Annotated in this window: 99 protein-coding genes (1 of these 99 running past the window's edge); 62 read left to right on the top strand and 37 right to left on the bottom strand. The window is 65.9% G+C overall.

Annotated elements, in window-relative coordinates; all coding sequences use genetic code 11:
• Positions 1-3,016: the 3' portion of a hypothetical protein gene (locus tag VGK20_13365; GenBank protein ID HEY2775030.1), read on the top strand. Its footprint begins 23 nt before the window's first position; the window shows 3,016 of its 3,039 coding nt (coding positions 24-3,039); the start codon falls outside the window, past its left edge; it ends in the stop codon at positions 3,014-3,016.
• An 8-nt stretch (positions 3,017-3,024) separates the two neighbouring features.
• On the opposite strand, the gene VGK20_13360 is transcribed toward VGK20_13365, so the two are convergent.
• A complete protein-coding gene (locus tag VGK20_13360) occupies positions 3,025-3,492 on the bottom strand; it encodes a hypothetical protein (protein ID HEY2775029.1) in 468 nt (155 codons plus the stop codon).
• Between the two features lie 470 nt (positions 3,493-3,962).
• Here VGK20_13360 and VGK20_13355 point away from each other — a divergent pair, with 470 nt between their 5' ends.
• A complete protein-coding gene (locus VGK20_13355) occupies positions 3,963-5,663 on the top strand; it encodes a DUF3300 domain-containing protein (protein HEY2775028.1) in 1,701 nt (566 codons plus the stop codon).
• A gap of 48 nt (positions 5,664-5,711) precedes the next feature.
• The gene (locus VGK20_13350) at positions 5,712-7,640 is read left to right on the top strand and encodes an alpha/beta hydrolase (protein ID HEY2775027.1); all 1,929 of its coding nucleotides are present in this window, start codon (positions 5,712-5,714) and stop codon (positions 7,638-7,640) included.
• A 51-nt stretch (positions 7,641-7,691) separates the two neighbouring features.
• Here VGK20_13350 and VGK20_13345 read toward each other — a convergent pair whose 3' ends face one another.
• A complete protein-coding gene (locus tag VGK20_13345; GenBank protein ID HEY2775026.1) occupies positions 7,692-9,368 on the bottom strand; it encodes a furin-like repeat-containing protein in 1,677 nt (558 codons plus the stop codon).
• A 602-nt stretch (positions 9,369-9,970) separates the two neighbouring features.
• Between VGK20_13345 and VGK20_13340 the strand changes: the two genes are divergently transcribed.
• Genes VGK20_13340 through VGK20_13320 form a run of 5 tightly spaced genes read left to right on the top strand, consistent with a single transcriptional unit; the run spans position 9,971 to position 14,126 of the window.
• Complete coding sequence (locus VGK20_13340) at positions 9,971-11,263, top strand: ATP-binding protein (GenBank protein ID HEY2775025.1); 1,293 nt, start codon at positions 9,971-9,973, stop codon at positions 11,261-11,263.
• Positions 11,264-11,321: 58 nt separating this feature from the next.
• Positions 11,322-12,860, top strand: a complete 1,539-nt coding sequence (locus VGK20_13335; GenBank protein HEY2775024.1) for a sigma-54 dependent transcriptional regulator — start codon at positions 11,322-11,324, stop codon at positions 12,858-12,860.
• Positions 12,860-13,603 carry a PspA/IM30 family protein gene (locus VGK20_13330; protein HEY2775023.1) on the top strand — a complete coding sequence of 248 codons (744 nt, stop codon included), beginning with the start codon at positions 12,860-12,862 and terminating at the stop codon, positions 13,601-13,603. Before VGK20_13335 ends, VGK20_13330 begins: the two co-directional genes overlap by 1 nt.
• A 36-nt stretch (positions 13,604-13,639) precedes the next feature.
• Positions 13,640-13,783 carry a hypothetical protein gene (locus VGK20_13325; protein HEY2775022.1) on the top strand — a complete coding sequence of 48 codons (144 nt, stop codon included), beginning with the start codon at positions 13,640-13,642 and terminating at the stop codon, positions 13,781-13,783.
• Positions 13,784-13,787: 4 nt separating this feature from the next.
• Positions 13,788-14,126, top strand: coding sequence for a 4Fe-4S binding protein (locus VGK20_13320; protein ID HEY2775021.1), 339 nt, complete (start codon positions 13,788-13,790; stop codon positions 14,124-14,126).
• Positions 14,127-14,171: 45 nt separating this feature from the next.
• Here VGK20_13320 and mepA read toward each other — a convergent pair whose 3' ends face one another.
• The 4 genes from mepA to VGK20_13300 all read right to left on the bottom strand — a co-directional run bounded on the left by mepA (position 14,172) and on the right by VGK20_13300 (position 17,297).
• Positions 14,172-15,221 carry a penicillin-insensitive murein endopeptidase gene (gene mepA, locus VGK20_13315; protein HEY2775020.1) on the bottom strand — a complete coding sequence of 350 codons (1,050 nt, stop codon included), beginning with the start codon at positions 15,219-15,221 and terminating at the stop codon, positions 14,172-14,174.
• 62 nt (positions 15,222-15,283) lie between these two features.
• Complete coding sequence (locus VGK20_13310) at positions 15,284-16,264, bottom strand: cyclase family protein (GenBank protein ID HEY2775019.1); 981 nt, start codon at positions 16,262-16,264, stop codon at positions 15,284-15,286.
• Positions 16,264-16,755: a hypothetical protein gene (locus VGK20_13305; protein ID HEY2775018.1), complete on the bottom strand. Its 492-nt coding sequence runs from the start codon at positions 16,753-16,755 to the stop codon at positions 16,264-16,266. Before VGK20_13305 ends, VGK20_13310 begins: the two co-directional genes overlap by 1 nt.
• Positions 16,752-17,297: a hypothetical protein gene (locus VGK20_13300; GenBank protein HEY2775017.1), complete on the bottom strand. Its 546-nt coding sequence runs from the start codon at positions 17,295-17,297 to the stop codon at positions 16,752-16,754. Before VGK20_13300 ends, VGK20_13305 begins: the two co-directional genes overlap by 4 nt.
• 398 nt (positions 17,298-17,695) lie before the next feature.
• Here VGK20_13300 and VGK20_13295 point away from each other — a divergent pair, with 398 nt between their 5' ends.
• On the top strand, positions 17,696-19,987 hold the full coding sequence (locus VGK20_13295; GenBank protein ID HEY2775016.1) for a nitrite/sulfite reductase: 2,292 nt from the start codon (positions 17,696-17,698) through the stop codon (positions 19,985-19,987).
• A 99-nt stretch (positions 19,988-20,086) separates the two neighbouring features.
• Positions 20,087-20,656 (top strand): hypothetical protein, encoded by a 570-nt coding sequence (locus tag VGK20_13290; protein HEY2775015.1) that lies wholly within the window; start codon positions 20,087-20,089, stop codon positions 20,654-20,656.
• Positions 20,657-20,747: 91 nt separating this feature from the next.
• Here the strand turns inward: VGK20_13290 and VGK20_13285 are convergent, their stop codons facing one another.
• The 3 genes from VGK20_13285 to VGK20_13275 form a co-directional block, all read right to left on the bottom strand.
• The gene (locus VGK20_13285) at positions 20,748-21,356 is read right to left on the bottom strand and encodes a hypothetical protein (GenBank protein HEY2775014.1); all 609 of its coding nucleotides are present in this window, start codon (positions 21,354-21,356) and stop codon (positions 20,748-20,750) included.
• Between the two features lie 80 nt (positions 21,357-21,436).
• The gene (locus tag VGK20_13280) at positions 21,437-23,038 is read right to left on the bottom strand and encodes an NAD(P)/FAD-dependent oxidoreductase (protein ID HEY2775013.1); all 1,602 of its coding nucleotides are present in this window, start codon (positions 23,036-23,038) and stop codon (positions 21,437-21,439) included.
• A 4-nt stretch (positions 23,039-23,042) separates the two neighbouring features.
• Positions 23,043-23,492, bottom strand: a complete 450-nt coding sequence (locus VGK20_13275) for a DUF2834 domain-containing protein (protein ID HEY2775012.1) — start codon at positions 23,490-23,492, stop codon at positions 23,043-23,045.
• 781 nt (positions 23,493-24,273) lie between these two features.
• Between VGK20_13275 and VGK20_13270 the strand changes: the two genes are divergently transcribed.
• Positions 24,274-25,116, top strand: a complete 843-nt coding sequence (locus tag VGK20_13270) for a hypothetical protein (GenBank protein ID HEY2775011.1) — start codon at positions 24,274-24,276, stop codon at positions 25,114-25,116.
• Positions 25,117-25,208: 92 nt separating this feature from the next.
• Here VGK20_13270 and VGK20_13265 read toward each other — a convergent pair whose 3' ends face one another.
• The 3 genes from VGK20_13265 to VGK20_13255 form a co-directional block, all read right to left on the bottom strand.
• Positions 25,209-26,336 (bottom strand): inorganic phosphate transporter, encoded by a 1,128-nt coding sequence (locus VGK20_13265; GenBank protein ID HEY2775010.1) that lies wholly within the window; start codon positions 26,334-26,336, stop codon positions 25,209-25,211.
• 12 nt (positions 26,337-26,348) lie between these two features.
• Positions 26,349-26,978: a pit accessory protein gene (locus VGK20_13260; GenBank protein ID HEY2775009.1), complete on the bottom strand. Its 630-nt coding sequence runs from the start codon at positions 26,976-26,978 to the stop codon at positions 26,349-26,351.
• 254 nt (positions 26,979-27,232) lie between these two features.
• Complete coding sequence (locus VGK20_13255; protein ID HEY2775008.1) at positions 27,233-29,200, bottom strand: hypothetical protein; 1,968 nt, start codon at positions 29,198-29,200, stop codon at positions 27,233-27,235.
• A gap of 717 nt (positions 29,201-29,917) precedes the next feature.
• On the opposite strand from VGK20_13255, the gene VGK20_13250 reads away from it, so the two are divergent.
• The 3 genes from VGK20_13250 to VGK20_13240 all read left to right on the top strand — a co-directional run bounded on the left by VGK20_13250 (position 29,918) and on the right by VGK20_13240 (position 31,941).
• Positions 29,918-31,099 (top strand): right-handed parallel beta-helix repeat-containing protein, encoded by a 1,182-nt coding sequence (locus VGK20_13250; protein ID HEY2775007.1) that lies wholly within the window; start codon positions 29,918-29,920, stop codon positions 31,097-31,099.
• Positions 31,100-31,111: 12 nt separating this feature from the next.
• Positions 31,112-31,630 carry a hypothetical protein gene (locus tag VGK20_13245; GenBank protein ID HEY2775006.1) on the top strand — a complete coding sequence of 173 codons (519 nt, stop codon included), beginning with the start codon at positions 31,112-31,114 and terminating at the stop codon, positions 31,628-31,630.
• Between the two features lie 134 nt (positions 31,631-31,764).
• Positions 31,765-31,941: a hypothetical protein gene (locus tag VGK20_13240; GenBank protein HEY2775005.1), complete on the top strand. Its 177-nt coding sequence runs from the start codon at positions 31,765-31,767 to the stop codon at positions 31,939-31,941.
• A gap of 287 nt (positions 31,942-32,228) precedes the next feature.
• On the opposite strand, the gene VGK20_13235 is transcribed toward VGK20_13240, so the two are convergent.
• The gene (locus VGK20_13235; GenBank protein HEY2775004.1) at positions 32,229-36,557 is read right to left on the bottom strand and encodes a thrombospondin type 3 repeat-containing protein; all 4,329 of its coding nucleotides are present in this window, start codon (positions 36,555-36,557) and stop codon (positions 32,229-32,231) included.
• Between the two features lie 1,344 nt (positions 36,558-37,901).
• Between VGK20_13235 and VGK20_13230 the strand changes: the two genes are divergently transcribed.
• Both VGK20_13230 and VGK20_13225 read left to right on the top strand, forming a co-directional pair.
• Positions 37,902-38,318, top strand: coding sequence for a hypothetical protein (locus VGK20_13230; protein HEY2775003.1), 417 nt, complete (start codon positions 37,902-37,904; stop codon positions 38,316-38,318).
• Positions 38,319-38,596: 278 nt separating this feature from the next.
• Complete coding sequence (locus VGK20_13225; GenBank protein ID HEY2775002.1) at positions 38,597-41,350, top strand: hypothetical protein; 2,754 nt, start codon at positions 38,597-38,599, stop codon at positions 41,348-41,350.
• 218 nt (positions 41,351-41,568) lie between these two features.
• Here the strand turns inward: VGK20_13225 and VGK20_13220 are convergent, their stop codons facing one another.
• On the bottom strand, positions 41,569-42,003 hold the full coding sequence (locus VGK20_13220) for a VOC family protein (protein HEY2775001.1): 435 nt from the start codon (positions 42,001-42,003) through the stop codon (positions 41,569-41,571).
• Positions 42,004-42,378: 375 nt separating this feature from the next.
• Between VGK20_13220 and VGK20_13215 the strand changes: the two genes are divergently transcribed.
• From VGK20_13215 to VGK20_13195, 5 genes are all read left to right on the top strand, one after another.
• Entirely contained in the window at positions 42,379-42,867 is a 489-nt protein-coding gene (locus VGK20_13215) for a hypothetical protein (protein ID HEY2775000.1), read from the top strand.
• A gap of 207 nt (positions 42,868-43,074) precedes the next feature.
• Positions 43,075-46,059 (top strand): ABC transporter substrate-binding protein, encoded by a 2,985-nt coding sequence (locus VGK20_13210; protein HEY2774999.1) that lies wholly within the window; start codon positions 43,075-43,077, stop codon positions 46,057-46,059.
• 49 nt (positions 46,060-46,108) lie between these two features.
• The gene (locus VGK20_13205; protein HEY2774998.1) at positions 46,109-47,365 is read left to right on the top strand and encodes an STAS domain-containing protein; all 1,257 of its coding nucleotides are present in this window, start codon (positions 46,109-46,111) and stop codon (positions 47,363-47,365) included.
• Positions 47,362-48,300: an ABC transporter permease gene (locus VGK20_13200; GenBank protein HEY2774997.1), complete on the top strand. Its 939-nt coding sequence runs from the start codon at positions 47,362-47,364 to the stop codon at positions 48,298-48,300. The genes VGK20_13205 and VGK20_13200 overlap by 4 nt, the downstream gene beginning before the upstream one ends.
• Positions 48,293-49,105, top strand: coding sequence for an ATP-binding cassette domain-containing protein (locus tag VGK20_13195; GenBank protein HEY2774996.1), 813 nt, complete (start codon positions 48,293-48,295; stop codon positions 49,103-49,105). Before VGK20_13200 ends, VGK20_13195 begins: the two co-directional genes overlap by 8 nt.
• A gap of 62 nt (positions 49,106-49,167) precedes the next feature.
• Here VGK20_13195 and VGK20_13190 read toward each other — a convergent pair whose 3' ends face one another.
• From VGK20_13190 to VGK20_13180, 3 genes are all read right to left on the bottom strand, one after another.
• On the bottom strand, positions 49,168-49,959 hold the full coding sequence (locus VGK20_13190; GenBank protein ID HEY2774995.1) for an anti-sigma factor antagonist: 792 nt from the start codon (positions 49,957-49,959) through the stop codon (positions 49,168-49,170).
• Between the two features lie 59 nt (positions 49,960-50,018).
• Positions 50,019-51,311, bottom strand: coding sequence for a GAF domain-containing SpoIIE family protein phosphatase (locus tag VGK20_13185; protein ID HEY2774994.1), 1,293 nt, complete (start codon positions 51,309-51,311; stop codon positions 50,019-50,021).
• Positions 51,312-51,502: 191 nt separating this feature from the next.
• On the bottom strand, positions 51,503-51,913 hold the full coding sequence (locus tag VGK20_13180; GenBank protein ID HEY2774993.1) for a hypothetical protein: 411 nt from the start codon (positions 51,911-51,913) through the stop codon (positions 51,503-51,505).
• Positions 51,914-52,068: 155 nt separating this feature from the next.
• Here VGK20_13180 and VGK20_13175 point away from each other — a divergent pair, with 155 nt between their 5' ends.
• Positions 52,069-52,980 (top strand): LysR family transcriptional regulator, encoded by a 912-nt coding sequence (locus tag VGK20_13175; GenBank protein ID HEY2774992.1) that lies wholly within the window; start codon positions 52,069-52,071, stop codon positions 52,978-52,980.
• A 23-nt stretch (positions 52,981-53,003) separates the two neighbouring features.
• Here the strand turns inward: VGK20_13175 and pgi are convergent, their stop codons facing one another.
• The 3 genes from pgi to VGK20_13160 all read right to left on the bottom strand — a co-directional run bounded on the left by pgi (position 53,004) and on the right by VGK20_13160 (position 56,549).
• Positions 53,004-54,638 (bottom strand): glucose-6-phosphate isomerase, encoded by a 1,635-nt coding sequence (gene pgi / locus VGK20_13170; GenBank protein ID HEY2774991.1) that lies wholly within the window; start codon positions 54,636-54,638, stop codon positions 53,004-53,006.
• Between the two features lie 155 nt (positions 54,639-54,793).
• On the bottom strand, positions 54,794-55,249 hold the full coding sequence (locus VGK20_13165) for an STY0301 family protein (protein ID HEY2774990.1): 456 nt from the start codon (positions 55,247-55,249) through the stop codon (positions 54,794-54,796).
• Positions 55,250-55,352: 103 nt separating this feature from the next.
• On the bottom strand, positions 55,353-56,549 hold the full coding sequence (locus VGK20_13160; protein ID HEY2774989.1) for a DEAD/DEAH box helicase: 1,197 nt from the start codon (positions 56,547-56,549) through the stop codon (positions 55,353-55,355).
• 434 nt (positions 56,550-56,983) lie between these two features.
• On the opposite strand from VGK20_13160, the gene VGK20_13155 reads away from it, so the two are divergent.
• Positions 56,984-57,298 carry a hypothetical protein gene (locus VGK20_13155; GenBank protein ID HEY2774988.1) on the top strand — a complete coding sequence of 105 codons (315 nt, stop codon included), beginning with the start codon at positions 56,984-56,986 and terminating at the stop codon, positions 57,296-57,298.
• A gap of 3 nt (positions 57,299-57,301) precedes the next feature.
• Complete coding sequence (locus tag VGK20_13150) at positions 57,302-57,487, top strand: hypothetical protein (GenBank protein ID HEY2774987.1); 186 nt, start codon at positions 57,302-57,304, stop codon at positions 57,485-57,487.
• A gap of 14 nt (positions 57,488-57,501) precedes the next feature.
• On the opposite strand, the gene VGK20_13145 is transcribed toward VGK20_13150, so the two are convergent.
• Positions 57,502-59,322, bottom strand: coding sequence for an ABC-F family ATP-binding cassette domain-containing protein (locus tag VGK20_13145; GenBank protein ID HEY2774986.1), 1,821 nt, complete (start codon positions 59,320-59,322; stop codon positions 57,502-57,504).
• Positions 59,323-59,573: 251 nt separating this feature from the next.
• Here VGK20_13145 and VGK20_13140 point away from each other — a divergent pair, with 251 nt between their 5' ends.
• On the top strand, positions 59,574-60,056 hold the full coding sequence (locus VGK20_13140; protein ID HEY2774985.1) for a hypothetical protein: 483 nt from the start codon (positions 59,574-59,576) through the stop codon (positions 60,054-60,056).
• 340 nt (positions 60,057-60,396) lie between these two features.
• On the opposite strand, the gene VGK20_13135 is transcribed toward VGK20_13140, so the two are convergent.
• Entirely contained in the window at positions 60,397-62,286 is a 1,890-nt protein-coding gene (locus VGK20_13135) for a hypothetical protein (GenBank protein ID HEY2774984.1), read from the bottom strand.
• A gap of 77 nt (positions 62,287-62,363) precedes the next feature.
• Positions 62,364-64,445, bottom strand: coding sequence for an adenylate/guanylate cyclase domain-containing protein (locus VGK20_13130; GenBank protein HEY2774983.1), 2,082 nt, complete (start codon positions 64,443-64,445; stop codon positions 62,364-62,366).
• 210 nt (positions 64,446-64,655) lie between these two features.
• Here VGK20_13130 and VGK20_13125 point away from each other — a divergent pair, with 210 nt between their 5' ends.
• Positions 64,656-65,207 (top strand): VOC family protein, encoded by a 552-nt coding sequence (locus tag VGK20_13125; protein ID HEY2774982.1) that lies wholly within the window; start codon positions 64,656-64,658, stop codon positions 65,205-65,207.
• 140 nt (positions 65,208-65,347) lie between these two features.
• Here the strand turns inward: VGK20_13125 and VGK20_13120 are convergent, their stop codons facing one another.
• Both VGK20_13120 and VGK20_13115 read right to left on the bottom strand, forming a co-directional pair.
• Complete coding sequence (locus tag VGK20_13120) at positions 65,348-65,833, bottom strand: SRPBCC family protein (GenBank protein HEY2774981.1); 486 nt, start codon at positions 65,831-65,833, stop codon at positions 65,348-65,350.
• 11 nt (positions 65,834-65,844) lie between these two features.
• On the bottom strand, positions 65,845-66,201 hold the full coding sequence (locus VGK20_13115; protein ID HEY2774980.1) for a metalloregulator ArsR/SmtB family transcription factor: 357 nt from the start codon (positions 66,199-66,201) through the stop codon (positions 65,845-65,847).
• Positions 66,202-66,473: 272 nt separating this feature from the next.
• On the opposite strand from VGK20_13115, the gene hypF reads away from it, so the two are divergent.
• From hypF to VGK20_13055, 12 genes are read left to right on the top strand one after another with little or no spacing between them, the layout of a single operon-like run.
• Positions 66,474-68,846 (top strand): carbamoyltransferase HypF, encoded by a 2,373-nt coding sequence (hypF, locus tag VGK20_13110; protein ID HEY2774979.1) that lies wholly within the window; start codon positions 66,474-66,476, stop codon positions 68,844-68,846.
• Between the two features lies 1 nt (position 68,847).
• Positions 68,848-69,156 (top strand): HypC/HybG/HupF family hydrogenase formation chaperone, encoded by a 309-nt coding sequence (locus VGK20_13105; GenBank protein ID HEY2774978.1) that lies wholly within the window; start codon positions 68,848-68,850, stop codon positions 69,154-69,156.
• Complete coding sequence (gene hypD, locus VGK20_13100; protein ID HEY2774977.1) at positions 69,156-70,268, top strand: hydrogenase formation protein HypD; 1,113 nt, start codon at positions 69,156-69,158, stop codon at positions 70,266-70,268. Before VGK20_13105 ends, hypD begins: the two co-directional genes overlap by 1 nt.
• Complete coding sequence (gene hypE / locus VGK20_13095; protein HEY2774976.1) at positions 70,265-71,332, top strand: hydrogenase expression/formation protein HypE; 1,068 nt, start codon at positions 70,265-70,267, stop codon at positions 71,330-71,332. Before hypD ends, hypE begins: the two co-directional genes overlap by 4 nt.
• 8 nt (positions 71,333-71,340) lie before the next feature.
• Entirely contained in the window at positions 71,341-71,688 is a 348-nt protein-coding gene (locus tag VGK20_13090; protein ID HEY2774975.1) for a hydrogenase maturation nickel metallochaperone HypA, read from the top strand.
• Entirely contained in the window at positions 71,681-72,400 is a 720-nt protein-coding gene (gene hypB, locus VGK20_13085) for a hydrogenase nickel incorporation protein HypB (protein ID HEY2774974.1), read from the top strand. Before VGK20_13090 ends, hypB begins: the two co-directional genes overlap by 8 nt.
• A 27-nt stretch (positions 72,401-72,427) precedes the next feature.
• Entirely contained in the window at positions 72,428-73,600 is a 1,173-nt protein-coding gene (locus VGK20_13080; GenBank protein ID HEY2774973.1) for a hydrogenase small subunit, read from the top strand.
• Positions 73,601-73,603: 3 nt separating this feature from the next.
• Positions 73,604-74,530: a hydrogenase 2 operon protein HybA gene (hybA, locus tag VGK20_13075; protein ID HEY2774972.1), complete on the top strand. Its 927-nt coding sequence runs from the start codon at positions 73,604-73,606 to the stop codon at positions 74,528-74,530.
• Entirely contained in the window at positions 74,527-75,747 is a 1,221-nt protein-coding gene (gene hybB, locus VGK20_13070; GenBank protein ID HEY2774971.1) for a Ni/Fe-hydrogenase cytochrome b subunit, read from the top strand. The genes hybA and hybB overlap by 4 nt, the downstream gene beginning before the upstream one ends.
• The gene (locus VGK20_13065; GenBank protein HEY2774970.1) at positions 75,744-77,441 is read left to right on the top strand and encodes a nickel-dependent hydrogenase large subunit; all 1,698 of its coding nucleotides are present in this window, start codon (positions 75,744-75,746) and stop codon (positions 77,439-77,441) included. The genes hybB and VGK20_13065 overlap by 4 nt, the downstream gene beginning before the upstream one ends.
• Entirely contained in the window at positions 77,438-78,043 is a 606-nt protein-coding gene (locus VGK20_13060; protein HEY2774969.1) for a hydrogenase maturation protease, read from the top strand. Before VGK20_13065 ends, VGK20_13060 begins: the two co-directional genes overlap by 4 nt.
• 4 nt (positions 78,044-78,047) lie before the next feature.
• Positions 78,048-78,713 carry an urease accessory protein gene (locus VGK20_13055; protein HEY2774968.1) on the top strand — a complete coding sequence of 222 codons (666 nt, stop codon included), beginning with the start codon at positions 78,048-78,050 and terminating at the stop codon, positions 78,711-78,713.
• 304 nt (positions 78,714-79,017) lie between these two features.
• Here the strand turns inward: VGK20_13055 and VGK20_13050 are convergent, their stop codons facing one another.
• The gene (locus tag VGK20_13050; GenBank protein HEY2774967.1) at positions 79,018-80,142 is read right to left on the bottom strand and encodes a glycosyl hydrolase family 17 protein; all 1,125 of its coding nucleotides are present in this window, start codon (positions 80,140-80,142) and stop codon (positions 79,018-79,020) included.
• 329 nt (positions 80,143-80,471) lie between these two features.
• Here VGK20_13050 and VGK20_13045 point away from each other — a divergent pair, with 329 nt between their 5' ends.
• The 11 genes from VGK20_13045 to VGK20_12995 all read left to right on the top strand — a co-directional run bounded on the left by VGK20_13045 (position 80,472) and on the right by VGK20_12995 (position 90,673).
• The gene (locus VGK20_13045; protein ID HEY2774966.1) at positions 80,472-80,771 is read left to right on the top strand and encodes a hypothetical protein; all 300 of its coding nucleotides are present in this window, start codon (positions 80,472-80,474) and stop codon (positions 80,769-80,771) included.
• Positions 80,772-81,005: 234 nt separating this feature from the next.
• The gene (locus VGK20_13040) at positions 81,006-81,509 is read left to right on the top strand and encodes a hypothetical protein (protein ID HEY2774965.1); all 504 of its coding nucleotides are present in this window, start codon (positions 81,006-81,008) and stop codon (positions 81,507-81,509) included.
• Positions 81,488-82,624, top strand: a complete 1,137-nt coding sequence (locus VGK20_13035; protein HEY2774964.1) for a ThiF family adenylyltransferase — start codon at positions 81,488-81,490, stop codon at positions 82,622-82,624. The genes VGK20_13040 and VGK20_13035 overlap by 22 nt, the downstream gene beginning before the upstream one ends.
• A gap of 22 nt (positions 82,625-82,646) precedes the next feature.
• Entirely contained in the window at positions 82,647-83,213 is a 567-nt protein-coding gene (locus VGK20_13030; GenBank protein ID HEY2774963.1) for a hypothetical protein, read from the top strand.
• The gene (locus VGK20_13025) at positions 83,210-83,431 is read left to right on the top strand and encodes a hypothetical protein (protein ID HEY2774962.1); all 222 of its coding nucleotides are present in this window, start codon (positions 83,210-83,212) and stop codon (positions 83,429-83,431) included. The genes VGK20_13030 and VGK20_13025 overlap by 4 nt, the downstream gene beginning before the upstream one ends.
• 1 nt (position 83,432) lies before the next feature.
• On the top strand, positions 83,433-84,005 hold the full coding sequence (locus VGK20_13020) for a hypothetical protein (protein HEY2774961.1): 573 nt from the start codon (positions 83,433-83,435) through the stop codon (positions 84,003-84,005).
• A 71-nt stretch (positions 84,006-84,076) separates the two neighbouring features.
• Positions 84,077-84,427 carry a hypothetical protein gene (locus VGK20_13015; GenBank protein HEY2774960.1) on the top strand — a complete coding sequence of 117 codons (351 nt, stop codon included), beginning with the start codon at positions 84,077-84,079 and terminating at the stop codon, positions 84,425-84,427.
• 21 nt (positions 84,428-84,448) lie between these two features.
• Complete coding sequence (locus VGK20_13010) at positions 84,449-85,567, top strand: hypothetical protein (GenBank protein HEY2774959.1); 1,119 nt, start codon at positions 84,449-84,451, stop codon at positions 85,565-85,567.
• Entirely contained in the window at positions 85,564-87,264 is a 1,701-nt protein-coding gene (locus tag VGK20_13005) for an ATP-binding protein (GenBank protein HEY2774958.1), read from the top strand. The genes VGK20_13010 and VGK20_13005 overlap by 4 nt, the downstream gene beginning before the upstream one ends.
• 31 nt (positions 87,265-87,295) lie before the next feature.
• Positions 87,296-88,942: a proteasome accessory factor PafA2 family protein gene (locus VGK20_13000; GenBank protein ID HEY2774957.1), complete on the top strand. Its 1,647-nt coding sequence runs from the start codon at positions 87,296-87,298 to the stop codon at positions 88,940-88,942.
• A 117-nt stretch (positions 88,943-89,059) separates the two neighbouring features.
• Positions 89,060-90,673: a proteasome accessory factor PafA2 family protein gene (locus VGK20_12995; protein ID HEY2774956.1), complete on the top strand. Its 1,614-nt coding sequence runs from the start codon at positions 89,060-89,062 to the stop codon at positions 90,671-90,673.
• Between the two features lie 158 nt (positions 90,674-90,831).
• Here VGK20_12995 and VGK20_12990 read toward each other — a convergent pair whose 3' ends face one another.
• Positions 90,832-91,218, bottom strand: coding sequence for a hypothetical protein (locus tag VGK20_12990; protein HEY2774955.1), 387 nt, complete (start codon positions 91,216-91,218; stop codon positions 90,832-90,834).
• 423 nt (positions 91,219-91,641) lie between these two features.
• On the opposite strand from VGK20_12990, the gene VGK20_12985 reads away from it, so the two are divergent.
• A complete protein-coding gene (locus VGK20_12985; protein ID HEY2774954.1) occupies positions 91,642-92,772 on the top strand; it encodes a sugar-binding domain-containing protein in 1,131 nt (376 codons plus the stop codon).
• Between the two features lie 233 nt (positions 92,773-93,005).
• Here the strand turns inward: VGK20_12985 and VGK20_12980 are convergent, their stop codons facing one another.
• Both VGK20_12980 and VGK20_12975 read right to left on the bottom strand, forming a co-directional pair.
• The gene (locus tag VGK20_12980) at positions 93,006-93,581 is read right to left on the bottom strand and encodes a DinB family protein (protein ID HEY2774953.1); all 576 of its coding nucleotides are present in this window, start codon (positions 93,579-93,581) and stop codon (positions 93,006-93,008) included.
• Between the two features lie 53 nt (positions 93,582-93,634).
• Positions 93,635-94,006, bottom strand: coding sequence for a cupin domain-containing protein (locus tag VGK20_12975; GenBank protein ID HEY2774952.1), 372 nt, complete (start codon positions 94,004-94,006; stop codon positions 93,635-93,637).
• A 326-nt stretch (positions 94,007-94,332) separates the two neighbouring features.
• On the opposite strand from VGK20_12975, the gene VGK20_12970 reads away from it, so the two are divergent.
• Positions 94,333-95,928 (top strand): PAS domain-containing protein, encoded by a 1,596-nt coding sequence (locus tag VGK20_12970; GenBank protein HEY2774951.1) that lies wholly within the window; start codon positions 94,333-94,335, stop codon positions 95,926-95,928.
• A complete protein-coding gene (locus VGK20_12965) occupies positions 95,928-96,557 on the top strand; it encodes a response regulator (GenBank protein HEY2774950.1) in 630 nt (209 codons plus the stop codon). The genes VGK20_12970 and VGK20_12965 overlap by 1 nt, the downstream gene beginning before the upstream one ends.
• Positions 96,558-96,712: 155 nt before the next feature.
• Here the strand turns inward: VGK20_12965 and VGK20_12960 are convergent, their stop codons facing one another.
• The 5 genes from VGK20_12960 to VGK20_12940 form a co-directional block, all read right to left on the bottom strand.
• Positions 96,713-97,546: a hypothetical protein gene (locus VGK20_12960; protein ID HEY2774949.1), complete on the bottom strand. Its 834-nt coding sequence runs from the start codon at positions 97,544-97,546 to the stop codon at positions 96,713-96,715.
• On the bottom strand, positions 97,543-97,764 hold the full coding sequence (locus VGK20_12955) for a CsbD family protein (GenBank protein ID HEY2774948.1): 222 nt from the start codon (positions 97,762-97,764) through the stop codon (positions 97,543-97,545). Before VGK20_12955 ends, VGK20_12960 begins: the two co-directional genes overlap by 4 nt.
• 334 nt (positions 97,765-98,098) lie before the next feature.
• Positions 98,099-98,248, bottom strand: coding sequence for a DUF3309 family protein (locus VGK20_12950; protein HEY2774947.1), 150 nt, complete (start codon positions 98,246-98,248; stop codon positions 98,099-98,101).
• A 95-nt stretch (positions 98,249-98,343) separates the two neighbouring features.
• Positions 98,344-100,233 (bottom strand): ABC transporter ATP-binding protein/permease, encoded by a 1,890-nt coding sequence (locus VGK20_12945; protein HEY2774946.1) that lies wholly within the window; start codon positions 100,231-100,233, stop codon positions 98,344-98,346.
• Between the two features lie 42 nt (positions 100,234-100,275).
• Positions 100,276-100,575: a hypothetical protein gene (locus VGK20_12940; protein HEY2774945.1), complete on the bottom strand. Its 300-nt coding sequence runs from the start codon at positions 100,573-100,575 to the stop codon at positions 100,276-100,278.
• 332 nt (positions 100,576-100,907) lie between these two features.
• Here VGK20_12940 and VGK20_12935 point away from each other — a divergent pair, with 332 nt between their 5' ends.
• Positions 100,908-101,132 carry a hypothetical protein gene (locus VGK20_12935; protein ID HEY2774944.1) on the top strand — a complete coding sequence of 75 codons (225 nt, stop codon included), beginning with the start codon at positions 100,908-100,910 and terminating at the stop codon, positions 101,130-101,132.
• 109 nt (positions 101,133-101,241) lie between these two features.
• On the opposite strand, the gene VGK20_12930 is transcribed toward VGK20_12935, so the two are convergent.
• Entirely contained in the window at positions 101,242-101,811 is a 570-nt protein-coding gene (locus VGK20_12930) for a lipid-binding SYLF domain-containing protein (GenBank protein HEY2774943.1), read from the bottom strand.
• Between the two features lie 570 nt (positions 101,812-102,381).
• Positions 102,382-102,549, bottom strand: coding sequence for a hypothetical protein (locus tag VGK20_12925; protein HEY2774942.1), 168 nt, complete (start codon positions 102,547-102,549; stop codon positions 102,382-102,384).
• 169 nt (positions 102,550-102,718) lie between these two features.
• Here VGK20_12925 and VGK20_12920 point away from each other — a divergent pair, with 169 nt between their 5' ends.
• Entirely contained in the window at positions 102,719-103,087 is a 369-nt protein-coding gene (locus tag VGK20_12920; protein ID HEY2774941.1) for an aldo/keto reductase, read from the top strand.
• A gap of 30 nt (positions 103,088-103,117) precedes the next feature.
• On the opposite strand, the gene VGK20_12915 is transcribed toward VGK20_12920, so the two are convergent.
• Positions 103,118-105,850 carry a GNAT family N-acetyltransferase gene (locus tag VGK20_12915; protein HEY2774940.1) on the bottom strand — a complete coding sequence of 911 codons (2,733 nt, stop codon included), beginning with the start codon at positions 105,848-105,850 and terminating at the stop codon, positions 103,118-103,120.
• 292 nt (positions 105,851-106,142) lie between these two features.
• On the opposite strand from VGK20_12915, the gene VGK20_12910 reads away from it, so the two are divergent.
• From VGK20_12910 to VGK20_12875, 8 genes are all read left to right on the top strand, one after another.
• The gene (locus VGK20_12910) at positions 106,143-106,616 is read left to right on the top strand and encodes a universal stress protein (GenBank protein HEY2774939.1); all 474 of its coding nucleotides are present in this window, start codon (positions 106,143-106,145) and stop codon (positions 106,614-106,616) included.
• Between the two features lie 170 nt (positions 106,617-106,786).
• Complete coding sequence (gene ftsH, locus VGK20_12905) at positions 106,787-108,793, top strand: ATP-dependent zinc metalloprotease FtsH (GenBank protein HEY2774938.1); 2,007 nt, start codon at positions 106,787-106,789, stop codon at positions 108,791-108,793.
• An 87-nt stretch (positions 108,794-108,880) separates the two neighbouring features.
• Positions 108,881-109,591 carry an SDR family NAD(P)-dependent oxidoreductase gene (locus VGK20_12900; protein ID HEY2774937.1) on the top strand — a complete coding sequence of 237 codons (711 nt, stop codon included), beginning with the start codon at positions 108,881-108,883 and terminating at the stop codon, positions 109,589-109,591.
• A 449-nt stretch (positions 109,592-110,040) separates the two neighbouring features.
• Positions 110,041-110,868 carry a DUF2092 domain-containing protein gene (locus VGK20_12895; protein HEY2774936.1) on the top strand — a complete coding sequence of 276 codons (828 nt, stop codon included), beginning with the start codon at positions 110,041-110,043 and terminating at the stop codon, positions 110,866-110,868.
• Positions 110,865-111,899: a hypothetical protein gene (locus tag VGK20_12890; protein HEY2774935.1), complete on the top strand. Its 1,035-nt coding sequence runs from the start codon at positions 110,865-110,867 to the stop codon at positions 111,897-111,899. The genes VGK20_12895 and VGK20_12890 overlap by 4 nt, the downstream gene beginning before the upstream one ends.
• A 129-nt stretch (positions 111,900-112,028) precedes the next feature.
• Positions 112,029-113,504, top strand: coding sequence for a DcaP family trimeric outer membrane transporter (locus VGK20_12885; GenBank protein ID HEY2774934.1), 1,476 nt, complete (start codon positions 112,029-112,031; stop codon positions 113,502-113,504).
• Positions 113,505-113,540: 36 nt separating this feature from the next.
• Positions 113,541-115,151, top strand: coding sequence for an L-serine ammonia-lyase (locus VGK20_12880; protein HEY2774933.1), 1,611 nt, complete (start codon positions 113,541-113,543; stop codon positions 115,149-115,151).
• Between the two features lie 8 nt (positions 115,152-115,159).
• Positions 115,160-115,343: MFS transporter (locus VGK20_12875; protein HEY2774932.1), on the top strand; the 184-nt coding region annotated here is incomplete at its 3' end.

The following is a 115,343-nucleotide window of genomic DNA, read 5'->3' as shown; positions in this document are numbered from 1 at the left end:
GACCTTCCGGATCGCTTCTCTTCTCTTCCTCCTGGTCGCAGCGAACGCGCCGGCTCTTGCCGCTCCGGTCGCCGGCCATCCGCGCCTGTGGCTCACCGCCGGCGATCTGCCGAAGCTGCGCTCGTGGGCAGTGCCGGGCAACGCCGTCTACCAGCAGGGCCTGCAGTCTCTCGTCGCCACGTCGGTCTCCAACTACAACACCAAGTATTTCCCCGGCGGAGTGGCCAAATCGCCGTATCCCGATTTCGGCGACACCCAGGGCTATACCGGCCTGCTCTCGGAAGAAGACGGACTGATCCTCGCATTCCAGTCGCTGGTCGACCCGAACGCATCCAATCGCCAGACGTACGCGAAGATGGCGCGTGACCTGTTGATGTACGTGATGGACCAGGCATCGCTCGGCCATCAGTCGGGCGTGCCATTTCGCGATCCGTCGTTCGCCGTCTACAACCGCGCGAACAATACCGGCCCGAACTGGGGCCTCATCGTCGACTGGATCTACGATGCCACCGATTCGATGGGCCAGCCGATCCTGTCGTCGGCCGACAAGCTCGAGATCCGCAACGTCTTCATGGCGTGGGCGAACGACTGCGTGAACGCCTCCACGACCGGCGGCGACCATCCTTCGCCGATCGGCGCGCAGAACTCGACGACGCTTCTGCCGGGCAACCGTGCCTACAGGATGGCCGCCAACAACTACTATCTCGGTCATGCGCGCCTGATGATCCTCGCGGCGCTCAGCCTGGATGCCTCCGACGATCCGCCGATCGACAACACGAAGAGCGTCAATCAGCTCGGCAACTCTCTGCGCAGCTATCTCGCCGATGCTACCGGCGCCTGGCTCTACCAGGAGTTCGCGATGTTCGGCGATCCGTCCGCGGTGCAGGCGGCGTTCTCGCTTCCGTCGTCGCAGGGACTCGGACTTGCCAGCGGAGGACTGCCTTCCGAAGGCATGCTCTACGGGCATTCGATCGGCTTCCTGCTTGCCCAGCTCCTGGCGCTGCAGACGGCCGGCTACAACGACGTCGCCGTCACCGGCCCCCAGGCCGGCCTGATCGGAGCGCCGGTGTGGGACCGGTTCGTGCGCGGGTTCTACCATTCCATCGTTCCGGCGGCGCAGGTTCCCCCGTCGGAAGCGTATCTCGGGCCCGTCTACCAGATGACGAATTACGGCGACATTTTGCGCCTGTGGATGACGCCGGACTTCATGCAGCCGATGGCGCTGCTCGCGCTGCTCGAGCAACAGACCGGGGATCTTTCGCGCCAGAACGCCGAGAAATGGTGGGTGATCAACGTCGTCGAAGGCGGCGCGGGCAACCTGATGCACCGGATCCAGAATCCGTGGAACCGCGTCGAGGCCATTCTCTACTTCATGCTGCTCGACCCCACCGCGGCTTCTCCGGTCGATCCGCGACCGCAGTGGCCGACGACGTTCTACGACGCGCCTGCCGGGCGGCTGCTCGCGCGCACCGACTGGAGCGCTTCCGCATCGATGTTCGATTTCCGCTGCAGCTGGATCTCGATCAACCACCAGGACGGCGATGCCGGGCTCTTCGAGATGTATCGCAGCGGCGAGTGGCTCACCAAGGAAGCGAGCAACTACGACAACTCGGGCAACGGGCAGACCAGCCTCTACCACAACACGGTGACGCTGAAGAACACCTGCCAGAACGGTACGCCGGCCAACCTTCAGTGGTACGAAGCGCCGTTCTGGAACAACGGCAGCCAGTGGATCCTCGGCTCGAGCCAGGGCGATCCCGTTGCCGCGACGAGCAGCGGCAGCGGCTACTCGTTCGCATCGTGCAACGACACGGGCCTGTACAACAGGCCGAGCATGTGGACACCGGCCAACGCGGCCCAGGACATCACGCACTCGAGCAGGTCGATCCTGTGGCTCCAGCCCGATCACGTCGTCGTCTATGATCGCGCGACGTCGCAGAGCAGCGGCCTGTTCAAGCGGTTCAACCTTTCGCTGGTCGCGCAGCCGACCGAGGCGGGAAACGTCCTGACGGAGACGACCGGCAGCGGTCAGCACCTCTTCGTCACGTCGCTGCTTCCGGCCGGCGCGACGATTGCAACCTCGCCGATCCCGAACATCGGCCTTGCCGAGCTCGAGCCGAGCCGCTACCAGGTCCGCATCGAGGATCCTTCCGATCCTTCCGACGTGCGCTTTCTCCACGTGCTGCAGGGCGCCGACGCGGGAAGCAGCGCCGATCCGGCATCGCTCGTGCAGTCGACGTCCGGGACGGCGTTCGACGGCGTCGTCGTGCACGGCACGGCGGCGCTTTTCCTGCGTGATTCATCCGCGATGTTCGCCGGTACGACCTACGTCGTGCCTTCGAGCACCGTACAGCACTACATCAGCGGCCTGTCGCCGGGCACCGGCTACGCGGTTGCAACCCAGACGGTCGGCTCGGCGCTGCAGGTGACGGTTTCACCGGACGGCACGGACGCGTACGCCGACAGTGCAGGCGTTCTCGTGTGGCCCCAGTCCCCGATTCCACCACCACCGCCGCCTTCGTGTGCGAGCTCGATTTCGAGGCCGTCGCTGAAGATGAGCAGCACCCCGTTCCTGATGAAGCTGTCGGGACAGGCGCTGATCCCGCTGCCGTGGACCGCCGTCAATCCGCCGGCCAACGGAATCCACGTGACCATCGACGATGCGGTCGGAAGTGGAGGAGGAATCGACGCAGCGCTGCCGGGCGGAGCGTTCGATGGAACCAGCGGATGGAAAACCAACAGTCGCGGTACCAAATGGCTCTACGTCGACCCGGCCGGTAGCGTCGCGGGCATCACGAAGGCCGCGGTTCGCGACATGTCTTCGCAGGTGGCCGGAATGCTGCGCTGGTCGATCGTCGGACGCGGCGCGGGCCCCATCGCATTGCCCGACGTCAACACGGCGCAGGCTGAAGTGACTCTCGGAGCAACCGACGAGTGCGCGACGGTGGCCTTCGGCGCACCGGGCGCCGCACCGCCGCGCTGCGTGAGCGTGGCCGGTCGCATGCTCTGCCGCTGAGTCGTCCTTCACGGAGCCGGGAGGAGGTCGCGGATCTCTTTTCCGGGAACGCCGTTTTCGATCGCGTAGAGCCTTGCCGCCGGAGTGCATTCGGCGGCCTTCGGCTTGCTTCCCGGCGCAGGCTTGCCGGCTTCCATCAGGCCGAGTCCGCCCGCTGCCGTTGCAAGGCTGGAAACGGCAGTAATCGTCTCCGGGATTTTCGTGTCGACCTTCTGGCCCACCGCGGTGACCATGCCACCGGAGAACGTTGCCGATAGATCGGATGACCCGTAGCCCGACCGGAACTTCATCGTCTTTTTCCGGTCGGGAATCGAAATCACCGTCGCAGTCGAGACACACTCCCGTGTCGTCGTGACGAACAGGTACGGCCTCGGCTCATAGTACGTGAGCCCGGGTCCCGTCGAGTCGAAATCGATCCCCGCGCAGCCGCAGAGCGCGGTCGCGACGAGCATGGCGAGCAATTGTACTTGACGCATGACGATCTCCTTGTGGCGGGTTTCGCCGCGGGCAGCGCAAGCTGCATCCGCGTCAGGAAGTTTATGGAGTGAGATTCTTCACGCAAGGCAGCGTTGCGGATCCGGTTTCCCGGCGGGCCGTCGGGAGCTGCCGCCGGTCCTCGGGAGGCTGCTGCGCCTGGATCCGGCCGCTGGCCGTGTCCAACCAGGCTGCCGATCCGGTTGGCCGTCCACGCCCAGCGCAGTTGCCGCGGCGATAACCGGCAGGAATGCGTGTTTCTCGGTCGATTTCGAGCGCCTGCCTGCCGAAACGGTCGCTATGGTGGCGAATGGCGGCGATTCGCTCGCGGCACCGCGGGAAAAAGGCCCCGAACCGCAACGGCCGCACCGAGAGGGCTTGCTCTCCAACGGCCCGATGCCATGAATGGCGTCGTCCAGTCGCGGCGCCTCCCGAAGCCGGACGCGACCGGCCAGCGAGGAGCAAGCCCACGATGAAAACCTGCCAGACCCTGACCGCCGCTGCGGCGGCGCTCGTACTCCTGTCCTTTCCCGCTCATGCCCAGGACTACGGCGCGCCCGAAGGCGAGCCGGCCGTGCTTCAGGCCGGCAACGGGCCTGCGCCGGACCAGGCTCCCGCGTTCACCAGCGCGCAGCTCGAGCAGCTCGTCGCGCCGATCGCGCTGTATCCCGACGCGCTGCTGGCCCAGGTGCTGATGGCGTCGACGTATCCGCTCGAGATCGTCGAGGCCAGCCGCTGGCTCAAGCAGTATCCCGGTCTTCAAGGCGAGCAGCTCGATGAGGCGCTCAAGCAGCAGGACTGGGATCCTAGCGTCAAGGGACTCTGCGCCGTTCCCGATGTCGTGCAGAGGATGAACGACAATCTTCAATGGACGAAGGATCTCGGCGACGCTTTCCTTGCGCAGCAGGACGACGTGATGGTGACCGTCCAGGTCATGCGCCAGAAGGCCTACGATGCCGGCAACCTGAAGTCGAGTCCGCAGCAGAACGTCGTCGTCAAGGAAGAGCAGGGTGCGCGCGTCATCGTCGTGCAGCAGCCGGCGCCGCAAGTGATCTACGTGCCGACGTATTCACCGGCAGTCGTCTACGGGCCGGCCTGGTCGTATCCGGCTCCGGTTTATCCTGCGCTGTACGCGCCGCCCGCATACGGGCTGCTCGCTTTCGGTGCGGGCCTTGCCGTCGGAGCAGCGATCTGGGGGGACTGCCACTGGGGATACGGCGGTGGCCACTACGGTGGCCACTACGGTGGCCACTACGGCGGCGGTAGCGTCAATGTCAACGTCAACAATTACAACAACTTCAACAGGGTCACGAACGTCAACGGCGGCAACTGGAACGGCAACGGCGGCGGCTGGCAGCACAATCCCGAGCATCGAAAAGGCGTAGGGTACAAGGATCAGAAAGTCGCGCGCGAGTTCGGCGCCCAGGGCGGCAGCAACCGCGTGACTCGCGACCAGGCGCGCTCGTTCGACCAGAAGAACAAAGTGGGAACCTACGATCGTGCGGGCGACCGTACAGGCAACGCCGGCAATCCTGCGGGCAAAAACGATCGCGCAGGCAATGCCGGTGATCGTGCGGGCAAAAACGATCGCGCAGGCAACGGCGGCAATCGTGCGGGCCAGAACGATCGCGCAGGCAACGGCGGTGATCGTGCGGGCAAGAACGATCGCGCAGGCAATGGCGGTGATCGTGCGGGCAAGAACGATCGCGCAGGCAATGCCGGCAATCGCGGCGGCGCCGGTGATGGCGCGGCAAACCGTGGCGGGCAGAACGGCAACGCCGGTCGCGAAGGATCCGCGAAGAACAAGGGTGGCGCCGGTGCTGGCAATCGCGCTGCAACGGGCGCCGGACAGAATCGCGCCGGCAGCGGCGGCGCCGATCGTGCCGGTGCAGCTGGCGGCGGAGGCAACGGCGCGGGACGTCGCGGTAACGCCGGTGGCGGCAACCGCTCCGGCTCAGGCGACCGCGGCCAGGCCGGAGCCGCCACGCGCGGACCTTCCGCAGGCGGTGGGGCGAAGTCGCAGGGCCAGGGCGGCTCGCGCGGTGGAGCGAACGGTGGCGGTGGTGGGAATCGAAAGGCCGCATCCAAAGGCGGCGGCGGCGGCGGTGGCGGCGGCGGCGGCGGCGGCGGTGGCGGTGGCGGTGGCGGAGGCGGAGGCCGTGGCGGCCGCTGAGCAAAGGCATCCCCGAACCAGGGCCATGGGTCGGCATTGCGAGCATCGATGATTTCGTCCCGTCGCGCGGTCGCTCGGTTCGCTGCGCCGCTGCTCGTTGCGGCGCTTCTTTGCGGTTGCGCGACCAGCCCGATCGGCGTCAAGCGCATGGACGCCGACGCGGTGCAGCGCTCGCTGACGGCCAATGCGCTGACCGAGAACGAGCCGAGCATCGAGACCACCAACGTCCTGCATCGTCGCGGCCTCTACGACCAGTTCCAGACGGACCCGGTCCGGACTCTGGCCGAGCTGCACCGCATCGCTGTCGCCGAGAACGACGACGATACTTACTTCGCGCTGGCCGAGCTTTCGTTCCTGTACGCGGATCGCAGTCACAACCGCGACTACTCGATCATGGCCGCGCTGTACGCGTGGTCGTTCCTGTTCGGAGGCCACCCGCTCGATCCGGTCGATCCGCGCCTTCGCGTCGCGATTGATCTCTACAACCGCGGCCTGACGCAGGGATACGAGCAGGGCAAGAACGGACAGGTCGTCCTCAGCGCGCAGACCTACACCCTTCCGATCGGCAAGCTCGAGGTCTACTTCGATCCGTCCGTTCTCGAGTGGCACGGACGGCACCTGGGCGGTTTCATTCCCGTCGCCGAGCTTCAGGTCAGCGGACTGGACAACCGCTTCCGCACTCCGGGAATCGGCGCGCCGCTGGCGGCGAATGCGGCGGCGCCGGCCGGCCAGGAAGAGACGCTTCTCCTGCGCAGCCTGAAGATCCCGGTCACGGCCCTGGTTCGCATCGACGACGTCCGCAAGCAGATCGCGAGCGGAACGATTCGCGCGAACCTCGAGCTGCACACCGATCCGAACGAGGAGAACGTCCGCATCGCGGACCGTTCCGTCCCGCTGGAAAAGGAACCCTCGGCCGTTCTCGCGTCGATGGTGGCCGAAGCGCCGGTCATCAAGCAGGAACTGCTCGCGTTCATCGGCACGGTGACCCAGCAGCGCGACAAGGGAAGGCTCGGCGCGCTCACGCCGCACGTGCGAGGCCGCATCCCGATCGTCTTCGTCCACGGTACCGCGTCCAGCCCCGCGCGGTGGGCCGAGATGGTCAACGTGCTGATGAACGACCCGCGCATCAACGAGCGCTACGAGGCGTGGGTCTTTGCGTACAACTCGAGCAGCCCGATCCTTTACTCCGGCTACCTCCTGCGAAAGGCCCTCAGCGACGCGGTCGCGTCGCTGGACCCCGACGGGACGGACACGGGGCTGCAGCAGATGGTCGTGATCGGGCACAGCCAGGGCGGCCTGCTCACCAAGCTGACGGCCGTGGACAGCGGAGACGCGTTCTGGCGCAACATTACGTCGAAGCGTTTCGAGGACGTGCACCTGGATCCCAAGGACCGCGAACTGCTGGGGGCGGCGGTGTTCGTCAAGCCGCTTCCGTTCGTCAAGCGCGTGGTCTTCATCTGCACTCCGCACCGCGGCAGCTTTCTCGCGGTCAGTGACTGGGTGCGGGGCATCGTCACTCGCGTCGTCAGCCTGCCCGCGACAGTCACGAGGATGGGCGTGAGCGTGCTGACGCTGAACCCCGACATGGTGCGGCTCGTGAACCTCGAACGCGTCAATGCGGTCGAGAACATGACGCCGGGCAATCCTTTCCTGAAAGTGCTCGTGGCACTGCCGATCGCACCCGGTATCGCTGCGAACTCGATCATCGCGGTCAAGGGCAACGGTCCGCTCGAGCAGGAAGACGACGGGGTTGTGAAGTACACGAGCGCCCATCTCGGCGGCGTCGAATCCGAGAAGATCGTGCACTCGACGCACTCGACGCAGGCGGTTCCGGAGACCATCGAGGAAGTGCGACGCATCCTTTTGCTTCACGCGGCCAAGAGCGGCGAGCCCGAAGCTCCGGTGGTCGCGGCGGCGATGTCCCACGCACCGAAGCACCGCCTCCTGCGAGTCGCCCGGACGGCCGCCGCCCGGTAATCCGCATTTGTGCAGCGCCCCGTCGCAGGCGGCGAGGCGCCGCGGGCCCGCCTACGGACCGTTCGCGCAGACCCGAGTCGCGTCGTTGCGCGTCGCGGTCGTGAACGTCGCCTGCCAGCATTCGGTGCCGAGTCCGTCCGAGATGACGAGTTGCACCGTCAGCGGAAGGCTCATCCCGAGACCCGGCATCGGTACGCGCGCGCCGCGCGCCTTGATCCGGACGCTGGGGGTTCCCTGGCTTCCGGCGAGCAGCTTGGCCCCGGTCACCGAGTCGACCGAGCCCGCGCCGTTCTTGTACGCAAATCCCTTGTCGCTGATCGTCTTCCAGCACGGTTTGCCCTTGTCGCACATCTCGCTTCCGGTCGCGTCCATCTGCATCAGCGGCTGCGGCCTCCCCGAGGTGTCGTAGACGCAGGTGCGGTAGGTGGCCGTCGACGCCGGCGGATTCATGAACGCGTCGAGCAGCGTCGTGTCCCCGTGGCTCCATTTCCAGATCAGCGTGTCCTTGCTGTCGTTCGGATCGTTCTTGACCTTGATCGACGAGCTTCCCGTCGCGGGAAGGCGGCAACCGGTGCGCGGCACCGCGTCGCACAGCGACGGTGACAACGTCGTCGTTGTCGTCGGTGGAGGCAGCGTCGTCGTGGTCGTTGCCGGCACGCAGGCGCCGCCCGATACGACGAGCCCCGCAGGACAGCTCGAGCAATCGGTGGCCATTGGCCCCGTGCACGATGCGCACGCGGCGTTGCAGGTGCCGATGTAGTAGCTGATCGTCACGTCGCCGTCGCCGAGCTGAACTCCGGTCAGCGCGGACGTCGCCCACGCGGTGGCGAGCACGAAACCCGCGCCGCCGCCACCGCCACCGCCCTCGAACTGGGCCTCGATGTTCCCTCCACCTCCGCCCCCGTAGTAACCGCCGCCGCCGCCGCCGGCCCAGCCCGTGTAGTAGCAGCAACCGTTGTGGGTGCTGCCGCCGTTGCCGAAGCTGAATTCGTTGGCCGCCGGTCCCGAGCCGTAGTCGCCGTCCACCTGGCCGAAAATGTACGAAGGTGGCAGCGACGGGTGGCCGCCGGCGCCGCCGGCGATCGGCGTGGCTCCGCCCCCGCCTCCGGCTGTGTACGGCGCCGTATTGTCGCAGCAGAAGGGCACCGCGGTTCCGTCGGCGGCAGCGCTGGCCCCGCTGCCGTCGCCGCCCGGATTGTGCTGGTCCCCGCGGCCCATCACGACGGGACTGTAGTCGTAGCCACCGCCCCCGCCGCCGCCTGCCGCGATGATCGGCCCGTTTGCGTCGAACACATAGCTTCCGCCTCCGCCGTTGCCGCCGTAACGCGAGGTCGCGTGCCCGCCGCCGCCATACCCTCCGAAGCCCGGCGGAGCGAGAACTCCGCCCGTGCCCATCTCGCCGACCACGACCGTCAGCATCGCACCACCGGCGACGGGAATCGTCGCGCTCTGGCGACCTCCCTTGCCGCCTGACGACGCAGCGCCGCCGAAAGGATCCACCTGTTCCTCGAGGCTGGTGCCGCCTTCGGCTCCGGAGACGGTCGCGATGATCCCGTGAACCGATCCTGGAAGCGTGACCGTTTGCGGTGCGCCGGTGAGACCGAACGTCGCGGTACAGATCGATCCGCCTGCGTCCTGGAATCCGGCAGCGCAGCCGGCGGCATGCACCGCGTGTGCCGATGCTGCGATGATCGCCGCCGCGGCGAGCGCGGCGGTTATCCAACTCATCGCTTCGCGCGGATGTTCCAAAGCGACCGCGCCGCTCCGGTTCTCGAAGATCATTCGCGTTCTGCCGGTATCGGACGGAAATCGGATGGATCGCATCGGACTCTCCTCGCCGAGTCTACGACGGTCCGATGCTGTCGGGTGCACGGCGCACTCGCAGCGCGGCCGGCGCGATCGCTTCGGCTGCAGGTGTGTCAATGCAATAGGAATGCCAGAGCGAAGTCCGCATTCATGCACGGTTTTTGGGGCGTTCGTTCGCCGACTTGAGAATGCGCGGCGTCGCGATTGTCACCGGTAAGGAACAGCGAAGGAGCGCTCGCAGCTGGCGCGGCGCCTCGGCGGCGAGTCGACCGGATCCGTGTTTCGCACTGCCCAGCGAGCTTGCGCAGCACCGAGCCTGACCGCGCTGCAGTTCCGGGACTGCACCCGAAGCGCCGGCAGCGCAGTCCTGCGACTGCAAGCGAAGGCGGAGCGGGTTCGTAAACGATTGAAATGTCGACGTTTTGCGATGTCCTGCCGCCGGCGAAGGACTGGCCCGACGCTTGCTTTTCCCCCGGCGTGCTCATCCGCCGACCCCGAACTAGACTGAGCCAGCGACGACGGCCATGCCGATTCTCGGAGTAATTCTCGCCATCATGATCTGCGCCAGGGTGCGACATCACTGGAGGGACCTCTACGCCGACGAAGCCGGGGAGGGTCGCCTCGACGACGGCTCCGGCTCCGACGCGACAGCGGGAGCGGACGACGGTCGCAGCGAAGCGGTCCGCCGCGACACCTGTGCGAGTCGCGCAGACCGAGGCGACCGCGACTGGCAGCGCGGCGACCGTGAGCGCTCTCAGCGTCACGCAGACCGTCACGACTGGCGGCGTCGTCACGCGTCTTCGAATTGGCGTCGCAGTCCCTGGGATTGGCACCGTTGGACCGGCATCGCCGCCTCCGGCGATCGCGCCGAAGCGGAGGCTGCGCGGCGCGAGCGCCGCCGCCGCCGCGCGATCGCCGGATTCTACGGTCACCTGTGGGTTTACTGCAGCGTCATCGGCTTCCTCGCGTTCCTCAACATGTTCACCGGGTTTTATCCGTGGTTCCTTTGGCCGGCCTTTGGCTGGGGCATCGGCATCTTCTCGCACTACATGGGCGTATTCGGCGGCCGTTACATTCGCGAGAACTACTTCGATCCGGCTGTCGAGCGCGAAGTGCGCCGCGAGAAGCACGCGATCGTCACCGAGAAGCAGGCCGACATCGGTGAGCTCAGCTCGACGATCGCCCACGAGATCCGCAATCCCATCGCGGCCGCAAAAAGCCTCGTCCAGCAGATGGGCGAAGACCCGCACTCGGTCGAAAACGTCGAGTATGCACGCGTCGCGATCGAGGAGCTGGATCGCGTCGAGAGGAGGGTGTCCCACCTTCTCAAGTACGCGAAGGAAGAAGACTACGAGTACGCGCTGGTCGGCCTGGCCCAGGTGGTCGATTCGGCGCTTGCGCAGCTGAAGAGCAAGCTCGAGAGCGGAAAGGTGCGCGTCGCGCGCAATTACATCGGAGGTCCCACCGTGCGGGCCGACGCCGACAAGCTCCAGCGCGTGTTCGGCAACATCTTCGACAACGCGATCGACGCGCTGGCCGCGGTGCCCGAGGACCGCCGTATCGACGTTTTCATCGAAAACGGCACCCCCCGTGCCGCCTGTGTGCGAATCGTCGACAACGGTTCGGGAATCGCGCCGGAAAAAGTCGCGAAGATCTTCAATCCGTTCTTCACGACGAAGGATCACGGCACCGGCCTCGGCATGGCGATCGCGAAAAAGATCGTCGATGCCCACCAGGGCGGCATCGAAGTGCGCAGCCAGGCCGGCCGCGGAACCGAGTTCCGCGTGACGCTGCCGGTGCCGGGAGACCCGCGATGAGCGGGTCGGTCGAAAGGAGACCCGCGACGAGCGGGCCGGTTCAGAAGGAAAGCCCCCGATGAGTGCTGCACGCGGACGCATCCTCGTCGTCGACGACGAAAGGGCGATGCAGATCGCGCTGCGCGGGCTGCTCACGAAGGAGGGCTACAGCGTCGAGACGGCCGGCAGCGGCGAGGAGGCCGTGCGCCGAATCGAAGGCGGCGACTTCCATCTCGTGATCACCGACCTCGCGCTCGGCGGCATCAGCGGGCTTCAGGTGCTCGAGGCGGCGCGGTTCGTCGACCCGGACGTCGCGGTGCTGATGATCACCGCCTACGGTTCCGAGAAAATCGCCGTGCAGGCGATGAAAACCGGCGCCGCCGACTATATCCCCAAGCCGTTCGACAACGACGAGATGCGCGCGGTGGTCGCAAGGCTGATGGACACCGCGCGGCTTCGCCGTGAGCACCGCCGGCTCCTGAGCGAGGTGCAGTCTCGTTACGGCCCCGACCAGATCGTCGGCCGCAGCCCGGCGATGCTGCGCCTGTTCGAGTCGATCGAGAAAGTGGCCGACACCGACGTCACCGTGCTCGTGCGCGGGGCCAGCGGCACCGGAAAAGAGCTCGTCGCCAATGCGTTGCATTACCGCAGCCCGCGACGCTCGCGGCCGTTCATCAAGGTCAACTGCGCGGCGTTCAGCCGCGAGCTGGTCGAGAGCGAGCTGTTCGGTCACGAACGCGGGGCGTTCACCGGCGCGATCGGTCGGCGCGAAGGAAAATTCGAAGCCGCCGACCGCGGTACGCTGTTCCTCGACGAGGTCGGCGACATGCCGCCGGAGACCCAGGCCAAGATCCTGCGCGTCATCCAGGAAAAGGAGCTCGAGCGCGTCGGCGGAAACGAGGCGATCGCAGTGGACGTGCGCCTGATCGCCGCCACGCATCGCAACCTCGAAGAGCTGGTGGCCGACGGCCGCTTCCGCTCCGACCTCTATTACCGGTTGCGCGTCGTCGAGCTCGTCGTGCCGTCCCTCGCCGAGCGTCGCGAGGACATTCCGCTGCTGATCCAGAAGTTCCTCACCGACGCAGCCGAACGCTTCCATCGTCCGGTAAAGCCGCTTTCGGGCGAAGCGCTGCGGGCGTGCATGAACGCCGCGTGGCCGGGCAACATCCGCGAGCTGCGCAGCGCCGTCGAGAAGGCGCTGCTTCTGGCGGCGGGAGAAGAGATCACGAGCGAAGACCTGTTCGGGAAAACGGTGGCCGACGGAACTGCCGTCGACGTCGCCTCCCTCCCGACGACTTTTCGCGATGCCAAGCAGAGGATCGTGGACGATTTCGAGCGAAGTTTCCTCGTTGCCGCCCTGGCGCGCAACGGGGGCAACATCTCGCGCACGGCGGAGGAGATCGGCATGTACCGTCAGAACCTGCAGCAGAAGATCCGCGAGCTCGGACTGGAGGCGCTTTCGATGCTCGAGGCGGCCGAAACGGCCGCAGGCAGCGACGGCGGGCCGGCGGAGCAGGACCATGACGCTACAAAAAATGTAGCAGAGAAGCGCCCTCGCGCCGGCGCTTCGGGCGCGGCGGCCGGCGACGACGATACCGGCGGCCAGGGAGGTCTGTGATGTTCGTTTCCAGGCTGATCAATCTCGTTCGTGGAAAGCTTTCGCAATGGATGAAGACGCGCGAAAAGCGCGATCCGGCCGCGGTCTACGAGGCCGCGATCGCCGAGCGCCAGCGCCAGTACACGCGCCTGCGCGAAGCCGCCGCGAGCATCCTCTACATGCGCAACAAGCTCGCGCGCCAGGTGGAAGACTCGAGGCGCGAGCTCGATAGTACCGGTGAGCAGCTCGACCTGGCCGTCGACCGCGACGACGACGGAGCGGCGCTGTTCCTGATCGGCAGGCGAGACCGCATCGCCGAGGATCTCGAACGCGTTCGCGGCGAGATGGGCGAGCTCGAGCGAGAGGCCGACTCGGCAAAGTCCAACCTCACGGCGTTCCAGGGCGAGATTCATCGGCTCAGAGACGAGAAGGCCCGTAACCTGGCCAGGCTGGCCAATGCCGAAGCGCGCCTGAAGCTGCAGAACGCGATGGCCGGGCTCTCTCCCGATGCCGACATCGCAGCGCTCGACGGCGTGCGTGAGTCCATCGAGCGCACGATCGCCTCGCTCGCCGACGAGATCGACAGCGGCGACGCGAACCTGGATGCGCGGCTCGGGCGGCTTCGTGCCGAGCAGGCGAGCCAGGCCGCGCGCGCGCGTCTCGACGAGATGAAGCGGAGCCGGCGCGTGCCGCTGCATCTTCTTCTTCCCGCGAGTGCCAACGGCGCGGCCGAGCCCGTCGCGTCACGCGCGTCCTCGATGTGAGCAACGCAACGCCGGTCGATACCAGGAGGTAGCGATATGTTCGGACTTGGATTTCTCTGCGGCGCCGCTGCAGCAACGGCTTTCGTCCTTTACGGAAACGGCGAGCTGCTGATCGAGCTGGCCGAACGGGCGCGCAAGGCGTCGGCCCGGTGGCATTCGCACGACTGGGGTAATCCGTAACGCAATGGCCGGCTCGCTCGACACGGAAAAGGCCCGGCGCGCGGCCGAGCATCCTCGCCGGCCCGGCGACAACTGCCGCGCCGCGCCCGGCACGTTCGTCCCCGTCGTCGACCACGCCCGCTGCGAGGGCAAAAACGACTGCGTCGAGGTCTGCCCGTACCAGGTGTTCGAGGTATGCGACATCGACGACGCGGATTATCGTGCGCTTTCGCTGTTCGGCCGGCTTCGCAGCGTGGCGCACGGATGGCAGACCGCGTACACGCCGCGGGCGACCGACTGCCAGGCGTGCGGTCTTTGCGTGGTGGCCTGCCCGGAAGGCGCGATCACGCTCGCGCGGGCCTGACGAACTCGAGGGCCTGGCGCATCGCCAGGACACTACGGCTCGCGTTCAGCTTTTCGCTTTCTTCGACTTCGCGGGTGCGCTGCGGCTCGTCGCCTTCGTATGCCGGTGTGCCGATGCGCCGGCAGCAGTTGCGACAGAGGCATCGTGGGACACCGAGGCGATGGACGCAGGAGTCGACTCGCGGGCGAGCTGCTGGCACGGCGCCGGCATCGATCGCAGCGAGATCGACGTTCCCGTACGCGACGGCTTCGCGGCGAGAATCCCCGGGGAAAACCAGTAGTCCAGCTCCTTGCCGCAACCGTCGCCGGAGGCCGGCGGCTCCTGCTCCTTGCAGCCGGCCTGGCCCGGCGGACAGTAGAGGCGGATGTGGAAGTGGTAGTCGTGCCCGATCACCGGGCGGATCTTGGCCAGCCATTCGCGATCGCTTTCCGCGTCGCGACAGAGCGCGCGCTTGATTCCTGCGTTGACGAAGACGCGCTCGACCTCGGGTTGGCGCGCCGCCTCGCGAAGCAACGCCAGATGCGCAGGCGCATAGACCTTCGGATCGACGTCTCGGCGGTCGGCGCGCAGCAGCGACGGTGACTTCAGGTTTTCGATTTCCTCGTTCGTCATCGCACGATTCGGCATCGGCAGCAGGTAGATGTCGGCATCGAGACCGATCTGGTGGGACGCGTGCCCGGTCAGCATCGGTCCGCCGCGCGGTTGCGAGACGTCGCCAATGAGGATCCCGCGCCAGCCCGTCGCTTTTGCCGCCTGGTCGGCGAATTTCTCGAGGAACCGGATCATCGCCGGGTGACCCCACGCGCGGTTGCGTGAAGGCCGCATCACCTGCCAGTGCTCACCGCTGGCGGGAAGCTCGACGGCCCCACGCAGGCAGCCGTCCCAGTACTGGCCGGAAATTTCCGCCTCTCCGGAGGTAGGCGCCGTGACCTCTCCGAACGCGCGCCGCGCCGAGTCTACCGGCAGCACGCGCAACACTTCCGCGCGAAGCTCGACCTCCTCGGCCGCCGTTTCCTGCGCGCGGGCCGGCTCCGCGTGCAGCGCGCACACGATGGCGACGATCCGCCAGGAATTCTTCAGTGGAAAGAGCCGCATCGCGCGATTCCCCGGTCTAGACCGGCGCGCTGCAGAGCGCCAGTCTGCCGCTGTGCCTGCGGTTACTTGATCGCGACCGCGTTCGGCGGCGTCGCAATGCCGCCTTCAAGATGCAGCGGCACCGACACCAGCATGAACTCGTAGCAGCCGTCGGCCGCGCAATCGGCTGCCAGCTCGTCGAGCACGAATTGCTCGCCGAGCGGCAGTCCCATCAGCGACAGCGTACGGTAATGCAGGGCCTTCTCGTCCTGGAAGGACCAAGGCCAGGGCTCCACGGCCGGACAATCGGTGCCGATCGCCGCGACGCGGTGATCCCAGAGCCACGCGACCAGCCCGCTCGAGGACTCGATGCCGCAGGCCTTGAGGTCGCTCATCGGAGCCATCGCAATTTTCTGCTCGTCGGAAGCTGCAATGTAGGCGCCGACCCAACCGGTGCGCACCAGCAGGATCGAGCCCGGCTCGAGCCTGGTCTTCTGCGCAGCCAGCGCCTCTTCGAGATCGGCGAGCGTGTAGTGCGCGCTGCTCAACGGATCGATTGCGCGCCCCCCGTCGTGCGTATGCTTGCGAACGTCGATCAGAACTGCACGGCCGACGAAACGATTCGACCACAGGTGAATGCCGAGCTTTCCGCCGGTGCCGTCCTGGATCTGGTCGTCGGTGACGCCGTTATAGTACGCGCGGTGACGCAGGTGTCCGATGTGCCCGAGGCCGTCCCACTGGCTGCCTTCCTGCGTGTTGTAGTTGTCGAGTGAATCGTCGTGGCCGAGCAGCCCGAACGGCTCGAAGCTGATGATCTTGTGCTGGGCCGGACTGCGGCTGAAAAGGGGAGGCCTTGCGTAGTTGATCGGCGTGTCGAGGCGGAACACGCGGCCGCGGCGTACCAGGCGCGCGGCATCGACGACCCCTTCGGGCGTGAGGAAGTTCAGGCACCCGAGCTCGTCATCGTCGCCGAAAACGCCCCAGTTCGATTCGGGCGGCGCGTCCTTGCGGACGGGAAGGTCGCGGAACAGCGGAAGGTCGCGGAAATCCGGCTTGGCGGCCATCAGACGAGCGTGGTCCTCAGATGATTGGCGACTTCGGTAATGAAGCGGTGAACCGACGCCTCGGCGATGCGGTGTCCGACGGCGGCGTCGAGCGCGCGGCCGAGAGCGCCGAGCGGCGGCTGGTAGTTACCGGAGAGATCGAGCTGCGTTTCCGTGGATGTAAGCGGATAGGCGGCAAGCTCGGCGCGCATGAACGGAAACAGGTGCGGCGAGTTGGCAGCTTCCCACGTAAGATGCAGGCGGATCTCCGGGACCGGGCCCGCGGACTCTTCGCGCTCTTCGATTTTTTCCACCGCAATCGTGATGTCGGTGGCCACTTCGATGCCCGCTACATCGACGCGAAGCTGGCTGGCCACTGTGCGCGCGCGGGCAGCGGCCGACGTCGTCGCGCTGCGGAAAAGCCGGCGGGCGTCGCCGGCAAGGGCCGCTCTCACCTGCTCGTAAGGATGGTTGACGTAGTCGAAGGCGCGGATCGATGTGCCCTTGCTCATTGCCGCAGATTTACTCCAACGGCGAAGGCACGACAAGGACTCGGCGGCGGCGGGGCGGACGAGCCGGCCGCGCATTCGCGGTTCCGGGAATCCTGCAAAAAGCGCGCGGGAAAACTGCCGTAGCCGTGCAGCACGTTGCTCAGCCGGAGCTGCGTCTTGCCGAGCTCGATGTTCTCGCGGCGCGCGAGCATGGCCCGCGTCCTCGGTCGCATCACGACGGGGCGAAGCTGGCGATGGATGTCGCCGTCTGTCGTCAGCGTGACGCGCCCGGCCTGGGCATTGATCTCGGCATTGGACGAGACTCCGTGCCCCGACAGCAGAACCGAATCGGCAAGCAGCGCGGCGCGAATATCGGCGAAGCGGTCGATTGCCCGGATGCCGTGCGCCGGTAGCCAGACCGCCGCACCGAAATCGGGGATGCGACGATAGAGCGGATACGGATCGGCGAGGGCCTGGTCGCAGTGCAGGTCGGCGTCGAGCTCGAGTCGGGACGCGGCAGAGGCTTGTTCCAGACTCTCGGTGGTGGGGAAGCACGGGCGCAAAGCGGTCGACGCAGGCGGTATGACGCGAGCCGCCGCCAGCGTGACGGTCGCTACAACCCCGGCGGCAAGTACCGATACTGTCGTCGTCGAAATCGGACCGAGTTCGCACCCGCGGGCTGTCGTGGCCGGGCTCTGTCGGAGGATCCGGACGCCGCCCTTCCCCCGGAAGATCGCGCTTTGCGCTTTCGAGCGCCGCCCCCGCGGGACTTCTCAAGCGAGCGCAGGCACAATGGCCGGCCCCGGCGGTCCCGATTGAGCCGCGGGCGACCATAGCGCCCGTACAGCGGGCACGTCGGACAGGGCGCCCGTGAAAACGGGCGCGCCGAGCATAGCGCCCGTGTAACGGGCGCGCCGAGCATAGCGCCCGTACAGCGGGCGCGCCGAGTAGGAGACAGACCATGAGCGAGACGAGCTGGCGCGAAAAGCTTGCGGACCGCATTCCGGCCCAGTGGCGCGACGAGATCGACGCCTTCGAAAACCAGATGGAGCTGCGCAAGCAGCGCAAGATCGAGGAGCGCGTCTTTGCCGAAGTCCGCCTTCGCCGCGGCGCCTACGGCCAGCGCTACGACAACGGTCGCCGTCACGACGGGCTGGCGACCCAGGACCTGGCTTTCCCCCAGAAGGGACTGACCAAAGGTCCCGACACGGAATGGGACGCGCCCGGGATGCAGAGGATCAAGATCCCGTTCGGCCGCATGAGCGCCGAACAGCTCGAGGCGATTGCCGAGTGCGCCGAGGAATACAGCGACGCGATCCTCCACGTGACCACGCGCCAGGACGTGCAGCTCCACTACGTGCACATCGAAGACAGCGCCGATCTTCAGCGCCGTCTCGCAGCTGTCGGTGTCACGACGCGCGAAGCGTGCGGCAACAGCGTTCGCAACGTCACCGGCTGCCCGCTCGCCGGCATCTGCCGCGACGAGGCGTTCGACATTTCGCCGTACGCGAAGGCCGAGACGTTCTTCCTGCTCGGTCACCGCGACGTCCAGGACTTCGGGCGCAAGTTCAAGATCGCCTACAGCGGCTGCGAGCAGTACTCGTGCGGCCTCGTGACGATTCACGATCTCGGCTTCGTCGCGCGCACCCGCGTGGTGGACGGGCGCGAGGAGCGTGGATTCCGCGTCGTCGTCGGCGGCGGGCTCGGCCCGGTGCCGCACATCGCGAAGGACCTCTACGAGTTCCTGCCCGAGGCGGAAATGCTGCCTCTCAGCCAGGCCGTCTCTCGCGTCTACGCCCGCCTCGGCGAGAAGAAGAACCGCAACAAGGCGCGCATCAAGTTCCTCGTCGCCAAGCTCGGCATCGACGAGTTCCGCCGCCTCGTCGAAGAGGAGCGAAAGGTACTCGAGGCCGACCCGCGCTGGAGCGAATGGCTGGCGACCGCACACGAGTCGACGATCGAGCACCTGCCGGAGCCGGCCAGCGACGGCAGCGCGAAGCCCGCGCCGGGTTTCGAAGACTGGCGCCGCACCAACGCGTATCCCCAGCGCCAGGCTGGATTCGTCGCGGTATCGATCACGCTGCCGCTCGGCGATCTCACGTCCGAGCAGGGACGCGCCGTCGCCGGGTTGATCCGTCGCTTCACGCGCGATGCGCTTCGCACGACGGTCGAGCAGAACCTGATCCTGCGCTGGGTGCACGAACAGGATCTCGTCGCAGTGTACAACGAGCTGGCCAGGATCGGGCTGAACATTCCCGGCGCCGCATCGATCGTGGATGTGACGACGTGCCCCGGCACCGACACCTGCAAGCTCGGCGTCGCAAGCTCGCGAGGACTTGCGGCCGAAGTTCGCACGCGCCTTTACGCGCGACAGCTCGAGCTCGACGCCGACCTTCGTGACCTTCGCATCAAGATCTCGGGTTGCCCGAACAGTTGCGGCCAGCACCACGTGGCCGACATCGGCTTCTACGGAAGCTCGCGCAACGTCGGTCCCTACCGCGTGCCGCATTTCCAGGTGATCCTCGGCGGCGAGTGGCAGAACAACGGCGGAAGTTACGGCCTCGCGCTCGGCGCCGTGCCGAGCAAGCGGATTCCCGAAACCGTGGACCTGCTGCTGAAGAGCTACATGGAGGGACGCACGAACGGCGAGAAATTCCGCGACTGGGTGGGACGCACCGGGAAGAAAGCCGTCAAGGATCTGCTCAACCCGCTGACCCCCGTTCCGTCTCACGACGCCAGGCCCGACTTCTACGTGGACTGGCACGACGTGCGCGAGTACACGATCGGCGACATCGGCGTCGGCGAATGCGCCGGCGAGGTCGTCAGCCTCACCGAGTTCAGCCTCGTCGAGGCCGAGAGCCTCGCGTTCGATGCCTCGGTGCTGCTCGACGACGAGCAGGTCGTGCACCGCGCCGACCAGGCTTCGGAGCTCGCGTTTCAGGCGATGGTCCGCGCTGCGCAGGGACTGCTCAAGCTCGAGGATGTCGACGTCAAGGTCGATGCAAAGGTCGTGCTGCCGCTGTTCCGCGAGCGTTTCCTCGACAACGAGCGCTTCTTCGACCGCTTCGTCGGGCGCCAGGAGTCGGGCTACCTGCTGGCCGCCGCCGAAAACGGCACGAAGGTGCGCGATCTCGACGAGGCGCACCGCCGCGTGGAAGAGGCGCAGCTTTTCATCGAAGCGTGCCACGCGTGCTACGCGCGCATGATGGAATCGAAGACCGCGGGCGGTGCGCTCGGCAGGCTCGGCGCATGAACGCGCCATGCATGAGAGCGGCAGGCATGAACGCGGCAGGCATGAACGCGGCAGGCTGGAAGGACCGGCAGTTTAGGGCACAGTGGATGGGGGCAGGTGATGGGAACTGACCGCTGGGTCGTCAAGTTCGCCGCGCGCGAGCCGGAGCGCTTTGATCCCGAGGCGCACATTCCCGTGTTTCATCGCTGGATCCAGCAGAAGACTCTTCCGCTGGTGCTGATCGACGTCGCCGACTACGCGCACGTGAAGGACGGGCCCGGCGTGCTGCTCGTCAGCCACGAGTACAACATTTTCGCCGACCGTTTCGACGGCAAGGCGGGTCTTACCGTGCAGCGAAAGCTGCGCGGCGGTGCCGGCGCGGTCTCGCTTGCGGACACGCTGCGCGTCGGGTTGCTTGCGGTACAGGCGCTGACGGCGGAATCGTCGCTGCCCGGATCGCGATTCCACGTCGATCGCGTCGAGGTCGTCGCGAACGACCGGCTTCGTGCGCCGAACGACGCCGAAGGCTGGGCGGCCACACAGCCCGCGCTGCAGGATGTCGCGCGCAAGCTCTACGACGGCAGTGCCAGGGTAGAGCGGGAAGCAACGAATTCCGGCCAGAGACTGACTGCGCACATCGGCGGCAACGTCGATGACGCGGGCGCGCTGCTGAAGAAAATCCAGGGCTGAAGCATCGGCCGCGCATCGGTGGCCGTACGCGCGACGAGTCGTGCCGGGAATGGGCGATTGACGCTTGGCGTTCGCGACGCCGGCGCGCGGCTTATGAAATCCGCGTGCGAAGGCGCCGCACCACCGTGTCCAGGTCGATTCCCTGACTTCGCATCCACGTCGCAAGCTGTTCGAGCTCGCGCTCGCGGACCGCAGGCCTGGTGCCGACGCTGCGATGATGGTGGTCGAGAGCATCGGCGGCATACGCGAGCCCGGCGATCGGCCTCGAGCGCCGGATCGCGTCGAGAGCGGCCAGCGGTGCATCGCCCTTCGCCAGCATCAGGCGAAACCCCATCGACGGACCGCGGTTGATTCCCATGTGGCAGTGCACGAGCACTCGCGCGTGAGGATTCGTCATGGCGTCGCGCCACGCACCGAGGCCTGCGTCGAACCACGCATCGTCGCGCGGGTTGCCGTCATCGTCGGCGCCGACGTGCCAGTACGACAACTCCGGCGCGATCTCGCGAACGAGGTCTTCGTCGGTCCATTCGATGCGCAGGTCGAGGATCGAAGTGATGCCGGCCCGGCGCCATTGCCGGATCTGCGCTTCGGCCCGCGAACGCACGGGATCGAGGTCCCCGGAGAGGACGAGCCAGTCCGAGGTGCTGCTGAGGCGGCGGTGCCAGTAGTCGTAAGGGTCGACCGAAGAGGAGTCGGGCATCGAAGGGACGAACGTAGCCGCGGCACGATGCAAGTTCGAAGAATGCGGGCCTCGAACAGGCCGGCGCAAGTGGACTCCTGCTACGCCGCCCTGCGCGCCGCAACCGTCGTCTGGCGTTCGAGCGCCGCGGCCACCTCGTATGCCGCTCCATACCCCGGCAGGAAGGTCACGCCGGGACCCGGATGGCACGAGGCTCCGCACAGGTACAGGTCCGCGATTGGTGTCGCGTGCGCCGAGCCGGGCACCAGCAGGCGCCCCCCGATCATCTGCTCCGGATGAATGAGACCGTGCGTGAAATCGCCGTTGGTCGCACCCTGCATCGCCGCGAAGTGGTCGGAGGAAAACACCGCGCGCTCGACGATGCAGTCGCGCAGGTCGGGCAGGAATTCGCTCAGGCGATCCAGGATTCGCTCCGCCATCTGGTCGCGCAGCGGGCCGCGATGCTCGCGCGCAGCCTCGCACGGGAAAAAGAACCCGTACGTCGTCGCGATGTGGAACCCTTCGGGCGCAAGGGCCGGATCCATTACCGTCGGGATCTGCATGCCCACCGGCGGGTGCGACGGCACTTCCCCGCGGCGGCACGCTTCGTAGCTCGCCTGCTGCAGGTCGGGGTCCGGCACCAGCGTCGTGTTGAAGCGCGTGCGCGGATCGGCGTTGAGGTGCTCGAACGGAGGCCCGTACTTCGGCAGGCGCTTCAGCTTGAAGAGCATGTGCATGTACGCGCCGCGGTGCTCGATGTTCTCGATGCGCCGGATCGTCTCCTCGTCGAGGTTTCCGCGCCCGACGAGGCCGAAAAGCGTCGCGGGCTTGTCGAGGTTCGACACGACGGCCCTGGCGGTCAGTCGGGCTCCGTCGCGAAGCTCGACGCCCACCGCGCGCCCTTCCTCGACGAGGATGCGGCGAACCGGCGTCTTCAGCCGGACTTCTCCGCCCTTGTCGGCAATCGAGCGGCACAGCGCCTCCGACAGCGATCCCATCCCGCCGCGCACGCGGCGCATCAGCCCGCCGCCGTCTTTCTGGGCGAACGTGTAGACGAGGCAGAGTGCGCTGCCGGGAGTGAACGGCCCCTTGTACGTGGACTGCACTGCGGCGAACGCGACGAGCGCACGCAGCGTGCGGTGCCGCCGCTCGTCGGGCAGGAACCGGTTGACGAGGTCCATCGCGCTGCCGGTGAACACGAGCTCCAGCTGGCGTCGTTTCTTCTCGTTCGGTGCGCTCGCAAGCAGCTCGTCGAGCGTCTGCGGCAGGCTGCGCGGCGTGAATCGATGCATCACGCTGGCCGGGTACTTGCAGAATGCCATCAACCGGACGAAGCCGAGCATCGCACCGGCGCCGAAATGGCGCAGCACGTAGGCGGCCATGCGCAGCGGGCTCGAATAAAAGACCGCCGCAGGGGCATCGCGCGAATTGACGTTGCACGCCATGATCGGCAGGTCGATCATTTCGACGCCGTATCGTTCCAGCTCCAGCTCACGCTCGATCTCGTCGGCAAGCGGGAAAAGGAGACTGGCGCCGACGTCGTTGCGGCAACCGGTCAGGATCTCGCGCGTACCCGCCATGCCGCCGGGATAGGTGTTCTTCTCGAGGCAAAGAACGCGAAGTCCGCGCCCGGCGAGAAGGGCGGTGGCCGCCAGACCGTTGTGGCCGGCACCGACGACGATGACGTCGTAGTCGAAGCTCATCGCATCAGCCTTCGTGCGCGGCGTTCCAGCGAAGCTGCCGCTCCTGCGCGGCCAGGTAGAATCCTACGGCGAACGTGAAGCTCGTGAACAGGCTCATCACGAAATAGACCCAGGTGCCGCGCAGGCCGCGGCGAGGTCCGTCGATCATCGTCCACAGCGGAAACAGTACCACGTTCGTCAGGATCATGTCCTGCCCGGCAGAGCCGCTGGCCGGGTTGTCGAACAGCATTTTGGTAAAATGCACCCAGCTCGCCTCGGCGGGATAGGTGAATACGTACCGGGTGTTGAAGTACCAGCCGATGCAGACCGAGACGACCGCCGTCAGCCAGTACGCCCTCTCGACCCAGGTTGCGCTCGATCCGGTCCAATCGCCGCGAAACAGGTGCGCGTTAAAGTAGAAGAACGCGACGATGGTCAGCAGGCCAAGGCCCGCGTGGATGAGCAGAGAGGTCACGTGGACTCCTTGGGCCCGCTGGCCACTCTTTTCGGACCAACACTACGGCGTGCAGGTGCCGCTCGTACTCCCGTTTGCCCGTATCGGTCGTCAGGTCGGCCGTGTATGCCTGCTTGGCCAGGTTGTCCTTGATCTTGAAGCACTGAAGGTGGTCGCGGGTCTGCGCCGTTGCCAGCACCGGGACCATCAACAGGACGGGGATGATCGAGCGCGCCACCACGAGTGCTGCGCGTGGCGAGAAAACCGGCGATGAAGCTTGACGACGAGCGAAAGTTCTCAAGGACACCCCCTGCGCGATAGACACCAGATCGTTCGAATCGCCGACGATCGAAGCGGCCGTAATCATGACCCGCCGATGGGGTTGAGACAATTGGGGCGCGGTCGATAGAAGACGGAACGGTCAAACTCCAGCCAGAATCCGCGACACCCCGAAAGTCCCGCGAAGCACCGGCGCGTGGTCGGCCGCTTTGCCCGGCGATCCATCTGGCGCCCGACCGCCGCCTGCGCATCAGGGAGGCGACCCTTCCGATGCGCGCCGATGCGCGCCGACCGATGCGCGCCGATGCGCGCCGATGCGCGCCGCTGCCTGTCGCGCAACGGAGTGCGTCCGGTTCAAAAACCGCCGTCGGCACGCATCGCATAGGTGCGTCGGTTCCCGCATCCGAGGTGGAGGCGCCGAGGAATCGTCGTGACACGTATTGCCGGAAGGCGACTGCCGTGTAGCTTCTTTCCCATCTGTAGATTGCTCCGCAAACGACCACCCTCGACAGGAGAATCGACGATGACAACGTCTCTTACGATGCGCCGACTGCGCCGTGCGATTTTGCTCACGATTGCGGTCCTCCTCGCGCTTTCGACGCAGGCTTCGGCGCAACACTGCTGGAGGACTTGCCACCGCAGCGTGAAGCAGTGCGCGGCAGCCGTTCGCCCCGCAACTCGGGACTGCAAGGTCCAATGCCTGACGGACGCTGTCAGCGGAGACATGGGAAGCTGCGTGATCGGGTGCATGGACATCGTCGCAACGACGAAGGACACGTGTCGAAGTGGAGTCTTCAGCTGCATCCAGACCTGCAAGGACGGTGTGATCAGCGTCGAACCGCCGACGGACGGAGGAAATTCCGGAGGCGGAACCTCGGATGGCGGAATATCGGATGACGGGTCGCCGGGGGAGCACACGCCGGACGGGGAAACCGTCGATGACGGAGATTCCCACGGCCAGGACGGCGAGCCCGGCGGCAATTCGGCAGACTGTTTCGGACAGTGCGGCCAGGCTCTTGGCCAGTGCGCACATGACGTCGCTGCCGGCGGAAACACCTGTATCCAGGGCTGCGCAGCGGGGACTGGCCACCACGGCTGCATCGACGGATGTACGTCCACCGCGCGAGGCTCTTCGGATATCTGCAAGACCACCGCGCGAGACTGTCGCGCGAGTTGTGGCGGCTCGCCCGGCGCCACGACGACGACGCTCGCCATCTCGACGACGACGGAATTCGAGATGACAACGACGACGCTGGCAGCGACGACGACGACCCTGGCTTCTCCGACGACCACACTGACGTCGCCGACGACGACTGTACCTTCACCCACCACGACGCTGTCGACGCCGACGACGACGTTGATTTAGGGAACCGGCCGACAGACAGACCTGAAGCATGCGGCGGCGGGGCTGCTGGACAGCTCCCGTCGCCCGTCGCGAGCCGGGCGCCGCATCCGGCCTTACTGCCACCCGCCAATCTGCAATGCCTTGACCAGGCACCACGCCACGCATCCGGTGGCCGGAATCGTCAGCACCCACGCCCAGATCATTCGTTCGACGACCGTCCATTTGACCGCGTTGAAGCGCTTGGCGGCGCCGACGCCCATGATCGCGGCCGAAATGTTGTGTGTCGTCGATACGGGGATGCCGAGCGACGAAGCCACCAGGATCACGCTCGCGCCGCTGGTCTCGGCGGCGAAGCCGTTGATCGGGTCGAGCTTGACCATCTTGTGACCGAGCGTCTTGATGATGCGCCAGCCGCCGGCCGCGGTTCCGGCCGCCATCGTCGTTGCGCAGGTGAGCTTGATCCACAGCGGGATGTACATTTCGTGGCCGCTGTCTGCCTGGAGGCGAAGGAAAGAAAGCCACGGTGGAACGTGATCGAGCGCTCCCGCGCTGGTGGCCGCGACGAGCGCGAGCGCAATGATTCCCATCGTCTTCTGCGCGTCGTTGCTGCCGTGGGCGAATCCCATGTAGCCGGCCGACAGGAGCTGCGCCTTGGCGAAGAAGGCGGTGACGCGGCGTGTACGCACGATGCGCGCGAAGGTGCCTCCGAGGTTGCTCATGCCTGCGATCAGCGCGAACAGCAGTCCCATCACGAGGAATCCGATGACGAAGCCGGCCACCGGAGACGTGACCATCGGCACCAGGACTTTCCAGAGCAGGCCCTTTCCGGTCCACCACGGAGTGGCAGGCTGGGACCAGATCAGCGCCGACCAGCGGTTGTGCGAGGCGGCAAGCGCCGCTCCGCAAAGCCCGCCGATCAGCGAATGGCTCGACGAAGAGGGCAGGCCCACGTACCACGTGATCAGGTTCCAGACGATGGCGCCGAGCAGCGCACAGATGAGGATCGGCGAAGTGACTTCGACGACGTTCGTGTCGATGAGACCGGACGCGATCGTCTTGGCGACGGCCGTGCCCCACATCGCGCCGAGAAGATTGGTGCTGGCCGCGAGCAGGATGGCCTGGGACGGCGTCAGCACCTTGGTCGCGACGACGGTAGCGATCGAGTTGGCGGTATCGTGAAAGCCGTTGATGTACTCGAACACCAGGGCCACTGCGATCACCAGCAACAGAAGCGAGAGCACCGGCAGTAACCGTCAGGAGTGCTTGAGGACGATCTGGTGGATGACGTTGCCGGCGTCGCGGCAGCGGTCGATCCCGCGCTCGAGGATCTCGAAGAGGTCCTTCAGGATCAGGTAGCGCATCGTGTCGGTCTCGCTCGTGTAGCTGTCGCGGTACAGCTCGAGGATCATCCGGTCCGCTTCGTTCTCGATGGCCTGCATCCTGTCGTTCAGGTTCTTGGTGGTCTCCAGGTTGAAGCCCTTGCGGAACTGGCCGACCATCTCCTCGATCACTTCACTGGATCTCTCCAGCATCGCGGCGCGTGGAATGAAATCGACTTCGCCGATTCGCCCGGCCGCGATCATGTAGCGCTCGGCGAACTTCTCGACGATCTTCGGAATGCGGTACAGCGCCCCGTTGAGCGTCTCGATGTCCTCGCGCTCGAGCGCCGTCACGAAGGTGTTGACCAGCTCTTCGCTGATCTTCGCGTTGAGGTCCTTGGAGTGCTGGCGGGCCAGCTTGAACTTCTCGAGGGACCGCTGCGCGCGCGGCGTGCCGAGCAGGTCGAGCAGCGCCCGGGCGCTTTCGGTGGACGCGGCGGCACTGGATTCGAGCAGGCCGTAGAACTTGTCGCCTTTGCCGAAGATGGTCTGGAGGGAAAACATGGGAGGCCTCGTCGGGAAGGGAGGAGGCGCCGCGCGGGGGCGGCGGACGGCGGGGTATCTATCATGAGAACCGGATTCGCCAAATGCAGGCTGTTGCGCGCATCGCCACGGGGAGGGAGGGATACCGCGGAAGTCGTCACGCGGACGCAACCCGCTAGCGAGCGGGACCCGCAAACGGCGACGGGCGGAGCCGCATCGCAGCTCCGCCCGTCGGTTGCGGTGCGAGGGCACCGCCAGGGGTCAGTACGTCCGTGTCACTGGCAGCTGTCGATCGTGCAGCCGTCGAGGCGAGCGTCATGGCAGGTCTGCGGGCTCGAGGCGGCCCGGACCTTCGGACAGATCTGCGCCGGAGCGTCCAGATCCTGGCTGCAGAGCTGGGCGCTCGCGCAGTTGCCGTCGAAACTCACGCACGCCTGGGGCTGCCCGTCGATGTCCGGACAGTCGCCGGAATCATTGCCGCAGAACGTTTCGGTATCCGTTGCGCAGGTGCCCGTGGCGCACACGCCGTTCTCGATGCGGCCGCCGCCGTTGAAGCATTCGAGCTGATTGACGCATTCCTGCAGCGTCGGGCCACCGTCAACCGGATCGCCGGCGCACAGCGCGTTGCAGTCGCTGAACTTGACGGTGAGGAAGCGGCCGGTGATCTGGTCGCAGGTGCCGCCTTCGCTGATCTGGCAGTTGAGCGCCGTCGTGATGAGCTGGCGGTAGAGCTGGCGCTGCTTGACGCCCTGCACGCGGATGCAGAGACCTTCGAGCAGGTCGTCGAGGTTGCCGAGGTCGGCGGTCGTGTCGATGGTCTGGCCGCAGACTTCGATCGAGCCGCCGGCATCGAGCACGTCCTGCCCGACGTTCGCGCCGTCCTTCTCCTCGCCGCTGTGGTTCTGCCAAAAGCCGGCGCCGCGACAGATCTCGACGCAATTGTCGATGATCGAGCAGCCGCCGTCGGCCAGGCAGGTCGGTGAGGTGCACGCGATGTTGTCGTTGTCCGAGCAGTTGACGAGCTGGTCGGGTGGGCAGTCGACGCTGGTTCCGTCGCACGACTCGGCCACGTCGCAATTCGGATTGACCGCCGGACGGCATACGGCGTTGCTCTTCGCGTCCGCCGGGCAGTTGTTGTTGGTACCGTCGCAGGATTCGGCAACGTCGCAGACGCCTGCCGACGGGCGGCACAGCGCCGTGCTCTTCGCATCCGCGGGGCATTGCGACGAGGTGCCGTCGCACGACTCCGCCGTATCGCAGACGCCAACCGACGCGCGGCAGGGCGTGCCCGCCGGTGCGGCGTGATCGGCGGGACAATTGTTGCTCGTGCCGTCGCAGGTCTCGGCGCCGAGATCGCAGACGCCGGAGTTCGGGCGGCATACGGCCGAGCTTTTCGTATCGGCCGGACAGGCGTTGTTGGTCCCGTCGCAGGACTCTGCCGGGTCGCAGACTCCGAGCGATGCGCGGCACACGGCGCTGCTCTTGGCGTCGCCCGGACAGGCGGCGGCGGAACCGTCGCAGGTCTCTGCGGGGTCGCAGACGCCGGCCGACGGGCGGCAAAGCGCTGTGCTCCTGGCATCGGCGGGACACTGCGACGAGGTACCGTTGCACGTCTCCGCCGGGTCGCAGACGCCAAGCGACGCGCGGCACAGCGTGCCCGCCGGTGCAGCCTGGTCGGCCGGACAATTGTTGCTCGTGCCGTCGCAGGTCTCGGCGCCGAGATCGCAGACACCGGAGGACGGACGGCAAATGGCATTGCTCTTCGCGTCTGCCGGACAGTTATTGTTGGTTCCGTCGCAGGATTCCGCCGTGTCGCAGACTCCGACTGATGCGCGGCAGACGGCGTTGCTCTTGGCGTCGTCAGGACAGGCGGAGGTGGAACCGGTGCAGGACTCGGCGGGGTCGCAGACGCCGGCCGAGCCGCGGCAGGTCGTGGCCGCGCTGGTGAAGGTGCAGTCGCTGTTGCAGCAGCCGCCGCCGTCGCACTGCTCGGTGCCTTGGACCTTGCCGTCGCCGCAAACGATCAGGTTACAGACCGATGGGTTGGTGCCTACGCAGGCCCAGCCGCTCTCGATGGTGCAGGTGTCACTGCAGCCGTCGCCGTTGGTGGCGTTACCGTCGTCGCATTCTTCGGTGTTGTTGACGACGCCGTTGCCGCAAGAGGCCGCGCGCGCAGCGGGCGCGGTGCCCAGGATCAACGTCATTGCGGAGACGCTCGCGAGCGTCCACAGGAATCTGGCCATGATCGAGTTCTCCTTCCCCGCCCGCCGGGAACCAGCTCCCGGGAGTCCGGTGGAAGGCTAGGCCTAAGTCTCCGTTCCGTCAAACATTTTGGCGCGGATCACCGCGCTGCCGACAGGTATTGTCAGGGGCATTGCCGTCACGAGGCTGCCGACAGGCCGATGGAGGCTGGTTTTGTGAAGGAAACTACACTCATCGACGCCTGCAGCCCGTGGTCTGGGGAGGAATCAGGGGGAAACCGCGGCAGTGATCCTTATATATATCCCTTTGACGGGGTCGCTCCTCGCGCCGGAACCTGTTGCCGAGCTCGCGAGGCCGGGTCGGCGACGACGATGTCCTGCGCTCGAGGTCGGGTTCTTCAACCGGTTCGGCGGAGGAAGGATCTGGCGGCGTTGCTGCGCGGACTGCCGGAGGAGGCTCGTGCGCAACGTCTCGTATCGTCGCGTCGACTGTCATCAACGCCACTGAACAGTCGTTCAACGACTACGAGTCGCGTATCCGGAACAAATCTCACCCCTCGAATGGTGGGTGATCGTCGCTCATCGTCCGCATTGTCGACTCACGCACGATTGATTCGCCGCGCGTGACAAATCGTCGTGTGAGTCGTTGACGCTGCGATTGCCGGGGACGTACGATCCCAGCCGCACGCGAGTGCGGAGGGAGCCTTCGCGCTCCGAACAACGCCGGGCATTCCCGTGTCCGAGCGACCTGGAGGGACCATGGGATACGATCGCGAACGACGAATGCTGCTTGCCGGCATCGGCGCGGCCGGCGCGCTGGCGATGGCGCGCACTGCGCGCGCTGCATCGTGCGGAGACCCGGGGCCGCTCGGTCCGACGGGACCGACGATGAACAACATCTACAACAAGATCGCGTTCACCGACGAGGGCCTCGCGGAAGCGAGAAAGCCGATCACGAGCTGCCCGAGCACGCCGACGGCGCAGTTCTCGATCACCGATCCCGGCGTCTACTACATGGTCGCCAACATTACCGGCGTGCCGGGCAAGGCGTGCGTCGAAGTTCTCTGCGACCACGTCGAGATCGAAGGCGACGGATGGATCATGGTCGGGGCGCCGGGCACCGGAGAGTGCATTCGCACGCCGAGCCCACAACAGTGCATCGGCATCTACGACCTCGGCTTCTCGGGCTGGCAGCAGACCTGCATCAACCTGTCGAACTCCCTCTACTGCTACTGCGAGGAAGTCTGGTTCCATCTTTGCGATGCGAGCACGAGCTCGGCCGGGCTCGGCGCCTGCGCGCTCGGAGCCGGCGGCACGATGGACGATTGCAGCGTGCTCGCCTGCACGCACGGGCAGTTGTCGGTCGATCGCGACGGCATCATCGAGGAATGCGTCGTCATCGACAGCACGGGAGGCGGCCTGTCCTCGCCCGGTCCTTGCACGATGGAAGACAATTTCGTCCTGAACAACGACGGGACCGGCATCAGCGTCGGAAGCGGCGGAGGAATCCTCACCGGCAACCGCGTTTGCAGCTGCCCGACGGGATACTTCGTGAGCCCGTCGAGCGGATCCCACAGCAGCGTCGTTGCCGAAAACGACGCCAGCGACTGCACCACCGGCATCCAGGTGGCGGGAGTCGACGTCACCGTCGAGGAAAACCACGCCGGCCGGTGCACGAACGCGATTCTCATCTCGGGAGGGGCGTCGCGTGTGCTCGTCGACGGCAATCACTGCCCTGGCTCGTCGAGCACGGCCATCACGCTGGAGAACACGACGACGCGCTGCCTCGTAGTCCGCAACGCCGTCGCCTGTCCTCCGGGTGTTTCCGGTTATGCGCTTGGTGGTGCGAACTCGTGGGGGCACGTGGTCAGCGCACTGGGCGTCGGCGACCTTACGGCGGGCGGCACGGTGCCCGACGCGTGGTCGAACTTCGAGCACTGAGGAGGAACGGCGATGAACGGCACAGGCAGATTCCATCGATCTTCGCTGATTCCCGCTCTGGCGTTGCTTGTCGTGGCCGGCGTTTCGTACGCGGGGGTGATCGACAGCCCGCTTCCGACACTCGGCGGCAAGGGATCGGTGATGAACTACGCCGTTTCCGGCGTGGTCAACGCGGGCGGTCTCGCGACGATCTTTTCGTGCACGAACACGTCGAGCAGCGACGTCACGATCAGCGTCGAATTGTTCGTCGATGCCGGCGGCAACCCCTGCAACGACGCGAACGCGGCGGCGGTGACGGCACCGGCGGGCGGCACGGTGATGTTCTCCACGCAGGACAACATCCAGTCGTCGTTCTTCTCGACGCACCCGTTGTCGACGCCCCCGATGTTCCTCAGTGTCGGCTCGGCCAGGGTCGTCTCGACCGGAAAGGCGCTGATCTGTTCGGCGTTCATCGCCGACGTCTACAACTCTCCGCCGCAGTCGATGACTCCGCTCGTGCTGACGGCGAAGGGAAAACAGCGCGGTGGGTGAGGAGCAGCGGGCACTGCCGTACCTGCCAGCAACATTCCGAGGCGAGCTCGAGGTGGCGCGGGACGTCGTCGTCGCCGCGATCAAGCTTCCGCGGCGTAGAATCCGGTGGGACGTCCTGCGCACAGTGAACAACCATGAAAGCTTCGCCACTGGCGATCACCGTCTTGATCGTCGTGGGATCGGCGTTCATCTACAGCCCCGGCATCGGCTATGGCGGATGGCTTCTCGGGACGTTACCCGCTTCGCCAATCATCTACCTGGTCGTCTGGCTGGTCTTGCGAATCGGGCGCAGCGTTCGTCCGACTCCGTAACAGCGCTCTCAGGTGCGCAGGCGCCGGAAGCAACGGGCACTTCTCCGGTAACGAAGTCGGATTCGGGAATGCAGAAAAGGTAGACGGCGCGCAGGTTCGCCGAACAACCCGGAGACGGAAGAGACGTTGACGACCTTGCGCACGACGCCCTCGTTTGTGGAAGCAGACGCTTCGCGGGAGTGACGCCCCGCCGCGCGCCGCAGCCGGCGGACGCCTCTTTCCAGGAAATCTTCCACACTGCGCGCGACCGGACACCTTGCGGTGTCCGGTCGCGCATCGCAGCAGGCTCAGTGCTCGCGGCACCTCAGGCCCGACGGCGTCGGGTTGCATGCCGAGATGTCGTCGCTTCGCGTGATCGACGGCGTCGGCTGAACCAGGCTGACCGTCGCCGGCCCGACCGGTGTTGCCGTCGACGTCAGTTGATTCTGCATGACGTTGAGCTTCCACGTGCTCGGGACGCTGTTGATGCCCTGGACCACCGGCGAGAACAGCGCGCGCACGTGTGCCACGTCGTTGCGGCATTTGATCCGTCCACCGGCCACCGTGCACGTGCCGAGAGGGATTGTCCCGGTGAACGTGCCGGCGGTGACCGTCAGGTACACATCACCGAGCGCGAGGTCGTCCTCGAGCGCGACGCCCGCCGGATCGACGACGAGACCGCTGAAGCGGATCTTCGCGAGCTTGCCGGTTGTCGAGTCGCCGGCCTTGATCGCGACCTGGCTCAGTTGCAGGGATCCTGCCGTATCGGAAGTGTCGCAGACGTTGCCGATGCCATCGCCGTCGATGTCGGCCTGGTCGGGATTGGCAACGGTCGGGCAGTTGTCGATGTTGCCGCAGACTCCGTCGCCGTCCACATCGTTCAGCGGATCGAGAGGACAGGCGTCGACGCAGTTCGCGATTCCATCGTGATCGGTGTCCGTGTCGGCCGTGCCGCATCCGCACTGACCGGGGGCCGTTTTCGCCGGATCCGCCGGGCAGAGGTCGTTGCAGTTGGCCGTTCCGTCGGCGTCGGTATCGGTGTCGGCCACGCCGCATCCGCACTGGCCCGGCGTCACCTTTGTGGGATCGGCCGGACAGAGGTCGTTGCAGTTGGCCGTTCCGTCGGCGTCGCTATCGGTATCGGCGGTGCCGCATCCGCACTGGCCCGGCGTCACCTTTGCGGGATCGGCCGGACAGAGGTCGTTGCAGTTGGCCGTTCCGTCGCCATCGGTGTCCGTGTCGGGCACGCCGCATCCGCACTGCCCCGGCGCGGTCTTGGTCGGATCCGTCGGGCAGGTCTCATGGCAGTCGAGCGTGAGATCGCCGTCGGTATCGACGTCGGCCACGCCGCATCCGCAGGAGCCTGGCGCGGTCTTGGCCGGATCCGCATCGCAGCTCTCGCACGCGGCGCCCACGCCGTCGCCGTCGGCGTCCGTCTGGCTCGGATTCGCAACGGTCGGGCAGTTGTCGACGTCGCCGCAGACACCATCGTGGTCGACGTCGTCGAGCGGGTCATGCGGACACGGATCGCAGGCATCGCCGGCCAGATCGCCGTCCGAGTCGAGCTGATCGGGGTTCGGCACCGTCGGACAGTTGTCCATCGCGTTGGGCACGCCGTCCGCATCGCTGTCCGGATCGCAGACGCCGTCGAGGTACCCGTCGCCGTCCGTGTCGTTCAGGCTGGTAGCGAGGAAGCCGCTGGTGTTGAACGATCCGGACGTCGCATCGCACACGCCGGTGTTGGCGCCTGTCGGACAGCCCCACCAGTCGCCCGAGGCACTGATAGTGAATGGTGTCACGTTGCGCGCACCGAAGGTGCTGTTACCGGCGATTCGATTGGTCGGGCCGAATACCGAAGTTCCGCTGCCGGAGTTCGCCACTACGTCGATCCCGACGCCGTTGTCCGAGATGTTGTTCTGGTCGGCCGAGACGCCGGCACTCGGCGCCACGATCGCCGTCGCGTTCGTCAGCAGCGCATTGCATTCCAGGTTGACGACCGATCCGTTCACCACGCTGATGCCGGTTGCCGCGTTCGTGATGTGGTTGTAGGTCATGTCCGCCTTGCCGTTGGACTGCACGAGCACGCCGGTGGCGACGTTGTCGATCACGTTGCCGGTGAAATCGATCGGCTGCTGCGCGGAGAAGTCCGAGCCGGCGATCCACTGGAAGCCGAGATTGGCGCCAGAGACGGTATTGCCCGAATAGGTGACCGTGCTGGTTGGTCCCGAGTGCGACGTCACGCGGAACGCGCGCTCGAGGTTGAGCGCCGGGTTGTTGCCGCTGCCGAGGTTCACGAAGTGGTTGTTCGCGACCGTGACGTTTCCGGTGTGCCCGTGCGAGTTCTCCCAGATGCCCAGGATCGTTTCCGGATTGGCGGCGTACTGGTTGCCGAGGACCTCGACCGTGTTCCCCTGGATCATCAGGCCGTCGTAGACCGAGCCGCCGCTCGTGTTCGACTGCATGCCGACCGACGACGCGTAGTTGCCCGTCGCCGAATCGCTCACACCGCTGCCCGGGATGTCGATGAGGTTGTTCGAGATCATCTGGTCCACGCCGTACGAGAAGTGGATGCCGATGTTCTGGTCGACGTCGGCAGGCGCGAACGAGGCGTTCAGGTCGGTGGCAACCCGGATATGGTTGTGGGTGAGGGTGACGCCGTTGTAGGCGTTGGAGGGTCCGCATCCGAACAACCCGATCCCGAGATCCATGTCGTTGATCTCCAGGTTCGAGATCGTCCAGTTCTGGTGGGTTCCGCCGTCGCACGCGCCGATGAAGCCTTCGAGATCGACCAGTGGCAGGTCGCCGGGACCGTTGATCGTGCCCGCGCCGAGACTCGCCGCCGTCAGTGTCACGCCGTCGACGTTGGCCGGCATCTGGATCCAGTAGTCGTCATCGGTGCCGGGCGTGTCGTCGATGCCCTTTGCCCAGCGGGCCGATGCATTCGGCTCGGTCCAGCTGAAGATGCCCGAAACGTTGACGGTCTGGTTGTCGACCGCGCATTCGACCGCGTTGGCGAGGCGCGTGAAGTTGTTGTCGGCTGCGTTCGGCGCGCCGGTCGGCGTGACGGTGATCGACGCCGGAAGCTGGAAGCCTTCGGTGGCGGGGTCCGCATCGGTGCCGTTGACGAGCCACGGCGCGAAGGCGCCATTGCCGGTCTTGGCCGCGCCGTTGCCGCCGGGATTGGATGCCGCCGTCGGGCCCGAGATGTTGTTCCACCAGTTGCAGGTCTGGATGGCGCTGGAGGCGGCGACGTTCACGTTTCGGATACCGACGGTGTTTCCCGCCACGCTGTTGAAGGCGATGGTGCCCGAGGTGGTCGGCGAGTTGCCGCGGCCGAAGTCGGCATCGGCCAGGTTCGACTGGTCGCCGTCGACCGCCGCATTGGCCGTGTAGGGAAGGTGTCCCTGCTGGATCTGGATCCCGACGTCGCTGTTGGTCACCGTGTTGTTGAGCACCTTCATGTTGGTGCCTTCGACGACGATGCCGAAACCATCGCTTGTGCTCGGCTGCTGGAAGCCGCGAATGGTGTTCTCCTTGACGACCACGCCGTTCGGGATATCGGCATAGCCCTGCCCCACGGTCCATGCGCGGCGGTAGACCGCGATACCGGCGACGTCGCGCGCATCGACGGGCGTCGCGACGGTGCGCTCGACGAGGTTGTCGCGGTAGACGATGCTGCCGTCGCCGCTCTCGAGACCGGTTCCGTTGGGCATCTTCACTTCGATCCCGAAGCGCCCGTTGTCGCGCACGGTGTTGCCGGAGATGATGTTGGGACCCGCGCCGCTGGTCAGGCCGAGCGTGGACATGCCGCTGTCTGTCTGGTCATGGACGAGGTTGTTCTGGATGGTCACGCCGGACGCCGTGCCGTCCTGCAGCTCGATGCCGCAGCAGTTGTTGTTCGTCACCGTGCAGTTGGTGATCGTGATGTTCTTCTTGAACCCGTTCCAGAGGACGATGCCGCGGCTCTTGTTCCCGTCCGAGAGCACGTTGTTGATCAGCACGTTCTGGACGGGTCCGTTCAGGTAGATGCCACCCCCGTTGACGGCATTGGTGGTGTTGTTGGCCACCGTGTCCACGCCGTCGATCGTCAGGTTGTCGTTGCCGACTTCGCCGAAAATGCCGGAGTTGCTCGCGTAGTTCTGCACGCGAAGGTCGAGGATGGAGACGCCGGTCTTGCTGCCCCGGACCCAGATGCCCGGGGAGGCACCGATTCCGGTCCCCTCCAGGATGGTATGCAGCGCCGGGTTCGTGCCGGCTCCTGCGCCTTGCAGCGTAATGTTGTTCAGGGCGATCGAAACATTCTCGGCATAGGTTCCGGCGGCGACGTGGATGGTATCCCCGGCCACGGCCTGGCTGAGTGCGTAGTTGATGGTAAGGCAGGGGCTTGCGACGCTCGTGCAGCCCGGAGCGTTGACGCCTCCCGTGTGGTTCACGTAGCGATCTGCCGCCGCCGACGATGAAGCGGCGGTGAGCGCGAGGAATGCTGCCGTGGTAACGACGGTTGCGCACAACTGAAAGAACAGACGGTTTCTCTTCGCGACGAGCGCCTCGCGACGCTGCAGTCGTGAAGCGAACCCTCTACGGACGCACGGTTGTGCGTCGTCGGTGGCTGTTTTCTGCTTCCGGCAATTGGGCATGGTCCTACTCCTTTTTCGGCACTGGACGGGCAGCTGCGCTCACGCGATGTGGAACACGTGAGCGCGCCGGCGCTGGCGCGGGCCGAGAATCGGTCCCCGCTGCCGGCGTACGCGCTGCAGCGAGCTTCCACTGTGAAAAATGGCACGCACCTTCCCCTTCGATGCGCGCGCCCGCCGTAAAGCAGGCAAGCGCCGGGCAACGAGTGCGTGTCACGAAACAGCGATCCAGCGACCGCCGTGCTCGTGACGAGCCGAGAAACTAAGCGTGTGCGGAACCGGCAAACGGTTGCGGTGGCATCGGCAAGAACCTCCTTCCGGTCTCGGGCGACGGCGATTCCACTCAGGAGTGGTTCCCCCTGCGCTGTTCAGCACGATGCGTGCCGCATGCGACCGGCCGGGTTGGCGTAGCCGGGGAGCTGAATTTGCTGGACTTATGCGAGTGCCGCTGCCAGCCGATTGTCAGATCCGGCAAAAGATGTCGTCAGAATTGCGACGCGCGGACAGCCGCCGTGCGTGAGAGGGCGGAAAGAAGGAACCCCTGGCAGCTTTGCCACGTGGGGTTCGAACCGAGATGTGACTATGTTCACTAAGGTACCGGACCGATCCCGGCATCTCTCGATTCCGTGGGGACGATAGGGTCCGGATGAAGCCAGCCACGTCCCCGGCGACCGGCCGCGGGATCGGCCTCAATGGCCGGCCCCGCGGATGACTCGCCGAGCACGAAGTCTCCTGCAGTCGCCGCCGGATGTTCCGGCTGACTGCCCGGGCACGAACTCGGCGGCCGACATCGCCGCGAGCGCCGGAGTCGGGGCGTGTCTCAGCGGCGACCCGAAAGCGGTCGCAGGAGTCGAGTCCGGTTTGCAGGATCGATCCGGGCGATTCCGGCTCATTCCCACGAGCGCGGGGATGGGGCTCGGCTTCACTGCCACTATCACCGCGACGCTGGTAAAGGAGTAACGGTCTTGCTCGCATCGGCGTTCCGCGTCGGCGCGCCGATACGAGTGCAGTTCGAGGTACTCGAGAAGGCGTCCTCGAAGCCTCGCAAGCGGTAGGGCGCCTCACTACGCAGGAACACTCACAAACGGACTGCCACGCTCGACGCTTTCGCAGGGCTCGAGCGCACCAATGAGCACCCCGCGCCCACGCCGGCCGCTTCCGCGGCGAGACCCGCCATCGCGCGGTGGGCAGGACCGTTGCGTGTCCCTCCCGGCCTGACGGCTCGCCCCCCCTCGTGTTGCGGTCGGCGGCCCGATACGAGCGCGAGGTCGCGCCGGCGCGGGCGACGTGGGGCTCGTCACAAACGACGAGAGTTTTTTGCAAACACCAACAGGGAGGAACCCGAAAATGAAGGCATTCGCGATCTCGATACTGTTCGCGTGCGCTGTCATCGCGGGCGCGCTGCCGGCCGCAGCGAGCACCGTCGCATCGGTCGCGAAGAAAGGAACACCCGTGGGCTATGCCAAGGTCAACGCCGACGGCACCATCGTGACGTTCGGTGGCAGAGGCACGGCCAGCGTGACGGCATCGGTCAACGCTCCCGGTTACCACACGGTCAAGTTCATGGGCAAATACCCATCCGACATCGACGTATCGAAGGTGGTCGTGCAGACGACCGCCGAGGCAGCGAGTTACGGTGTCACCAACGATACGGTCACGGCGGCGTCGCCGACCGAGATCGACATCGACGTGTCCGACTGGGAAAGCGACAACACCATCGTGACGGGCAGCAACGTGTTCATCACGATTTACCTGGGCCGGTGACCATGGATCGTGCGGCGGCCGGCCCGCGCTTCCAGGAGGGAATTCTCCAGCCATGTGGTGTCCCGCTTTTGGGAGGAGGTCCCCGCCGCGTCCCGTCTTCCGCCAAGGATTCCACAGCGACCGAGTCCTGTTTCAGCCGGGGCCATGGTTCGGTCGTTCACGAACGGCGGTTCCGGGCCGTTCCGATTCCATCGTAAACGGCGCTTGCACTGGGGGAGACTTGAGAGCCACGGTCGCGACTTCCGACCGCAGCGTGAACTGCTTCTCCCGGAGGAGCGATGAACCGAGACCGCAGGATTGTCCGAAGTGCAGTGCTGCCGATGGCGGCGCTGTTCCTGGTCATCGTTTCGCCGTTCTACGCCGTCGCGGCAGAAGGTGCTTGTGGCCAGCCCCAGTCTGCGGGAACCAAACCCGCCGCCAGTGACGCGCTCGCGGTCCTGAAAAAGGCAGTGGGGTCGGTCTCCTCCTGCGATGCGAAGCCCTGCGTCTGCGACGTCAACGGAAACGGCACCGTGACCGCGTCCGACGCCCTTCTGACCCTGAAAGCCGCCGTCGGGCAGGCCGTCGCGCTGACATGCCTCGGATGCTCGACCACGACGACGATTCCCGCACCGGAGGGCTGCGGCAACGGGGTGCGCGACGGTGCAGAGGAGTGCGAAGGACTCGACGGCTGTGCGGCCGACCAGCGCTGCACGGCCGCCTGCACCTGCGAGGCCGTCGCGACCCATCCGCCCACGAGTCAGGAGCTGATCGCCCGGGCGCTCGAGCACGGGGAGATCGACTACCCGACTTCGCTGCTCTATCGCGTGTGGGCCCTGAATCAGGCTCCTGAGCTGCCCGAGGCCTACGACGGTTCCGGCTCGGTCGGAGAGGACCTCTCGCTTCTGGCCGAACTGTCGCTCGTACGCGCGACACTGCCGGCGGACGTCGAGACAGCGATCGCGCCCTACCTCGTGCGACCCACTGACCCGACTAGCATCTACTCGACGGAGCCTCCGGCCGCGGCCGGGCTCCTGGCGGACGGAACGCCGACCGAAACGCCGCCGCCGGTCAATTGCCCCATGGTCAACGGCGTTGCCGACTGGGGCTACTTCGAGACCGAGCACTTTGTCGTCTGGTCCTGCAACACTGGCTACTGCGACCACGGCCTGCCCAATACGACACCATGCCGGGATGATTCCGACTGCGAGACAGCCCCGAACCAGTTCGACGGCCACTGTACTGCGCCGGTCGATGGCGCGCGCAGGCTGGTGGTCGGCACGGTCGCCGAGGAAGTATACGCGGCGTTCACGCCGGAACTGGGGCCTCCACGACCAGACGACGATCCGACAGGTCCCGAACCCCGCAATCGCATCGACATCTACATGCTTCGACCCAACGAATGCAGGCTTCGAGGCGGCGTCTGCAATCCCATCTCCTCCACGGCGATCGCGTCGTCGGCTTTCGCCGGTCCCTGTGATTGGCAACGTGGCGGCGCGCTCACCTCGAGCGGCTACGTAAAGATCAACGCGACTGCAGTCCCCACGACAGCTCCGGAGCCGGACGAGCCTTCGAAATTTCGCGCGGATCTCGATCACGAACTGTTCCACGTCTACCAGTTCGGACTCAACGTGGAGGTCTTCGCCGTGGTGTGCGGGCCGACGCCACCGGGAACTCCAAGCAAACACCGCACGTGGCTCGCTGAAGCGACAGCCGAATGGGCGAGCTTCGGATTCTTCCCGATCGACGACGCCGAGCGCAGGAGCGGAACTTTCAGTGACTTCCAGAACGACCGCCGGTATGAACCGGATGCTGGGCTACAGGTCACCGACAGCTGGCTCGAGTATGAGGCAGCACTCTATCTGCAGTTCGTGCAGCAGGAGGCCGACAGTATAGAGCCGGTCCTGGACATCTGGACGAAGAGCCAGGCAGCCCGCACGGAGGAGGACCTCGATACCCACCTCGATTCGATCCTGTCGTTCCAGGATCACTTCCGGGACTTCGGCGTGCGCGACCTCAACGTGGAACTCACCGGCAAGCCTGTCTCCCCGATGTTCTCCGACCTCGATCCGGCCCGCACCAAGAACCTCCTGCCCGAAGTGCTTCTGCCCACCGTCAAGCTTCTGCCGGACAGGAACTTCCAGCGCTGGGCCGAGGTCGACCCGCTGTTCGTCCAGCATGAGCGCTATCTGGTCGACGACCTCACACGCTACGTGCGCATTGACGTAAGCGACGTTCCCAACGCCGAACACCTCCCGATCGATGCGATCGTCAGGGTCGGATCGAACTGGGAACGGCGCAAGGTCCCCGGCCCGATCTTCGAGTTCTGCAGGGACGATGCGGGTGATGATATCAGCGAATTCTACCTGGTCCTGTCGAACGACGACCGCAGGCACGACGGAAAGGTGAACGCCCAGTACAAAGTCGAGACCAAGTCCTTCTGTCCCGGAGGCTGGACCGGCCAGATCCGATTCGTCCAGACCCTCGACGAGCACTCGGAGCCGTCTACCCCGACTTCCTCGAGCATCATCGACCGGCACGAGCACGAAGAGCAGACCTGGACCGTCATCAGCACCGCTCCCGTCGAACAGCCCTACCCCGGCGAGGAGCTCACCGCCACCTGGCAAGCCGACCATTCGGTAGAAAACGTCACGACGACCGTGGAGCAGGGCTGCGGGACTTCGACCTTTACCGAATTCGGCAACGGAAGCGGCAGCGCCAAGACGACGTTCGACGCGTTCCCCGCAGCTGCCGGGTCGTTTTCCTTCACACCTGCGGAACAGTCGCACTCCTTCGGTGCCCCGATCACGTATGCAGCGCAGAAGTGTGACGGGGGCTCGGATTCCGTTGAAGACACGCAACAGGTTGTCGAAGGCATCGGGTATCTGATCGCCGTATCGGGGCTGTCGCTCCTGACACCGCTGCCGGACGATCCGGGCCACTTCGCCGGCAAGTCGACGCTCGTGCACGATGAGCAGCCGACGGCGGGCGGGGGTCTTCAGGTCCTCGACCTTACCGTGAACTGGGATTTGCGGCGCACGCTGGAACGATAGCGCGGCCTGAGCGGACAGTTCGCCGTCGCAAAGAGTCATGGGGGCGATCGTTCGGGGCCGGCGCTTGTTCTTCCCATCCTCTGCCGGCGGATCGCTCTTCTTCTATCGCACGAGCGGCGATCCAGGCTCCAACCGTTGCAGACCGTCGTCTGCGGATCCACCCTCTCCCTGGGCTGCGCCCGTGACGATGGCACTGCGGCCCGCCAGGCGACCGGCGCTCACAGGCCCTCGTCCTTCCACTCTTCGATGCCCTCGACCATCACGCCGCCGGCTTCGCGCGGGCGGATCAGCCAGCGGCCCTGCTTCGCGTTGCCCGTCGGCGGACGATCGATGAGATCGAACGAGCGATCGCGAAGCAGCCGTCCGCTGGCATCCACGTCGTCCACGACCACCGCGAGGTGGTAGAAACCTTCGCCCTTGGTCGCCAGGCGCCGTGCGACGGCGTTCGTCATGTCGTTCTTGTCGAGCGGCTCCATCAGCTCGATGCACATTTCGCCGACTTCGCCGGAGACGGACACGAAGACGCTGCGGATGCCTTCGACCTCGAACACGGCCTCTGCGCACTTGCGCATCCCGAGGCGATCGCACCAGAGCGCGAGGGCGTCATCCATGCTCGAGACGACGAATCCGATGTGACTGATGCGTTGGATCATACGATCTCCTGGCGGGATGGGAACGGTTGCCGCGCCGGCGAGAACAAATGCAGAAAGCGCAGCGGTACCGATTCGGCCAGGCAGCTTAACCAAGTGGTCAGCGTGAGCCCAGCCAGGCGCCGGTCTCCACGGATTTTTCAGACGAAGACGTCAGGCCGTCGGCGCAGCCCGCTCGATTGGCCCGAAGTTCTTGCAAATAGTGAGACTGACTCAGGACACGGGTTTCGTTCCGCCGTGACCACCGGTCTGCGGCATGACCAGCCGACCGTCTTGCCCTGCTTGTGGTGGGGGTATAGACGATTGCCCATTCTTCAAAGGAGGTCCGTCGATTTCCGGCGGACTGTCTGCCCGCAACCAGTCCGAGGATGATACCCCATGAAACCAGCCGCATTGATGGTCGCTGCACTCGTTCTGGCCCTGCCGGTTCATGCGAGCGCGGTTACGACGTCGCCCGGGAAAACGAGCGTCGCAGCCACGGAGACCGGTGCGCTCGATGCGATCGGCGACATGGTGCCGGTCACGGTCACGCTCGCCAAGGGCAAGCCGAAGCAGCTCCTGATGATCAACGTGGCGGTTTCGATTGGCGGTGACCCGAGCCTCCCTGCGCTCTACACCATCGTCACCGTGAATGGGACAGCTGTGAGCCATCCCGGGGTCCAGATCAACCAGTGTAACACGGCGAGCTTTCAGTATTGCACGATCACCACGACGAACTGGGTCGATATCGACGCCGCCGAGCTGGCGGGGCCGGGCCTTTTCGTTGGCCAGCCACTAACGATCGTGGTCACCGGCGGAAACAACATAAGCGCGGGGACGGGGCTCGGCTTCACTGCCACTGTCACCGCGACGCTGGTGAAGAAGTAACGGTTTTGCTCGTATCGGCGTTCCGCGTCGGGGCGCCGATACGAGCGCAGTTCGAGGTACTCGAGAAGGCGTCCTCGAAGCCTCGCAAGGGGCACATTTCGCCGACTTCGCCGGAGACGGACACGAAGACGCTGTGGCAGTCGGCGCACGCGTGCAATTGCACCGCCTCCGCCACTCTGACAGGTACGCCACGGACCGCGGATCTGCATGTGGCCGGCCATCAAGCGACTTGCCCTCGGCGCGATCCTGATCGCGCTGGCTTCCGCCGTTCTTCTCCTGTCCGACTCGTCTCGCCGTAGAGTCGACCCCCAGCAAAAAACGGTCCGCGTCGCGATTCTCCAGCACGCCTCGCAACCGCTGCTGGACGACGGCGTCGCCGGCATGATCGACGGTCTTGCCGAAGGCGGTTACGACGAAGGCAGGAACCTCGTCCTGCAGCGCTACAACGCCGAGGGCGACCTTCCGACCGCGAACACGATCGCGAAGGAGATGACCGGCGGTCGCTTCGACCTGCTGATGACCGCATCGACGTTGAGCCTCCAGGTGGTCGCCGGCGCGAACGCCGCCGGCAAGGTGCGACACGTCTTCGCTCTCGTGTCGGATCCGGTGGCGGCCGGTGTCGGCATCAGCCGCGACAATCCGCTGCAACACCCACCCTACATGGCGGGCTTCGGGACCATGCAGCCGGTCGATGCCACGCTGCGTCTCGCGCGAAGAATCTACCCGGACCTGAAAACCGTCGGCGAAGTCTGGAATCCCGCCGAAGCCAACTCGGAGGCGCAGACGAAGGTCGCGCGCGCGACGTGCAAGGACCTCGGGATCGAGCTTCTCGAAGCGAACGCGGAGAATTCCTCCGCTGTCGTCGAAGCGGCCGCGTCGCTCATCGCGCGCGGAGCCCAGGCATTGTGGGTCGGCGGCGACGTCACGGTGATGGCGGCGCTGGATTCGATCATTCCGCTCGCGAAAAAATCCGGCATTCCGGTGTTCAGCAGCATGCCGGGCGCGCAGGGACGCGGAACCCTTTTCGATCTCGGCGCTGATTACCGGGAAGTCGGTCACCTTGCCGGCAAGCTTGCAGCCCAGGTTCTCAGTGGCCGTGATCCGGCAACGGTTCCGGTCGAGAACGTCCTGCCGGAGCGGCTGGTCATCGACCAGTCGCTCGTCGCGACGCTCAAGGATCCGTGGCGCTTTCCCGGCGACGTCGTCGCGCAGGCGGCGGCGGAGCAGGCGAAGGCCGCATCGACGGCGCGAATAGCGACTGCAAGCAAGGGGCCGATCCCCGGGCGCAAGTACAAAGTGGGCGTTGTCTACTTCGCGCCGGAACCCGGCGTCGAGGCTTGCATGCGCGGCGTCTACGACGGGCTTCGCGACCACGGCTTCGTCAAGGGCCAGAACCTCGAGGTGCAGGAAGCGCACGCGCAAGGCGAGATCGCGAACATTCCGGCTCTTTTCCAGAACTTCGACTCGCAAGGCATGGACCTGGTCATCCCGATGTCCACTCCTTGCGTGACGGCGGCTTGCGGCACGGTCAAGAAGAGTCCCGTCGTTTTCACGTACTGCTACGACCCGATTGCTGCGGGAGCAGGCAGATCGTTCGAAGATCACAATCCGAACGTGACCGGCGTCGGCTCGTTCCCGCCGGTCAAGGACACGCCCGAGTTCATCCAGAAGCTGCTTCCCGGCGCGAAGAAAGTCGGCACGGTCTACAACAGCTCCGAGGCCAACTCGCGCAAGGTGATCGAGGTAGCGCGCGACGTGTTCGCCAGCCACGGCATGGCGCTCGTGGAAGCCACGGCGATCAACTCGACCGAGATCTTCCAGGCGACCCAGTCGCTGGTCGCGCGCGGCGTGGACGTACTCTGGATCGCCGGCGACAACACGGCGATCCAGGGTTTCGACGCGATCGTCAAGGTGGCCGCCGACGCGAAGATCCCGCTGGTGACGAGCGACGTCGAGCCGCATGCGGAGAAATCACTCGCGACTCTCGGCATGACGTTCTACGAGCCGGGCTACGCCGCCGGCGAGCTGGCCGCACGCGTGCTGACGGGCGAACACACCAAAGACATCCCGTTCCAGAACATCTCGATCGTCAGCGTCACGCTGAATACGGCCATTGCAAAGCGGCTCGGCGTTCGCATTCCGGACGACGTGCTCAAGTCGGCGGCAGCGATCGTCGACGAACAGGGCGTGCACGAGCAGGCAGCGGCGGCGAAGGCTCCGGCACCAACGACGCCGACCTCTTCGAAGCCCGGCGTAACCGTGCCGGGGGCGCGGCTGGCGAAAACCTGGAAGCTCGACCTGCTCGAGCTCGTCACGGTGCTGGATGTCGAGGAGGGCGAGCACGGCATCAAGGACGGGCTTCGCGAAGCAGGCCTCGTCGAGGGCCGCGACTACGTGCTCAGGATCCGCAACGCGCAGGGCGACATCCCGACGCTGTCGGCTCTCGTGGACGCCTCGCTCACCGACGGAAGCGACCTGATGCTGACGATGTCGACGCCGACGCTTCAGGCCGCGATGCAGCGGGCGAAGAAGATCCCGATCGTTTTCACGTTCGTCGCCAACGCCGTCGCCGCCGGCGCGGCAAAATCGAACGAAGACCATGCGCCAAACGTCACCGGCGTCCCGACGATGGGGGCTTACGACGAGCTGCTCAAGGTCGTGCGCGATTGCGTCCCGAACGTAAAGCGCATCGGCACGCTTTTCGTCCCGGCCGAGGTCAACTCGGTGTACAACAAGGACGAGCTGACCAAGCTCGCCGGCAAGCAGGGCATCGAGGTCGTGGCCGTCCCGGCAAACACCGCGACCGAGATCGCCGACGCAGCGCTCGCGCTCACGAACCAGCCCCTCGATGCGGTCGTGCAGATTGCCGGGAACCTGACGGCGTCGGCCTTCGTCAGCATCACGCAGGCATCGCGGCGCGCGCGGCTGCCGCTGTTCGGCACTCTTGGCAGCAACGCGGTCGACGGTGCGCAGGTGACCGTCGCGCGCGACTATTACGAGGGCGGGCGCGAAGCGGCGCTGATGGCCGCGCGCATCATGCGCGGCGAGAGCCCGGCGAACATTCCGCTCGAGCCGCTGCGCCAGGTCAGGCTTCTGGTCAACGAAGATGCCGCGCGTGCCATCGGCATGCGGATTCCGGACAGCGTCCTCGGGCGCGCCGAGAAGGTTGCGGGCTCGAAAAAGGGTTCTTAGGCCGCGTCCCGCGCTGAGCCGGGGCGGGTCGTCGGAGGAAAGAGGAAGGATGGAGATCGCGACGCAGCAGGGGAAAGACGGGCTCGAGCTGGTGGTGTCGGGAAGGCTCGACGCGTACTGGGCCGACCACCTTTCCAAAGCGCTCGACGAAGCGGTGCGCGGCGGGGCGCATCACCTGCGCGTCGACATGTCCGCCGTTGTCTACATGAGCTCGGTCGGCATTCGCGTCGTGCTTCGATCCTACAAGGAAACGCAGCGCCTCGGCGGATCGTTCGCGATCGTCCGGTCGTCGGATGCCGTGCGGCGCGTCCTGGAGCTGGCCGGTCTCGAGTCGCTGCTCGGTGAGTCCGCAGGTGCCGCACCGCCGGCAGCCGCGGCGGTCGCTTCGCAGGTCTTCGAACGCGACGCCGTGACGTTCGAAGTCTTCGACCTTCCGTCCACGTCTGCGATGCGCTGTCGCGTAGTCGGCACGCCGGAGCCGCTCGACGGCTGCCGCTATTCTGCCGCCGACGTCCGCTCGGTGCGCTTCGCGGCCGGCAGCTTCGGTATCGGACTTGGCAGTTTCGGCGCGGGGTTCGAGGATTGCCGCGCACGTTTCGGCGAGTTCCTCGCGCTTTGCGGCGCCGCCGCGTACCTGCCGACCGACGGTACGAACGTGCCGGATGTCGTCGTTGCGACGAGACAGCTGGTTCCCGAGGTTCAGGTTCTCTATGCGCTCGTCTGCGAGGGAGCGTTCTCGAAAGTCGTGCGCTTCGAGGCCGCCGCAGGCGATGCGGCGACCCTGTCGGAGCTCACCGACCAGTGCCTCGATCTGTGCGGTTGCGACACGGCGGCGATCGCGCTCGTCGCCGAGTCGGCAGGCCTGATGGGCGCGGCGCTGCGCCGTTCGCCTGCGGCGCCTTCTGGCGGGCAAGCCGAGCCCGGCGCACCGTTCGCATTCCCGCAGATCCGCGACTGGCTGTCGTTCACGCCCGAGCGCGCGTTTCTCAGAAGTCTCGCCGTCGTCGCAGGCGTGGCAACAAGGGCCGACGAGCCTGTGCTGCGTCCTTTCGTGCGCCCGCTTGCCGGGTCGCCGCAGCCGGCAGGACACTTCCATGCCGCGGCATTTTCGTACCGCGCGCTGGCCAAGGGCCCGATCGATCTCGCCGCGACGGTCGAATCGGTGTTCACCGGAGAGGCGCTGCAGGGGATTCTTCACCTGATCGGTGATGATCGCCCGGCCGCCGGCGCCGGGCAGAGCGAATTCGTACGCGGCGCGTGCTGGATCGCTCCGATCCGGGAAGTTTCCGCGGAGCTTGCCGCATGACGCTTCTTCTCGGTGCGCTGACGATCGGCCTCATCCTATCGCTGCTCGCGCTCGGCGTCTTCATCAGCTTTCGCATCTTCAACTTTGCCGACATCACGGCCGATGGTTCGGTGACTCTCGGTGCATCGGTCGCGGCCGTACTGCTCGTCGGCGGTGTGAGCCCTGTCGTCGCGACGCTGGCAGCATTTGCCGCCGGGATGGCGGCCGGCGCGACCACCGGCATCCTGCACACGCGGTTCGGCATCAACGGCCTGCTCTCGGGCATCCTCGTGATGACCGCGCTCTACTCGGTCAACCTCCACGTCATGGGCAAGAGCAACCTTCCGCTGCTCTCGACCACGACGCTTGCAACCGAGGCCGAGTCGATCGCCGGCGCCGTCCTCGGCAACGTTGAGGATATCCCTGTGTTCGGCTGGGAAATTGCGCCGCGCGACGCCGCGGTCCTCTTCGGCGCGCTGGTCGTCATCGCTGCCGCTGCCTCGGCGCTCTATTCCTTCCTGCGCACCGATCTCGGCACGGCGATACGCGCGACCGGCAACAATCCGCAGATGATCCGAGCGCTCGGTGTCGACGTCGGAAACATGATCGTGCTCGGCCTGGCGTTGTCGAACGGGCTGATCGCGCTGGCCGGCGCGCTGCTCGCGCAGTACCAGGGCTTTGCCGACGTGCAGATGGGGATCGGCATGGTCGTCTGGGGGCTTGCCAGCGTGATCATCGGCGAGGCGCTGGTCGGCACCACGCAGCTGGGCCTCGTGATCGTCGGCACCGTGATGGGCTCGGTCCTGTTCCGCCTGCTGATCGCGATCGCGCTTCGCGCCGGCCTCAACCCGAACGATCTCAAGCTGGTGACGGCCTTGTTCGTGTTCGCGGCGCTGATCCTGCCCGGGATGCTCGAGCGGCTCAGGCGCGGACGGCATGGAGCGAGCCATGCTTGAGATCCGCGGCGTCGAAAAAACGTTCCTCGCCGGAACTCCCAACGAGGTGCGGGGCCTGCAGGGCGTCGACCTTTCGATCGAGGACGGCTCGTTCGTCGTCGTGATCGGCACCAACGGTTCCGGCAAGTCGACGCTGCTCAACGCCGTTGCCGGAACGTTTTTCGTCGACGCCGGCACCATCACGGTCGACGGCCAGGATGTCACGAAGTGGCCCGAGCATCGTCGCGCAAGCCTGATCGGCCGGGTGTTCCAGAACCCGTTCAGCGGCACCGCGCCCGACATGTCGATCGCCGAAAACCTTGCGCTGGCTGCACGCCGCGGCCGGCGGCGCGGCTTCTCGTGGGCCCTTCGCGGTGAAGTCCGAAGCGTGATGCGCGAGCGCGTGCGGCCCCTCGGCATGCGGCTCGAGGAAAGGCTCGACAATCCGATCGGCACTCTATCGGGCGGCCAGCGCCAGGCGTTGACGCTGCTGATGGCCACGTGGCTGCGGCCTAAGCTCCTACTGCTCGACGAGCACACCGCTGCGCTCGATCCGCGGAGCGCCGACCAGGTCGTGCGGCTCAGCCAGGAGGCGATCGAGCGCGACCGTCTGACCGCGATGATGGTGACGCATTCGATGCAGCAGGCGGCAAGCCTTGGCGACCGCCTCGTGATGATGCACCGGGGACGCGTGATCCATGACCTGCGCGGCTCCGAGAAAAGGCGCGTACGCGCGGAAGACCTCCTGGCCCGGTTCGAAGAAGTGCGCCGGGGCGAGCAGCTCGACGAGCCGGCGGCCGAGATGCTGCGGCGACGCTACATCTAGGCTCCGCTCCGCGAATCCGTCACCGGCGACGGATTTGCCGCCTGGAATTCCGTCCAGCGCGCTCAGCCGACGCGCGGTGCCGCTGCCAGCACCGCGGTCGTTGCCTGCTCGGTCGTGGCGCAGACCGGAAAGACCGCATCGAAGCCGACCATCGCGATGATGCTTCGGATCCGGTCGCTTGTTGCCGCGAGCGCGATCGCCCCTGACCTGGCCGACAGCCTCTTGGCCGCGACGAGCAGCGCGCGCAGTCCCGCGCTGTTGATGTATTCGAGGTTCGAGCAATCGACGACGATCCGCTGCGCGCCGGCTTCGATGCGGCCGAGCAGCGCCTGTTCGAAAGCAGCCGCTTCGCCGGCATCCAGCCGCCCCGTCGCATGAAGTACGACAACGTCGCTCGCCGGCGAGCCGCCGTCGCTCGTCGGGACATGCCTTTCCTGCGTTGCCTCCGTGCCAACTGCGCGTGACATCGTGAGAACGTTTCGCTGATCGCGGCGCTGGTATTGCAGCTCCGGCATCAGGCGCCGCACCAGCGACAAACCGAGTCCGCCGACCGGCCGCTCGTCGGCAGGCATCGTAAGGTCGGGGGCCGGGGTCGCAAGGGGATCGAACGGCCTTCCGTCGTCCTCGACTTCGATGACGAATCGGTCGCGCTCCGCGCGCAGCGTGACGACGATCTCGTGCTCTGCTTCGTCGTCATACGCATACGAGATGATGTTCGTCAGCACTTCGTCGAGCGCGAGATTGGCATCGAAGGCGAGGCGAGGGGGAATGCCGTTTCGACGCGCGAAGGCGTCGACCTCGCCGCTGATGCGTTCGAGCTCGTGCAGCCGGCTGGCGAGCCTCAGCGTCTGCATTGGAAAAGCGCCGGATCCAGTCGACGCGGTATCGCCCGCCGGCGGCTTGTTCCCGGCGTTCATCGGCAAAGCACCAGCGCGGTGATGTCGTCGCTTTGCGCGGCACCGGCGACGTGACGCCCGACGGAAGCGAGAATCTTCTGTACGACGTCGCCCGGCGCCAGCGCCGCACACTGCGCGAGCGCCGCTTCGAGCCTGGTTTCTCCGAACAGCACGCTTTCTGCGTCCATCGCTTCGGTAATCCCGTCGGTGAAGAGCACCAGGGCGTCCCCACGCCCGAGTGTCGTCGTCAGGGTGCCGAATCGGGCGTTGTCGAGCATGCCAAGCACCGTGCCGCCCGTTCCCTGGAGCGCCTGCACGACGCCGTCGGCGCCCACGAGGTAAGGCGGATTGTGGCCACCGTTGCTGTATTCGAGACGGCCGGAGCGAATCTCGAGGATCGCGTAGAACACGGTCACGAACATCTCGGCGCTGTTGTCGGGAATCAGCAGTGCGTTGACACGCTCGAGGCACTGGCCGGGGGTTGTGCACCCGGGTGCCGTCGAGCGCAGCAGCGTCCGCGTCATTGCCATGAACAGCGCCGCCGGTACTCCTTTGCCCGATACGTCGCCGATCATCACCGCAATGCGGTCCTCGTCGAGAAAGAAAAAATCGTAGAAATCGCCGCCGACTTCCTGTGCCGGGTTCATGTCGGCGAAGACGCGAACGTCTGGACGCTGCGGAAACGTCTTCGGCACGATCGACTGCTGGATTTCCCGCGCGATGTCGAGCTCGCGGTGAAGGGCGAGCAGCTCGTTGTGCTCGTGCACTGCGCGCTCGAGAGCCGCGACCTGCGCGGTGAGCTGCTGGTACATCTGGGCATTCTCGATCGCAACGGCGATGCTGCCGGCCAGCGCGTCGAGAAACGCGAGGTCTTCGTCGCTGAATCCGCCCTCCATCCTGTTGAGGACCTGGATGACTCCGATCGATCCCTGGTGCGAGCGAAGCGGCGCGCACAGCAGGTTGCGCGTCACTCGTCCGGTGTGCCGGTCGACGCCGCGGTAGAACCGGGCGTCGCTGGCCGTGTCGTCGATCTTGACGGCAAGGCTGCCGGCGAGCACGGCGCCGGCGATCCCGCGATCGGCCGGGAAGCGGAAGCGGTGCAGATCTTCCTCGGTCTCGGCGGTTCGCTCGGCAACGTAGGGAAAGTACAGCTCGCCGCGTTCCCGATCGTGAAGCAGGATCGACGCAGCCTCGGCACCGAGCACCTCGCGGCATTTTTCGAGCACGAGCTCGACGAGATCGTCGAGCCTTGCCTGGCCCGCAAACGCGCAGCCGAGATCATAGAGCAGCCGGAGGCGCTCGGGAGCCATCGCGGTGGCGTCGGTCGCAGGGCTGGGGCCGGCGGTCCGCATCAGGCGGGGTAACTAGCACGAAAACAGCAGGGCTACACAGCGGTTGGTCGGTGTCTCTCGGGCCGCTGGACTTGCGACCGCGGCTTCTGTCGGGCGGCTGCTTGCTGCGCGGGTTCCTCTCTTCGTCGCAGCCGCTGGTAGGGCCTCATCTAATGGTGCCGAACGCCCGCGATGCGGCCGGCCAGGCGGTTGCTCGCCTGCCTCCAGATCAGCAGCGGATCGAAGCACTCGGCCGTCCACGTGGTGGTGTAGAGGAGCCCGGCGTCCTTGAACTCGCGCATGATGCGCAGATGGTCGGGCGAGACCACGAACGTTCGCAGCTCCTCGGGGCTTCGCCACACCGAGACCGAGATCTGGCGCCGGCCGAATCGCTGCGAAGCGAACCAGAGGCCGAGCGCACCTTCGATTCGCGGCCAGCGCCGGCGCAGCTGCAACCCTTCGCGCGCGACGCGCGGCACGTCACGAAAGCGGTGAATCAGGTAGTCGTTCATGCTCACGTGGACGGGGCCGGCCGGAGGCTCCGGCGCGCCGGCTTTCCAGAGTGCGCTCGCCAGCGGCACGATCAGCCCTCCGCGGCCACGCCGCCGGCCTCAATCACGAAGAACAGAAAGTCTTCCTCGGCAATGCCGTCGCGGCTCCTCTCCATGGCGCGAAGATGGCAGATCGGGCATCATGGGAGAAACTCATTGTCTTCATGACTTGATGAGGAGGGATCATGTCCGGTTCGATGCTCGAGATCCGTCACCTACGCTTGGTGCGCGCGATCGCCGAAGAAGGTGGACCGACGCGGGCCGCGGCGCGCCTGCACCTGACCCAGTCGGCGGTCAGCCACCAGTTGTCGGAGCTCGAGGCGCGCCTCGGCCTCGTGTTGTTCGAGCGCGTACGTCGCCAGCTCGTGCTGACTGCGGCCGGAACGCGGTTGCTCGAAGCTTCGCGACGCCTGCTTTCCGATCTCGACAAAGTGGAACGCGATCTGCACCGCAAGGACAGCGGGCGGCCGTTGCCGCTGCGCTTGTGCGTCGAGACGTTCACGAGCTACCACTGGTTGCCGAAGCTGGCTGCCGCCGTGGCTGCCGAGCATCCGCGCATCGATTTGCAGATGATTCCCGCCGCGCGCTCGGAGCCGGTGGCGGCGTTGCTTCGCGGAGAGCTCGAGCTGGCCATCACGAGCTCTCCGGTCCAGGACCGCAGTCTCGTGGTGACTCCCGTCGCCCAGGACGAGTGGACGGTGATCCTTCCTCCGGACCATGAGCTCGCACGAAAGAAGTTCATCGCGCCCGACGAACTCGCCAGCTACCTCGTGTTCACCCACGACGCCCCGCGCAGTGACGTCGAGCGCCTGCGCGACATCGCTGCGGCCGGCCGCAGTCCCCTGCCGGCAGTCAAGATCGTGCCGCTGACCGATACGCTGGTCGATTTCGTCGCGGCGGGACTGGGCCTCGGAATGGTTTCCAGGTGGGCGGTCAGTCCGGCGCTGATGCGAGGCGCGATTGTCGCCCGGCGCTTTACCAGGGCGGGACTGCGCGAGCAGTGGTCGGCGGTGTACCGGCGCGATGCCGCGAATCGATTTCCAGTCGGACGGATCGTCGAATTACTGCGCGGACAGCTCGACGCGAAAGCCCCGTAGCGTTTCCCGGCCTCGCTTCTATCTCACGCTCCCGCGCGCCGCTGCCGGTACCGCCGGATGAGCGCATTGGTCGAGCTGTCGTGCCGAAGCGGCGGCTCGGCCTCGCTCTCGAGCTCCGGGATGATGCGCTGGGCGAGCTGCTTGCCAAGTTCTACGCCCCACTGGTCGAACGAGTCGATGTTCCAGATGGCGCCTTGTGTGAACACGCTGTGTTCGTAGAGCGCGACCAGCGCTCCGAGCGTTTCCGGCGTAAGGCGATCGGCAAGGATCATCGACGTCGGCCGGTTTCCCTCGAACGTCCTGTGCGGCACCAGCCACTCCGGTATTCCCTCGCCGTGCAGCTCGTCGGCGGTCTTGCCGAACGCGAGCGCCTCGGCCTGCGCGAGGACGTTCGCGAGCAGCAGGTCGTGGTGGCGGCCGAGCGGGTTGAGCGCGTGGTGGAAGGCGATGAAGTCGCAGGGGATCAGCGAGGTTCCCTGGTGAATCAGCTGGTAGAAGGAATGCTGCCCGTTGGTGCCCGGCTCGCCCCAGACGATCGTTCCGGTGTCGTAGCTCACCGTTGTACCGTCCAGCGTCACGTGCTTGCCGTTCGACTCCATCGTGAGCTGCTGCAGGTAGGCGGGGAACCGCTTCAGGTACTGTTCGTACGGCATCACGCCGAGCGTCTGGGCGCCGAAGAAGTCGCGGTACCAGATGGCGAGCAGGCCGAGAAGCACCGGAAGATTGCGCTCGAAGGGCGCGGTCCGGAAGTGATCGTCCATTGCATGAAATCCGGCGAGCATCGCGCGGAAGTTCTCGGGGCCGATGGCCAGCATGGTCGAGAGCCCGATCGCCGAGTCCATCGAGTAGCGACCGCCGACCCAGTCCCAGAACCCGAACATGTTGGCGGTGTCGATGCCGAACTTCGTGACTTCCGCGGCGTTGGTCGAAACCGCGACGAAATGCTTCGCGACCGCGCGCTCGTCGCCAAGTGCGCGCAGTGCCCAGTCGCGCGCGCTGTGTGCGTTGGTCATCGTCTCCAGAGTCGTGAAGGTCTTCGACGATACGATGAAAAGCGTCTCCTCAGCGTCGAGGTCGCGCGTCGCTTCCACCAGGTCGGTGCCGTCTACGTTCGAGACGAAGCGGAAGGTCAGCTCGCGGGCGCTGTAGTAGCGCAGCGCCTCGTACGCCATGACGGGCCCCAGGTCCGAACCCCCGATACCGATATTGACGACGTTGCGGATGCGTTTGCCGGTGTGTCCCTTCCATCGCCCGTCGCGCACGGAAGAGGAGAACTCGGCCATACGGTCGAGCACTGCGTGCACCTCGGGAACCACGTCCTTGCCGTCGACGATGATCGACTGGCTACGCGGCGCGCGGAGCGCAACGTGCAGGACTGCGCGCTGCTCGGTGACGTTGATCTTGTCGCCGCGGAACATCGCATCGATGCGGCCGCGCAGCCCGGTCTCTTCGGCGAGGCGGAGGAGGAGACGAAGCGTCTCGTCGGTCACGCGATGTTTCGAGTAGTCGAGGAACAGGCCCGGGCCCTGCGCCGTCAGGCGTTCGCCGCGATGTGCGTCGTCGGCGAAGAGCTGGCGCAGGTGGACCGTGCGGATCACCGCATGATGCTCGCGCAGGGCTTTCCAGGCCGGACGGTCCGTCAGTTCGATCGAGGGCATGGCGGTCTCCTTTCCGCGGGGCACGCGACGGCGCTACGAACTCGACTCCGCCCCAAAATGGCGGGAAACCTCGTTGGGAAGCAAGATTTCCAGATGGAGGAACCGCTGTCGAGCAAGCGCGCCGGCTGCCGCCGGTAAAGAGACCGACTACGGAATCACTTGCACGACATCGATTTGATCTGGGGATAGCCGTCGACGTGGACATTGTTGTCGTACGTCACCCGGCACGACGTGACCGACGCCGGCAGCTTGCGTTGCAGCTGGATGCGGGTGCCCGAGTAGATGCAGCTCACATAGAGCCCGCGCTCGCGGTCCTGCGCGATCGTCCAGGTCGCGACGCTGGAACCCGTGTCCGCATTGTCGGGCACGAGCGAGGCGAGGTCCTTCGGCGGTCCATCGAAGATCGTCAGTCCGGCAAGAACGGTCGGATCCGCAGACTTCGCGACCAGGTAGCCGGCAGGAGTCGATGCCGCTTCCTGGGTTACGTGGACAGTCGCTGGACAGATCGCGTCGCCCTTGATGTCGGTGCCGGCCGATCGTTCCGCAGCGAACGCAGCACCGGCCATCGACACCACCAAGCCGGAAACCGCAATGACGATTGGGATTCGCATGGCCCTTTTCTCATCGATCCGCGGATCGTTGGTCCGCTGGCTGTCGATCCGCCGACCGTTGATCCGGTGCCCGGCGATCCTCTGGCCGTCGAAGGCCGTCAGGTCATGGAGCGCAGTCGGATTTCGCGGACACGGTGCTGCTCCGGTCGACGTAGCGACCGGGTCGTCGCCCGCGTCGCCGGCCGCGGCCGTCGTCCGTCGGTGGCTTCGCGCCCCGCGCCGGCGGCGCAGCGTTGGCAGGCTCGAAGCCCGGCACGACTGTCCACGGCAGGTTCATGCCGATTTCCTTCTGGATCTCGGCAAGCTTTTCCCGCTCCTGCGGTGAGATGAACGTGATCACGTCACCGCCCGCCCCGGCACGCGCCGTGCGTCCCGAACGGTGGATGTAGTCCTCCGCCGAGTGCGGTACGTCGAAGTTGATCACGTGCGAGATGCCCGAGACGTCGAGTCCGCGTGCGGCCACGTCGGTGGCGACCAGGACGCGATATCTGCCGTTGCGAAATCCTTCGAGCGCCGCGATGCGGTCTTCCTGGCAGCGGCCGGAATGGATCGATCCGACGTCCACGCCCATGCGCCGCACGGCGTGGGCCACGCGGTCGACGTCGATCTTGCGCCGCACGAAGACCAGAACCGAGTCCATGTCGGGCGACTTCAGGATCTTCGTCAGCAGCGCCGCCTTTCGATCCTGCTCGACCGGATGCAGCGTCTGCACGATTGCGACAGCCGGCGCCTGGCGATCGACGGTCACTTCGACCGGATCGATGAGGATCTCGTCGGCGAGCTTGCGAATCGTCGGCGACATCGTCGCAGAGAACAGCAGCGTCTGCCGCTTCTTCGGGAGGGCGGCCAGAATGCGCTGGATGTCTGGCAGGAAGCCCATGTCGAGCATGCGGTCGGCTTCGTCCAGGATGAGGATCTCCACGGCCGCGAGATCGACGTAGTCGAATCGCATGTGGTCGAGCAGGCGGCCCGGCGTCGCGACGACCATCGCCGCGCCGGCGCGCAGCGCGCGTTCCTGCGGACCCATGTCGAGGCCTCCGACGACGGCGGCTGCGCTCAGGCCGAGATGGTAGCCGAGCGCGAGCGCCTGCTCGTCGATCTGCAGCGCGAGCTCGCGCGTCGGAGACAGGACGAGCGCACGGCAGCGGCCGGTTTCACCGGCACGAAGGAGCTGGAGGACGGGAAGAAGAAACGCGGCGGTCTTGCCGGTACCGGTCGATGCGCAACCGATGAGATCGCGTCCGGACAGGACGACCGGAATTGCTCCGGCCTGGATCGGAGTCGCTTCGCTGTAGCCCATGTCCGCGATGGCATCGAGGAGCTCGGGAAGAAGATTCAGTTCGTTGAGGCTTGGAATGGTGGTCTCCGTGGAATGGACGACAAGCTCGCCCGCAGTGGCTGGATGAATGAAAGAGACGGAAAAAGGGGGAAACGGGCCGCGGCAGGAGGGGGGCGGCACAGCCGCCGGCGGCAGGATTACCTGATACATGCCCACAATGCGGCGCAAATGGCAACTGCGGCCGGGCGGCTCCTGCGCCGCGGCTGCCGGCGCGGCTACCGGAAGGAGAAGTCGCTCCTGCAGCCTGATCCTGATAGGTTTCCGGGACTGAACTTCCCGCGACGCGCTTCTTCCACCACGGCGAGTGCCCCGCTCACGATTTCAGCGATCGACGTATCCGTTGATGACGATAGAGCACCCGAGCACCAGACTGCCGGGTATGGAGGTTCCAGCGCATGTCCAACTACAGAATGCGGATTCCGGCCGCGGCCAGTCCGTCTTTCAGGAACCAGCTCATTCTCTCGGTCGGACGGCGTGCGTTCGTGCATCTGCCGGCTTCGGGTGCCGTGCACGGGGACTTCACGCCTTGCGGGGTGAAGCCCGGATCCCTGCCGTGCAAGGATCCAGGGGACGGGCAGGAGGTCGAGATCATCGCATGGCGACCGATGTCGCCGCAGGGCCTGAGCTACCAGATCCGGCGACTCAGCGATGACCGCGAGTGGTGGGCGAGAGCGACGTGCCTGCGAACGTCGGCAGCCGATGCGGTATAGTTCATGAAGCCGAGGTACAAGGTCGACAAGCGGCAGAAAGAGCTCGCGCGAAAGCAGAAGCAGGAGCGGAAGAAGGAAGAGAAGCTCCGCAAGGTCCAGCCGGAAGGCTCGGCCGAAGGCGAGGAGGCTCCTCCCACGGACGGGAGCGGCTCGGTTCCTCCCGCAGACGAGAACAGCTCGGCAGAGTAGCCGCTGCGACGTCGTTACGACGCCGCGATGCGTTTCTTCTCGAGCTCGGCCCAGCGTTCGTAGAGACGGTCGACCTCGGCCTGGATCGTCTCGAGCTCGCGATACCGCGCGGAGATCTCCGCCGCGTCCGCTGCAACCGCAGGATCGTGTGCGCGCCCGGTCGCCGACTCGAGCCTTTCTTCCGCCGCAAAAATCCGCGCTTCCATTTCGTCCCACTCGCGCTGTTCGAGGTACCCGAGCTTTTTGCTACGCCCGGCGGAGCGTTCGCGAACGACGAGGTCGCCTGCGGCGGGTTCGGCGGCCACCCCGACGCTCGGCCTGCGCTCGGCTTCCCACTGCGAGTAGTCGGCATAGGCGCGCGTACCGCCGCTGCCGTCGAATCCGAGCACCGTCGTCGAAACCGTCTCGAACAGGTAGCGGTCGTGTGTGACGAGCACCACGGCTCCGGGAAACTCGAGGAGGCTCTCCTCGAGCACTTCGAGAGTCGGGATGTCGAGGTCGTTGGTCGGCTCGTCGAGGATCAGCACGTCGGCCGGTATCAGCATCAGCCTGGCCAGCAGCAGGCGCGCCTGCTCGCCGCCGGAGAGCTTGCCGACGGGCATCGACAACTGCTCGGGACGGAACAGGAAGCGCTTGGCCCACGCGGTCACGTGCAGCGCGCGGCCGGCAAAGACGACCTGGTCTCCCTCGGGAGCGAGCGCGCGACGCAGCGTCAGCGACGGATCGAGGCTGGTGCGGTGCTGGTCCAGCAGCGCGATGCGAAGATCATCGGCCTGGACGACGCGGCCGCGGTCGGGGACGATCTCGCCGGTCATCAGGCGGATCAGCGTGGATTTGCCGCTGCCGTTCGGCCCGAGAAGACCGAGCCGCACGCCTGGCGACAGCAGCACGTCGACGTCGTCGAGAACCTTTCGCTCGCCGAAATCCTTGCCGAGATGTTCGCACGCGAGCAGGCGCTGGGTACGCCGCTGACTCGAGGTCATCTCGATCGAGACGGCGCGGCGATCGAGCCGCGCACGGACTTCGGCGAGCTCCTGCTGGAGCCGTCCCGCTTCTTCGATGCGCGCGCGCGCCTTCGTGGAACGGGCCTTGGGGCCACGGCGCAGCCATTCGACTTCCCGGCGCGCGCGATTGGAGAGCGTCTGCTGCCAGCGCGACTGCTCGTGAAGGGCGATGTCTTTTCGTTCGAGGAATTCGCTGTACCTGCCGCGCGTCTCGAAGAAGCCGTTCTCGTGCACCGGATCGAGATCGAACATCCGCGATGCGACATGCTCGAGAAACCAGCGATCGTGGCTGACGACCACGAACGCGCCGATCCCGGACAGCGGCGACGTCAGCAGATCCTCGAGCCACAGGATGCCGTCGAGGTCGAGATGGTTGGTAGGCTCATCGAGCAGCAGCAGATCCGGCTTGCGTGCGAGTGCTTCGGCAATGGCCAGGCGCTTCTGCCAGCCGCCCGAGAACGTGGCGGGCACGGCATCGTGATCGGAAAAACCGCAGCGGCCGAGCAACGCGTGCGCGAGGTTCATGCGCTCGTGCTCGTCGGCCTCCAGGTCGCTGGTGGCCGACAGCAGGATCTCGAAGACGGTTTTCCCCGGCGCAAATGCCGGATGCTGCGCAACCCATGCGATCCGGGTCGCGCGACGCAGCGAGACGGTGCCGGCGTCCGGTTCTTCCAGTCCCGCGAGGATGCGCAGCAGTGTCGACTTGCCGCAGCCGTTCGGCCCGACGAGCCCGATCCGGTCGCCGTCGTGGATTCCGAACGAGAGATCGCGCAGCAGCGGCGACGTCCCGAACGCCTTGGAAACGGACTGGACGCCGAGCAGCAGGGCCATCGGTGCGGTCTACCGAACGGCGGGTGCGGAGGAAATCGGTGGACCCGGCCGAGGTCCGCCTGGATCGGGCGCGGAGAGGACGCCTGCGGCGCAGTCGGCCGGATTTTTCCGGCAATCCCGCGGTGCCTGCTTGAAACTGGAGCTGTTCGGTCTGCCGCGATCGGCGCCCTGCCGATAGCGAACTACGTGGCCGCGGTCTTGTGATAAGCTGGCTCGCAGGTTCAACCTTGAGGATTCGGTCGAAGGCCCCGATGTTCAAATTGCTCTTCCACGTCATCCTGATTCTTGGCGTTCTAGTCGCCGCGCGCCCTGCCTTGGCGACGACGCTCGAAGACTTCGGCCGCTGCCTCGCACAGGAAGGCGCGACGTTCTACGGAGCCTCGTGGTGTCCACACTGCCGGGCGCAGCGAACCACTCTCGCCGAGGCGATGCCGTTCGTGCAATACGTCGAGTGCTCCGTCGCCGGTCCGGACGCGCCGCAGGCCGCCGCGTGCACGAAGGCCAATGTCGAGACGTATCCAACCTGGACGTTCGCCGACGGATCGCAGGAAGACGGAGAGCAGTCGCTGACAAGCCTTGCCGCCAAGACCGGCTGCAGGCTACCGGCCGGCGCCGTCACCACCGCGCCGACGGCGAAGCGATGGACGTCCGGACCGGAAAGCTCGCAGCCGCCGGCAACGACAGAGAGCTCCAGGAGCTGGACGTTCGGCCCGGGGTCGCCGGCCCGACCATGACGAATGATCTACTCCGCTCCGCGACGTGACGAATCACGTCAGATGTGAACAGTCGACGTCGGCCCAGCCGGGATCACAGTTGCAGGTTCCGTAGTCACAAGTGCCGTGGCTGCTGCAGTTGTTCGGACAGGTGATGGGCTGTGAGCAGTCGTCGCCATAGCCGGGCGGGCAGAAGCATTTCCCGTACGAGCAGAAGCCACGCACGCCCCCTGGAACTGCACCGGCAGGAAATTTTCGCAGGAACGGAACTCCGATTTCCTCCTGCAGATCTGTGTGAACGCATCCACACCACTCTTGTATCGGGACGACCTGCTCCGTGCACGCGGGGTCCTATTAGGCGTCAGCGCCGTCTGCGCTTCTTCGTTCGTGTCGCCGTTGCGGGTGGCTGCTGCGGCGGCGCCTTGGGTGCCGCCTCTGCCACGGGCTCCGTCGCGGCGAACATCAGCTGCGCTGCGAGCACGGACAGGACGGCAGCGTGCAGCAGCAGCCGATCAAGGGCAGTGCCGACGAGGAAGGACACGTCGTTCGGCATGCCGCCGATCGAGACGAACGCGAACGCAGCCGCGACCAGCGCCGCTGCCAGTGCCATCGTCGCCGGGCGATCGCGGCGGCCGCCGAAGGCGCATCCGATCGCCGCGACCAGCAGCGACGCGAGACCGATCCACAGCGCCGCCCGAAGATGAACGTATCCGTCCTCCCTCCACAGCCGCGGAGCGCGTTCGACGGCCTCGGCCAGACGCGGGCCGAGCCGCGCGAGCATCTGCACCGGACCGCCCTCGTAGACGATGCTGTTGACCCCAACGAGCGAAGTCCACAGGCGCTGCCCCATTGCCGGCACGAGCGCCGCCGCGAATGCGACGCGCGACGCCGGCGAACGCGCTCTCCAGAACGGATGCAGCAGGAGGAATGGCAGCGCCACCGCCGGTGCGAGCACGAGACCTTCGGTCTTCGTCAGCGATGCGGCCACGGCGGCGATCCACCACAGCGTATCGTTGCCGCGTGTGTCGGGGCTGGCCAGAGCCAGGACCTCGACGGCAAGCAACAGTGCGAGGATTCCGTCGGCGTAACCTCCGACCGTGAGTGGACCGACGATCAGTACGCAGCTCAGCGTGAACGAGGCTCCGGCCACGCGGCCGAAGGCGCTGCGCGCCATCCGCCACAGCAGCGACGCAATCGCGGCCAGCAGCACGGCGATGCCGGACGCGGCCATTCTCTCGTTGAACCCGGACTCGTAACCGGCGAACCACGACATCCACGACGGATGGAGCAGCGGGTAGTCGGGATGGGACCACAGCGTCAGAGGATTGGCGAGATCGGCCTTCAGCAGCATCCCCTGCACGTGGATGCGCCGGGCAAGGAAGAGCCAGATCGACCGTCCGTCCCAGAGCTCGATCGGCAGCGTCGCCTGCCTGAGCAGCAGCAGGACGACGAACACGGGCAACGCAAAGTTCTCCGGGCGCCGCGCCGCTGCCTGCCATTCGGCGAGCGAGTTCTTGAGCGGGCTGCGGCCAAGCACGGCCGCTGACGCCGCAATCAAGGCGAGAAATCCAAAGCCCGGAAACACGCCGCACCACGCAAGCTGCAGCCAGCTCTGCAGCTCGGTCTTGATCGCGATCGCGATGGCGGCGAGCAGTACGAAAACTCCCGGCAAGGAGAGCGTATCCGTCAATCGCTGTCGGAACAGGACGACCCACAGCAGCGCGCCGATGCCGACAGCTCCGAAGAGCGAATCGAGAAACGAGAACACACGCATTTCGAGCGTGCTCGGGGCCGCGCTGCGGTCCGGCGGTGTCTGCGCAGGATCGGCAGCGTGCTGGTCCACGAGGTAGAGCGCGCCGGTGCGATAGCGTCCCACGTCGAGAGCTCCCGGCGTCGGCGCGTGCGCCGCTGCGCCGGCGACGAGCATTGCGGCCGGGGCAGGTGTCGCGGACGAAGATCCCGGAGGCTTGGTCAAGACCGGGCGCGGGTACAGCGCTTCGGTGGCCCGTTGGACGACGAAATCGTTCTTTGCAAGGTCCTCGCCGAGGACAAGCGGCGCTGCCGGCGAAAATCGCGAAGCCATCGCCGCGGCCATCGCATCCATGTCAATGCCGTGAAAGGCACGGATGGTACGCGCCTGCGAGTAGCGGAGCGGGGAGAGCGCCAACTGGAAGTCGCCCCGGAACGACGTCGTGGCGACGGCGGCGACAAGGACGGCAACGGCAAAGACGGTAGCGCGGTCGGGCTTCAACGCGTTCGCCTCAACGGTTCGATGCTAGGCTGATGCGCGAACTGCGACAACACTGCAGTGGCGCTGCTCACCCAAATTCACCCCGCGAATCCGATCTTTCGTACCAGAGCCGCGAATCGGGGCTCGGCGCGAAGAGGATCAAAAGCGCGGCTCTTGCCGAGAAGAGCCATGAACCCGGAATGGGCGGCATACGCGCGCTCGAGCTCGTCGAGCGCGCGCTCTCGCTCTCCGAGACCGATGTCGACCACTGCCAGATTGAACGGGTCCAGCGTGCCGGCCGGATACTTGTCGTTCCAGCGATCGAGGATGGCGTGCGCCCGGTCGGTCTGGCCGGTCGCGCCGTAAAGGTAGCCGAGCCAGGCTTCGACCCAGACCGGAGCATTCATCGCCACGGCCTTTTCCCCCGGCCCGATCGCCTCGCGAAGCCTTCCGGCCTCGATGTAGATGGAGGCCAGCGACCACTCCGCCAGGTACAATGTCGGATCGAGCTCGCGCGCGCGCTGGACCTGCGCCACTGCCGCATCGACGTTTCCCTGCCAGGCAAGCGTCAGGGCAAGGTCGGTGCGGTACCCCGGCGCCAGCGGATCGAGCGCGACGGCGCGCTCTCCGTGCTCGCGCGCTTCGTCGAGCCGCCCGAAATAGGCAAGCGAAATACCGAACTGGTCGTGCGCGAATCCGTAGCTCGGGTTGAGCTCGATCGCGCGCCGGAATTCGTTCTCCGCCGCCGGGAAGTTGTACTCGAACAGCCAAAGGATGCCCGCGAGCGCGTTGTGTGCGTCGGCCAGATGGTCATCGAGCGCAAGCGCTTTCTCGGCGGCCTGCTTCGCCTTCACCATCCCATCGGCCGGCGAGACCGAGGTTTCGTTGAATGCCGCCCACGCCCAGGCATCGGAGAGCCCGGCATACGCCGGTGCGAAGTCGGGATCGAGACGGACCGTTTCCTCCAGGTGCGCGATGACCGTCGCGACGTTCGCGTCGCTGGGACTGTTGATCAGCTGGCGCGCCTTGAGATAGGCGTCGTACGCCTCGGGGGTCACCGTTTTTGCGGTCGTGAGCCGCGAATGCTCGGCCGGCGTCAGCGTCGCGCTGACTTCGCCGGCGATCGCCGATGCGATCTCGCCCTGCAGCGCCAGGACGTCGTGCATGTCGCGCTCGAAGCTCCTGGCCCAGAGATGACGGTCGGCGCGCGCGTCGACGAGCTGCGCGGTAATGCGTACGCGGTCGCCCACCCGCACCACGGATCCTTCAATGATCGCGTCGACGCCGAGCGTGCGCGCAATCTCCGGAGTCGAGGGCCTCGACGCACCCTTGAAATGCATCGCCGAACCGCGCGAAATCACGCGCAGCTGGCTGACCGTGGCAAGATCCGTCGTCAGCTCGTCGGTCATGCCGTCGGCAAAGTAGTCCTGGCCTGGATCGCCGGAGTAGTTGTCCAGCGGCAGGACGGCGATGGAGCGAATCGGAGGAAGCTGTGCGAGCTCTGCAGGACGGGACGAGTCGACCAGCTGCTTCCACCACAAGGTCCCGAACGTTGCCATCACGCCGAGAACGACAAGCCCGCCGACCACGAGGGTCCGCGGGCGAACCGCCGGTCGCGACACGGCAGTTTTCGACGATCTTGCCGAAAGTGCGTAGACGTGGATCGGCCGCGAGACGTTCTTCAGTGTCTTCTCGCCGAGGTCGACCGCGACGATGCCGGGTTTGTTGCGTATCTCGTCGTAAACGGTGCTCGAGATGCAGATACCGCCGGGCTCGGCCAGGCCGTGAATGCGCGACGCGATGTTGACGCCGTCGCCGAGCAGCGTGTTGCCGGAATAGACGACGTCGCCGAGATGAATGCCGATGCGCAACTTGAGCTCGTCGTCGGCCGCCAGCTCCGACTGCAGCTCGCGCGCGCAGGCAACCGCGTCGACGACGCTCGGAAAACTCGAGAGGCTGCCGTCGCCGATTTCGCCGACGAGGCGGCCGCGATACCGGGGCAGCACCTGGCGAAGCTGTTCGCGATGACGGCGAATGGCGTCGAGCCCCTTCTGCTCGTCGCGGCCCATGATCGCCGTGTAGCCGACGATGTCGCTGAACAGGATGGCGGCGAGCTCCCGCCGCGCTTCTCCGTCCTGCCTGTCGCCTTTCATCGGATCCGGCCCGCCGGTCTGTTCCACGGGGCAGAGCCCGGGATTCGCGGACATGCCGGCCGCACAGGAGTGCAATCGTGCGTCTGCCCGGCCACGAGTCTCCTATAGCAGGGGACTTCGGGCAATGCCGCCGCAGGAACCTTCCCGCGCGTGCTCTCGACAAAGCCGGCTCTCCGTGGTTTCAGCGCAAGCAGGTCGCGAAGGCGTTTTTCGCAACCTGCTGGAGGAGGAACCGCCATGAGCCGCATCTTCGGAGAGGTTCGCCAGATCGCATTCGTCGTGCGCGACCTCGACGCCGCGCTCCGTTACTGGACGGAAACCCTCGGGGTCGGCCCATTTTTCGTGTTCCGGCAAATGGCGCCGATCGACTTCCGCTACCGCGGCAAGGCCTCGCCGCCTCCCTTGCTCAGCATCGCGCTCGGAAACTCCGGCGACGTGCAGGTGGAGCTCATCGAGCAGCACGACGACAAGCCGAGCGCGTACCGCGATTTCCTTGCAAGCGGTCGCGAAGGTCTCCAGCACGTCTCGTCGTGGGTGACGCGCGGCGGCTACGACGACTTGATGACCCGCGAGCTGGCGGGCGGGCGCGTCCCCGCCCATGAGGGCGTCGTGCCCGGTGCCAACGTTCGCTTCGCGTACTTCGACACGGACTCGGCGCCGGGAGGCGTGATGTACGAGATGTCGGAGGCGCTGGAGTCCCAGGCCGCGGCGCTCATGGCGATGATTGCCGATGCGGCGCGCAACTGGGACGGAAGCGAGCCGATCCGCGAGCTTGTGCTGCCGGGCTGAGCGCGAACCGAAGCGCGGATTCTGCGCACTGCCCGCCTGACTTCAGGCGATGCCTTCGCCGCCGATCCGGCAAGCTCCGCGTTTCCGCGAGCGACCGGATCAGCGGCGTCGCGACAGGCTCCTCGCGGGAGCTCCCTCGTTCACGAAGCGATCTTTTCCGAGTCCCGATCGGCCTGCTCTTCGTACCACGGCGCGTGAAGCGGCGTCGTTCCCGTTTCGAGGTAGCTTTTCAGATTCGAGAGCACCAGCGGCCAGCCGTTGCTGATGCCGGAAAATACCTTGCTGTCGGGCGCGAACCCGTCGTGCGCGATCGTGAGCTTCACCTGGTCGCGCTGCTGTTCGAGGTCCATCACGACGCGCGACGGGCCTTCCTTGCCGTTGTGCGGCTCGTGCTCCGCGGTGAACGTGTAGGACAGTCGTCGCGGCGCATCGTGCTCGAGCACTTTTCCGCTGATGATCAGCTTGCCGTCGCGGTGAAATGCGACCGGCGAGCCGACTTTCCAGTCGGAAGTGACGGCATTGCCGAACCAGAATTTTGCGGTGGCATCGGTGTCGGTCAATGCCCGGAAGACTTTCTCCGGCGTCGAAGCAATATAGGTGACGTAGACAAAAACGGGCTTGGACATCGCATCTCTCCTTACTTGATTTCCAACGCTTTCTTCATGTCGCTCAGCGCCTGAAGGCGATGGCGTTCGAATTTGCCGATCCAGCGCTCGGCGATCTCGTGGATCGGCACCGGATTGAGATAGTGCAGCTTTTCGCGGCCGCGCTTGACGGTGACGACCAGGTTGGCCTCCTCCAGCAGCGCCAGATGTTTGCTCACGGCCTGCCGGCTCATCGTCAGGCGAGCGCAAAGCTCGCCGAGTGCCTGCCCGTTCTCCGCGCGCAGGCGGTCCAGCAGCTCGCGCCGGCTCGGATCCGCCAATGCCCGGAAAACCGCATCCACAGGCGCATGAGAGGCAACCGTTAGGTTGCATGTCAAGGCGAATTTCATCGGCTTTCCGCGCGGGTCGTTCGTCAGCGGTCCGGACCGCTCGCCACACGGACCGCGCCAATCGGGTGCGTCCACTGGGCGGCCAAAGCGACTACGCCGGCGTATCGAACGAATTCCACGAACTGACGATTTCGCGGGGCGCGGACGCAATCCTGGGAATCTTCGTCGGTTTCGCGACGCACTTCTGCCGAAATGTCTGGCGTTTTTGCGCCGACCGGATTGGCGCGATTGATGCACCGAGAAGCCAGCGCGACAGCTTCCGGTGGACAGGAATGCTCGCGCGCGAAGGGGCGCCGGTGCTCGACCAGCACGTGCCGACAACTGCAGGCCTCAGGATTCGCATCGAAGGTGCGGTCCAGGGCGTCGGCATGCGGCCCTGGGTTCACGCGCTCGCCTCTCGCCATTCGATCGCCGGCAGGATCTGGAACGACAGCGATGCGGTTACGATCGAGGCTTTCGGCGCCGGCGCCGGCCTCGACTGTTTCGTTGCGAACCTCGGAAGTCCGCCGATGCCGGCAGCGCGAATCCGCAATCTCAGCGTCGAGGCGATTCCATTCCAGGACGTAGCGAGGTTCGAGATCGTCGCCAGCAGCGCCGGCGGGGAGCGCCGACCGTCGATCCCGCCCGATCTGGCGCTGTGCGCGGACTGCCGCAGCGAGATTCTCGATCCGGACGACAGGCGCTTCGGCTACTGCTTCACGAACTGCACGCGCTGCGGCCCCCGCTTCACGATCGCGCTCGACGTGCCGTACGACCGCGAGCGCACGAGCATGGCCCCGTTCGTCATGTGCGAGAAGTGCCGTCGCGAGTACGACGATCCCTCCGACCGCCGTTTTCATGCCCAACCGAACGCCTGTCCGATTTGCGGCCCGTCGCTCGAGCTCGTCGATAACCGCGGCTTCCCCGTCGCCGGTGACCCGATTGAAGCCGCTGCCGAACTTCTGGCCGCCGGCAGGATTGTCGCGATCAAGGGACTCGGCGGCTACCACCTTGCGTGCGACGCTTCGTCGCAGCTGGCGGTCGAGCGGCTGAGGCAGCGCAAGCACCGGTACGCGAAGCCGTTGGCAGTCATGGCACCGTCTCTCGAGGCTGCACGCTCGCTGGCGCCGATCGGGCCGGTCGAAAGCGATCTGCTCGAATCGGCCGCGCATCCCATCGTGCTGCTCGACAAAGCGCTCGATGCGCCGCTGGCCGACGCGATCGCCCCCGCCTCGCGGATGGTCGGCGTGATGCTTCCGTACACGCCGCTGCACGAGCTTCTGCTGCAGCGAACCGGCCGAACGCTCGTCATGACCTCCGGCAACGTCAGCGACGAGCCGATGTGTTTCGACGACGACGATGCGGCTTCGCGCCTTGCGCCGGTCGTCGATGCGCTGCTGCGGCATTCGCGGCGCATCGTCTGCCGGTGCGACGACTCGATCGTGCGGGTTCTCGGCGGAGCGCCCACCGTGCTGCGTCGCGCTCGCGGGCTCGTCCCGGCCGCGATCGATCTGGCAGTGCCGACGCCGATGCCGCTGCTGGCTTGCGGCGCGCACCTGAAGAACGCGTTCTGCCTCGCTTCGGGCCGGGCGGCCTGGCTCGGACCGCACATCGGCGATCTCGAGACCGACGAAGCCTGCCGCGGTTTCGAAGACGGCATCGACCGGTTCGCTTCGTTCGTCGGCATCGAGCCGGAAGCGTTCGTGCACGACCTGCACCCCGGGTATTTTTCCACTCGCTGGGCACTTTCGCGCGGCCGTGGCGTGACGATCGGCGTCCAGCATCACCACGCGCACATCGCCAGCGCGATTGCCGAGCACGGCATCGACGGACCGGTGCTCGGGCTTGCGTGGGATGGAACCGGCGACGGCGGTGACGGCACGGCGTGGGGCGGCGAGTTGCTCGCGGCCGACTCTGCCGGTTTTGTCCGTATGGGCACGCTGCGCCCCATTGCGCTGGCCGGCGGCGATGCTGCGATTCGCGAGGTCTGGCGGCTCGCCCTCTCGCTCGTCGACGATGCGTTCGACGGCGACGCTCCGATCGACGGTTTGCACCTTTTCGACGAGATCCCGGCCGCGAACGTGGCGCTGGTTCGGCGCATGATCGCCACCGGCCTGCATTCGCCGTGCGCCCACGGCGCCGGGCGTTACTTCGACGCATTCGGCGCGCTCGTGCTCGGGCGCGGTGTTTCTTCCTACGAAGGCTCGGTCGCAGCGGCGCTCGAAGCAGCGGCAGCCGGCGGCGAAGGCCGAGCTTATCCGTTCGCGATGGAGGCTGCGTCGTCCTTCGCAGCCGGCGTGTCGGTGGTCGATCTTCGCCCGGCGGTTCGAGCCGTCGTTTTCGATCTCATCGGCGGGACGGCGCCCGCGACCGTGGCAGCGCGCATCCATTCGACGATGGCCGCGGTTGCCGACCAGATGGTGGCGGGCGCGATGGCCGAGCTCGGCCCGATGCCGGTGGTTCTAAGCGGCGGCTGTTTCCAGAACGCGCTGCTGCTCGCGAGGACCCGCGGCCTGCTGTTGGTACGAGGCCGCGTGGTCACGCACCGCGACGTTCCGCCGAACGACGGTGGCATCGCGCTCGGCCAGGCGGCCATTGCTGCTGCAACGCTTCGCGGCGAGCGCAGCGTTTTCGGCGGCACGGCTCGCCGCGCGGAGGTCCGCTGAAATGTGCCTTGCCATTCCAGGACGGCTGGTTTCGGTTTGCGGCGCGGAAGAGCTGCGCGCGGGCGAAGTCGACTTCGGAGGAGTCCGCCGGCCGACCAATCTCGCCTTCGTTCCCGAAGCCCAGGTCGGCGATTACGTGCTCGTTCACGTCGGGTTTGCGATCGCGGTCATCGACGAGGTCGTCGCGGCCGAAACGCTCGATGCACTGACGGCTCTCGACGTACTGCGCGACGATCCGGACTCGCTTGCGCGTTTCGAGGCTTCCCTGCCGGCGATGGCGGAGCAGCCGAAGCTGAGGAGGCTCCATTGATGCGCCACCTCGACGAATACCGCGATCCGCTCGCGATCCGTTCGGTGCTCTCGCGCATCGAAAAGGCGCTCGTGCGCCCGGCCACGCTGATGGAAGTCTGCGGCGGCCAGACCCATGCGATTCTGAAATTCGGTCTCGACCAGGTGCTTCCGCCGAAGCTGCGCCTGATCCATGGTCCCGGCTGCCCGGTCTGCGTCACGCCGCTCGAGCAGATCGATCGCGCGCTGGCGATCGCCGCCACGCCGGGCGTCATCTTCTGTTCTTTCGGTGACATGCTGCGCGTTCCGGGCTCGCACGGAGACCTGTTGCTGGCCAAGGCCCGCGGCGCCGACGTCCGCATCGTCTACTCACCGATGGACGCCGTTGCGATCGCCCGGCGCGAGCCTTCGCGGCCTGTGGTGTTTTTCGCCGTAGGATTCGAGACGACCGCGCCCGCCAACGCGATGGCGGCCCTGGTCGCGATGCGCGAAGGCGTCAGAAACTTCTCGATGCTGGTCTCGCACGTGCTGGTTCCACCGGCGCTCGAGGCCCTGCTCTCTGCCGACGGCTGCGAGATCGACGGCCTGCTCGCGCCGGGCCACGTCTGCGTCATCACCGGCCAGGAAGAGTACGAGACGGTCAGCCGCCGCTTCGGCATCCCGATCGTCATCACCGGTTTCGAACCGCTCGACCTGCTGAGCGGCGTGCTTGCGGCCATCGAGCAGCTCGAAACGGGCCGCGCGTGTGTCGAGAACCGTTATGCGCGCGTAGCCTCTGCCGGCGGCAACGCCGCGGCGAGAAGGGTGGTCGGCGAGGTCTTCGAGGTCTGTGACCGCAAGTGGCGCGGCCTCGGCGAGATTCCCGCCAGCGGTTACGCGTTCGCTCCGGCCTTCGCCGCCGTCGATGCCGAACGCGTCTTCGGCCTGGAAGACCTGCGCGTCGACGAGCCCGACGACTGTCCGAGCGGGCTCGTCCTGCAGGGCCGTCTCGTGCCGACGCGATGCCCGCAGTTCGGCGCGCGCTGCACGCCCGATCATCCGCTCGGCGCGCCGATGGTGTCGGCCGAAGGCGCGTGCGCTGCGTATTTCCACTACGGGCGCACGGCTGCCGAAGGCGAGGAGGCCAGGGCATGAAGATCAACGGCTTCGAAGGCGCCATCGGAGCACTGTCGTGCCCGCTTCCCGTGTTCGAGGATTCGATCGTGCAGCTCGCCCACGGCGGAGGCGGCCGAAAATCGGCGCAGCTGATCGAGAGCATGTTCGTGCCGGCGTTCGCCAGCCCTGCGCTGGAAGCGCTCGGCGACGGCGCGCTGCTCGACGTCGCGGGCACGCGCCTGGCTTTTTCGACCGACAGCTTCGTCGTGCAGCCGGTGTTCTTCCCCGGAGGCGACATCGGCTCGCTGGCGGTGCACGGCACGGTCAACGATCTGGCGATGTGCGGCGCCGAACCGGTAGCGCTCAGCGTCGCGTTCGTGCTCGAGGAAGGGTTCCCGACTGCCGATCTTCGCCGCATCGTCTCGTCGATGGCGGCCGCGGCGTCGGCGTGCCCCGTGCCGATCGTGACCGGCGATACCAAGGTCGTCGATCGCGGCAAGGGGGACGGCATCTACGTCAACACTTCCGGGATCGGCCGCGTGCGTCGTGGCATTGACGTCGGCCCGCGGCGCGCACGGCCCGGCGATGCGGTCCTCGTCTCCGGACCGGTCGGCGATCACGGCATCGCGGTGATGAGCGCCCGCAGCGGACTCGAGATGGAGACGTCGCTGGTGTCCGACTCGGCGTGCGTGCTGCCGCTGGTCAGGGCCATGCTCGATGCCGTGCCGTCCACGCGCACGCTTCGCGACCCGACACGCGGCGGCCTGGCGACGGCGCTTTGCGAGATCGCCTTGTCTTCCGGTGTCGGCGTCACGATCGATGAGGCAGCGGTGCCGGTGCGTCCCGAAGTACGCGCTGCCTGCGAGCTGCTCGGTTTCGATCCGCTCTACGTTGCCTGCGAGGGCCGCTTCCTCGCGATCGTGCCGAACGAGGGTGCCGATCGCGCCGTGGCCGCCCTTCGCGCGGTCTCAGGCGGAGAGTCTGCGTGTCGCATCGGCGAGGTTACCACTGGTCCGGCCGGACGCGTGCTGCTGCGCACCGGTATCGGAAGCCACAGGCGGCTGGAGCGACTTTCCGGAGAGCAGCTCCCGAGGATCTGCTGAGGCCTGCCATGCACGAATACTCTCTCGTCCAGGCCCTTCTCGATCTCGTCGAAAAACAGGCGCGTGCCCATCATGCGAGCGCCGTCCATCGCGTGACGGTGCGCATCGGGGATGCCGGCGGCGTCGAGCCGTCCCTGCTGGCGACCGCGTTCGAGATGAGCCGGCCCGGCACGCTGTGCGAATGTGCGGAGCTCGAGCTGAAAACCGAGGAGACGCGCTGGGTCTGCGACTGCTGCGGAGGCCGCATCGAGACCGGCCGCCGCTTGGCCTGTCCGCTGTGCGGGTGGCCGGCGCGCATGGCCGGCGGCGACGCACTCGTGCTCGAGCGCGTAGAGCTGGAGGTGCCCAATGTGTGACGACTGTGGATGTGGAGACACCCGGATCGTTCCGCTCGAGCTGCACGAGCGCCTGCTCGCCGGCAATGACCGCACGGCGGCGCACAATCGCGAGCACCTGCGCTCCCACGGTGTCGTTGCGATCAACCTGATGGGATCGCCGGGCGCCGGCAAGACCGCGCTGCTGGAAGCGACGGCACGGAACTTCAAGGGTCGCGAACGGCTCGCCGCGATCACCGGAGACCTCGAGACCGAGCGCGACGCCGACCGCGTGCGCGCAGCAGGAATCCGTGCCGGTGCGATCACGACCGGCTCGGCGTGCCACCTGGACGCCGAGATGGTCCATCATGCGCTGCACGGCGATTTCGTTCACGACGCCGACTACCTCTTCATCGAGAACGTCGGCAACCTCGTGTGTCCGGCCATCTACGACCTCGGCCAGCAGGCCAGCGTCGTCGCGCTGTCGGTCACCGAAGGCGAAGACAAGCCGCTCAAGTACCCGGTGATGTTCCGCAACGCCGACCTGGTCGTCGTGACCAAGATCGACCTGCTGCCTGCGCTTCCCGAGTACGACCTTGCGGCACTCGAGCAGGCGCTGGCCGCCGTCATGCCGGTCCCGCGCGTGCTCTACGTTTCGGCGAAAACGGGCCGGGGAATCGATTCATGGATGAGCTGGATGCAGCGGTTGCGCAGCCCGCAGCCGCTCGAGACGGGAGCCACGATGCCTGGCTGACATCGCGCGCGGCCACGGAGGTGTGCCATGTCGCTCAAACGATTCGAGTTCCCCGACGAGCCGAAGTCCATCGGCAGGCAGCTGATGCGCTCCGGCGTCACCAGACGCCAGTTCATCGAGTTCTGCATGAAGCTGATGGTGGTCGCGCCGGCCGGCATGGTGCTGACCAGCCGCGCACATGCGGCCGATGTCGCCCGCGCCGTCGCCAAGGCGCGACGGCCGTCGGTGATCTGGCTGCACATGCAGGACTGCACCGGCTGCACCGAGTCGCTGCTTCGCACCTCGGCGCCCGACCTCGGCGAGCTGATCCTCGACCTGATCTCCCTCGACTACCACGAGACCCTGATGGCGGCCGCGGGGACGCAGGCCGAGGCCGCGCTCGAACAGGCGATGAAGGAGAACTTCGGCAAGTACATCCTCGTCGTCGAGGGATCGATCCCGAGGAAGGACAACGGCATCTACTGCAAGATCGCCGGACGCACCGCGATCGACCTGCTGACGGATGCTTCGAAGGGCGCGGCAGCGATCATCGCGATCGGATCGTGCGCGTCATGGGGCGGAATCCCGAGCTCGGGACCGAATCCGACCGACGCGGTGGGCGTCACTTCGATCGTCCACGACAAGCCGATCGTCAACCTGCCCGGCTGCCCCGCCAATCCGTACATCCTGCTGGCGACGGTCCTCGAGTATGCGGTGGTGGGCAAGCTTCCGGCGCTCGATGACCTGCACCGGCCGTTGTTCGCGTACGACCGGGTGATCCACGACCACTGCCCGCGGCGTGCGCATTTCGACTCCGGCGAGTTCGTTCGCGCGTTCGGTGACGAGGGGCATCGCAAGGGCTGGTGCCTCTACATGATGGGGTGCAAAGGTCCGGTGACGCACGCTTCGTGCTCGACTCGGCACTTCAACGAGACGCCCGACTGCTGGCCGATCGGCATCGGCGCGCCTTGCTACGGTTGCACCGAGAAGGACGTCGCGTTCCACGTGCCACTGTTCGACACCGTGCGACCGCACGACATCGCGCCGCCCGCCACGTACGCGCCGATCCACACGGACCAGGGAACCACGAGCAAGGTGGCCATCGGTCTCGGCGGCGCCGTGGTGGGGGCGCTGGTCGGCGGCGGCCTGGTGGCAGCGACCAAGGTCTCAGGAGCGAAAGACGAACCGCCGCCCGATTCCGAGCGACCGGGCAAGGAGTAAGCCATGGGCATCTCCAGACGTTCTGCGCTGAAAGCCCTCGCCGGAGCTGCCGGATCGATGGCGGCGGCGGCGGTGGTTCCATCGGTGTGCAGGGCATCGTCCGGGACGCCTGCCGTGGACGCGAGCGGCTACGACGGGATGCTCTACGACGCGACACGCTGCATCGGTTGCAAGGCGTGCATGGTGGCCTGCAACGAGGCCAACGACCTCGAGCCCGACACCGGCGCGTCTTCCGAGCGATGGCAGATGCCGCTCGACCTGAACGAGCACACCAAGAACATCATCAAGTGCTATCGCGACGAAACCGGCGACAAGTATTCGTTCGTCAAGCGCCAGTGCATGCACTGCATCGATCCGGCCTGCGCCGCGGCCTGCATGATCGGGGCCCTGGCCAAGCGTGAGCACGGCATCGTCACCTACCAGGCCGATCTCTGTGTCGGGTGCCGCTACTGCGAGATGGCCTGCCCTTTCAACGTTCCGAAGTTCGAGTGGTCGAGCCTGGCCGGCAAGATCGTCAAGTGCGAGCTCTGCAAGGATCGCATCGCGGTCGGTAAACAGCCTGCCTGCACCGAGGTGTGTCCGACCCACGCGGTGATCTACGGCAAGCGCGGCGAGCTGCTGGCCGAAGCGCACCGGCGCCTCGAAGAGCAGCCCGAACGTTACGTCAAGCACGTCTACGGCGAGCACGAGGTTGGCGGTACCCAGGTACTGTACCTGGCTGGCGTCGACTTCGACCTGCTCGGCCTGCCGGCCTACGGCGACGAAGCGGCGCCCGCCAGGCTGCGCTCGATCCAGGAGACGATCTACCAGGGCTTCACGACTCCGTTCGCGCTCTACGCGGTGCTGGCCGGAGTCATGTGGAAAAACCGCAGGACGAGCGGCGATGACGATGACCGCGACGAGCCTGCGTCCGAGGAGGAATCGTCATGAGCGCCACGCCTCGTCCCGAGCCCCTCGGTGGCCGCATCCTGACTCCGACCGTCGTCGGCCTGCTCGGCCTCACGGCGCTCGGGGTCGCCATGATTCTCTATCGCGCCGCCGTCGGTCTCGGCGGCGCAACCGCCATGAACGACGGCTACGCGTGGGGATTGTGGATCGCGTTCGACGTCGTCACCGGAACCGCGCTCGGGTGCGGCGGCTACGTCATCGCGATGCTCGTCTACATCCTGAACCGGGGGAAGTACCATCCGCTGATTCGACCCGCGATGCTGACGAGCGCGCTCGGCTACACGATCGCCGCGTTGTCGGTCATGCTCGATCTTGGCCGGCCGTGGATGACGTGGAAGATCCCCATCTTCGTCTGGCAGTGGAATGCCCAGTCGGAGCTGCTGGAAGTCGCGCTGTGCATCATGACCTACACGGTCGTGCTGTGGTTCGAGCTCACACCGGCGATGCTCGAGCGTGCAACGACGGCACGCTGGCCGGTCCTGCGCAAAGTCGCCCGCGTGACGCTGCCCAAGGTGAGAAGCTCGATGCTGTGGGTGACGGCGCTCGGCGTGCTGCTGCCGACGATGCACCAGTCCTCGCTCGGCGGACTCCTGCTGCTTTCCGGGCCGCGGCTGCATCCGCTGTGGAACTCGCCGCTTTTGCCGCTGCTGTTCCTGTTCTCGTGCGTGCTGATGGGGTTCGGGGCGGTCGTGATCGAAGGGCTGCTCTCCGCGCGCTACCTCGGCGCGCGCTCCGAGATCCCGATGCTGGCCGATCTCGGCCGCATCATCGTCGGGGTCGCGGTCGTGTTCGTTGTCGTCCGGCTCGCGGACGTCGCGATGCGCGGCCACTTCGGCGACCTGCTGCGGGGCGACGTCTACGCGATCATGTGGATCTTCGAGGTGCTGCTGCTCGCGCTGGTCGTGGCGATGCTCGCTACCGATGCGCAGCGAAAGAACCCCGCCAACCTGTTTCGCGGAGCGATGCTGCTGCTCTTTGCCGGCGGACTCTACCGCTTTGACGTCTTCCTGCTCGCGTTCTCGCCGGGACCGGACTGGCACTACTTCCCGAGCGTGCCCGAGATCCTGATCACCCTGGGCCTCGTCGCCGCCGAGGCCGCCATCTACATCATCTTCGTCCGCACGCTGCCGATCCTTTCCGCTCTGCCCGGGCGTCCGCCGGGGCCTGCCGCACCGAACGCGGCAAGGGGGCTGTCATGACTCGCCTCAGCATTGATCCGATCACCCGCATCGAAGGACACCTGCGCATCGACGCCGTCGTCGAGGGCGGCAAGGTGAACCAGGCGTGGGCCTCCTGCAGCATGTGGCGCGGCATCGAGCCGATCCTGCTCGGCCGCGATCCGCGCGATGCGTGGTTCTTCACGCAGCGTTTCTGCGGCGTCTGTACGACGGTGCACGCGATCGCTTCGGTGCGCGCCGTGGAGGACGCGCTCGAGCTCGAAATTCCGCTCAACGCGCAGTTCATCCGCAATCTCATCCTGATCGCACACGGCCTGCACGACCACATCGTGCACTTCTACCACCTGTCGGCGCTCGACTGGATCGACGTCATGACGATCCCGAAGGCCGATCCCGCCAAGGCCGCGCAGATCGCGCAGAGCCTGTCGGACTGGCCGAGAAACTCGGTCCAGGAGATGGCCGCCGTACAGAAAAAAGTGCTCGCGCTGGCCGACAGCGGACAGCTCGGCATCTTCACCAACGGCTACTGGGGTCATCCGGCGATGAAGCTTCCGCCGGAAGTGAGCCTGCTCGCGCTCGCGCACTACCTGCAGGCGCTGGAGATCCAGAGGAAGGCCACGCAGGTGGTCGGGATCCTCGGCGGCAAGTCGCCGCATATCCAGAACCTCACGGTCGGCGGCGTGATGAACGCCATCAACCTCGATGCCGGCGGTGCGTTCAACATGGACCGGCTCTACCTCGTCAAGGACCTGCTCGATGACGTGATCCCGTTCGTCAACCAGGTCTACCTGCCGGATGCCTGCGCGATTGCCGCGTTCTATCCGGAATGGTTCGAGTACGGCGCCGGCGTGCGCAACTACCTTTCGGTGCCCGACCTGCCGATCGACACGGCCTCGACGCAATTCGACCTGCCGGGTGGAACCATCATGAACGGCGACCTTGCGAGCGTTCGCGCGATCACCGGCTCGCGCGATCCGTGGCTGCGCGACAACGTCGTCGAAGACGTGACGCACGCCTGGTACAACGGCAAAGGAGCCAAGGCGCCGTTCCAGGGCGAGACGATTCCGCACTACACCGACTTCGAGGACGACGGGAAGTATTCCTGGGTCAAGGCTCCGCGCTTCCAGGGACAGCCCGCGCAAGTCGGGCCCCTCTCCTCGGTGCTCGTCGCCTACGCGCTCGGCCATGAGCTGACGCGCAAGCATCTGGACGGGGCGCTGGCCACCGTCTCGACGATCGCGAAGAAACAGATCGGCATCGATGCGATGCAGTCGACGATGGGCCGTTACCTGGCGCGTGCCGTGCGCTGCGCCGTGCTCGGGGATCTTGCGCTGAAGCACTGGCAGCTTCTGGTCGGCAACGTCGCCAAGGGCGACCTGGCCGTCTGCAACCCGCCGGCGTTCGGGACCGGTACGTTCGAGGGCCTCGGAATTCACGAGGCGCCGCGCGGAACGCTGTCGCACTGGGTCGTCGTCGAGAACGGACGCATCAAGAACTACCAGGCGGTAGTTCCGACGACCTGGAACGCGAGTCCCCGCGACGAGCGCGGCGTCGCGGGACCTTACGAGGCCTCGCTGCTCGGCAACCCGGTGGCGGACGCGACGCGGCCGCTCGAGCTGCTGCGCACCGTGCACTCTTTCGATCCGTGCATGGCATGTGCGTGCCATACGCTCGATCCCGACGGAAAAACGCTGGCAACAGTGAGCGTGCGATGAACGCGGCACGTGCAGAGCTGGCAGTCGCGCCGATTGCCGTGATCGGCATCGGCAACGTCCTGCTCGGCGATGACGGTTTCGGACCGGCGGTCATCGCTCTGCTCGCCGCGCGCTGGTACCTGCCGGTGGACGTCGAGCTGATCGACGCGGGAACCCCCGGCCTGGACCTTGCCGGCCTGCTGTGCGGTCGCGATTACGTGATCTTCGTCGATGCAGTCGCGGCGGCCGCCGAGCCAGGCACGCTGTGCTGCTTCCGAAATCACGAGCTCTCGGCAGCGCTGGCGCTGCGCCCACGCGTGAGCGAGCACGACCCCGCGCTGGCGGAGGCGATTGCGATTCGCGATTTCGTCGGGGCCGGCAGGCTCGAAGTGCTGATGGTTGGCGCGACTCCCGAGTCGGTGGGTATCGGCGTAGGTCTCAGCGCGGCGATGTCTCGCGCCGCGTCGGCTGCCGCCGAGGAAATCGCAAGCGAGCTGGCGCGCTGCGGGATCCGACCCGTCCAACGGCCTGCGGCGCGGATCTCCGCGGATTTTCCGTTCGATTCCGCCGTCTTCCCGTTCGATTGCGCAGCGCACGCCGGCTCTGGCGCGCAAGGAGGCTGAACCGATGCTCCCGTCCATGATGCTTTTCGGTTTCGTGCTCGGGCTGCGGCATGCACTCGAGGCCGATCACGTCGCGGCAGTGGCCGCGATGGCGACCAGGACGTCGTCGCGCCGCGAAATGCTGCGGCTGGCGCTCGGCTGGGGAACCGGTCACACGCTGACGCTGCTCGTAATGGGCGCGCTGGTACTGGCAGCCGGAACCGCCATTCCCGACGGCAGCGAACGGTTCCTCGACCGTATCGTCGGCGCCGTGCTGCTCGTGATGGGCGCCGGCGTGCTGCGACGTGCCTGGCTGAGCAGAGTTGACCTGCACGTGCACGAGCATTCCGGTGGCCTAAGGCACCTGCACCTGCATCATCATGGTACGGACGGTGCGCACGACCACTCACACCGCACGCCTGGCCGCGCCCTGGCGATGGGGACTCTTCATGGACTCGCCGGATCGGGGCCGCTGCTCCTGCTGATGCTGCCGCAGTCGCATTCGGCGGCCGGAGTGCTCGCGAACATCGCGATCTTCGGGATCGGATCGATCGGCGGCATGCTCCTGTTCTCGATGGCTCTGTCGCTGCCGCTGCGTGCAGGCGCGCGGATCGGCGGCCCCGCGCTCGGCCTGCAGATGGTGCTGGGCTCGGCGACGGTGCTCGTCGGGGTGCGGGCGCTCGTCATGTGAATGGGGCGCCGGACGGCGATCCGCGATTTCGTGAGCGCGGCCGGCGCCGGTCTCAGGCAACGCGACGTCCGAAGAGGGCTGGTAATACTGGTACGGCAACAAGGACGGAGGAACGGTGCCCGAGCACTTCGACGTCGCTGCCTTCATCGCGCGCGGGCGCTGATGCCCGGAGAGGGCCGGGAGAAAGGCTACGGGAGCCGCAGCGAGTGGATCTCCGTCGCTGTCACTCTTCAATGCAAAGGGATGGCAAAGGATTCTTGCGTCGAGCCGGCAGCAATACCTGATCAATGCCGAGACGCTCCGATTACCCGCCCGCAAACACTCCAGCCGTTGTTTTTGGCGTGCGATCGCTCCGGTATATCCCCCAGTGCGGCTCTACCGGAAGATTCTGCTTCCAAGCCTGATCGAAGGCCTCGAAGGCAGCAAATCGAGTCTGCGTCTGGAGCAGCGCGGCGAAATAGTTTTTCTGGTTCTCCTCGCTCAGCCCGGTGTCGCCAGCGCTCGGCATTCCGGTCTCCTTGAACATCACGAATCGGCCGGCGCCGCTCGCTGTCAGCAAAGTTTGATACTGCTCGACAGACCAGGCGGCAGCCGAAGCGGCGTCGCGTTTACCGGCGAAGTATGGGTGCGCGTTTGCGAACACCCAATCGCCGAGGCCGCGCATCTCGGAGGCCGAGTGCCCGGCCACGCCGTCCAGGTAAGCGCCAATGGGCTCACTGCTCGTGACTGGCCGGCAGGTCTCGGTGCGTAGACTGGAGACCGCGGAAAGCAGGTCGTCCCAGGAGTAGGCGGCCCCGCAGCAGTACGGGTTTGTCAGCCCCTCGTTCCCGACGTTGTAGGCATCGGCGCATTCGGACGCGGCCACTGCTCCGGCACGTTCGACCTCGCTTCGCGGGTCCCAGATTCCCATGATGACGAGCCCGAAGCCGGCGGCCTTGGCCATGCAGGGGATATCGGCCAGCACATGATCGGCGCCGTAGGTCACGATGCAGTCAAAGCCCGTACTGCGGAGCAGGGCAAGGTCGTCGGAGACGCTCTTGGCAGTCGGGTACTGACCGGTGTTGGGGTTCCAGTCGCCGCTTGGTGAGTACGCTACGCAGCGCGAGGCGGCGAGTTTGCCAACGAAGTCGGGAACGTCCGCGGCGAAGCACGACGGCGAGAGCGTGGTCGTGCTCGTGACCGGCGGACACGCGCATTGAGCACCGGCGTCCAGTCCGACCGCTGTCTTCAGCACGATGAGGGCGTCCCTCGCAAGAACGGTCCCGCTGCAATCGACGTCACCGCAGGGACTCGCGGCTGACGCAATGCCGCCCACCGGCGGCAGAACCGTCGCGAGGACAAAGAGTGTGGTGACGAAAAAGCGTGCTGGTACGACGGCCGCCGCGATGCCTGAGTTCGCATGCTTCGATCGACCGACGTCGTCGTTCATGGATGAGCCCTCCGGTTCTCGACGCTGCGCCAGAATGATTGTGCGTCTCTTCCGGTAGTCGCTGCCGGCAGCCGAAGAATAGCACCGTGCAGCGCCCTGTCGACAAGAAAAAACCTCGTCCCTCGTTCTCGTACCGCCGGCCGCTCCGGGTGGATGGCCGTTCAGTGGGCCGCCACGTCCGGCGAATGTGACCGCACGACCAGGCACGCCGATCGACGGTGCGCGGAGCATTTCTGCGTGCGACCTTGCATTGCACTGCAGGACCGCGTTCCCGCCATGCAATGGAACGTCGATGTCGGCCGGCGCGAAACGCCGCCCAGGGGTGTTCGATGAGTTCCAGACCAGGAGAGCACTTCAGGTACGCCACGTTTTTTCGGTCTTTCTGCCTCAGCTTCAGCATCGCCATGCTGTGCCTGGCGGCGGTGAACTACGGCACCAGGACCGGGCGAGAAAAAGTATGGGAAGAATTCATGGACTTGCACACGCCGAAGAACGCGGTCTTCGAAGCAGTCTTCCCGCCGCGCTGGAAAACGGAAGAAGGTGCTCCGGCGCCTGGCTGCATCCCGTTCGTTCCTCGCGAGTTTGAAGAGTTTCTCACGAAGCCGAATCGAAGAAGCGATGCGACCTGACGCGGCGGTGAGTTCCTGATCTTCGCATAACAAAGTTTCGCGGCGTGTGGGAGTTGCTCACGCCGACCGGTCTTCGGCGACCAGTTACTCAGGATTCGCTCTCACCTGCTGAAAGATGGGATCACATTCAAAAGATGGGGGTGTAGGAATGTGCCCGGACTCAACGCGCGACTTTGGCCCGACCGGCATCGTCATCGGGGACGGCGACCGGTCGCGGCAGGGAGGAATGTCCGGATGGCGCACCTTTGGTACCTCGAGGACGAAGAATGGGTCGCCGAGCACCTCGCGGCCGAGCGTGCGCTGGCAGAATGGACAGACGACGGTGCGACGATCGTCCGCATCGCATCGTCGGCGCACGGGCAACGCGGATACGCGCTGCTCGACCTCGCGAATCGTGTGCGAATCAATGGGGAAGGCGTCGCAACCGGCTTCCGGGTACTCCGCGATCGCGACGAGCTACTCTGCGGCGACGGTCGCCGCCTGTGGTTCTCGGCCGAGAGTCTCGCGGAGCCGATCCGGTTTCGCGGCGGAAGCGAGGAGGAAGGAACGCGCTGCCCGCGCTGTCGTGGCAACATCGAGGTCGGCACGACGGTGGTCGCCTGCCCGGTCTGCGGCGTCCTCTACCATCACGCGGAAGAAAGGCCTTGCTTCGCGTTTCATCGTGAATGCGTAACTTGCGGCGGACCGACTCTCGAGCCGGGTGAGGCGACGTTGGGATGGATGCCGTGTCGCCTCTGATGGGGATGCGGCCACCGCAAGGGATCACGGCCACGGCCGCGCCGATCGCGCTCGGGTCGATCGCGGCGGGTCTCCTCATGATGGAGATCGAGCGTATCCAGCAAGGAAGGATCGACGGCTCGATTCTGGGGATCGAGAGTTTCCACGACCTGGCCGATCGGGCCGCGCAGACCTCACGCCTCGTTCGCAATCGACGCTGTCGGTTCGACCACACGGCCGATCTTCCGGAGTTCGTCGCCGACCTCCACACGAGCGAGCTGGCGGCCGGGGTTCGCGGCGCCCGCAACATCGCCGTCTTCGGACGACGGTTCGTCAGCACGGTCGGCTGTCCCCGCTGTCCACGCGGCGTCGCTCACGTATGGCGTTTCGTCCGGGACGCGGAGAACTGCACGGCGTCGTGTCCGTCATGTGGGGAGTGCCTCGTCACGAACGGGATGGATCTTCTCGACGCGTTGCCGCTCACCGATCTCGCGTCACCGCTCGGCGAGATACGGCTCGCAAAGCTGGGGCTGCGAGTTGGCGATCTCCTGCTTGTGGAAGGAGCCGAGGCCGTGCGCTCCTTCGAGTACCGGCCCGATGCGGAGTCTGACGGGATCGTCGATGGTGCGGGCGACGCCATTCGTACGCTCGTCGTCGTTGGTCTCGGAAACATTGGTTCCAACCTGGTGGATGCCATCGTTCGGAGCCTGTCCCCGCTGACCGACCGGCTGATTCTCATCGACCCCGACACCTACGAGGCAGCGAACCTTGCGGGTCAGCGAATCGACGCGAGCGACGTCGGACATCCGAAAGCCATCGTGCAGGCCCGCTACGCGCTGCGGCGGCGGCCTTTCCTTTCCGTGGTGGCGTACGTTTCGCGGGTCGAAGAGGTGCCTCCCGGCGTGCTGCGCGGAGCCCTTGTCGCAAGTTGCGTCGATTCCCGGGCGGCGCGTCAGTCGATTGCCGAGATGGCGTGGCGGATGGGAGCTCCTTTCGTCGATGCCGCCGTGGACGCAACGGTTCCCGCCGTTCGCATCGCCGGCTACCGGCCGGGGCCCGACAGCGCGTGTCTCGAATGTGCGTTTCACGATGACGACTACGCGGCTATCGAGCAGCGCGTGGCCTGTGTTTCCTGAAACGGCCGAAACGGAGGCTCTGATGGATGGCATTACCAAATCGTTCCTGGCGACGCAGCTCGACGAGGCCATGGCGATGGCGGCCTCGTCCGACCTCGTGCGCCTGGCCGTCATCGGCGGGCCCGAGCTCCTCGTCGCGGAATTTCGTTGTCGTGGGCTCGTGCGAAGCGTGGCGGGCAACATCGAGGAAGCGGACCACTTCGTCGTGGGCTTCCACTTCGCGGCGGACTACCTGAGAAGGGTGCGACCGCCGGAGGTGCTGACCTGGATCGAGCCGGCTTCGATCTGGCACCCGAACATCGGTGGGCCCCGCTCGCCGACGGGTATCTGCATCGGCAACATCACGCCGGCCACGCCACTGGTCGACCTGCTCTATCGGGTCTACGAGCTGATCAGCTGGCAGTCCTTCACGCCGGTCGAATACGACGCGCTCAACATCGACGCCTGCTCGTGGGCTCGGGCAAACCTCCACCGTTTTCCCATCGACGGCCGGCCGCTTCGCTGGCGCGGCTCCCTCGCGGATCCTGCGTTCATGCCGGATCCCGCATTGCCCGGTTCGCTTCTCGACTCGATGGAGATCGTCGGATGAGCCGGCCGCGCGAAATGCGCAGTCCGGCCATGACGCGCATCGGACGCATTCGCGCGCTGCTGGACGAAGTGGCCACGAGCGGTTACGGCGCGGCGCCGGCTGCTGCTGCATTGTGCGCGGCGGCGGTGCTGCGCCTGCCAGTTACTGTCCCCGCTATCGGAGGCAAGCTGCAGCGAAGCTATTGTCGCATCAGCAGGAACACGCGATGCGGAGGATGAGATGACTGCTACCGCAATTCTCCTGGACGAGCTCGAGCCCGATTCGTCTGCGACGGCCGCGCCGGAGGAGACGAGTGTGTCCGAAGATGCATATCACGCGCTCGCCGCGGAGCTTCGCGCGCGACTTGCGTGCCCCGTCGAGCTTCGGTTCCCGCTGGGCGTCACCGTGGAGATCGACGTGCCGGGCTCTTGCGCTTGCGCTTCGTGGCTGGCGCAGCGTCGCCGTGTGCGCCTTCCGATCGTGATGGACGCGCCGGCTCAGGCGCCGGCATGCCGCGAGGCTTTGTCCCTGTTGCTCCAGCGCGCGGCGGCAGCCGTACGTAAAGTGACCAGCGACGCGTCGAGCCCGGCCCTGGAAGTCGTCGTCGACGGCGATCTCGATTCGCCGGAGTTCATCGAAAGGCTCGTGAGCGCTTTCGAAGCGATCACGGTAGCGGCGCGAATGGTCGTCGCGGAGTCGGGAGTCCTCGCCACCGACGAGGTGATCGCGACGCGTTACTGTGCCCGGCACGACTCGAAGTCTTCGACCCACAGCGCCCGCGCGACTTCCAACGACACGGAATCAATCCCCTGACCGAATGAACGCAGCAACCCCGGGCGACGGCCGGCAAGACCGCGCGCGGCAGACGAAATGGAGAAATAACGATGAGCACGACTGCAATGATGGAAGACTTTGCGCCGCTCGAGCTGACGGCGAGCGACGTCAGCGGGCAGCGCCGCGTCCAGGTGCGCAACGTGGCCGGCAAGGCGACGGTGGCAGAACTGGTGCGCAGCCTTGTTGCCAGGCTCGGCCTGATCCGCGAGGACGCCGCGGGGCGCCCTCTTACATATCGCGCACGCCTCGAGCGGCAGGGGCGCACGCTGAACGGCAGCGAATTGATCGGCGAAGCGCTCAAGCCACAGGACAAGATCTCGCTGTACCCTCACATCCAGGCCGGGGGCGGCGCCACCGGTCTGGCCGCGGAGGACGAGCGCAGCCAGATCGCCGACTTCTGATCGGGACGTCGAGAGAGAGCCGTGACCGCGGATCGAAACTATCGCTATGTCGCCGAGTATCTCACCGAGGACGGTGTGGACCTCGGCACGATGGGTCTCGGTCCGGACTTCGGGCCGGCGTACGAATGCTGCCACCTCGCCGGCGTACGCGCCGGACTCCTCTCCTCGACGGCCGCGCTGCCGCCGGGCGGCATCGTCCCGGTCTGGGCCGACGAGGCGGGAGCGCCCTACGTCAGGTCGCTGCGCGTGAGCATGGAGGCAGAGCGAGGCGATGACCCGGTGGTTGTCGACCTCGTCGCTTCCCACTACCTGCGTGCTGCGGTTCGTCGCGGCGCTACCCGTCTCGTCGAGCAGGGTCGCATCGCCGCCGGCGCCTTCTATCGAAGCTGCATCACCGCTTACGCTGTTCGCGGTGAGTCGTCGCGCTCCACGGTGTCCGCTGTCGATTCGGGTGACAGCCAAGGTCGCGACGGCGAGCTCGCCTTCGAGATGAGCAGCGACGAGGACGCGGTGCCGATCGTTCCGCGACCTCTCGAGTCTCTTCTGGCTGGTGCGGGGCCGGACGACGCTGATCCTTGTCCGGTTGTCGTCCACTCCGTGGTCGGTCGCGACCTGCTTCGACTTGCAGCGGCAGCCGGCGAAAACGAATGCGGCGCCGGGCTTCTCGGCCATCTCGCTCGCGACGAAAGGAGCGGACGAATCTTCGTCGAGGTGACGGCGCTGGCTCCGGTGCGCGGCGGTGTGTCGGAGAGGCGCTCGTTCGTGTTCACCGACGAGTCCTGGGCCTCCATCCACGAGATCGCGGCGCTGCGTGGCCGCGGCGAGCTGCTCTGTGGGTACGCGCATTCGCATCCGAATTTCTGCGCAAAATGCGCGCCCGAAAAGCAGGCCGGCTGCGCTGCAGCCCGGCCGTTTTTCAGCGAGGATGACGTTCATCTGCAACGCACGTGCTTCCCGAAAGCGTGGCAGGTTGCCCTTCTCGCCAGCGACCTCCCGAGCGAGGGGCGGGTGCTCAACCTGTTCGGCTGGCAGGACGGTGTGGTCACGGCCCGTCCATTCCTGACTGTCGCAGAGACCTCGACAGACATCGTCACTCCCCCCGCAGCCTCCAACGATGAATTGCAAGGAGCGCACCCATGAGTCGTCGTAGTCCGAATCCGTCAGTCGAGATCGATCCCGCCGACGCCGCCTCGATGTTGACGGCCATCGTCAGCGGGGCAGTGGCGAACGAAAGCATCCCCGAACTGGCCAATATACATTGCAGCCTGAACGACGACGGCGGGCGCACTCTGCTCGCGACGCTCGCACTCGAGATGAACGAGCGGGCGGCCAGGCTTCGTCACGTCGAAGGCGTGATCGAACAGCTCCGTGCCCTGGTGGCGAAGCTCGAGAGCTCACCGTGGTACCCGGCCCGCGTCATCGACACGTCGGACCTGGCACGGACGGGATACATCCTGGTTGCAATGGGTGGTTCTCAGCGACTGGTGATCGCATCGGATCGCGTCGACCCCACCAGTTTCCGGACCGGGGATCTCGTCTACGTCAGTCGCGGCGGCGATGCGGTGATGGCGGTGGCTTCGCCCGAGCTCAATGTCGGAGGAGAGACGGCTGCGTTCGACCGCGTACGTCTCGACGGCCGCATCGTGGCCAGGATTCGCGACGAGGAGATCCTGCTCAGGCGAGGAGCCGGCCTCGACGACGTGACTCTGCGCCGCGGAAGTCTGCTCCGGATCGACCGCGGGGCCCAGCTCGCCCTCGAGTATCTCGGCGAACAGAACGAAGGCAGCGGCATGTTCGTGGACGATCTCGACCAGGAGACGACCATTGGTGGTGGCCGGCGCGCCCGCGAAACCGTCAAGCGGCTGGTGGACGCCCTGACCGCACGCCTGGTCGCGCCGGATCTCGCCGATCGTTACGGCCTGCGTTCGCGTCGCGCAGTCCTGCTGAGCGGGCCGCCGGGAACCGGCAAGACCCTGGCGGTGCGCAACGCGATCAAGGAGCTTGCGCGAATCGCCGGTCGTCCGTGCCGCCTGGCAATCGTTCGCCCCGGTGAGTTCGAATCGCCGTGGGTGGGAGCCACCGAGGACAACATCCGCAGCACGTTCGCACGCCTGGCGCTGGAAGCCGGCGACCAGCCCGCCGTGCTTTTCCTGGACGAGATCGAGTCGATCGGCCGCGCGCGTGGCGCTTCGCTGTCGCACCTCGGCGACAAGTTCCTCGCGGCCCTGCTGGTCGAGATCGACGGTCTGGTGCGTCGCGGCAATATCGCCGTGATCGCTGCGACCAACCGGCGCGATCTGCTCGACTCCGCGTTGCTCGAACGTATCGCGGAAATCGACATCGAGGTCCCGAGGCCCGACCTCGAAGCGGCCCGCGAGATCTTTGCGGTGCACCTGGCCGAGGACCTTCCCTACTTCGAAGGCGATCGCGGCGCGGCCTGGAGCAGGCGGCAAATGATCGATGCGGCCGTCTCCGCGCTCTATGCGCCGAACGCCGGCGCGCGGATCGCGACGATTCACTTCCGCGACAGCACGACCCGCGCGGTCGAGGCTCGCGAGATGATCAGCGGCCGCCTGATCGAGCAGATGTCTCACCGCGCGCGCGAGCTCGCTTATCAGCGTGCATTGGCGGGCGCAGTGGCGGGCCAGGACGGGGGAATCGGGCCCAACGACATTCGCGACAGCGTTGCGGAGACGCTCGACCGGCTGCGCTCGATGCTGACGATCCACAACGTGCGATCGTGGGTGAACGACCTGCCGGCCGAAATCGACATCGTCAAGGTCACTGCCGAGAAGCCGTCGGTGGCAAGGCCGTATCGCTACCTGCGGGCAGCCTGAGCGCCGAATACAAAAGGAATGGGAATGGTCCATGCGCAGCGCATCGACGATCCGACCCGATTCTCTCCCTCCGCTGGCCCCCACGGTGTGCGGCGCGGACGTAGAGCTCGCCAACTTCATCGTCGGCGCGGATTCGGTCACTGATCGCTCCCGCGAGGCTGCGCGACGCGTCCTCGCGCATGTCATCGGCGTGGCACCGGGCCGATTCGCTGCCATCGGGCATGACTTCGGCGACACCGGACGAGATGCGTGGGAGCAGGTGGCCGCCGAGCGCACGCGCGTGTGGCTGGCGACCAATGGCGGCTGCATCTACATCGACATGGATCACGTGGAATTGTGCCTGCCGGAGGTGTCCAGCGCGTTCGATCACGTGGCGGCCTGGCATGCGATGATCCGTATCGCGCGCGACGCCGCGGAGCGCGCATCGGAAGGTCTGCCCGACGGCGAGTTCGTCGAACTGGTCGCGAACAACAGCGACGGACAATCGAGCTCCTACGGCGGTCATCTCGACTTCCTCGTGCGCCGGCGCACGTGGGATGAAATCAGCCGGCGGGCCGGCTCGCTGTTGTTCCTGGCCTCTCACCATGCGTCGAGCATCGTCTATACCGGAGCCGGAAAGGTCGGTGCCGAGAACGGGCGTCCGCGTGTCACGTATCAGCTCTCGCAGCGCGCCGACTACATGGAGTCTCTGTTCGGGTACCAGACGACGGAGGCACGTCCGCTGGTCAATACCCGCGACGAGCCGCTGTGCGGCTACAGGCTCGATTCGCGCAATCCCGACAGCCTCGCACGCATGCACGTCATTCACTGTGACACGGGCCTGTGTCACGGCGCCCAGGTCCTGCGTGTGGGCGTGGAGCAGATCGTGCTGGCGATGCTCGGAGCGGAGCACGTCGATCGCAGCCTCCTGCTCGAGGATCCCGTCGATGCCATCGTTGCGTGGAGTCACGACATCAAGCTGGGCCGGCGGGCCACGCTCGTTTCGGGCGAAGAGGTGACCGCCGTCGAGCTGCAGCGTCGCTATTTCGACGTGGCTGTCGAGGCCCACGCCCGCGGCGCATTCCCCGAGATCCCGCGGGTCGACGAAATCCTTAGCCTGTGGGACGACACGCTGTCGAAGCTGGCCGGCGGAGATCTTGCTGCCCTCGCGCCGCGTCTGGACTGGGTTCTCAAGCTGGATGCGATCCGATCGCTGCCCGCCATGCGCGACCGTGAGGAGCGCGCGGAGGCAGCCAAGCATGCCGATCTTCAGTACGCCGCGGTCGATCCCGACAGGGGACTGTACTGGGCCTACGAGGATGCCGGCCTCGTCGAACTCCATGCCAGCGACGAAGCGATCGCTCGCAGCGTGGTCGAACCGCCGGCCGATACGCGGGCGTTCGCGCGCGCGCTCGTCCTTCGGACCTTCGGCGACGAAGTGCGCGACGTCAACTGGGACTACGTTCGCATCCGCCCTGCCGACGGAGGGCCGGATTTCGAGCTGGCGCTCGACGATCCGCGTGACCCGGCCTTCTCACGTCCGCTCGAGCGGGACGCGACGCCGGCGGAGGAAGCGTCCACCGAGACAAATTTCCAGGATCGATCTTTGCAGAAGCCGACAACCCGACCGGAGGAACCCCAATGGAACAACGTGAACGACCGATTCCCGAAAAGCAGGCGTCCACTGTCCCCGCCGTAGACGGGGCAAACGATGACGTGCTGCGCGCGATGGCTACGCTTCTCCAGACCGCCCGCGAGGCCGTCAACCAACGCCTGTCCGACGATTCCCGCCGTTACCTTCGCGCGGCCAGGCAGCATGGCGGCCAGTAACCCGCCGTTGCCCGTCGCGCTGTTCGGGGTGGAGACCGAGTATGCGCTCTCGTTGTGGAACCAGCGCCGGAAGACGATGCCCACGGAGCATGCGGCGGAAGTTCTCCTTCAACAGATGAGGCTGCGCCCGCGTCTGCCGCGGGACGAAGTCTCGGGGTTCTTTCTGAGCAATGGTGGACGCTTCTACGTCGACTGCGGCGCGCATCCCGAGTACTGCACGCCGGAGGTCACGAACCCCACCGACGTTGTACGGCACGTGGCCGCCGGCGACCGAATGCTTGGTGAGGCCGTAGCCGCCGCACGGGAGTCGGATCCACGTCTCGTGCGCAGCCTGCTGACGAGAAGCAACGTCGATTTCTCCGGCAGCGAAAATACGTGGGGACAGCACGAGAGCTACCTGTGCCGCAGGCACATCGGGGAAGTGGCCAACGGACTGGTCCCGCACATGACCACGCGGATCGTTTACTCGGGCGCCGGCGGTTTCGACAACCGTGGCGCCGGGATGCACTTCGTCCTGTCGCCGCGCGCGATGCACCTGTGTGCGGTGATCTCGCCGTGCAGTACCGACGCGCGCGGGATCATCCACACGCGCGACGAATCGCTGTCGAACCCTCCGTGGCATCGTCTTCATATGACCTACGGAGAGGCTCTTTGCTCACAGCTCGCGCTGTTCCTGAAAGTGGGGACGACATCGCTCGTGGTGCTGACGCTCGACTACAACCCGCAGGCCTTCGCCGCGTTGGCACTCGCGGATCCTCTCGCTGCCGCCCACGCGGTCGCGCGCGACCCATCGGTGCGAAAGCCGCTAAGGTTAGCGGACGGGCGCGAACTCGGTGTCGTGGATATCCAGCGCGGCATCCTCGAGGTCGTCGAACGCTACGCTGCCGAGCTCACGTTCCCGGACTGGACGGACGATGTGTGCCGGAGATGGCGCGGCATCCTCGATGCGTTGTCACGCGATCCGATGGAAACGGTCGGAAAGCTCGACTGGACCACCAAGCTCGCCCTGTATCGCGACCGGCTCGAGCGCGCGGGTTTCACGGAGGACGAGCAGGCCCGCTGCAACGAAGTTCGGGAACGGGTAGAGGCCGCACCGCCCGAGGAGCAGGATCCCGGCGGCGCGAAACAGCCGCATCCCGCGCGTCTTCACAAGGCGACGACCTGGTACGACGGGAACAAGCTGCGCATGGCCCATCGCGAGGCGGAGCGCGCCGGGATGAGCATGGATCAGCTCCAGCGCTTCGACCTCGTCCGCAGCCAGCTCTTCGAAGTCGATTGCCGCTTTGCTGCCCTCGGAGACGAGGGAATCTTCGAGACGCTGGATTGCGCAGGCGTGCTGTCCCACCGCATCGTCAGCGACGAGGAGATTGCCCGCGCAATGGTCGAACCGCCGCAGGACACGCGCGCGCGGCGACGCGGACGCGCGGTTACGGAGCTCGCGGATGCGGCGGAAGAGGAGTCACACTGCGGGTGGACGTATGTCGTTCACGGAGGCCGCCAGCTGGCTCTGCACGATCCTCTGCGCCACGACGTCGAGTGGGAGCCAAGGGCCGCACTGGATGGGGATGAGCCCGGAGTGGAGGTGGTCGCTCTCCCGTAGTCGCGTGCGCCCCGCGGCGCAATGCAATGGTGACGCGTCGGCTGCGCGGAGCGCGTTGCAGGGAGCGGCCGCCGCATGCCGTCGGGCATGCGGCGGCCGCACCGTCTGCTGGCTGGCGTCGCGCGGGCGAGGCTGCTCTCGGGCAGGCCGACGCTCTTCTAATTGGTCAACTGACGTTCGCGGAGCGCAGTCCGCAGCCTGGCCTCACCGCGGCGCGAGACCGCGATGCCTTCCAGGACTCCCGCGACTTCGATCAGCACGATGCGGCGCTTTCTCCCAGGCTCGGGAAGGGCGACGACGAAATCCAGGTTCACGACCACACCAGGCCCGACTTCCATGAAATTCTCCTTCGGGTAGATGGCGCGCAGGGCCGCGCGGACACTTGCGAAGCCGACGAGCTTCATCGCACCCTTGTTCGCGGTGCGTACCACGACCGCGTTCACACCGCGGGGAATCTCGGAGAGATAGCGCGCGTAGAATACGGTTTCGGGAATGCGTTTGGCGAGGACGAGATAGGCGACATCTTTCTGGTGCAGCAGGAACATGTTGCTCGGCCCCTGGAATTTCCTGCCTCGGAGCAGCGTGAGCGGCGCCTGCAGAACCGGCGGCGGCGTGGCGAAGACAGACGGCATGGTGAAATCGTGCGGCTCAGACATGAGTTCCCTCCTCATGAATGGACGGAGCGACTGCCGCACATTTGGAAAGGCTGGCGCGGCATCAGGCCGGTTCCCGGGTGGTCCCGACGGGGCTGCGGGATTGCCGACGCGACGGCATTTACAGGCCCGGGAATAGATTTGCAATGGCTGGATCATAATCCGATCAAAATCTTGTTACGGATATCGATTCGAGAATCGATCGATCAGCTTCTGATTCCCGTGTGAATCTGTTTGCTGCGGGCCGCGGGCCGGCGTATCTTCGCAGGATAACCGCGGCCGGCAAGTACTCGTATTAGATAAGGAATACGCACCATGGCCAGGCTGTCACCCGTTCGTTCGGTCCGATCCCGTCCCCCCGCCAAACGCCCCCAGTGGCAGCTCGGCGAGGCCTACCTCATGGGGGAGGCTGCGCGAGGTTTTTTCATCGAGGGCCTCTCGCAGAAAGAGCTCGGGATCCGTCTTCAACTTTCACAGGCAAGCATTTCAAGGCTCCTGACGCGCGCCCGGGAAGAGGGGATCATCGAGTTCCACCTCAAGCCGCGGCCCGAGCACGCGCTCTCGCACGAGCTCGCCGACAAGTTGCGGGAGACACGTGTGAAAAGGGTCGTCGTCGTACCCGGCGGCAGCGGCAAGAACGAAGGCAACCTCGCGGGGCCGGCGGCTTCGATCGTCCTGGAAGAGCTGAAGAGGCTGCGGGACGCGGAGATCAGGATCACGGCAGCCGCCGGGCGTACGGTGCACGCAGTCTTCGAGTCGCTGATCTTCGGCCTGACGTCCCAGCCCGCCGCGGAAACGCGCGGCCGCACGCTCGAGTTCTACCCGGCCGTCCTCGGCACCGGGCACTCCGTCGACCTCAGCTACCCGGCCACTCAGGCGACCACGCTGGCGCTCAGCGTCAATCGCGCTTTCGGCGCCGACTATCACGGCGACGATAGCGGAGACGAGGGCAGGGTGCGGATCAAGGCCTGCGCGCCGTCGCTACCGGGCAACTTCTACTCGTTCGACGCCGCCGAGCGCGCGAAGTACCTCGAGCGATACGGAGTGAACAAGATCATGAAAGCCGCCGGCGCCGCTCAGCTCTTCGTCGTTGGTATCGGCAACGCCCAGGGCAAGCGTTATCTCGACATCCTCGGTCAGATGAGCAGCGCGATGGTCAAGCGCGTGATGAAGGACGCGGTCGGCGAGATCGCGTGGGTTCCGTTCGACGCTGAGGGCAACGTCCTCGCCGACATTGAGCGGGATCTCGTTGCGATCAAGCCGCGTGAGTTGCGCGAGCATGCGGCAAGTTCGTCGCGACAAGTGGTCGCCGTAGCCGGCGGAGCTGACAAAGTGGGCTCGATTGAGGCTGCGATGATTGATCCGTGCTTCTCGACGTTAGTGACGGATGTCATAAATGCTCGGCGTCTTATCGATAGTAAGAGGGTGGGCGGCGCGGGGCGCTAAAGGATCGTTCCGCGCCAATCAACGCGCTGATTGAAGGATCTTTTCTCGAAGGCCCGGCGCCCGACGGTATTCCGTCGGAGAAAGTGTGGACGATCCACAGGGATCGGAAGACGAGGAACGCATCGCCACGCGCCATCCAAGAGGGGCGCTGCTCTACGACCCGCTCCGACGCTCGCACTCGCCTCGGCGCGACTGCCGAGCTTACGCTTCCGTCGCTCAAGGGCGCGCGTTCCTCAATCCGACCAGATCTCGTCTTCGCGCAGCCCCAGCACCGCGAGCTCCTCGGCCCTCAGTGGCGCCTCTTCGGCGAGGAAGAACTCGTCGAGCTGGGGCGGCTTCACGGCCGTGCCGGCGAGCATCGCGTGGGCCTGACCGCGGTGGTGAATCTGGTGCTGGAACAGATGGGCGAGCACACATACGAGCGGCTCGCGCTGCACGTGGTCGTCGCGCTGGATCGATACGGTCCATGATAGATCGGTGAGGCCGGCGCAGAGCGCAACGAGCCGCCGGTCGACCTCGCGCTGCGCCGGCGCGAGTGCGGCGCAAGTGGCGAACGGCGAGGGCGGCTCGAAGAAGCGGGCGGCGGCGGAGTTCACCGGCCGCCCGTGGGCGGCACGCTCGAGCGCGTCGGCGTACAGCCAGTCGACCGTCACGATGTGGTTCAGCGTATCCTTCAGCGACGGGAAGAAGCCGGTGCGCGGCGCGGCAAACTCCGTGTCGTCGAGCCCCGCGCACGCGCGCAGGAGTCGCAGGTTGGACCACGCGTTGTTGCAGGCTTGCGCGTGGAAATAATGACGGAGGTCGTTCATGCGCATCCCTCGCCGGAAAGCGTGTGTCACCGTGAGCAGCGGGTCGGTCCGACTTACTCCCGCCAGGGCAGATCCAGGACTTCCCCGTCGCGAAGGGTAACGATGCCGCCAATCCGCGTCGCGTTGACGAACTCGGTGCGGCTGTCGGCGAAGATTTGATGCACCTTGTGCGCCGGCAGAATCATCGTATCGCCGGCCCGATAGGGAATCTCCTTTTCGTCGAGCGTCGCGCGTCTCCTTCCGGACAGAAGCAGCACGACATCTTCGCTGTCGTGCGCGTGCGGCGGCGTGGCGGCATCCGCGTCCATGTGGCCACGCCAAATCTCGATCTGGTTCGCGCCGCGGCTCGGCGTCGCGAGGCCGATCGTGTGGTTCCCGGCCAGGGAATGTTCGCGGTTCTCGTTATCGCGAAAGATCGACATCATGGAAAGCGCACGCGTCCTCCGGGCCGTGTCCAGCAAAGCGCAGTGCCGTCTCCCTGGGGCTGCGCCGAAGCATTTCCTGGCAAAAACTTCGGTCGAGCCTCGATGAGCCGGCCCTCGGAGGCCCCGACCGTCAGATCGAATTCACGTAGTTTTCCGGTCTATGCGTTGAGACACCGCTGCGCTAACGTTCTGGACGCAGGGGTCTGGCACCTGCAGGTTTCGATTCCGGACGGGCAGGGGAAGAGTCTGCGCGAGCAGGCGAGGCGGCCGATATCATGAAGATCCGACCCAAATCGACGGGTTCCACCCCGGGCGCGCGAGCATCGGTGGTTCGGCTGGCCGTGCCGTCGTCCGCCACGAGGGTTCCTCCTTCGCAGAAAGTCGCAGGACATGGGTCTGGCGAGATCGGAACGTTGACAGACGATCTCGACAACCTGCTGCTCAGCAGCAAAATCGCCATGCTTCAAGTGGACCGCCAGAAGTGCATTCGGCGTTTCACTCCGGCTGCGACAGCCCTGTTCAGCCTGTTGCCGTCCGACATCGGAAGACCGCTTCGCGACCTCTCGCAGAAATTCACCGACGTCACGTTCTTTCCCGATATTCGGATGGTCCTGGACGGCGGGGACGCATCGAGGACGGAAGTGCAGTCGGAGGAAGGGCATTGGTACGTACGCCAGACGCTGCCCTATCTCCTGCGAGATGGCGTTGTCGAGGGCGCGGTCATCACGTTCTCGGACGTCGCTGCCGACGCGCTCCAGGAGGCGCGGTTCTACGCCGAGGCGATCGTCAATTCGGTGCGCGAACCGCTGCTCGTCGTCGACGGAGAGTTGCGTGTGCACTCGGTCAATCAGCCTTTCTCCGAGCTATTTCATGTCTCCCGCGAGGAAGTCATCGGACGAGCGCTGCACGAGCTCGACGCAGGCGTCTGGGATCGCACAGACCTGCCGCTACTCCTCAGGGGTGTTCTGGAGACTGGCAGCTCGCTCGACGGCTTCGAAGTTACCTACCAGTCGGTGAGCCTGGGCTCGCTCACGCTGGTCCTGAACGCGCGAACGCTGCATCGCGGCAGGGGCAAGTCGGATCTGATCCTGGTGTCCCTCGACGATGTCACGGAGCGTCGGCGCACCGCACAACTTCTGCACGAGAATGAAACGGCCCACCGCGAAGCGGAGCAAGTCCGGGAACGACAGCTCGAGCTCACGAACGCGCTGCGGGTAAGCACCGTCGGCGAGCTTGCGACCGGGCTTGCGCACGAGCTCAACCAGCCGCTGTCGTCGATCTCGAACGTGGTGGAGGCCTGCCGCCGTCACGTGCTCGCGGGGACCATCGATGCCCCGAAGCTGCTCGAGCTTCTCGCCGACCTTGCCGGCGAGGCGATGCGTGCCGCAGGTATCGTCGCCCACCTGCGCAGCTTTGTCGAAAAGGCGGAACCGCAACACGAGCCCGTGGATCTGGGCGAGATCATCGCCCGCGTGCCCCACCTTTTGTTGCGCGATATGGAGCGGTCGCAGATCTGTCTTCGCGTCGAGTTCACGTCGGATGAACTTCGCGTCCACGCCGACAGGATCCAGATCGAGCAGGTCGTGGTGAACCTGATCCAGAACGCGATGGACAGTATCGAGCAATCGGGCAGCTCCCGGCGCGAAATCGAGCTGAGTACCCGCCGAGTCGGTTCGGCAGCGGAGGTCAGTGTTCGGGACACCGGCACGGGCATCACCGAAGATGCGGCCGAAGGAATGTTCGAGCCGTTCTTCACGACCAAGGCGAAGGGACTCGGAATGGGACTGGCGCTCAGCCGTTCCTTCCTCGAATCCCATCGCGGCCGTATCTGGGTGGAATCTCCGACGGACGGATCAGGGGTGATCGTGCGTTTCTCAATACCGCTGAGCCAGCCGGAAGCTCCGCTCCAGGCGCCGATGTGATGACGGACGCGGCAGTTGCAACTGTTTTCGTGGTCGACGACGACGCCGCCGTGCGCAAATCGCTTCGCGAGTTAATGACGTCGGTTCCCCTGCCGGTCGAAACCTTCGCTTCCAGCCGCGAATTCCTCGATTCCTACGACCCGGATCGTCCGGGATGCCTGGTCCTCGACGTTCGACTGAAAGAAGGAAGCGGGCTCGACCTTCAGGACGAGCTCCATCGGCGTAACGTGCAGCTGCCGGTGATTGTTCTGACCGGGCACGGGGACGTTCCCATGTCCGTGCGGGCGCTAAAAGCAGGGGCATTCGACTTTCTACAGAAACCTCCTCCGCCCGCCGTGCTTCTCGAGAGGATTCAGGCTGCCATCGAACGGGACCAGGCCGCCCGCGCTTCGGCGGCCGGCACCCTGGATACCGTGGAGCGCCTGGCATCGCTGACTCCGCGCGAGCGCGACGTGATGACGCTTCTCGTGGCAGGCGAAACCTCGAAGGAGGTCGCGTCGGATCTGGGAATCAGCGTCAGGACAGTCGAAGGCCACCGGCGCCGGATACTCTCGAAACTCGACGTGACGTCGGCCGCGCAACTTGTGCGCGTGGTACTGAGCGCCAAGGGTGCACAACCCGTCGGCTGAACGTGGACTCGGCCTGGTCTCGCGCTCAGTTGACGGACGCGGCGCGTTCAGAGCGAATATCGGAAGCGATCGGACCTTTGTTGACGGGTGCGGCGATCGACGCCCTGCCGGACTCGAATCGAGTAGGGCGCCGATCGCACTTCGACCGTACTGTATCAGTGCTCACCGCTGTTGCCTGACCCGTTCGGTCGCCCACCGCCGCCGGACTCATGTGCTGGCTGCGAGTGACCCTCAGACTCGTGCCCGTGTCGATAGGGCTGTTCGGACCGGTGCTGCTGCGCGTGCTGCGGCTGCTGGTGGTGCTGCGGCTGTGCGGCCGGAGATCGTTGTTGCGAATGCCCTGCAGGAGCCTGTTGCTCATGGTGTTGCGGCTGCGCAGCGCGGGTCTGATTGCGGTGCTGTTCCGACTGCACCGTCTCGGACCTCTGCTCGTGGTGCTGTGAGGGATAGGCCGGTGAACCGTGACCCGGGTGTTGCATCTGCATACCGTGCTCCTCGCCATGGCGTTGTGACTGCGCATCCTGCTGGCTACCCCAAGTCCGATGGCTGTCCCAGTACCTGGTGCTCTTCCAGCTGTTCCAGTTCTGCTCGACATGGGAGTACGGCATGCGCTCGTAGTTCCACGGCTGTCCGCGCCACTGGTGGCTCCGGTAACTGTCTCTCCAGTCGTGAGGCACGCCTCCATAGAACGCGGGGACGCTCGAGTAGGCGTCCCATCCACGGTCGTAGTAGTGGGACCGGTACCAGTGGCCCTGCCACGGCCGCCACCACCAGCCATCGACGAAATAGAGGTCTTCGGCCAGGTCGGGGACCGCATAGACGTAGGTGTCGGGCAGGACAACGAGCTGCGGCGGGGCGGCAAACGCGAGGGTTGGCAGTGAGATTCCGACCTCGACATGCACCTGGGCGTTGGATGCCGCGACCGGCAGAATCGCGCCGGCAGCCGCGATGGCCGCGAGCGCGAGCGCAGATAGATGGAACGTCTTCATGATGCTCCGTGCTTCAGGTTGTCGAGACTCTTTTCGAACTTCGCGATCTGTGCCTCGGCCGCTTCTTTGGCGATGCCGTACTTCTGCTGGAGCAGCCCGGCGAGCTTCTCGCGTTTTCCGCCGATCAGTTGCAGCTCGTCATCCGTGAGCTTGCCCCAGTGTTCTTTCAAGCCGCCCGTCAGTTCCTTCCATTTGCCTTCGATCTGATCCCAGTTCATCGCAGTTCTCCTTTCGATGTCGTCGGTTTTCGTTGTCGTGACTGTCATCGGCCGCGGAATGCGATCCTGGGAGCGGACGAATCGGTGTCGTCCGGCAGTTCCAACGCATCGCGGTTACCCACCATGAATAGCGCCGAATGTGCCGGTTCGTAAGAAAGGAAAACTACGCACGTAGTTGTCCGCGCATTGGAATGCCCACCGGGTGTTGCGATTTGTCCTCGGCGTTCGCGGCGGGCCCCGCCGCCGCGAATCGGTGCGGCGCGGCCCGCTGCGGCGCGAACAATGCCCCCCGGCATCGTTCGCGGCCGTCGTGACGCACGCGCCGTGAAATTCGTCAGAGCCTTCCGGTCAGCAACAGAACGAGCAGTATGAGAAGAACGGTGCCTCCGAGTCCGGAGGGCGCGTACCCGTATTGGTGGTATCCCCAGTTGGGAAGCCCGCCGATAACCAGCAGCACTAAAAGGATGAGCAGAACTTGTCGCATCTCGATCTCCTTCGAGCCCCTGGTGCTTCAGGCTCGCCATGACAGTGATGCAACGGATTGTAGCGGACCCTGTGGGCGACAGTCAGATCGGAGAACTACGCACGCGGTTCTACGCGAACGATAGTGAAAATGGGCCCTGCGCGCGCGTCAATCGGCAAGGACGGCACGCGAGAGACGCTGCGCGGGTGCACTGCTTCGTCTGCTTCGGCATTCCGGATCTCCCAGTCCCCGCCGCCCTCGAGCTGCAGGATGCGGTCGTGATACTGAGCCAGGGTCTGGCGGTGACCGACGCTCACGAACCCGATGCCGGACTCGCGCAGGAGGTGGTAGAGCGCGCCTTGGTTGTCTTCGTCGAGGGCGCTTGTGGCTTCATCGAGAAAAGCGAAACGCGGGGCTCTAAGGAAGAGACGCGCGAATGCAACGCGTTGCTGCTCGCCGATCGAAAGCACGTTGGTCCAGTCCACAACGCGATCGAGGTCGCCGTCCACGCGGTTGAACACGTCGGAGAGGTTCACGCGTTCGACGATGGCCCGAATCTTGTCGTCTTCGACCTTGCGCTCGGGATAAGGGTACAGCAGCTGATCGCGCAGGTTGCCCGGTACCATGTAGGGACGCTGGGGCAGGAACATCAGCTCGATGAGCGGCGGCCGTTCGAGCGCTCCGGATTCGCCCGGCCACAACCCCGCGATGGTGCGCAGTACCGAGCTCTTGCCGGTGCCGCTCGCGCCCATAATGAGCAGGCTCTGCTTTCGCCGGAGCTCGAATGTCAGCTCCGTGACCAATCTCTTGGGATCGCCCCCGTTCCCCGGCGTGCACACCGTGAGCTTGTCGAGCTTCACGATACGGCTGTCTTCGTCGAGTTGCTGATTCGCTTCGGCGGCGATCCTCAGCTCGTCAGCGTCGAAGTCGTCCAGGTTGTCCCACAGGACACCGAGGCGCTGGATTCCGGCCATATACCCCGTGAGGCCTTCAAATTTCGTGATGATCAGCGAGACGGCTGCGAGCACCGCCGCGAAGGCTCCCGCTGCCTGGGTGACCACGCCGAACTCGATCTGCCCGCGCATGTACATCGGTGCGACGACGAGCGTGGGAAGCACGAAGGCTGCGTAGCTGTAGCTGGTGGTGAAGAACGAGAGATTGCGGTTCCAGTTGATGATCGACAGCGAGTTGATCACGACCTGCTTCAGACGTGACCACAGGTCGTTCTGTTCGCGACTCTCGCCGCGATAGAACGCAATCGATTCGGCGTTGTCCCGAACCCGCACGAGGCCGTACCGGAAATCTGCCTCCTTCTGGTACTGCTGGTAGCTCAGTCGCACGAGGCGGCTGCCGATGAGGATGCTCAGCGCCGTTCCTGTAGTCGCGTAGACGAACAGCACCGCGACGAGTGTCCCGGAAATTCCCCAGAGAACGCCCAGGAAAGCGACGAGGGTAACGCCGGCGTTGAGCACACTGAGCAGGTAGCCCAGCGAGTTCGCCGTAAAGTTGAGGACGTCTTCGCTGATGCGCTGATCCGGGTTGTCGATGCTTTCGAGCCCGCGCAGGCGGTAGTATGCGCGGTTGTTGAAATACCGCTTGATCAGATGCCGGGCCAGCCACTCGCGCCAGAGCAGCGCAAGACGCTTCTCTATCCAGCGATAGTAGACGCCGAGGGGCACCGCCAGCGCGAAGGTTCCGGCATATCGTCCGAGCAGATGCCAGTACTCGCCGGCATCCCGCTTCGCGATGGCGGTCATGAAGTCGCGCCCGACGTAGCTGATCAGCACCTCGACGCCGCCGACGGAAAGCGCAAGGAGCAGCAGAACCGCGAGGTAGAGACGCGCCCTGCGTTGCTTGCGGGACGCGAAGAAGGCCTTCGAAATGCTCCAGAACTGCCGTGAGGTCGTGCCGAACGTGGGCCTCGTGACTGCCGCAGAGCCGCGCGCGCCATCCGGCGGGTCGCACGGAGCAGACGGAGGGCTCGTAGTGGGTTTTTCGAGATTCACGCTCAGCCGTCGTCGCCTGGGTTCAGGCGGGCATCCACGCGATCACGAAAAGCACAGCGGCATGGTGCGGCATGACAGTCTCCTTTCCTTCAGGTCTGTCACGCGAATCGTCGTTGCGCGCAGCGGCCCGCTTTCGAGGCATTCGGCAGTGAGCCTGAGGGAACAGCGGACGGCACCAGGGTCCAGGTCGAGGATTTCGCAGATCCGGACGAATGCATGGAGCCAGCCAGTCTCATTGGAAAGAATCCAGCGAGCCTCTTCCGCAAAACGTTTCCTGCCGATGATGTCGCGTGCGTGGCGGTACTTTCCGACGCAGCGAACGGCGTCGTCCATCAGGGCCATGAGCAGGCGTCGTTCGGGAGAAACCGCCGAGAGCCGAGTCGACTGCGCCGCGCGAGGGGGGAGATTCCGGAAATCGGCGCCGAGCGCCGCATCGGGGGTCCTGTGGACAGCCCGCGATCGATTCCCGCTGGTTGTGTTCATCCACGAATCCTACGACATGTCCGCGCACCGCGTCAGACCGGAAAACCACGCGCGTTCCTTTACGCGCGTAGCACTACGCGCGTAGCAGTCCGCTCTACCGACCCACGCCGCGAATGGCTAGAAGCGGATCCGGCGATCGCGGACGGACCGGTTTCCTGGATTCGCGCGATCAGACGGTAACGAGGTGTGCGATGGGTTCCATCAAGATTCTGGCAATTCTTTTGGTTCTCGGCGGCGGCTTTGGGCTTGCCTATGGGAGGTTCAGCTACACGAAGGAGACCCACGAGGCGAGGATCGGACCTCTCGACTTGTCGGTCAAGGACAAGGAGAACGTCAACATTCCCGAATGGATCGCCGCCGCGGCGCTTGGCGCTGGAGTGCTGCTGCTGCTCGTCGGGGACCGCAGGAACACGTGAACGAGTGATCGATCGAAAGTGCGCATGACCGGCACGCCTCGAAGCAACACGACATCCGGCGGGCGCGCTTCCCCACCACGCGGGGCGCGCCCGCCGGATGCCAGGATCCCTACTTGTGGATCTTGGTAACCTTCGTGCCCTGGATGCTGACGCCTCCCATCAATCCTTTCGGATCGAAGAAGAATGCGTAGACGCTCTTCTTGGCAGTGGTGGTCGACAGCGAGGCTGCCGCGCCGACGTCGACGAGCGTGATTTCCGGCCCCACGCCGAGCTCCCATCCGTCGCTCTTGTTGAGGTACTTCAGGGCCGACGGGTTCATCAGGAACAGCGCATAACTGAACTTCTCGACGCCGGCCTGGTAGCCGACCGAGCCGGTGATGGTGTTGTAGTAGCCGTCGATCTTGCCGCCCTGGAGCAGCACTCCCTCGCCGTACTGGCCGCCCACGATAAAGCTGGCCTTGACGACTGCAGGAAATACGAGGATGGCCGCCGCTTGTTCACCAAGCGCCTTGGCGCCCGGCACCTGCGTATAGAGCGAGGCGACCGCTGCCCGTGCGTCCGCCTGCAAGTCGCCGCGACTCTCCGCGAAAGCGAGTTGTGCCGGCGCGACCGCCATGACCGTGGCGGCGACAAGAAGCGAAGCTGTTTTTGAATGGAATCGATTGGCAACTGCGATCATGGAAGATCTCCTTTGGTTCGGGTCCGTTTGGCCCCGTTGTTCTCGACCTCTCCTGTACCTCGCGTGTCGCGCACCGTCCCACTGAAGACAGGCCGTACTGGAATGCAGCGAGCGAAGAGGTGGACAACCCGAGATCAGTATGTCGCAAAGCCGCGGGAGCTCCAGATCGGAGTAGTACGCGCGTAGTTGCACGTAGGACGAGAAGTGGGAGTACGCTTCGGCGGCGACCGGGCACCAAGCGAAGCCGTGCGGGCGATGAGGGGTGCTGGTAGCTCGTTTTGATGGGGCCCGTCAGGGGCTTCGCGCTTCTGGACTCGGTCGCGTTACTCGGTCAGGCGCTTGCCATGCCGCCGCAGCACCGCGGGCGCCAACTTGCACGGGACCTCTGTCTCCGTCTGCAGCACAGCCTCCAGGCCTTCGCTGGGTCTCTTCTGATGGCGCTGCATCTCGAAAAGAGCAGACACGCGCGCCATCCGCTGCGCATCCTGGTCTACGGGAAATTCATCCGGGGGTATCATGATCACTCCTTGGGAAACGTATCTGCACTGAGTCCGCGAGGTGCGGGTCTATTCAGCAAGCGGCGAACATGTCGGGCTCGTCTGCCTCGGGAGGAGGCGATCCTGGGTTCGTCGTCGGGCGGTAGTCGCGGCTCAGGAAGCCGGGGCGGCCTGGATCGAGTGCTCCGAGAAATTCCTCGCCGTACGTGACGAGCCCGAGGCGCGGCGACGTCGTCGCCACCAACGGGCGACGGGGTCCGGGCAGGGCGAAATCACCCTCATGGAAGGACCCTGCTGCTGTGTCTCTTGTCATTTGTCGGGATGCTGTCGCCGTTACTGCCGGGGGCGACGCAGCCCTTAGTCTATCGGACGATTCGCTGGACTGGTAGACCGCAGAACTACGAAACGGAGTGCGACTGGGTGAAGCAGGCTCGAAGGAGTCGGGTAATTTCTCCGGGACGCAGGCGCGGAACGTCGTCCCACGGTTCTCGCCGGAGTCGCGCAAGGCGAACCAGGCGCTGGTCGATCAGCTCGCATCTATCGCGCAGGCGAAGGGAGTGACGCCCGCACAGATCGCGCTCGCATGGCTGCTGGCGCAGAGGCCGTGGATCGTGCCGATTCCCGGAACGACGAAGCTGCACCGGCTGAAAGAGAACACCGGCGCTGCCGACGTGAATCTGACGGGCGACGACGTCCGCAAGATCGACGAGGCACTCGCGAGCATCCAGGTTGTCGGTGACCGCTACCCCGCGCATCTGGCGGCACGGGCCGGAAAGTAAGCAGGTCCTGGCGATCCGACGAGAGCCGAATCAGTTCCCCCATGCGGTCGCGCGCGGCGCCACGCGCATCCTTCCGTCCACGACCACCGCGCCGGACCCCGGCGCCAGCACCTTGACCGGATTGAGGTCGAGCTCGACCAGCTCGGGCACCGCCTCGACGAGCGCGGAGACGCGCTGGATCAGAGCCACGAGCTCGTCGCGGTCGGCCGGCGGCGATCCGCGATAGCCGTCGAACAACGCGCGCGACTTCAGGCGCGTGATCATTTCCCGCGCATCGACGTCGCTTACCGGCACCAGGTGAAATGCGACGTCGCCGAGCAGCTCGACCAGGACGCCGCCCGCACCGACCACCAGGAGCGGACCGAAGACCGGGTCGACGGTGACGCCGACGAGGCTTTCGATCGCGCCGGCGACCTGGCGCTGCAGCAGCACGCGCTCGAGTGGTTTGCCGAGTACCAGCATACGCCGACGCAGGGTCTCGACTGCTTCCGCGGCCGACTCGTCGTTCTCGACGCCGAGGATGACTCCGCCCACGTCGCTCTTGTGCAGGATGGCGGGCGAGGAGACCTTCACAACCAGCGGATAGCCGAGCCTTGCAGCTGCTGGCGCAGCATCAGCCGCCGCAACATCGACGGACTCGGCGAACTCGATTCCCGCGGCGCGCAGCACCGTCGAAAGGTCTTCGGCGCGCAACCAGATCGCACCTTCCGCACCGGCAAGCGCGCGATCGATGACGGCGCGCACGGCATCTCGTGCGAACGGCGCGAGTGTCTCCAGTCTGCCGACAGGCCGCCGGCGCCAACGGCCGTAGCGGGTGGCCGCCGCCAGTGCCATGGCGGCATCCTCCGGAAACGCGAACGACGGGATCGCGCCGCGCGCTCCCTGCGAGAGCACGCGCGGTGCGCCGCGGGACGAGAGGAAATTCGCCAGGATCGGCTTGTCCTTCGGGATCATTGCTGCAGCGCCTGCGATCGCGCGGGCAATCTCCTCGGTTGCGGCCGCAACGACGGGGATGCAAACGACGACGAGCGCATCGATGTTGGGATCGTTGCCGACGATCTCGACCGCGCGCGAGTACTGCTCCGGCGTCGCGGCCGCGAGAAGATCCACCGGGTTGGACAGGCCGGCCTGCGGCGGAAGGAACTTCGCGAGCTCGGCGCGCGTCTGTTCGCTCAGCTCGGACAGCTCGAGCCCGCGCGCTTCGCACGCATCGGCAAGAAGAATACCCGGGCCGCCGGCGTTCGTGACTACCCCGACACGCGCACCACCGGGCACCGGTTGCGTGGCAAGGAGCGCCGCCACGTCGAAAAGCTGCGCCATCGTGTCGGTGCGGATCACCCCGCTCTGCTCGAACAGCGTCTCGACGGCCACGTCCAGGCTGGCCAGCGCGGCCGAGTGGCTCGATGCGGCTCGGCTTCCGGATGCCGACCTGCCGGATTTGACCGCCACGATCGGCTTGATGCGCGCGACTTGCGGCGCGATGCGGGCGAATTTTCGCGGGTTTCCGAAACTCTCGAGGTAGAGAAGGATCACGCTCGTGTTCGGGTCCTCTGCCCAGAACGAAAGCATGTCGTTGCTCGAGACGTCCGCCTTGTTGCCGACCGAGACGAACGTGGAAAGCCCGATGCCGAGATGTTCGGCCATGTCGAGTATTGCAAGGCCGAGCGCGCCGCTTTGCGAGAGCATTGCGACTCCACCGGCCGGCGGCATCGACGGCGCGAACGTCGCGTTCATCGAGACCTCTGGATCGGTGTTGAGGACTCCCATGCAGTTCGGCCCGACCATGCGCATCCCGGAGCCGCGCACCAGCGACAGCAACTCGCGCTCGCGCGCGCGTCCGTCGTCGCCGACCTCGCCGAAGCCCGAAGAAATTACGACGACGCCGCGAACTCCGGCGCGAGCACAGTCCGCTACGACATCCGGCACCGCAGCGGCCGGTGTGGCCACTACCGCAAGGTCGACAGGCTCGCCAATCTCGCGCACTCGCGCGTACGCGCGCAGCCCCTGGATCTCGGCCGCGTTCGGATTGACCGGATAGAGCTTTCCGCGAAATCCGCCGGCCCGGATATTGCGAACGAGCATGCCGCCGATCGTTTCCTGGTCGCGCGAGGCGCCGATGACGGCAATCGACTGCGGAGCCACCAGCGGCCGCACGCTCAGTGCCGCAGCCTGCCGGTCGCGCTCGAGGCTGACGTCCTGGTGCCCGGGAGTGTCCTCGGTCGGGAACGTCACGTGGAAGACGCCGGCGTCGATCGAGCGGCTGACCTTGAATCCGCTCTTTCCGAAGACGTGCATCATCTGGTTGTTCTCGCCGAGCACGTCGGCGACGAATTCGGTGATGCCACTTCTGCGCGCGATTTTCGCGAGATGATCGAGCAGCACGGAAGCGATGCCGCGGCGCTGCTGATTGTCGGAAACGGCGAAGGCAACCTCGGCGCAGTGAGGCTGACCTGCGTCGCTTTGGCGAAAATAGCGGCCGACGCCGATGAACTTCTCGCCCTCCGCGGTGCGCAGCGTCGCGACCAGTCCCACGCGCTCGACGCCGTCCATCTCCGTGAAATAGGAAAGCTCGGCCGGCGTCAGCTCGAGCTTCGGTCCGAAAAATCTCGTGTAGACGGAGCGCGGCGACAGCGTGTGGAAGTGCTCGCGAAGCCGTTCCTTGTCCTGCGGGCACACGGCGCGGATATGGACGGAGCTGCCGTCGCGCAGCAGCGCGTCGGCGGCGTAGCCGCGGGCGTTGGCTATAGTCGTTGCGCTGCTCACGTTGCCGGGTGCTCCTTCAACTGTCCGATGCTCGTGCACGGTTACGAGGCGCCGAGACACAGGCGGCGGAGTGCGTGCTCAGGACCGTCCGGCACGTTTCGTGCTTCTATCAAGAGGGAAAGAGACCGGAAACCCGAAGGAAGCGGAGTATCGGCACTCGGAATTCGCCGCATTGGGAATCGATGGCTGGATTTTCGCGCTTTCGCGAACCGGCAAGCCGCGGGCGCAGCGGCGAGTCTGGACTTCCCAGGGCCCGTCGCAGCACTCGCGGCAAGACGCCAGGAGGAACGCCATGAAAAAGTTTCGAACAGTCCTTGCCGCCACCGATCTTTCGTCCGAGTCGCTCTCGGCGGTGCGCTACGCGGCTCACCTTGCAAAGGCGCAGGGGGCAAAGCTCGTCATCGTGCATGCGACGATGGTGACGATGCTGCTGTTTCCGTACTACGACGGTTCGTTCGATATCGCGGGGCTCGAGAAGGACCTCGAAGACAATGCCCGCACCGTGCTCGATTCGTGGGTCAAGCGCCATGCCAAGGGCGAACCGGCGACGCGCGTGATCGTACGTCGCGGAGAGGCGCACGAAGTGCTGTGCCAGGTTGCAGCCGAGACCGGTGCGAGCGTCATCGTCATCGCGACGCACGGGCGCAAAGGCTTCAGTCACGCGCTCCTCGGCAGCGTCACCGAGCGCGTCCTGCGCGATGCTCCGTGCCCCGTGCTCGTCGTGCGGCCGAAGGCGCCGGTCATTCATGTGGAGAAGGCTGCTTAAGCCTTCGGTCAGATGGAGAAGGCGGCCTGAGCCTTCGGTCGGATGGAGAAGGCGGCCTGATCCTTCGGTCAGATGAAAGAAGGCTGCCTGAGCTTTCGGTCCGATGGAAAAAAACGGCCTGAGCCGACGGTTCGCGTGCATCGCATGCCTCTCCTACAAGACATGGACGCATGCCGAAGTTCCCGCTCACGCCACCGCCTGCATCGCCGTCTGACACCGCTGCCAAGAGCGGTCAGAAGGAGCCCCCGCGCGGCCGTACTCTCCAGCCTCAGCCCTGGTGGCTGCTATTTCTTGCCGCCCTGGTCTTCAACTATCTGGTCCGACTGGTCTTCTTTCCGGAGCCGGCGTCAGTCACCGTTCCCTACACGTTCTTCAAGCAGCAGGTCGTAGCCGGAAACGTTGCCCGCGTCGTGGCGACCGGCGATACGATCGAGGGAGATTTCAAGATCGCCGTCGCCTACTCGGCTGGCTCTGTGGCTCCGCCTGCCGCCGATGGTGCGCCGGCGACTCCCGCTGCTCCCGTCAAGCTTCCCGGCTCCACCCATTTCAGGACTCAGCGGCCGGCCTTCGCCGATCCAGGTCTGGAAAAACTCCTGGACGACCAGCACGTCATCGTCGAGGCCGAGGACGTCGAAGGTCCATCGTGGCTCAAGCTGCTGATCAGCTTCGGCCCCACGCTGATCCTGATCGCAGCTTTCGTGTGGATGAGCCGCAGCGCCGCCGCCGCCGGGCGCGGCCTTTTCGGCCTCGGCCGGAGCAGCGCGAAGCGATACAGCGAGGAAGGGCCGAAGGTCACGTTCGAAGACGTCGCCGGCATCGACGAGGCCGAGAACGAGCTCCTCGAGATTGTCGACTTTCTCAAGAACCCGGCCAAATACCAGAGGCTCGGCGGAACGATGCCGAAGGGAGTGCTCCTCGTCGGCGCACCGGGCACCGGCAAGACACTGTTGGCCCGCGCGGTGGCCGGTCAGGCCGAGGTGCCCTTCTTCAGCCTGAGCGCGTCCGAGTTCATCGAGATGATCGTGGGCGTAGGCGCCTCCCGCGTGCGCGATCTCTTCCGCATGGCTCGCGAGGCCGCACCGGCGATCATCTTCATCGACGAGCTCGACGCAATCGGTCGCACCCGCGGCAGCGGCGCCCAGCTCGGCGGTCATGACGAGCGCGAACAGACGCTGAACCAGATCCTCACCGAGATGGACGGTTTCGACTCACGCGAAGGAGTCATCGTCCTTGCCGCTACCAACCGTGCCGACGTGCTCGACCAGGCCTTGCTAAGGCCCGGCCGGTTCGATCGCCGCGTCGTCGTGCAGCGGCCGGACCGCGTCGGACGCGAAGCCATCCTCAAGGTGCACACCCGCAAGGTTCCGCTCGCCAGCGACGTGTCGCTCGAGCGCATCGCATCCGAAACACCCGGCCTCGTCGGCGCCGAGTTGCGCAATCTCGTCAATGAAGCGGCGCTGCTTGCGGCACGCAAGGAAGAGGCGGCAGTTGGCGCCGAAGATTTCGCGGAAGCCCTGCAGAAGATCACGCTCGGCCCGGCCCGTCACATCCTGCTGCAGCCGGCCGAACGAGAGCGCACCGCTTACCATGAAGCCGGCCACGCGCTCGTCGCACTCCTCGTTCCCGGCAGCGACCCCGTGCACCGTGTGTCGATCGTTCCGCGCGGCATGGCGCTCGGCGCCACCTACCAGCTTCCGGTGGACGACCGCGCGAGCTACGCGGAGGACTATCTGCGGGCGCGCATCACGAGCGCTCTCGGCGGCCGTTCCGCCGAGAAGCTCGTGTATGCGCTCGCGACGACCGGAGCGGAGAATGACCTCCAGCAGGTCACCGAGATCGCACGCCACATGGTGCTGCGCTGGGGAATGAGCGAGAAGCTCGGACCGATCAGCTTCGTCGCGCCGCAGGATGAAGGCCTGCCGCCGGCCTTCCAGCATCAACCCTACAGCGAGTCTACCTCCGAGCTCATCGATGCCGAGGTGCGTCGCATCGTCGAGGAGTGCCACCGCGAGGCGGACCGCCTGCTCGGCGCCAACCGCGACAAACTCGAAGCGCTGGCGCGCGCGCTGCTGAAGGCCGAGTCGCTGAACGCGAAGGAGATCCGCGAGATTACAGGCCTGGGCGTGGATATCCATGACAACGGTCCCGCGGTCACCGCGACCCTGCCCGGCGGATAACCCTGTGGTGTACGAGAAGCTGGCCGAGCAGCGCCCGAGCGGCCAGGTGCGGCGCCCCACCAAAGCCCGACCATCGAAGGAACAATCATGACACAACGCCTTCCCGTAGCGCTGATAAGCGGCGTCGGACCCGGAACCGGAGCGGCGATCGCGCGCCGCTTCGCACGCGGCGGCTACGCCGTGGCAATGCTCGCGCGCAGCAAGGATCGGCTCGATGCGCTCGAGCACGAGATCGACAACGCCCGCGGATACGCGTGCGACGTGACCGACGAGGCACAGGTCGAAGCCACATTGCAGCGGGTATCGAGCCAGCTCGGCGCACCGAAGGTGCTCGTGCACAATGCTGTCGGGGGTGCGTTCGGAACCTTCCTCGAGATCGAGCCCGACGTGCTGAATCAGAACTTCCAGGTCAATACGATGGCGCTTCTCCATCTCGCCCGACGAACCGCGCCGGCGATGATCGAAGCGGGCGAAGGAGCCATCATCGTGACGGGGAATACGTCCGCCCTGCGTGGAAAGCAGAAGTTCGCGGGCTTTGCTCCGACCAAGGCCGCGCAGCGGATTCTCGCCGAGACGATGGCGCGTGATCTCGGTCCAAAAGGAGTCCACGTCGCATACCTCGTCATCGACGCGGTGATCGATGTGGAATGGACGCGGGCAATGCTCTCGAAGCCGACGGGAGACTCTTTCTTCGCTCAGCCTTCGGCGATCGCCGAAGAGGTTTGGCACGTCGCTCACCAGGAGCGTTCGTGCTGGTCGTTCAACGTCGAGGTCAGGCCGTTCGGTGAAGCCTGGTGATCTCATCGACCAGCCGGTCACCCTGGTTCCCAAAACCAGTACGCGTTGCCGGTTCATTGCCGATTTTGGAGAAATTCCCGTTCCGGCGGCGGATGAGTCGGTGGCGATCCAAACGACGAACGGCGAGGCCCGGCGCCGAATCCCGCGCTTTCTCGCAGGGTTGTGACTTTCGCCGACAGCATTGCCCGGCGTGAACACTCCGGCCTGCGGCGGGGACCGCTTCTTGCTTTTAATCTGCCGGGGCGCAGAACCCGAAGACGGATGAACCTGGCGAGCGAATGCGACGTCGTCGATGGGAACCTGTTTTGCTGCCTGCGCGGAGCCGTCGGTGCCATGGCGATCGCCGCGATCACCTGTTTCCTTTTCGGCGGATCGACGACCTCAAGACCGAAATCCGGGTTCCGATACCACGCTGGAAGTTGACACTCAGACTTTGATCGGAGGCCATCATGAATCACGCAAGACGAATTTATCCGGCTTTGTGCGCGCCGTGGATCCTGGCAGCAGCGATTGCCGGCTCGGTCACGGCTTCGCACTCGGCAGAACAAGCATCTGCCGGCAAGCCGGACGCGAACGCCATCCTGTCGCAGATGGCCCAGTTCCTCGCGGCGCAGCCGCGCTTCAGCGTCGACGTGGCCTGCGGATACGACTCGCTGCAGGAGTCCGGCAAGAAGCTCGAGTTTCTCGAACATCGCAAAGTGCTCCTCGATCGCCCCAAGCAGCGCCTGCGCGTCGAAGTGGAGCAGAGCGACGGTGACAAGAGCGTCGTCTTGTTCGACGGCAAACTGATCACCGCGCAGGACCTCACCAAGAACGTCTACGCCCAGGTCGACGCCAAACCGACCCTCGATGAGTCGATCGGCTACTTCGTTCACGGCCTTCGGATGCGCTTCCCGATGGCGGCGCTGCTCGGCAGCGCGCTGCCCGAAGAGCTGGCCAAGCACGTCCGCGAAGTCGAGTATGTCGAGGAGACGTCGATCCTCGGCGTGCCAACTTACCACGTCGTCGGCAGCACCGACTCGGTCGACTTCCAGGTCTGGGTCGATGCCGGCAAAAAGCCTCTCCCGCATCGTATCGTGCTGACGTACACGCAGGAGGAAGGACAACCGCAGTATCGGGCGCAATTCTCCAACTGGGATCTTTCACCGAGCGTTCGCGACTCCGCGTTCGAGTTCAAGGCTCCGAGCGGCGCGGGCAGGATCACGTTCGCCCCTCAGCTCAAGACCGTTGCTGCAACACCGGCGAGCGCCGCACCGGCGCAAGGATCAACACGATGAAAAGCGGGATCACGAAAATCGCGGCGGTCGCTGTGGCCGCCATTTTCCTTTCGGCCCTGACGGCGATCGACTCGCAGGCACGAGGTGGCGGAGGAGGTCGCGGCGGCGGTGGCGGCGGTGGCGCGCGCGGCGGTGGTGGCGGCGGAGGATTCTCGCGCGGCGGCGGAGGAGGCGGCGGGTTTTCCGGTGGAGGAGGCGGCGGGGGTTCCCGCGCTGGAGGCTCACGTCCGAGCCCGATGAACAGCGGCGGCGTCAATCGCGGCGGCGCGGCTGCCGGAGGCGGATTCTCGTCGGGACGTTCCCAGGCTGGCGCAGGTGCAGGTGCAGGTTCCCGCGGTGCGGCTCCTTCGGCCGGCACAGCGAATCGCGGCGGCGCGCAGGCGGCGGCAGGCAGTCGCGGCGGCGCCGCATCGGCCGGCACGCAGAACCGCGGCGGCGCGACCGCAGCGGGCGCAAACCGCGCGGGCGGCGCGGCTGCTGGCAACCAGGCAGCGACGAATCGCGCGGGAGCAGGCACCGCCGGCAAAGGGCAGGCGGCAACGGGCGCGTCACGCGAGAACGCCGGTCAGCGCAGCGACAATCGCTCCGAGACGCGCCAGAACGGCCAGGACAACCGCACCGAGCGACAGGGCACCCGCTCGGGGTCGCGCGAGGAGAACGTCGGAAATCGGCAGGAAGGGCGAAGCGATCGCACGGATTCGCGCCAGGAAGGGATGAGCGACCGAAGCGAAAACCGCAGCGACGCCTACAACGACTACCACGATGACTATCACCACGGCGACGATCACTGGGACGACGACGACTGGGAAGATGCAGTCGTGGCCGGTGCCGTGATTGCCGGAACCGCGGCAGTGGTCGGCGCGGTCGTCGCGTCTTCGCAGCCGCAGGTCGTCTACTATCCGACGCTGCCGTGCGCCCCGGTCGTCAGCATTTTCGGAGGAGTTTCGTACTACCAGTGTGGCGGCACGTATTACACGCAGACGTATGCCGGTGGCAGCGTCACGTACGTGATCGCCACGCCGCCGCAGTAAGGGCGTCGGCCTGGCATGGTGTGAATCGGAGAGCGCACGCCGCGGGCGGCTTTGGATCAGTCGGAGCGAGCCGTACCGCGGGGAAGACCGGTGGCGGATGCGCTTGGCAGCAGAAGGGAGGCGGCTGTTATGAAACTAACTCGCAACCTGCGCGCAGCCGTTGGCGTGACGGTGATCGCCTCGCTCAGCTGTTTCAGTTTTGGCGGCACGGCAACTGCCGCATCCGATCCGCAAATTGACGAGCTCAAGGCAGAGATCCGCGTGCTCATGCAACGCGTGGACCAGCTCGAAAAAGAGAAGGCCCATCCTCCGGCCGCAGCTCCGGCTCCCACGCCGGTCGCAACTCCGAGCGCGAAGGCCCCGGTTGCCGTTCCAGGCGGCGGTCCCGGCATTGCCACCGTGCAGGCGCCGGTGGTCGAAGGGCCGGCCAGCCCGATCGCACCTCGTGATGCTTTCAACGACCAGCAACAGGCCGCTCCGCGCCCCGACGACCTGACCCTGGATCCGAAGTACCTGGGCTTCATTGCGGTGCCCAACACGCCTGTGATGATCAAGTTCAACGCCAAGCCGCGCGTGGACGCGACGTACGATAACAAGAACGCCGGCGACGACGACCGCTTCGTGACGGCGAAGATTCCGGTGACCGGCGATCCTGCCAAGGGCGGGGACGGCACGTTCAACATCAATGCGAAAGGCTCGCAGCTCAGGGTCGACGTTCGCGCGCCGTCGGTGGCCGGCAGCCCGCGCTTCTACTACGAGAACGATTTCTTCGGATCGGGCGGAGGCGAATTCAACTACCGTGTCCGCCACCTGTACGGGCAGATCTACAACATCATCGTCGGCCAGACTTACAGCGTGTTCGAGGATCCCGACATCTGGCCCGACACGCTGGACTACGAGGGGCCGAGCTCGGCGATCTTCGCCCGGCGACCGCTGATCCGTTACCAGTATCGCTTCGACGACCAGTGGCAGGTCAACCTCGGGCTCGAGCAGCCCAGTTCCGAGATCGACACGACCAACCAGAACGATTCGGCAGCCAGCGGTCACAGCCAGGCGCCGGACGGCGGATTCAATGTGCGCTGGGAGAGCGCTTCGATCGGCCACGTGCAGCTCGCGACGATGTTCCGCGACCTCGGCGTCACGGGCCCGGTCGTCGGAAACCATACCGCGTTCGGATGGGGCCTGAACCTGACCGGCGGCTTCAACACGTTCGGACGCGATTCGGTGCAGACCGAGCTCACGTACGGCCAGGGCATTTTCCACTTCGTCAACGACAACTTCGCAAACCTGGACGCGGCCTTCGATCGCAGTGGCAACCTGCAGCCGCTTCCGTACTTCGGAGTCATGCTCGGGTACACGCACCACTGGAGCGAGCTGCTGCGAACCACGCTGAGCTATGGGTTCACGGACGTGGACAACGCTTTTTCGCAGGACGGCGACGCGTACCACCAGGCCCACTACGCGAGCGTGAACCTGATGTGGCAGATCCGTAAAAGACTCACTGTCGGCCTGGAGGAGCTGTACGGCTACAAGAAGACGAATGACGGTTCGGAGGGCGACGTATTCCGCACCCAGCTCGGCCTCGTTTACTCGATCTTCGACTGATGTTTCGTGCGGCCGCGCCGCACCGGGAGATGCACCATGGTCCGTTCTGACGACGACGCCCCTTCGATCCTCGATCCCGAGCTGGTCGCCACCGAAACCCCGGCCGGCATCGATCGCCGCACCTTCCTCGTACGAAGCGCGATGATCGGCGCCGTGACCGTGCTCGCGGGTGTCAAACCCGCAACGGCCAAGGAGACCGCAGACCGCGCCGGGTCCGCTCCGCCCGCGCCGCCGGCGAGCAAGCTTTCGGCCGATCTCGACGTAGTCAAGCGGTCCAAGGGACCGGTCATGACGACGCTCGAAGAGTTCTACAAAGTGGGACCCGGTCCGTCGAGCTCCCACACCATCGGCCCGATGCGCATCACCTACGACTTCTACCAGCGCTGCACGAAGTTGCCGGCCGAACAGTTGGCCAAGGCAACCGCGCTTCGGGTCAACCTCTACGGAAGCCTGAGCGCGACCGGCAAAGGGCACGGCACCGAGCGCGCCGCACTCGCCGGCATCATCGGCAAGGAGCCGGCAACCATCGATCCGCTTTTTCTCGACGAGATCGCCGCGAAACCCGACCAGACTTTTCCGGTCCAACTCGGCGGCAAGACGTTCGACGCATCGCTGAAGGACATCATCTACGACGCACCAAAGGGCGACTTTCCGCATCCGAACACGATGACTTGCAGCCTGATGGCCGGCGACAAAGTCCTTTACGAGCTGGAGTACTATTCGGTAGGCGGAGGCTTCATCGAGTGGAAGGGCTACGAGCCGCCGAAGAAGGGACAGCCGAAGTATCCCTACTCGACGATGGCGGAGCTGCAGGCTCATGCGACGAAGAACAAGCTGACCTTCGCCCAGGTGGTGATGGCCAACGAAGTCGCCGTGTCGGGCAGGAGCGAGGAGCAGATCAATGCCTTCCTCGACAAGATCTCCGGCGCGATGGTCAACATCGTGAAAGCGGGCCTGAAGGCACCGGAATCGACGCTTCCCGGCCCGATCAAGCTCAAGACGAAAGCCGGCGACGTCTATAAGCGCGCGATGGACGACGAGTACGCAGGGCAAAAGGGAGTCGGCGTCGTCGCCGCATACGCGCTGGCCGGCTCCGAGGAGAACGCTCGCGGGCATCTGGTGGTGACCGCGCCGACGGGCGGCTCGGCCGGTGTGATTCCGGCGCTCGTCTACGTGCTCGGGGAAGGTGGCCGCAAGCTTCCACAGCAGAAAATTCGCGAAGGCCTGATGGCGGCCGCCGCCATCGGGTACCTCTGCAAGCACAACGCGACGCTCGCCGGCGCCGAAGGCGGCTGCCAGGCAGAGATCGGCGTTGCGTCGTCGATGGGCGCGGCCCTGATCGCACAGGCACACGACTTCGACCACCTGGTCATCGCCAATTCGGCCGAGTCCGCTCTCGAGCATCATCTCGGCATGACGTGCGACCCGGTGGCCGGCTTCGTCCAGATCCCGTGTATCGAGCGTTGTGCGTACGGGGCGGTCAAAGCCTGGACAGGATTCATGATCGCGAGCAACGAGATTCCCGCCAACCGGCGCGTGGACTTTGACACCACCGTGACCGCGATGGCGCTGACCGCAAAGGAAATGAACTCGAAGTACAAGGAGACTTCGGAAGGCGGCCTGGCGGTGTCGGTGGTGCTCTGCTAGGCGACCGCATGGCCGACGAGCGCGCGCCGGAAGCAGGGAGTGCGGTGCTGACGGCCTGGCTGGTCACCGCGCTCTACTACTTCTACCAGTACGTGATGCGGTCCGCTCCGGCCGTCATGATGCCGCAGCTTTCGGACGGCTTCGGAATCAGCGGAGCGGCCGTCGCGTCGCTGGTCGGTCTTTTCTACTACG

This window comes from Candidatus Binatia bacterium (assembly GCA_036493895.1).
GTDB lineage: Bacteria > Desulfobacterota > Binatia > UBA1149 > CAITLU01 > DATNBU01.
The sequence above is the reverse complement of the archived record's forward strand: the minus strand, read 5'-3'. Positions and strand labels throughout refer to the sequence as shown.

Excerpts from the sequence above, each read along its gene's own strand:
- VGK20_13360 (HEY2775029.1), bottom strand. The coding sequence starts at position 3,492 with ATGCGTCAAGTACAATTGCTCGCCATGCTCGTCGCGACCGCGCTCTGC.
- VGK20_13355 (HEY2775028.1), top strand. The coding sequence starts at position 3,963 with ATGAAAACCTGCCAGACCCTGACCGCCGCTGCGGCGGCGCTCGTACTC.
- VGK20_13350 (HEY2775027.1), top strand. The coding sequence starts at position 5,712 with ATGATTTCGTCCCGTCGCGCGGTCGCTCGGTTCGCTGCGCCGCTGCTC.
- VGK20_13345 (HEY2775026.1), bottom strand. The coding sequence starts at position 9,368 with ATGAGTTGGATAACCGCCGCGCTCGCCGCGGCGGCGATCATCGCAGCA.
- VGK20_13340 (HEY2775025.1), top strand. The coding sequence starts at position 9,971 with ATGCCGATTCTCGGAGTAATTCTCGCCATCATGATCTGCGCCAGGGTG.
- VGK20_13335 (HEY2775024.1), top strand. The coding sequence starts at position 11,322 with ATGAGTGCTGCACGCGGACGCATCCTCGTCGTCGACGACGAAAGGGCG.
- VGK20_13330 (HEY2775023.1), top strand. The coding sequence starts at position 12,860 with ATGTTCGTTTCCAGGCTGATCAATCTCGTTCGTGGAAAGCTTTCGCAA.
- VGK20_13325 (HEY2775022.1), top strand. The coding sequence starts at position 13,640 with ATGTTCGGACTTGGATTTCTCTGCGGCGCCGCTGCAGCAACGGCTTTC.
- VGK20_13320 (HEY2775021.1), top strand. The coding sequence starts at position 13,788 with ATGGCCGGCTCGCTCGACACGGAAAAGGCCCGGCGCGCGGCCGAGCAT.
- mepA (HEY2775020.1), bottom strand. The coding sequence starts at position 15,221 with ATGCGGCTCTTTCCACTGAAGAATTCCTGGCGGATCGTCGCCATCGTG.
- VGK20_13310 (HEY2775019.1), bottom strand. The coding sequence starts at position 16,264 with ATGGCCGCCAAGCCGGATTTCCGCGACCTTCCGCTGTTCCGCGACCTT.
- VGK20_13305 (HEY2775018.1), bottom strand. The coding sequence starts at position 16,755 with ATGAGCAAGGGCACATCGATCCGCGCCTTCGACTACGTCAACCATCCT.
- VGK20_13295 (HEY2775016.1), top strand. The coding sequence starts at position 17,696 with ATGAGCGAGACGAGCTGGCGCGAAAAGCTTGCGGACCGCATTCCGGCC.
- VGK20_13290 (HEY2775015.1), top strand. The coding sequence starts at position 20,087 with ATGGGAACTGACCGCTGGGTCGTCAAGTTCGCCGCGCGCGAGCCGGAG.
- VGK20_13285 (HEY2775014.1), bottom strand. The coding sequence starts at position 21,356 with ATGCCCGACTCCTCTTCGGTCGACCCTTACGACTACTGGCACCGCCGC.
- VGK20_13280 (HEY2775013.1), bottom strand. The coding sequence starts at position 23,038 with ATGAGCTTCGACTACGACGTCATCGTCGTCGGTGCCGGCCACAACGGT.
- VGK20_13270 (HEY2775011.1), top strand. The coding sequence starts at position 24,274 with ATGACAACGTCTCTTACGATGCGCCGACTGCGCCGTGCGATTTTGCTC.
- VGK20_13260 (HEY2775009.1), bottom strand. The coding sequence starts at position 26,978 with ATGTTTTCCCTCCAGACCATCTTCGGCAAAGGCGACAAGTTCTACGGC.
- VGK20_13255 (HEY2775008.1), bottom strand. The coding sequence starts at position 29,200 with ATGGCCAGATTCCTGTGGACGCTCGCGAGCGTCTCCGCAATGACGTTG.
- VGK20_13250 (HEY2775007.1), top strand. The coding sequence starts at position 29,918 with ATGGGATACGATCGCGAACGACGAATGCTGCTTGCCGGCATCGGCGCG.
- VGK20_13245 (HEY2775006.1), top strand. The coding sequence starts at position 31,112 with ATGAACGGCACAGGCAGATTCCATCGATCTTCGCTGATTCCCGCTCTG.
- VGK20_13240 (HEY2775005.1), top strand. The coding sequence starts at position 31,765 with ATGAAAGCTTCGCCACTGGCGATCACCGTCTTGATCGTCGTGGGATCG.
- VGK20_13235 (HEY2775004.1), bottom strand. The coding sequence starts at position 36,557 with ATGCCCAATTGCCGGAAGCAGAAAACAGCCACCGACGACGCACAACCG.
- VGK20_13230 (HEY2775003.1), top strand. The coding sequence starts at position 37,902 with ATGAAGGCATTCGCGATCTCGATACTGTTCGCGTGCGCTGTCATCGCG.
- VGK20_13225 (HEY2775002.1), top strand. The coding sequence starts at position 38,597 with ATGAACCGAGACCGCAGGATTGTCCGAAGTGCAGTGCTGCCGATGGCG.
- VGK20_13220 (HEY2775001.1), bottom strand. The coding sequence starts at position 42,003 with ATGATCCAACGCATCAGTCACATCGGATTCGTCGTCTCGAGCATGGAT.
- VGK20_13215 (HEY2775000.1), top strand. The coding sequence starts at position 42,379 with ATGAAACCAGCCGCATTGATGGTCGCTGCACTCGTTCTGGCCCTGCCG.
- VGK20_13210 (HEY2774999.1), top strand. The coding sequence starts at position 43,075 with ATGTGGCCGGCCATCAAGCGACTTGCCCTCGGCGCGATCCTGATCGCG.
- VGK20_13205 (HEY2774998.1), top strand. The coding sequence starts at position 46,109 with ATGGAGATCGCGACGCAGCAGGGGAAAGACGGGCTCGAGCTGGTGGTG.
- VGK20_13200 (HEY2774997.1), top strand. The coding sequence starts at position 47,362 with ATGACGCTTCTTCTCGGTGCGCTGACGATCGGCCTCATCCTATCGCTG.
- VGK20_13195 (HEY2774996.1), top strand. The coding sequence starts at position 48,293 with ATGCTTGAGATCCGCGGCGTCGAAAAAACGTTCCTCGCCGGAACTCCC.
- VGK20_13190 (HEY2774995.1), bottom strand. The coding sequence starts at position 49,959 with ATGCAGACGCTGAGGCTCGCCAGCCGGCTGCACGAGCTCGAACGCATC.
- VGK20_13185 (HEY2774994.1), bottom strand. The coding sequence starts at position 51,311 with ATGGCTCCCGAGCGCCTCCGGCTGCTCTATGATCTCGGCTGCGCGTTT.
- VGK20_13175 (HEY2774992.1), top strand. The coding sequence starts at position 52,069 with ATGTCCGGTTCGATGCTCGAGATCCGTCACCTACGCTTGGTGCGCGCG.
- pgi (HEY2774991.1), bottom strand. The coding sequence starts at position 54,638 with ATGCCCTCGATCGAACTGACGGACCGTCCGGCCTGGAAAGCCCTGCGC.
- VGK20_13165 (HEY2774990.1), bottom strand. The coding sequence starts at position 55,249 with ATGCGAATCCCAATCGTCATTGCGGTTTCCGGCTTGGTGGTGTCGATG.
- VGK20_13160 (HEY2774989.1), bottom strand. The coding sequence starts at position 56,549 with ATGGGCTACAGCGAAGCGACTCCGATCCAGGCCGGAGCAATTCCGGTC.
- VGK20_13155 (HEY2774988.1), top strand. The coding sequence starts at position 56,984 with ATGTCCAACTACAGAATGCGGATTCCGGCCGCGGCCAGTCCGTCTTTC.
- VGK20_13150 (HEY2774987.1), top strand. The coding sequence starts at position 57,302 with ATGAAGCCGAGGTACAAGGTCGACAAGCGGCAGAAAGAGCTCGCGCGA.
- VGK20_13145 (HEY2774986.1), bottom strand. The coding sequence starts at position 59,322 with ATGGCCCTGCTGCTCGGCGTCCAGTCCGTTTCCAAGGCGTTCGGGACG.
- VGK20_13140 (HEY2774985.1), top strand. The coding sequence starts at position 59,574 with ATGTTCAAATTGCTCTTCCACGTCATCCTGATTCTTGGCGTTCTAGTC.
- VGK20_13125 (HEY2774982.1), top strand. The coding sequence starts at position 64,656 with ATGAGCCGCATCTTCGGAGAGGTTCGCCAGATCGCATTCGTCGTGCGC.
- VGK20_13120 (HEY2774981.1), bottom strand. The coding sequence starts at position 65,833 with ATGTCCAAGCCCGTTTTTGTCTACGTCACCTATATTGCTTCGACGCCG.
- VGK20_13115 (HEY2774980.1), bottom strand. The coding sequence starts at position 66,201 with ATGAAATTCGCCTTGACATGCAACCTAACGGTTGCCTCTCATGCGCCT.
- hypF (HEY2774979.1), top strand. The coding sequence starts at position 66,474 with ATGCTCGCGCGCGAAGGGGCGCCGGTGCTCGACCAGCACGTGCCGACA.
- VGK20_13105 (HEY2774978.1), top strand. The coding sequence starts at position 68,848 with ATGTGCCTTGCCATTCCAGGACGGCTGGTTTCGGTTTGCGGCGCGGAA.
- hypD (HEY2774977.1), top strand. The coding sequence starts at position 69,156 with ATGCGCCACCTCGACGAATACCGCGATCCGCTCGCGATCCGTTCGGTG.
- hypE (HEY2774976.1), top strand. The coding sequence starts at position 70,265 with ATGAAGATCAACGGCTTCGAAGGCGCCATCGGAGCACTGTCGTGCCCG.
- VGK20_13090 (HEY2774975.1), top strand. The coding sequence starts at position 71,341 with ATGCACGAATACTCTCTCGTCCAGGCCCTTCTCGATCTCGTCGAAAAA.
- hypB (HEY2774974.1), top strand. The coding sequence starts at position 71,681 with ATGTGTGACGACTGTGGATGTGGAGACACCCGGATCGTTCCGCTCGAG.
- VGK20_13080 (HEY2774973.1), top strand. The coding sequence starts at position 72,428 with ATGTCGCTCAAACGATTCGAGTTCCCCGACGAGCCGAAGTCCATCGGC.
- hybA (HEY2774972.1), top strand. The coding sequence starts at position 73,604 with ATGGGCATCTCCAGACGTTCTGCGCTGAAAGCCCTCGCCGGAGCTGCC.
- hybB (HEY2774971.1), top strand. The coding sequence starts at position 74,527 with ATGAGCGCCACGCCTCGTCCCGAGCCCCTCGGTGGCCGCATCCTGACT.
- VGK20_13065 (HEY2774970.1), top strand. The coding sequence starts at position 75,744 with ATGACTCGCCTCAGCATTGATCCGATCACCCGCATCGAAGGACACCTG.
- VGK20_13060 (HEY2774969.1), top strand. The coding sequence starts at position 77,438 with ATGAACGCGGCACGTGCAGAGCTGGCAGTCGCGCCGATTGCCGTGATC.
- VGK20_13055 (HEY2774968.1), top strand. The coding sequence starts at position 78,048 with ATGCTCCCGTCCATGATGCTTTTCGGTTTCGTGCTCGGGCTGCGGCAT.
- VGK20_13050 (HEY2774967.1), bottom strand. The coding sequence starts at position 80,142 with ATGAACGACGACGTCGGTCGATCGAAGCATGCGAACTCAGGCATCGCG.
- VGK20_13045 (HEY2774966.1), top strand. The coding sequence starts at position 80,472 with ATGAGTTCCAGACCAGGAGAGCACTTCAGGTACGCCACGTTTTTTCGG.
- VGK20_13040 (HEY2774965.1), top strand. The coding sequence starts at position 81,006 with ATGGCGCACCTTTGGTACCTCGAGGACGAAGAATGGGTCGCCGAGCAC.
- VGK20_13035 (HEY2774964.1), top strand. The coding sequence starts at position 81,488 with ATGGATGCCGTGTCGCCTCTGATGGGGATGCGGCCACCGCAAGGGATC.
- VGK20_13030 (HEY2774963.1), top strand. The coding sequence starts at position 82,647 with ATGGATGGCATTACCAAATCGTTCCTGGCGACGCAGCTCGACGAGGCC.
- VGK20_13025 (HEY2774962.1), top strand. The coding sequence starts at position 83,210 with ATGAGCCGGCCGCGCGAAATGCGCAGTCCGGCCATGACGCGCATCGGA.
- VGK20_13020 (HEY2774961.1), top strand. The coding sequence starts at position 83,433 with ATGACTGCTACCGCAATTCTCCTGGACGAGCTCGAGCCCGATTCGTCT.
- VGK20_13015 (HEY2774960.1), top strand. The coding sequence starts at position 84,077 with ATGAGCACGACTGCAATGATGGAAGACTTTGCGCCGCTCGAGCTGACG.
- VGK20_13005 (HEY2774958.1), top strand. The coding sequence starts at position 85,564 with ATGAGTCGTCGTAGTCCGAATCCGTCAGTCGAGATCGATCCCGCCGAC.
- VGK20_13000 (HEY2774957.1), top strand. The coding sequence starts at position 87,296 with ATGCGCAGCGCATCGACGATCCGACCCGATTCTCTCCCTCCGCTGGCC.
- VGK20_12995 (HEY2774956.1), top strand. The coding sequence starts at position 89,060 with ATGGCGGCCAGTAACCCGCCGTTGCCCGTCGCGCTGTTCGGGGTGGAG.
- VGK20_12990 (HEY2774955.1), bottom strand. The coding sequence starts at position 91,218 with ATGTTCCTGCTGCACCAGAAAGATGTCGCCTATCTCGTCCTCGCCAAA.
- VGK20_12985 (HEY2774954.1), top strand. The coding sequence starts at position 91,642 with ATGGCCAGGCTGTCACCCGTTCGTTCGGTCCGATCCCGTCCCCCCGCC.
- VGK20_12980 (HEY2774953.1), bottom strand. The coding sequence starts at position 93,581 with ATGAACGACCTCCGTCATTATTTCCACGCGCAAGCCTGCAACAACGCG.
- VGK20_12975 (HEY2774952.1), bottom strand. The coding sequence starts at position 94,006 with ATGATGTCGATCTTTCGCGATAACGAGAACCGCGAACATTCCCTGGCC.
- VGK20_12965 (HEY2774950.1), top strand. The coding sequence starts at position 95,928 with ATGACGGACGCGGCAGTTGCAACTGTTTTCGTGGTCGACGACGACGCC.
- VGK20_12960 (HEY2774949.1), bottom strand. The coding sequence starts at position 97,546 with ATGAAGACGTTCCATCTATCTGCGCTCGCGCTCGCGGCCATCGCGGCT.
- VGK20_12955 (HEY2774948.1), bottom strand. The coding sequence starts at position 97,764 with ATGAACTGGGATCAGATCGAAGGCAAATGGAAGGAACTGACGGGCGGC.
- VGK20_12950 (HEY2774947.1), bottom strand. The coding sequence starts at position 98,248 with ATGCGACAAGTTCTGCTCATCCTTTTAGTGCTGCTGGTTATCGGCGGG.
- VGK20_12940 (HEY2774945.1), bottom strand. The coding sequence starts at position 100,575 with ATGGCCCTGATGGACGACGCCGTTCGCTGCGTCGGAAAGTACCGCCAC.
- VGK20_12935 (HEY2774944.1), top strand. The coding sequence starts at position 100,908 with ATGGGTTCCATCAAGATTCTGGCAATTCTTTTGGTTCTCGGCGGCGGC.
- VGK20_12930 (HEY2774943.1), bottom strand. The coding sequence starts at position 101,811 with ATGATCGCAGTTGCCAATCGATTCCATTCAAAAACAGCTTCGCTTCTT.
- VGK20_12910 (HEY2774939.1), top strand. The coding sequence starts at position 106,143 with ATGAAAAAGTTTCGAACAGTCCTTGCCGCCACCGATCTTTCGTCCGAG.
- ftsH (HEY2774938.1), top strand. The coding sequence starts at position 106,787 with ATGCCGAAGTTCCCGCTCACGCCACCGCCTGCATCGCCGTCTGACACC.
- VGK20_12900 (HEY2774937.1), top strand. The coding sequence starts at position 108,881 with ATGACACAACGCCTTCCCGTAGCGCTGATAAGCGGCGTCGGACCCGGA.
- VGK20_12895 (HEY2774936.1), top strand. The coding sequence starts at position 110,041 with ATGAATCACGCAAGACGAATTTATCCGGCTTTGTGCGCGCCGTGGATC.
- VGK20_12890 (HEY2774935.1), top strand. The coding sequence starts at position 110,865 with ATGAAAAGCGGGATCACGAAAATCGCGGCGGTCGCTGTGGCCGCCATT.
- VGK20_12885 (HEY2774934.1), top strand. The coding sequence starts at position 112,029 with ATGAAACTAACTCGCAACCTGCGCGCAGCCGTTGGCGTGACGGTGATC.
- VGK20_12880 (HEY2774933.1), top strand. The coding sequence starts at position 113,541 with ATGGTCCGTTCTGACGACGACGCCCCTTCGATCCTCGATCCCGAGCTG.